A 101,489-nucleotide genomic window follows, 5' to 3' on the forward strand; every position below is an offset into this window, starting at 1 on the left:
TGCCCACCGAGACCGGCGACAACACCCCCCGGATCATGCACACGACAGGGGCAGTAAGTCATACCGGCCTCGGTGACCAGCGAGCCCTTGCCTCAGGGCCACGAAAAAGGTAACGGGTGGGGGGTGGGGGGGTGGAGGGTGGGAGGTGGAGGGTCAGGGTGAGGGGGCGGTTAGAGGAGGGGGTGGAGGGCGGCGACTATGGGGGTGTCGGCGGGGAGCCAGGGGACGGTGTCGAGTTCGGTGGCGGAGAGCCAACGCAGCTCGGAGTGCTCCAGGGGCTGGGGGCGGTCGCCGTGCAGCAGGCGGGCCGCGTACACCTTGAGCACCGAACGGCCATGCGCCATCCGGACGTCGCGGCCGACCCGCTCGCCGATCTCCACCCGTACGCCGAGTTCCTCGGCGCATTCGCGCACCAGCGCCGCGGTCTCGGTCTCCCCCGGCTCGACCTTGCCGCCGGGGAACTCCCACCTGCCCGCCACCTCGGGCGGGGCGGACCGGGCGCAGGCCAGCACGCGCCCGTCCTCGATAATGGCCGCGCCGACGACAACTTTCAGGTCACGCCGGGCGGCCTGCCCGCCACTATTGGCCCGTTCGGTCTGCACGGGCGTCCAGCGTGCCAGATCTAATGGCGGTTTGGGTAGCGCGGTTGACCGTCAGGCCAGGAAGACCCAGAAGTGTGGGCGTGGACACACCCCCCGTGTGACGTAAAACTAGAGGCACCGACAAGACACGGGGCGGCGACGATTTGGCCACAAGCCGGCAACGAAGCCTGGGAGGCGTGGTGATGCGTGCGCTGTTCGGCAGTCGCGCGAAGCACGACTACCTCAGCGACGCCATCACCCTACTGAACGGGTGGACGCGCGAGGGCGAACAGATTCGGCGCACCCTGGTCATCGACGACACCCAGCACGCGGCGCTGACCGAGCGGGTCAAGGTGGTCTCCGACGCGCTGCATCTGCGGCCGGACATCAGCCGGCGGGCCGACCACACCCAGATCTGCGTCGGGCACGGCAGCACCCCGCTCACCGAGGGCGAGGTCCTGCTGGCGGCCCGCATCGAGGACGCATACCGAGCGGTCACCGAGGCCTGACCGCAAGCTCCCCGAAGGCTTGACCGCACGCCCCGAGCCTGACGCAAGCCCCGAACCTGGCCGCGAGCTTCCGAGTTCGACCGCGAGCTCCCGAGTTCGACCGCGAGCTTCGGAGTTCGACCGCGAGCTTCCGAGCCCCGCCCGCGTCCCGTGGGATGTGAGCGGGGCTCGACGCTACCGGTCCACGTCCTGCGGGTACCACCGCAGCTCGACGGAGTTGCCGTCCGGATCCCGCACGTACACGGAGGTGGCGGCGCCCCGGGCACCGAAGCGGCCAACCGGCCCCTCCAGGACGGTGAAGACGCCGGAGGCGACGACATCCGCCCAGTCCAGCGGCTCGACCACAAGGCAGAAGTGGTCGACATTCGTCCCGCCCCGCTCCCCCTTGACCAGGTCGATGATCGTCTCCGGGCTCACCCTGACCGAGGGGAACGGGGCCCGTCCGGCCCGCCACTCGTCGACCCGGACCGGCGCCAGGCCGAGCCGGCCGCAGTAGAAGTCGAGGGAGCGCTCCACATCGGCGACGACCAGCACGAGGTGGTCGAAGCCGATCACCCGCACCGCACCCGCCGCCCCTGCGCCGTCACCCACCGCGTCAACGGCGCTCATCGGGTCTCCAGCTCGTACGCCCGGCGCAGCCATCCGGTGAAAAGCTCCGGGTCGACGTCGGCGGCGGCCCGCAGCTTGACCGAGGCCATCCGCCGCGCGCCGGGTACGAGCCGGCCGGACGGGTCGGGCACGTCCTGCCCCCGCCACAGGCCGAACGTCAAATACGAGGCGTACGGCTTCAGCAGGCAGATCGGCTGCGCGCCGGGCCGCTCCCCGAGGCCCCAGACCGGGTGGCCGTGCCACATCGCGCCGGTCGCCTCGGGTAGGGCCGACTCGATGACCGCACAGAGTTGGTCGGCGGTTTCCCGCAACGGGTCGTCGAGGGCGGCAAGGTTGACCGTCATGGTGTTTCCCTTTCGGATCGGTGTGTCCGCCTCAGCCTCCGCCGGACGCGCACCCGGACCAAGACCCGATCGCAGCACTATCGTTGAACGAAACTCAACGACGGGGGGAGGCGACATGCTGGAACGCCACGAGCTGGAGACCTTCCTGACGCTCGCCGACGAGTTGCACTTCGGCCGGACGGCCGAGCGCCTCCGGGTGAGCACCGGGCGGGTCAGCCAGGTCATCCGCTCACTCGAACGCCGCATCGGTGCCCCACTGTTCGCGCGTACCAGCCGGGTCGTCCGCCTCACCCCGATCGGCCGGCAGCTCGCCGACGACCTTGCGCCGCTGGTCACCGGGATCGAGGAGGCGGTCCGCCGAGCCGCCGAGGCGGGACGCGGCGTGACCGGGCGGCTGTGCGTCGCCTTCCTCGGCGAGTGGACCGCGCCGGTGCTGCTCAAGGCGGTCGCGCTGTTCTCCGAGCGGCATCCGGAGTGTCAGGTCCAGGTGCGGGAGGTGCAGCTCTACAGTTCCCGGCGCAGCCTGGAGGACGGGTCGGTCGATCTGCTCATCGCCGCGTACCCCTTCGACGGCATGGCCTGCGGCCCGCCGCTGATCGAGGAGGCCCGGGTCCTCGCGGTGCCGGCCGGCCACCCGCTGGCCCGGCGGGCGTCGGTCCCGCTGGAGGTGCTCGGCGACCACCCGGTGGTCCAGTATCCGACGGCCACCTCCGCCGGCTTCAAACGCGACCGTACGCCGGAGCGCACCCCGTCCGGCCGCCCGGTGCCGAAGGGGCCGGTGGGCGAGACCTTCTCCGAGATGCTCACCCTGGTCGCCCTGGGCCGGGGCGTGCTGCCCGTCGGCGAGCACACGCGCCGCTACCACCCGCGCCCCGATGTGGCGTACGTGCCGATCCACGACGCGCCGCCGATCCTGCGTGGTCTGGTCTGGCGGGAGGACCGCACCACCGCCCGGATCCACGCGTTCGTCCGCGCCGCCAGCGACGCCAACCAGACCGTCCACGCCAGCGACGCCAACCAGTCCTACGCCAGCGACGCCAACCAGGTCGACTCGCCTGATCAGGCTGCCCCTCGGCAAGATCAGGTGGTTGGCGCGGGCCGCCTACCGTGAGGCGCATGGCCAACGCTACGTACGACCGTAAGGAACAGTTCCAGCAGATCCAGAGCGGCCTGCTCGACGGAGAACAGATCATCGCCGTCTACGACGCCGTGGGCACGGGCACCGGGTTCATCGGGCTGACCGACCGGCGCGTGATCATCCAGGACCGCTCGTTCATCGGCAAGCGGTACGCGATCACCAGCATCCCGTACTCGAAGATCACCAGCGTGAGCGTGGTCAGCAACAAGTCGTGGGGCGGTTCGTTCTTCTCCACCGGCACCATCGCCATCCACGTCGGTAGTCACACCTACGAGGTGGAGTTCCGGGGCGACCAGAAGAGCCACCACGTGCACAACGTGATCCTGCACTACATCAGCTGAGCGGCGAACCGGCTATACACATCGACCATCTTCGGTGCGAAGATGCCAGGCACGGAGTGTGAGGTGCGCGGGCGGGCGCCCGCCCAGTCGAAGGGACCAGCCCAATGCCCCAGTCGTCGCACCACCGCGAAACACGTCGAAGCTGGCGACGGGCAGCCGCCGGCCCGGTCGCCGCCCTCCTCCTGGCCACCGCCGCCACCCTCGCGGCCACCGCACCAGCCCAGGCCGCCACGGACGCGAGGCCGCGCCCGGCGCCGCAGGTGACGCTGACCAGCCCGGGTGAGGGCGCGATCCTCGTGTCGGTGTGCGCGGTCCGGCTGACCGCCGACGCGAGCACCCGGGTGGGCACCATCGACCGGGTCGAGTTCTACGTCAACGACCAGTTCGTCGGCAGCGACGCCCACGCGCCGTACGCGATCGATGTTCCGCCCAGCCACCCGGCGCTGCGCGGCACCGCGCGACACACCACCTTCGCGCGGGTCGTCACCGTCTCCCCGGCCGCTACCGCCGACTCGCGTACGGTCAACTTCGGGCATGCGCCGCCACCTCCGGCGGCGATGGTGATCGCCTGCCCGTCCGGGGTGAAGGTCGCCGAGGGCGGCTCGACGAGCATGACGTTCGTGTCGGTCTGCGGCAGCACACCCGGTCTGATCCTGACGGTGACCGGCGACCCGGGGGTCAGCGTCACGCCGACCGTCTCGCCGCCTGGCAACCAGGAACATCGGATCACCGTGTCGGCCGCACCCGGCAGCGCCGGCGCCGTCGCCAGGATCACCGCCACCCCCGACACAGGCAGCTGCATGCCTGGTAATGCCACAGTCACCGTCAGTTGACCAGTCCCAGCCCGCGCAGCGCCGCGCCGAGCGTCGTTGCGCGGGCGAGCAGCCGCCAGCCCGATGGTCCGCGCAGGTGGATCCGGCAGGCGTACCGGCCGAGTTCCACCGCCACCTCATCGCCGGCATGCTGCGCCGCCAGCATCTGGATCCCGGGCACGGGGTCCGGCGGCGCGGCGTCGGCCGGCGCCTGCGGCACCGGGATCGGCACGTCGGGGTCGGGTGGCACCGCGTCCCGTGCCACGTTGTCCAGGAACCGCAGGCAGAAGTCGATCGCCGCCTCCACCGTGGGCTGATGCGGCCGGTCGCCCGGCCCGGGTCCGGTGCCGGTGCCGCTGCGCCCGATCGACACCGACCAGCGCCACGACAGCCCGGCCGGCCGGTCGTCGCACGCTCCCACCAGCACCGACAGCGACAGCCCGTGGGCGAGCCGGACCACCTCCGCCAGGGGCGGCACGTCCGGGCGGCGGGCCACCACGACCAGCCGGGCACCGGGCCGACCGGCGGCGGCCGAGGCCACGAACCGCCGCTGTGGGTCCGGTCCGGGTGACAGCACCATTCCCTCCCGCAGCGCGTAGGCGAGCGGTTGGCCGCCGTCGGCCTCGGTGAGGTCTTCCGGGCGTACGCCGAAATCGGTGGCCCGGTCCGCGAGCCGGTACGGGCCGTCGAGCCGATGGTCGGGGCCCACCTCGGGCCCGTCGCCCGGCAGCCACAGCTGGTGCTCGGCGCGGCCCGCCAGGTCGGTCACGGTGACGGTGAGCGCGGCGTACCGGCGGCGGCTGCCCCGGCAGCGCGGGCACCCGCCGGCCACCGGCGCGAACCCGGCGCCGCCGCAGAGCCGGCAGTCCGGTTCGGCCGCGGCGTCCTCGCCCCGGCAGTCGCAGCGCACCAGGTGGCCGCCGGGCACGCAGTCGGGGCACGAGGCGTACGGAATCGGCACGCCCTGCCAGCTCGGCGCGGGTGGCTCGGCGACGCGCCGCAGCACGGTGACCGGCCGCCGCGCCACCTGCCCGGTGTCCCGCTCGGTGAGCACCATCGTGCTGCCGCCCACCACGAGCCGCAGGTGCCACCAGCGACCGTCCCGCCAGACCGCCTGGGCCCCCAATGCCCGACCCAGGTCGGCCGCGACCCGGTCCGCGAGCCGCGCGAGGTCCACCACCGGCCGCGCGGTCCGCGCCCGGTCACTGGGCAACATGGTGTACGCGGGCGCACGTGACCCGCGCTCCCCCAGCCCGAACAGCGCGTCGGCGGCCGTCGTCGCGGCGACCGCCGTGGTCAGGTCCGGCCAGTGGGCGGGTGTCTGCGCGGGCACCTCCCCGCCGGGCACCTCGTACCGCACGTGCCAGGTCGGGTCGCCACGACTGTGCCGGCGCGCCTCGACCACCAGGTCGAGCCGGAGCAGGTCGGCCAGTTCGCAGAGCCGTCCCAGCCGGACGTCCGGCGCCTCGGCGGGCGCGGCGGCCGACCGGGCCAGCAGCAGCCACCAGGGCCGGTGCACGTGCCGGGCGATCGCCTCGACCTCCAACCCCTCCCGCCGCCGCGCCGGCAGGTCGGCCCGCCACGCTCGGCTCAGCGGCACGACCAGCGTGGCCACCTCCCAGGGCCGGTTCCGCTCCCGCAGCACGTCCTCCCCGGTGACAGCGCTGTCGGCAGCGGTGCTCCCGGTGGCGGCGCTCGTGCCGGTGGCGATCGCGGTCAGGTCGCGGACCAGCGCGGTCAGGTCGAGGCACCACCCGCCCCGGGCGGCCGGGGTCGGCTCGACACTGCCCGGTACGACGTTCGCCGACGCGACCGCGCCGGTGTCGAGGTCGGCGACGGTGAGCACCAGCTGCGCCCGCCGCCGGCCGGTCCGCCGGCAGTCCACGCAGTCCCGGGTCACCCTGCCGGCACCGCCGCAGAGCTGACAGTCGGAGTACGCCTGCCCCGCCTCGTCCTGCCACCCCACCACCAGCCGGCCACCACCGTCGCCGCACCCGCACACCTCGGTCACGGTCCCCGCGCCGGCACAGGTCGCGCAGTCGATCACCGGAGCGGGCAGCGGCCCGAGCGGCGTCTCGTCCAGCGGGCCGCTCGGAGGCGGTCCGGGGCGCTCTTCCAACGGGCCGCTCATCGGTGCACCCGCCGGGCGCACGGTCCGTCGTGGCCGGCCCGCAGCAGGCAGCGCCGGTTGCCGGCCAGCCGCAGATCACAGAAGACCCGATGGCGTACGCCCTGATCGTCCTCGGCCGAGACGGTGGTCTCGCCCGGGTCGGTCGCGGCGAGCAGACTCGACCAGCGGGCCACCACCCGAGCCAGGCGTACGGCGACACCCAGGTCCCCGGCGACCACCGGAAGGTGGATGACGAAGCGTCGCGGCCCGGCCATCAGTACCGCCCTCCCGCGTTCAGGCGGCGCGCCTGCTCGGACTGCCAACCGCGCAGCGCGTCCCGGAACCGGACCGCCTCCTGCACACTGTTGCCCAGCGCGTCGTAGACGGCGGCCAGGTCGTCGGCCACCCGGTCGAGGAACTCGTGCACCTCGGTCGGGTCGAGCCCCCGCCGCCCGAACCGGCAGGCCCGGAACCGCCACGCCCGCACCTGCCACGGCCGCAACGGCGGGCAGGCCGCCGACCGGTAGTACCCGGGCCGCTGGTTCCGCCCCACCGACGCCACTCCCCCACCCATCGCATGCCGCCCGCTGCGCTGATGCCGCCCGACCCGTTGCTGTTGGCCAACCTGCTGGTGTTGGCCGGCCTGCTCGTGCTGGCTGGCCTGACCGCGCCGGCCGATTCGCCCGAAGAAGCGCACCTGTCCCCCTTCGCCGCGTAGCCCTCGTCCGAAGGTGGGCACCCGCCAACCCGGGCAGGCGGGTGCCCACAGCCCTGAAACCGCAGCCCACCGGCAGTACGGCACCAGAGCAGCTCACCGAGACGGGTGACAGACGAGTTGTCTTCGTCTAACCACCCTCCGTGCCTGACACCGTAGCTAGGCACGCATATGCGCACAAGACCTTATGAGGTTAAAGCTAGATCTGGACGAGCCCAAGTGGGGTCAAGGATTAAGCCATGAGCATCGATCCGCGTTCGCACACTCCGGTCTACGTGCAGCTCGCTGATCTGCTGCGCAGCCGGATCGAATCCGGCGAACTGCCGCCCGGTGCGCCGCTCGAGAGCGAAGCGCGGCTGAGCCAGGAGTACGGCATCGGTAGAGACGCCGTACGGAAGGCGATCTCAGTTCTGCGATTCGAGGGTTTGGTCACCAGTAGCCGTGGGCAGCCCACGCAGGTTCGACCGCGTCCCGAACGACGGCAGGTCGAAGTACCCCGAGGCAGCAGGATTTCCGCCCGGATGCCGAACGGCCACCAGCGCCGGCAGATGGACATGGACGAAGGCATACCGATCCTTGAGGTCCACTCTCCTGATGGGACCGTGCAGGCCTTCCCCGCCGATGAAGTAGTGCTGACCTGCCCATAGCCGCCTGCGTCGGCATTCAGTCCGCCGGCTGAGCCCCGATACCTCCGTGACCGCGCTCAGTCTCGCGGTACACCGACTGCGGCGAGCCTCGCGTAAAGTGCAATCGATTGATCACACTTCGTGTGCGTCGTTGATCGCTTGACCAGGGGAGGTTGTGTGAGCGCGGCACAGATCATCGCGCAGTTGACCGCCGCATCGCGGAAGCTGGAAGAGGCGCAGGCCCAGATCGCGGCAGCGCGGCAGAACGTCGGCGAGGCGCGGCAACTCACCGCCGGTGCTTTGCAGGGCAGCTCGGGCCAGCTCACCTCGCAGTTCGATTCTTTGATCGAGGTCATCGGGCAGGTCGGCACCCGACCTGCCGCCGTCAAGGAGCAGGTCCACGCCACGATCGCCAAGGTCCAAGCCCTGGGAAACTAGACGGGGGTGGTGGCAGCGCAACAAGTCACTCACCCGTTAAGCTCCGGCCCTCGACGCCCACAGGCCCGAACGTCACGCCTGCCTCCGAAGCACGACGCAGCGCGGACCAGTCAAAACAGGACCGGCCACCGCGTCGGGAGCGGGTCAGCGCCGAGGAGGTCGGTTTCGCGACAGCCTCTCTCGCGGTGGCCTGGTCGGCGATTTCCGAGTTCATCCCGGTGCTACCGAAGGCGATCGGCGGCACAGTGTTGGCTGCCGCAGCGGCTGTCAGCGCAGCCAAGGCCTTGCGAGACAAGAGAACTGAGAAGCGAAAGGGCGACAATGAAGATCGATGACCGGGTTGAGTCGCTGGTAAGGGACACGATCCATGCAGCGGTGATCCGCGATTCGCAACGGCTTGAGGAGCAACTGCTTGCCCTGGCCGATGACGAGACGACGCGCAAGGCCCTTGAGCTGACCCTTGCACTGCTCTACTTCCTGATCGTGGACATACACGGACACAAGCCGAGCGACGCCGAGGTGGAAGCCACGGCTGCCGGCGTTGTCCAAGCCGAGGCTTGGGCGCAGCTCAACCCGGAGGAGACCGTGCGTTTCCACCAGCGGTTGATGAACGGCCAACCTGTCACAGGCAGCCTTTCGACCGAGAACCTGATCATCATCTCCTTCGTCTCGGTGGCCAACCTCCTGTCATCATGCCGCCGGGACGACGAGGAGTGGTGGAACTACCTCGACCGCGCGGAGGCGGCCCTCGAAGCAGCCTGACGGGCAATCTGTAATCGCTGAGTGGAGGCCGAGCCCTCGGACCCGCCCACGGCCATCCTGATCGCAGAAAGGGACTCTCGGGTGGATGCCGGTGGCGATCCCACCCGAAATAGGGTGGCCAGCAGACACACTGCGGCCTTCGGGTCGCCACCCTCTGACGAGCAAGGACACCCCGACTGATGGCAGTGACCCAGCAGGAGATCGAGAACCGGCTGTGGGCCGCCGCCGACGAGCTGCGCGTGGCGATACCCGAAGCGCAATACTCCTCGGTTGTCTTCCCGCTGATGTTCTGGAAGTACCTGTCCGACACCTGGGACCACCACCACCAGGAGTTCCTGGACGACAACAAGGAGCAACTGAACGACCTCTCCGCCGAGGAAGCCCACGAGATCGAGTACCGCGACTACCAGTCGTTCGAGATCCCGTTCATCCACCCCGGCACCGTCCAGCAGCGTCGCGCCTCCTGGTCGTCCATCCTCGCCACCATTACCCAGCCCGGCCTCGGTCAACGCGTCCGCGCTTCCCTGCAAGCCATCGAGACGGCCAACCCTGACAAGTTCTCCCGCCTGTTCGGCTCCATGACCTGGACCTCAGAAGAGGTGCTGTCAGGTGAGGTGTTGGCGGCGGTCATGAAGGCGATGGACCGCACCCCGAAGATGCACGAGGGCAATATGTCCCACGACGTGCTCGGTGGGGCGTACGAGTACCTACTGAAGCGGTTCTCTGACGGGTCTGGCACCCGCGCCGGCCAATTTTTCACCCCTCGCGAGGTCGTCGAGCTGATCGTCGAAATCCTGGCCCCCAAGAACCACGAGTCGGTGTACGACCCGACCTGCGGGTCGGGTGGCATGCTCATCGCCTCCGCGAACCTCCTGAAGGCCCACGGCGGGCGTGGCTACACGCTCCGCTTGTATGGGCAGGAGGCCGTAGCGGACACCGCCGGTGTGGCACGCATGAACCTCTTCATGCACAACCTCACTCGGTTCAAGGTCGAGGTCGGCGACACATTGAAGGACCCGCGCTTCACTAAGCCGGACGGGTCCATCGCGCAGTTCGATGTGATCGTCGCCAACCCGCCCTACAGCTTGAAGTGGAAACCTTGGGCCAAGGATCCGCGTGCCATCGGCGGTGTCGCCCCGCAGTCGTCGGCGGACTGGGCGTTCGTCCAGCACATGATCGCGTCGATGGACCCGAAGAAGGGGCGCGCCGGCGTCGTCCTACCCCACGGCGTCCTCTTCAGAGGCGGCCAGGAAGCAGCCATCCGCCAGCGCGTCCTAGACGACGACCTGCTCGAAGCGGTCATCGGCCTGCCTCCCAACCTCTTCTACAACACCACCATCCCCACGGCGATCCTGGTGTTCCGTGCACCCGGCGCCAAGGCCCCGGAGCGGCAGGACGGCGTACTGTTTATCGACGCCTCCAAGCGGTTCATCAAGGCCAAGAAGCGCAACATCCTCACCGACGCCGACATCGCCGACGTCGTAACCGCCTACCGCTCCAGCTTCGACGCCGACGGCCACCCGGCAGATCCCGACGGAGAAAACGGCCTCTCGGCGCGTTTTGTCCTCAGCATCGAGATCGTGGCGAACGGGTACGACCTCAACATCGGCCGCTACATCAGGCAGGCCACCGCCGAGGCCGAAGACCTCGACACCCTCATCGACGCCTACAACATCGCAAGAGCCGAACGACAGAAGGCCGAGCAGCACATGCTCGCCATCCTTGCGGACGCTGGGATTAAGGGATTCGATGAGTGACCCGACGAACAACTGCCGGGCAGTTGGTGCCCAGGAGGATTGGGCTCGCGCACCTCTCTCGCGGTTTCTCACACCGAACGTGGAGGTCGTCGATGTGGACCCGGATCAGATTTATCCGATTGTGGGAATCCTAAATAGAGGGAGGGGGCTGCTTTACCGCGATCCCGTCGCAGGAAGCTCTACAGCATACAAGACGCTCAATCGGATCGGGCCTGCCGTGCTCATCTACAGCCGGCTCAAGGCATTCGAAGGCGCGGTCACGGTTACCCCCGACGACCTGCCTGAATCCTTCGCCTCCCAGGAGTTTCCTACCTTCGCCTTCGCGCCTGATGCGTACCCTGACTTTTTCCGCATCCTTGCCACGACGCAGAGCATGTGGGATGCACTCCAGGGCGCATCCAAGGGGATGGGCGGCAGGCGTGAGCGGGTAAAACCCGCAGACTTTCTCAATATCATCATGGACATTCCGCCGATGCCCGTTCAGAAGCTGATCGTATCAGAAGCTGATCGTAAAGGTCATCGGTGCGGTCGACGACCAGATCGCAGCACTCAACACCGAATCCAAGGGGCTGGAGGGGATTCTGGAATCTCTGCGCTCAGACTTGCCAGAGGCGGATCATCAGCCCATCGGTGACATATTGCTGGGGATCGACAACGGCAAGAGCGCCCAATCTGCAGGAGAGGCTACTCCTGCGGACGAGTACCGAATCCTGAAGAGCAGCGCCGTGCAGCGCGGTTGGTTCAAGCCTTCTGAGGCAAAGGCGCTGGCAGAGGGTGTCACATTTTCGCCCAGTCATTTTGTGAAGAACGGGGACCTGCTCATCACGCGGGCAAACACGCCGGAGCGCGTGGGCTTCGTTGCCATCGCAAGAGATGTCCACAAGGGGACGGTCCTGAACGATATGATGTGGCGACTTCGCGTGGACGAGTCCCGCGTTTCCACAAACTACCTTGAGCATGCTTTATCATCACGCGAACTGCGAACACGAATCTCTGGTACGTCCGGCGGAACTAGCAAGTCGATGGTCACAATCAACAAACGCGCTTTCGGCGCTGTTCGGGTGTCCATTCCGCCGCTTCCTGAGCAAGGTGAGTACGTTCGACGATGCGAGGCCGTAGTCGGGTTAATCATCGCCACCCGCGCTGAGGAGGCCCGTCTTCGTGAGGTCCGGACGACTCTGCTGTCCGGGCTGTTGGATCGCACCATCAACATCGAGTCCGCCGATTTTGGAGGCCTGATCCGTGGGGAAGGGCATTCGGGAGCGTGAGTTCCAGAACCTGGTGATCCAGTGGTCCCTCCCGATGGGCTGGCGTTTCACAGCGGGCAGGTCGCTGTCGCGCGAGACGACGCAGACGGTGGTCGCCGGCCATCTGCGGGACGCCATCGTCCGACTCAACCCTGGGGTGATCGACGGGTTCGACGTGGACGTGGTGGTCGAGGAGATCATCGCCACGGTCAACGCTGTTGAGGGCGGGCTGGTGCGGGCCAACGAGCAGGTCCTGCACCTGCTGCGCGGGCAGAAGGAGTTCCGGGACGCCGACGGCGTCTGGCACGCCCTGAAGATCATCGACCTCGCGCAGCCGACCGCTAACACGCTGGTCGTGTCGGACGAGGTGACGATTACCGTCCCCGGCAAGACCTCCCGCCGGTTCGATCTCGTGTACTGGGTCAACGGGCTGCCCCTGGTGGTGGTCGAGGTGAAGTCACCGACCGCGAAGTCCGGGTGGGCCAAGGCCGCCCGCGAGATCAACGACGTGTACGCCGCGGAGTACCCGTGGTTCTTCACGCCCAACATTTTCGCGATCGCCTCCGATGGGCTGAAGCTGCGGTTCGGTGCCGTTGGCTCGCCGCTGAACCTGTGGCAGCCGTTCCGGTCCACCGCCGACGACGAAAACCTGTCCGGGCAGGCTGACGTGCAGCGCTCCGTTGAACTGCTGCTCAACCCGGCGACCATCCTGGACATGCTGGCGAACTTCACCCTTTTCGACACCGCCGGTGGTGGGGTGGACCGGAAGTATCTGCCCCGCTATCCGCAGATGGAAGCCGCCCACCTGATTCACAAGCGGGTCCTGGCCGGTGGCCGGAAGGGCTTGATCTGGCACCACCAGGGCAGCGGGAAGACGTTGCTGATGGTGTTCGCCGCCTCGCTGCTGCTGACCGACACCCGTACCGAGTCGCCCACGATCATCCTGCTCTCGGACCGGACGCAGCTCGTCCGACAGACCTCCGGAGTGTTCACCTCCGCGCTGGGCGACGCCTACTTCCACCAGCCCGCCACCAGCCAGGAACTGCGTTTCCTGCTGGCCCTCAACACGCGCGGCGTCATCTCCACGACCGTGCACAAGTTTGCCGACGCCGGCAAGGACCTGTCGACCCGCGACAACATCATCGTGTTGGTCGACGAGGCACACCGTACCCAGGCAGTCAGGTCGAAGTCCCTGGCCGGGCAGATGCGCGCGGCGCTGCCCAACGCGAGGTTCTTCGGCATGACCGGCACTCCGCTCCGCAACCTCGCCACCGACACCTTCGCCCTCTTCGGTGACGAGGCCGACCCGGACCGGGTGCTGCACCGGTACTCGGTGTCGAGGTCTCTGCGGGACGAGGCGACCGTCCCGGTGATGCTGGACCCGCACCCGGTCTCGTTCGAGATGAACGACCAGGAGTTGCAGGCCGAGTTCGACCAGTTCGCCGACGAGTTCGACCTCGACGACCCGGATCGTGAGGCGCTGTCCCGCAAGTTCGGGCGGCTCACGTCGGTGTTTGCCAACCCCGACCGCATTCACACGGTCTGCCAGGACATCGTGGATCACTACCTGGCCGGCGCCTACCGCAACGGTCTCAAGGCCCAGGTCGTCGCCTACAACCGCGAGCTGGCCGTGGCGTACACGGACAAGCTCAACGAGCTGTTGGCCGGTTACGAGGCGTCACAGGTGCTCGCGGAGGTCGGGAAGCACGACGGAATCACCGCCGAGGTGAACATCTCCGTCTCGGACGGCAAGGACGAAGACCCCGCCATGCGGCCGTTCCGACTCTCCGAAGCCGAGGAGGAGGAGCAGAAGCGGCGGTTCCTCACCCCGGACGACCCGCTGTGCTTTCTCGTGGTGACCGCGAAGCTGATGACCGGCTTCGACGCCCCCAACGAGGGCGTCCTCTACCTGGACAAGCCGCTGAAGGCGCACACCCTGTTCCAGACGATCACCCGCCCGAACCGCACCTGGGTGTCCCCGACCGGGTTCGTGAAGACCTCCGGCGTGGTCGTGGACTACATCGGCCTGGCCGAAGAGGTCCAGCGTGCCGTCACCGACCCCACCCCGGCAGGGGCCGGCAAGGGCGGCGGGTTCGTCACCGACCTGTCCGAGCTGGTCGCCGACTTCCGCACCACCTTCGCCCGCATCGAAGACCTCCTCACCGACGCGGACGACCTGGACCTCACCGTCCACGGCTACCAGTCCGTACGAGCCATCAACATCTTCCTGGACGCCAACCCCGGCGCCGCCGAGGTGTTCGCCAAGGACTACCGGCTGCTGGCCCGCCTGTACCCGCTGATCAACACCGACAAGCGGATCGCCAAGTACCGAGACGGCTTCGGGCTGTTCGGGTCCGTGTACACGACCCTGTTCAAGAAGTCCTCAGACGAGGAGCGGAAGGAGCGGCTGGCCGAGCTGGGGCCGATGGTCCTGGAAATCATCAACGCCCACGTCCACTCCTTCACCGTGGTCGCCACCCACGAAGAGCCCCTCGTCCTGGACGCCCAGGGCATCACCATCCTCAAAGAGCTGATGGCTCTCGTCCGCCCCAAGCCCGCCAAGGACGACGGCGAGGACAAGAAGCCACCGACCGCAGCCGAGATCCTCGACCACATCAAGGCCGCCCTCGAGAAGGGTGTCGAGCCAGGGTCCGCGAAGTACACCGCCCTCGCGGAACGGATCAGGCTGCTGCGCGACCGGATCATCCAGAACGCCCAGGACGCTCTGGACTTCCTCTCCGAAGCGTTGAGGATCGCCCGCGCCATCGTCAACGCCGAGAAGCACCCCAACGAAGCCGTCGTCGTCCTGGACGACGACCACGTAGGCGTCCTGTCGCGGATCATCCACGACCACGCACCGCCCGGCCTCACCGTCACCGAACGGAACCTGGCCGAGGAGATCGACCAGGTCGTCACCCGAACCCTCGCCCAGACATGGGACAACGCAGACGCCCGCAACCGAGGCGTCCGCCGCGCCACCGCCGCCGTCTTCCGCCGCTACATGTTGAAGCCGGTAGGAGAGCCGTACGACTCCACTGTCGCCTACATCGAAGCCCACTACCTCGTCGACTAAGGAGGTATGACGTCTCGGCAACCTGTTCACCGAAACTCCTTGCACGACTTGGAGGAGGTCGGATCTCTACCATTCAGTCAGGTAGCCGACACACACGTGGCCAGTTGACCTTCAGTCGGTACCGTGCCGACGGTGCAAACGCTCACATTGAAGGCTGGCAGCCTAGGTCGCCCTTGGCACGCAGCCCACATACTCCTGTCGATCTTGACCGTCGGCTGGTGGCTTCCGATCTACGGCGTCCACGTCCTTGTATCAGTTATCTCGCGTCCGACAGTTCAGTTGGAGGTGCCCAGTGGGCATCGTGTCGAGTACCGCGACGGTTGGCCCAACGTCCTCGGACCTGAGGAATACCTGGAGCCGAGGAGCATCCGTGAGAGGGCAGCGATCATCGCAGGTTATCTGTCGCCTGTGTTGATCATCACGGCGATCGTCATCGGCCTGACCATCAGAGCCAACTGACCGAAAGACGATGCTCGCGCGGAGGCAAGGCCAAAGCAGCGTGCGCCAGCGATCCGGCTAGACGTCAGCATGGAATGGGCAGAAAAGTGACCGTGGATGTTCTCAACGAGAGATACCGCTTGATCGAGCTCGTTGGCGAGGGAGGCATGGGACAGCTTTGGAGGGCCCATGACGAGACCCTGGACCGGCATGTAGCCGTAAAGCTCATCTCGAATCTCTCCGAGGCACCTGAAGCAGCAGCGCGCCTACGCCGGGAGGCCCGATCGGCCGCACGTCTTATCAGCCCGCACCTTGCAATCGTGCTGGATTATGGCCGAGACGCGAGAACAAGCAGAGATTACGTGGTATCCGAGTTCGTTCCTGGGCTCAACCTGCACCAGATCATTCGGAAAAGCGGTCCTCAAGAACCGAAGCAGGTGGCACGGTGGGCAGTTCAGATTTGCACAGCGCTTGACGTTGTTCACGGCGCCGGCGTTTACCACCGCGACCTAAAACCGCACAACGTGATGCTCACTGCGGACGGACTGATAAAGCTGGTCGACTTTGGCATTGCTGCTTACGCCGAAGCTTCCGATTATACGCGCATCACAATGTCCGGTTCCATTGTCGGATCCCCTGCGTACATGTCGCCGGAGCAGGTACTGAACGCACCCATTGATCATCGATCAGATTTTTACTCTCTTGGCTGCACTCTATACGAGCTACTTACTGGCAGAGCCCCTTTCGCTGGCACCCTTCCGGCCGTGCTCCTCGCGCACGCTCACACGCCAGCACCAGCCCCCAGCCTTATTCGAGCGGGAATTTCTCAGCAGTGGGACGACATCATCCTTACGTTGCTCGCCAAGGATCCGCTTCAACGCCCACAAAGCTCCGTAGCGCTCCGCCAAAAGCTGGAAGCCCTATTTGAGAATTACCCCACTATCCCACTTCGGCCGCAATCCCCCCGGCCAACATCAGCGGGGATCGCCCTCCCCGCGAAGATTAATCGACTTGACAAGCTTGAATTGCCCGGCGATGAAGTGACGACCGGACGAGTCAAGTGGTGGAATGACACGAAACGCTTCGGTTTCCTGACGCCCGACAAGCCCGGACCGGACGTTTTTGTGCACTACTCTATGCTTGCACCGGGATGCTACGGCCTGTTTGAGGGCCAGCGCGTATCCTTCCGGGTTGTGCAACTGCAGAAAGGGCCCGGTGCGGAAGATGTAACGCCTATCTGAGGTCTCGAACTTGAAAGCCTTGACCAGTTCCGGCTGACCATCGGCCAGCTAGCTAGCTCGACGGCAGTCCCAGCTTGTCGAAGAATGCTCGGTTGCGCTCGGTGGCGGAGTTGATGAGGCGGTCGAAAGACATGACCTCGATGTACGCCTTGGCTGACTCGTTGAAGCCGAAGTAGCCGAGGCCGTCGTGAGTCCGCCGGAGGTTGGCGTACTCGCACCTGCTCACGAGCGTCGGCGTGAGGTCAGCCAGGATGCAACAGAACGCCGGCGAGTCCTGGGATGCCGGGATTGGTCGCCCCGAAGCCGTCAACACGCCACCACTGCGCACCCGCTTGACGTAGTCGAGCGACTGGAGGATCGGGTCCTTGTCCTCCGATGCGTCGTTCCGCATCGGCCTCTTGATCTCGACCACGACGATCGACGACAACGGCAGAGTCTCGCCCTCCGCGGTCAGCACGGGCGTGTCGACGAGTCGCGTGGCAACTTAAAGTGGGCCTACGATTTCTGGGTGGGTGTCCAGGGAGAGGGTTTTCAGGACGGTCAGGAGTTGGCGTTCCTCGTACCTGAAATGGGACTCCATGATTGCTGCCAGCCCCTCCAGGTGCCGGGCCAGTTCCGCGGGCGGGGCGGCCCGGGCGACCGCGGCCTGGAGCCCGGTCAGCAGGTGCGCCATCATCGAGTGGTCCTGCCGCAGGTAGTACAGCGTCTCCCGCAGCTCGGGATACTGCTCGGCGATCGCCGGAAACAGGCCAAGATCCTCGCCCTCATGGTGGGCGGTCAGCGCCGCACAGAACCCGTGACAGAACAGCAGCAGCTCTCTGGTCGCCGGCTCCGCCGGCTCACCATCGGCGAGGGCCTGCTGGGTGACCGTCAGCGCTTCGCGGAGCCTGTCGTGCACGCGGCGCAACTCATTGCTCCAGGCCACCAGCCTGGTCTTCTCGCCCTCACCCGCGGGTGAGGGACGAAGGTACGACGAACATCGTCATCGATTCCCTTCGGTCCGGCGCCTCCATGCCTGACACGGCCTGCCACCGACACGCGACGCTGCGGCCGAAGGTAGCACGAGGCGCTCGGGTTCCACTCTTGCAACCCCTCCCCATGATCATCGAGAACGGCAGGAGGGAGCCAACGCTTAAACATTCAAGTTCAAGATTTCCTCAAGTTGCGCTGGACATCGTCATGTTTCGAAGTGCTTCTGCCAGACTCACTCGAACCAGGAAGCCGATCCAGACCGCCGACAGTGGCAAGTGGACGGCTTCGACGGTGTGCATCAGTTACTGTTCCGGCCCGCGTTGTCGGAACGAAATCCCTGGAAGGGAGAAGCTGTGACACGTTTCCGCTCGGTGGTCTGCGCGGCCTTGTTGGGATTCGCGATGGCGGTGGTCTCCGCGACAATATTCGCACCTTCGGCGTCCGCCGCGTCGCTGTACTGGAAGAACGGGACCAACGTTTCAAAATCGACGGTGTGGTCCGGGGCGACCGCCAGCAACATGCAGTGCTACTTCCCGTCGGGATACAACGCGACCATGTGTATCCGGTTCGACCGGCGGGCCATCTACGTGCGAAACGACAAGGCCAACGGCTATTTCAAGCTGGGGCAGTGGACCGGCGGCGGTAACACGTACATCTGCCAGAACAACCGCACGAAGACCTCCGGCGACGGCAGCTGGGTGACGTGCCAGTGGAACTGGCCGAAGAAGAACTGCTACACCAAGAGGACCGGATACGGGCAGCACGAATGGTACGTGACCAGCCCCGCCAGCGGCGTCAAGTGCTATTAGTTTCATAGCTGAGACACGCCCTGGCGAAAGCCGGAGCGCATCGCCGGCGACACTCTCCTCCTGCGAGCGAGAGCATGTCGTCGGCGATGCACGCGTCCGGGGCCACCTCTGTTGGAATCTCGCTGCACTCCTCACAACCGTTATGTCACACAGACATAATCATGTCGCTGTGACATGACGCTCCTGAGGACAACTGCCACCCGGCCCCAACCCGCCCAACCCCAGCCCCGCTGGCCCTCCGGGCGCCACCCCGAGGTGCCGGTCGCGCTGGTGCTGGGCACCCGGGTCCAGGCCGACGGCACCCCGGCGCCGTTCCTCGCCGCCCGGCTGGAGATCGCCCGAGAGTTGTACGCCACCGGCAAGGTCCAGGCCATCCTGGTCTCCGGCGACAACATGCGCCACGAGTACAACGAACCCGAGGCGATGCAACGCTGGCTGATCGAACGGGGAGTGCCCGCCGACAAGGTGGTGCTCGACTACGCCGGCTTCGACACGTACGACTCGTGTGCCCGCGCCAAGCGGATCTTCGGCGTGGAGCGGGCGACGCTGGTGACCCAGCAGTTCCATCTGGCCCGCGCCGTCACCGTCTGCCGGCACCTCGGCGTGGACGCCATCGGCGTCGGCGACGAGACGGCCCGGGAGTACGGCCGGACCTGGCAGTTCGCCTCCGCCCGCGAGTACGGCGCCAGCATCAAGGCCGCGCTGGACGTGCTGTCCGGTCGCGACCCGGTGCACCTCGGCCGCCGCGAAACCGGCATCGACGACGCGCTCCGCACCGGCTGACCGGCCACCGGTCGGGCAGCAGGTGAACCAGCCCGCACCGCGGCTCGCCTGACTCGCCGCATTCGCCTGATTGATCCCGAAAGTGTCCGTAGGCTCACTGCCAGACGTACTACCACGGGTCTGGAGGGGGTTGCGCCATGGCCGACGACCAGGTCGCCCGCAACCTGAAGGGCATGGACGATCTCGACTTCAAGGGGTGGAACCCGGCGGACTGGAACGGGGTGTTCGCCCACCACCACACCGATGACGTGCTCGTGGATCTGAAGGGGCAACCACCGACCCACGGCATCCAGGAGCACATCGATGCCATGAAGGCGTTCGCCCAGCAGACCGGCGGCACGCCCGTCCAGATCAAATCCCACCCCATCGGTTTCGGATCGGGCGAGTGGACCTGTGTGGTGGGCGAGTTGGAAGACGGCAGCCGGATGGTGACGGTGGCGAAGTGGCGCGATGGCGCCATCGCTGAGGAGTACATCTGGATGTAACCACCGCTTGAGGGAGTTGCCATGTTGAATTTCCAGGATCGCGTCGCAGTCGTCACCGGTGCAGGACAGGGCATGGGGAAAGCTGACGCCCTGATGCTGGCCTCGCGTGGCGCACGGGTGGTGGTCAATGACGTGGTCAGGGAGAACGCTGACGCCGTCGTCAACGAGATCACCGAGGCCGGCGGAACCGCCGTGGCAGACACCCATGATGTCGTCGCCGGAGCGGAGGTCGTCGCCACGGCGATCGACACCTTCGGTCAGCTCGACATCGTCGTCGCCAACGCCGGCATTCTGCGCGTCGGGCTCTTCAGCGAGCAGCCTGCCGACGAGTTCACGAGTGTCTTCGACGTCTCCTTCAAGGGCACCGTCGAGCTCGCCCGAGCAGCCTGGCCCCACCTGATCAAGTCGGGCTCCGGCCGCCTCATCCTCATCTCGTCCAGCGGCGTGCTCGCCAACCCGGGGGCATCCGCCTACGGTGCGGCCAAGGGGGCGATCTGGGCCCTCGGCAACTCCCTGGCCATGGAAGGCGACCGGGTCGGTGTCCAGGTCACCACGCTCATGCCGACCGCATGGACGCCCATGACTGCGAACGCCTACAGCGACGAGAACATCGTCTCCACACTGCGCGACGGCATGGGGCCCGAAAAGGTCGCCGCCTTCATCACCTACCTGGCCCACCAGGACACCACCGTGCACGGCGACTTCTTCCAGGTCGGCGGCAACCACGCCGGCCGGCTCGTGCTCGCCGGCCTTCCCCGCGTCTTCGTGGACGACGGAACCCCCGAGGCGTGGACGCAGAAGGCCGACCAACTCCAGGCAGACTCCGACGACCTCGAGCAGTTCCGGGTGACCGGCGATCAGTTCGCCTCCGAGATGATCGCGTCCAACCCCTCCGTGGCCGCCGCCTTCAAGAACATGAACCCTGCGGACCTGGGCGCCTGACGCAGGCGGCGGCTGACGGGAATAAAAGCGGCGCCGGCCACGCTGTACAAGATAATTGAACATTCAACTACTGGGTGATCGGCCGATTGCCCGGAGGGGAGAGTTCTCATGGCTGCGCCACTGCTGGACTTCACCGACAAGGTCGTCCTGATCACCGGAGGTGCGACCGGCATCGGCCGGGCGACCGCCCGCGCGTTCGCCCGCCAGGGAGCCAAGGTCGTCATCGGTGACGTGGACGAGCGCGCTGCCGAGACCGTCGACCTGATCACCGCCGATGGCGGCACGGCGACGTACGTCCGCACCGACGTCACCAAGAACGACGAGGTCGAGAACCTCGTCCGGACCGCGGTCTCGACGTACGGCGGACTCGACGTCGCCTTCAACAACGCCGGAGTGCTCCCACCCACGGGCCCGCTGCTCGAGCAGACCGAGGCAGACTGGGATCGGACCATCGACGTTGACCTCAAGGGCGTCTTCCTCGCCCTCAAACACGAAATCGCCTACATGGCCGAGCACGGCGGCGGGTCGATCATCAACACGGCCTCGATCGCCGGAGTCATCGCCGACCCTGGAATGTCGCCGTACGTCGCCGCCAAGCACGGCGTCGTCGGCCTGACCAAGGCCGCAGCCCTCGACTACGCCAAGGCCGGGGTCCGCGTGAACGCGCTCGCCCCGGGCCTGGTCGCCACCGGGATGACCAAGGGCTGGCTCGACGACCCGGCGATGCGCGAGATCGTCGTCGCCAACTCCCAGCTCGGCCGGCCCGCCGAGCCCGAGGAGATGACCGGCATGGTGCTCTACCTCGCCTCGCCGCTCGCATCGTTCGCGACCGGCGGCGTCTACGTCGTCGACGGCGGGCAGACCGCCCACTGACCTACTGTCCCGCGCGGCCCGTCCCCACCGGGACGGGCCGCTTCGCCTGGTCCGCGGCAGGACGCGTATAGAGTGCTGTGATCGCAAAGCGCGATGCACGGATCCAGAACGGACGCTCCTCTTGAGACCCCTCACTGATCGACTGCGCCACAAGCTGAACCGGACCTTCACGCGCGGCGGGGTCCTCCTCGCGGCCGCCATGGTCGCCGTGTTCGCCCTGCCGTCCGCGGCCATGGCTGCCGAAGACAACTACTACAAGTCATGCGAGTCTGACATGGTGAGTTGCCAGACCGGCGTGAAGGTCGGGCTTCCGCAAGGCGAATGCATGACGACGAGCCTCGCTTACGCATATACGTCGGTCTGCATCGACTACGACGGCGACTACGTGTACGTCAAGGATGGCAAGGCCGACGGCTACGCCGCGATGGCCCTGGTCTACTCCGCCAACGGCGTCAACACGCGCCTCTGCCGGAACAACCACGGCAACGGCACCTGGGCCAAGTGCAACTTCAACTGGGCCGAGGCAGGCAGGCACGCCGTGTCCGCAGGGTACAAGGAACAGTTCCACATCCTCAGACTCGACTACCTCTGGGAGTGGTACGGCAAGTAACGGCCGGGTAGAACCGAGTCGGCTCAATCCGCCGACCTGGGCAAACGGGCCGGATTCAGACGTTGAAGCGAAACTCCACGACGTCGCCGTCCTGCATGACGTACTCCTTGCCCTCGATGCGGACCTTGCCCGCCGCCTTCGCCGCCGCCATGCTGCCGGCCTCGACCAGGTCGGCGTAGGAGACCACCTCGGCCTTGATGAAACCGCGCTGGAAGTCGGAGTGGATCACCCCGGCGGCCTCCGGCGCGGTCGCGCCGATCGGGACGGTCCAGGCCCGCGCCTCCTTGGGCCCGGCGGTGAGGTACGTCTGGAGTCCGAGCGTGCGGAAGCCCACCCGGACCAGCTGGTTCAGCCCCGGCTCGGACTGCCCGATCGACTCCAGCAGCTCACGGGCCTCCTCCTCGGGCAGGTCCACCAGCTCGGACTCGATCTTGGCGTCCATGAAGATCGCCTCGGCCGGGGCGACCAGCGCCCGCAGCTCGTCGAGGAACTCGGCGTTGTTGAGCTCGGCCTCGTCGACGTTGAAGACGTACAGGAACGGCTTGGTGGTGAGCAGGTGCAGTTCCCGCAGGTGCTCCAGCTCGATCCTGGCGGCCGCGGCACCCGAGTACAGGGTGGTGCCGTTGTCGAGGACCTCGACGGCGGCCTTCGCGGCGGTCACGGCGGCGGCCCGGTCCTTGCGGAGCTTGGCCTCCTTCTCCAGCCGGGGCAGCGCCCTCTCCAGCGTCTGCAGGTCGGCGAGGATCAGCTCGGTGTTGATCGTCTCGATGTCGTCGGCCGGGGAGACCTTGCCGTCGACGTGCACCACGTTCGGGTCGGAGAAGGCGCGTACGACCTGGCAGATCGCCGAGGCGTCGCGGATGTTGGCGAGGAAGGCGTTGCCCCGCCCCTGCCCCTTGGAGGCCCCCCGCACCAGCCCGGCGATGTCGACGAACGACACCGGGGCGGGGAGCATCTTCTGCGAACCGAAGATCTCGGCGAGCTTGTCCAGCCGATCGTCCGGCAGCCCGACCACGCCGACATTGGGCTCGATCGTCGCGAACGGGTAGTTCGCGGCGAGCACGTCGTTCTTGGTCAGCGCGTTGAACAGGGTGCTCTTACCGACGTTGGGCAGGCCGACGATGCCGATGGTGAGACTCACGACGAGCCAGCTTACGCCGCTGCCCGACGGTCACGGGCAGCGGTGGGCGACTTCACCGGCCGCCCCGGCGTCCCTCTCACCGGATCGGTGACGGCTCAGCTACCCGCCTGACGGCGTGTCGAGCAGCTGGGGCGTCACCGATCAGGGTGCGCGCGGGGTTTTCGGGGGGACGGGATGCCGATGCGGAGTGCCTTGGCGGCCAGCTCGGCGGCGGCCAGCTCGCCATCGGCCAGCTCGGCGGGGAACAGCGGCAGCGCGCTGGGGGCCAGCTCGGCGGCGGCGGCCAGCGGCAGCGTGAATCGGGCGTCGGCGGCGGAGCCGGTCGTGTGCGACTCGCGAAGCATCCACCGGACCTCGTCTGCCGTCCAACCCAGCGCCGGCCGGCCGGCGATCTCCCGGAGCAGCCGGAGCCCGGCCCGGGTGTCATCGTCGTAGAACCGCATGCACCAGTGGTGCACCCACATGCCCAGCGCCCGTACGCCGTCCCGGTCCAGGGAGCGCAGCAGCCGACCGCAGGCGGTGTCGCCGAAGGCCCGGCCCGGGTCACCGGCACGGTCCCGCTCGATGGCCCCGACCGCAGCGGGAGCGACGGCCCGCATCCGGTCGTAGAAACCTTGGACCACGGCTGTGTCCAGCGGTGGGTGCCCGTCTGTAGACGCCGCCGCCCGACCCGCCACGCTCACCATCGCCCGTACCCCTTCTTGAGTTGGTGGCCGCACGCTACCGACCACAACCGACACTTTCCCGCGCCGCACGCGTGCACTCCCCACCGCCCTGTCGAGCTGAACCGTTGGCGCCATCACGGCGTCGTCGCACAAGATGCCGCAACTCGCGTCGCTCACCGACTCAGGTCGGGTGGACGCCAAGTGCCGGGGCGGCGCGACGCGGAGCAGGTAGTACATAACGACTTCAACGGTTAATAGGGGGCCCTTCCTCTACACGAGGCGTTAATAAGGTGCCCTTCCTTACACAACGGCCAGGTCCGAAAGCCGCCAGATGCAGGGTTGGGGATGGGCGCATGATCGGGGGTGTGGAGTTGGACTTCGAGCGGTGTTACCGGGCCGTCGACAGCCGTGACCAGCGGTTCGACGGCTGGTTCTACACGGGCGTGACCTCGACCGGGATCTACTGCCGGCCGTCCTGTCCGGCGATGACGCCGAAGCGGCAGAACGTCCGGTTCTTCCCCTCGGCGGCGGCGGCGCAGGGCGCCGGATTGCGGGCCTGCCGGCGGTGCCGGCCGGACGCCTCCCCCGGCTCCCCGCAGTGGGACGTCCGGGCCGACGTGGTGGGGCGGGCGATGCGGCTGATCGCCGACGGGGTGGTCGACCGCAACGGGGTGCCGGGGCTGGCGGCTCGGCTCGGGTACACCGAACGGCACCTGCACCGGATGCTGCGGGCCGAGCTCGGCGCCGGGCCGCTGGCGCTGGCTCGGGCCCAACGCGCACAGACCGCCCGTACGCTGATCGAGACCACCGAACTGGGCCTGGCCGAGATCGCGTTCGCCGCCGGGTTCGGCAGCGTCCGTCAGTTCAACGACACGGTCCGCGAGGTCTACGGGGTGGCCCCGTCGCAGATGCGCACCGGCCGTCGGGCGACGATCGGTGGGGCGGGCACGGTCACCCTGCGCTTGGCGTACCGTCCTCCGCTGCACGCCGACGCGCTGCTGGACTTCCTCGCCCGGCGCACGCTGCCCGGGGTGGACGAGGTGCGCGACGGGACGTACCGCCGGGGGTTGCGACTGCCGAACGGCACCGGCGAGGCGGCCCTGACCCCGGCGGACGGGTACGTTGCGGCCACGCTGCGCCTGACCGACCTGCGCGACCTGGCCCCCGCCGTGGCCCGTTGCCGACGCCTGTTCGACCTCGACGCGGACCCGGTCGCCATCGACCAGACCCTCGCCACCGCCCCGGCCCTGGCCCCGGCGGTGGCCGCCGAACCCGGCGTACGCGTCCCCCGCGCGGTCGACGGCTTCGAGATCGCCGTCCGCGCCATCGCCACCCAGCAGGTCTCCCTCGCCTCCGCCCGCACCACCCTCGCCCACCTCCTCACCCAACTGCCCCCCACCCTCCCCGCTGTTGATCAGGATGAGGGCGCGTTCCTGCGGGGGTTTCCTGGTGCGGAGGAAATGTTGGGGGTGCCGGACTCGGGGTTTCGGATGGGGGCGGCGCGGCGGGAGGCGATCCGGGGGGTGGCTCGGGCGGTGGTCGACGAGGGGCTTGATCTGGCGCCGGGTGGGGACCGGGAGGAGACGGTACGGCGGTTGCTGGCGATCCCGGGCGTCGGGCCGTGGACGGCGGGCTACCTGGCGATGCGCGCGCTCGGCGACCCGGACGCGTTCCTCGCCACCGACCTCGCGGTACGCCGGGGCGCCGCTGCCCTCGACCTGCCCGACCAGCCGAAGGCCCTTGACGCGTACGCCGCCCGCTGGCGCCCCTGGCGCTCGTACGCGGTGATCCGACTCTGGCGAGCAGCGTGAACACGACCTTGGAGGAAAGCGTGCGCAGCACGATCATCGACAGTGCCATTCTCGACACCCCCGCCGGCCCGTTCGCCATCCTCGCCGGCCCGGACGGCGCGGTACGGGCCGCCGGCTTCACCCCCGATCCGGCGAACCTGCTGCCGTTGATCCACCCGAGTCTGCGCGGCGAACTCCGCCAGCGGCCCGATCTCGGTCCGGTCACCGCGGCCGTCGCGGCGTACCTCGACGGTGAGCTGACCGCGATCGACGCGGTACCCGTCGAGCAGCACACCGGCGGGGCGTTCATGTCGCACGCCTGGGACGTGCTGCGCGAGGTGAAGCCGGGCCAGCCGGTCACCTACACCGGGTACGCCGCGCTGGCGGGCCGTCCGGCCGCGGTGCGTGCCGCCGCAGCCGCCTGCGCCCGCAACGCCGCAGCCCTCTTCGTCCCCTGTCACCGGGTGCTGCGCACCGACGGGACGCTGGGCGGCTACCGCTGGGGACTGCCCGTGAAGGAATGGCTGCTCGGTCACGAAGACCGCCACTAGCTGTTGCGGGTCAGGACGTTGACGACGTGCTGCGCGTCACCGGATCTCGTTGTCGGGGTGGTCGCCGTCGTAGGACTGACGGGCTTGGGCGATGGCGGCGCGGTGTTCCAGTGACCAGTCGGCGAGTGCTTTGACGAGGTGGGTGAGGCTTGCGCCGGTTTCGGTGAGGCGGTAGTCGACCTGGGCGGGCACGGTCGGGTACACGGTCCGAAGGACGAGGCCGTCTCGTTCCAGGCGGCGCACCGTGAGGGTCAGCATGCGCTGGGAGATCCCGTCGATGGCGCGCTGGAGTTGGCGGAAGCGCCGCGGCCCATTGGCGAGTTCGACGATCACGAGAACCGACCACTTGTCGCCCACCCGGTCAAGAACGTCTCGGATGCCGCAGTCGGGGTGATGCGGCTGTCCGCATGGTTCGAGTTCGGCGGCTCCAGCGGTTACATCAGTGTGCGTTAGTGACACGAAACTGCCTCCTTGTGACCCGCCGGGCGCGGGTTCAGGATCTCACCGTAGTTACTGGAGAGAACCACGGTAGGAGACCGAACCGCAGTGATCATGGTGACCGGCGCCAACGGACAGCTCGCTTCCCTCACCCTCGCAGAGCTGGACGAGCGAGAGCTACCTGCCCTGGGAGGGAGTCGCACTCCCACCAACGCACAGCGCCACCTCGACTTCGACGACCCCGCAACCCTCGACCTCACCGACGTTTCGACCCTCGTCCTCGTCTCGGCCGGGTATGCCGAGGACGACCAGGTCATCGCGCGTCACCGGACTCTCCTCGACGCTGCAGACCGCGACGGCGTGGCCCACGTGATCTACACCAGCCTGACCGGCGCCGGGGATCACCTCGGGTTCGCACTTGCCCACCGGGCCACCGAGCAGATGATCAAGACCAGCGGGCTCGCGTGGAGCATCCTCCGCAACGGGCTGTACGCCGAGCTCTTCGGTGCCTTACTCGCCTGGGCTCCCGACGGCCTGGAATCAGCATTCGGTACCGGCGCACTCTCCGCGGTAGCGCGGGCCGACCTGGCAGCCGCCGCAGCCGTCGTCGCAAGCGAGCCGACCGCGCATGTCGGCAAGGTTTACGACCTGGTTGGCGATCCGATCACCGCCAGCGACATTGCTGAGCGTCTCGGCGCCACCCACCGCATGATCGGGCTGGGTGAGTACCGCACCCGCCTACTCAGCGACGCCAACCTGCTGCCGTTCCAGCCGCCGATGCTCGCCTCAATCGCCACCAGTGTCCGCCACGGGTTCCTCAACAACACCAGCCCCGACCTCGTGCGCCTGCTGGGTCGACCGCTCACAGATCCGCTCACCGTCGCCGCGGATACCGCGGCCGCCATGCGCCCTGGCACGCACTGACACAGATGGTTCATCGCAATGCGCCCCTGTCCGTCGAAGGCCGCCGGCGCCTGGTCGAGCGGTGCCGTGCGAGAAGGGCATCGCGATCGGCCGCCGCGGGGAAGTGATCAAGCCAAGGCTGCCGAACGCATGAAGACGAGGACCAAGCCTCCGACAACTAGTGCCACGCCGCCACGCGTCAACCATCCGGCTGAGGGCGCACACCCTCATGTTTTCGCTACCGTCGGATGGTGGCTGCGCGGAGCGACGGCGGCCCGGCCGACCGGGGCGAGGTCGGACGACATCCGCTGCGCAACCTCTGGCGGCTGCGGCACTACCTGCGCCCGCACGCCGCGCAGTTCGGCTGGCTGATGTTGGCCGGGCTCGCCGCCACCGGGGCGGGCATCGCCGTGCCGCTCGTGGCGCAGCAGGTGGTCGACGGGCCGGTGGCCCGGCGGGACCTTGCCGGGCTGTACCAGTTGGCCGGGCTCGCGCTGCTGGTCGGCCTGGTCGAAGCCCTGCTGATCTTCATCCGCAGGTGGGTGCAGTCGTCCTCCTCGGTGGCCATGGAGGCGGCCATCCGCGACGACGTCTACGCCCACCTGCAACGGCTGCCGGCGAGCTTCCACGACCGGTGGCCCTCCGGCCAACTGCTCTCCCGGATCACCAGCGACCTGTCGGTGCTGCGCCGGTTCCTCTCCTTCGGCCTGCTCTTCCTCGTCCTGAACCTGGCCACCTACCTGGTCGTGGTGGTGCTGCTGATCCGGCTGCATCCGGTGCTGGGCCTGCTGGTGGCGGCCAGCGCGGCGCCGCTGTTCCTGATCGCCCGCCGCTTCGGTCGGCACTACCACACCGCGTCGCGGCGGATGCAGGACCAGCAGGGCGACGTGGCCACCCTGGTCGAGGAGACCGCGCAGGGGTTGCGCACCATGAAGGCGTACGGGCGGGGCCCGCAGTTGACCGACCGGTTCGTCGCCGGCACCCGGGCGCTGCACGACATCGGGGTCGACAAGGGTCGCCTGCTCGCCCGTACCTCCGCCCGGCTCGACCTGGTGCCCAACCTGACCCTGGGCATCGTGCTCGTGGCGGGCACCGCGGCGGTCGCCGACGGCCGGCTCACCGTCGGCCAACTGGTCGCCTTCGTCAGCCTCCAACTGATGCTGATCTGGCCGGTGCAGTCGCTGGGCTGGATCATCGCCAACGGTCAGGAGGCGGCCACCGCCGCCGACCGCATCCAGGAGGTGCTGGACAGCTCGCCGGCCATCGTGGACGCTTCGCACGCCGTCGCCCTGCCGCGCTGCGCGGTACGCGGCCGGCTCCGCTTCGAGGGCGTCACCTTCCGCTACCCGGGCACCGCCGAGCCGGTGCTGCGCGGCATCGACCTGACCGTCGAACCGGGCGAGACCATCGCCGTGGTCGGCGCCACCGGCAGCGGCAAGAGCACCCTGCTGTCCCTGGTGCCCCGGCTGCACGACGTCGGGGCAGGCCGGCTCACCCTCGACGGGCACGACCTGCGCGACCTGCGGTTGGCCTCGCTGCGCCGGCTGGTCGCGATGGCCTTCGAGGAACCGACCCTGTTCTCCATGTCGGTGTGGGAGAACCTCACCCTGGGTCGCCCCGACGCCGGCGAGGACGAGGTGCGGGCGGCGCTCGAGCTGGCCCGGGCCGAGTTCGCGTACGACCTGCCGTGGGGCCTGCGGACCCGGCTGGGCGAGCAGGGCCTGTCGCTCTCCGGAGGGCAGCGGCAGCGGCTCGCGCTGGCTCGGGCGGTGCTCGTCCGGCCCGCGGTGCTCGTGCTCGACGATCCGCTCTCCGCGCTCGACGTGCACACCGAGGCGGCGGTGGAGTCGGCGTTGAAGGGGGTGCTGCGGGACATGACCGCCCTGCTGGTGGCGCACCGGCCCTCCACCATCGGCCTCGCCGACCGGGTGGCGCTGCTGGAGGGCGGCCGGATCACCGCCGTCGGGCCACACGCCGAACTGCTGGCCACCGTGCCGGGCTACCGCACGCTGCTCACCGCCGAGCCGCCGTCCGCGCCACCTCCCCGGACGCCGGCCGGCCCGCCGTCCTCTGAGCGGCCGGTCGAGCCGGCGTCCGACGGTTGCCCGCTGGTGCGCTCGTGACCGCCGCAGCCGCGCCGCCGCCGGCCCGTCGGCCGCCCGACCAGCCGGGGGCGGAGCCTTGCTGGCGGGGTGTCGCGTCCGATCCGCACGCCGACCGCAGCCTGGCCGAGGACACCTCCCCGGAGGCGGTGGCCCGGCTGCGGGCCCACAGCCGGGCGCTGCTGGCCGACGTGCTGCGCCCGCACCGTCGGCGGCTGGGCGCGGCGGTCGCGCTGCTGCTGGCCCAGAACGCCGCCGCCATGTCCGGGCCGTACCTGGTGATGCTCGGCATCGACCGGGCGATCGGACCGCTGCGGGCCGGTCGTCCCGGCCCGCTGGTCGCCGTCGCCGTCTCGTTCGCCGCCGCGACCGGAATCGAGTACGCGGCCCGCCGTGGCTTCCTCACCCTCTCCGCCCGGATCGGCCAGGCCGTCCTGCTCGACCTCCGCCAGCGGGTGTACGCGCACTTCCTGCGCCTACCGGTGGCCTTTCACGAGCGCTACACCTCGGGTCGGATGATCTCCCGTCTGACCAGCGACATCGAATCGATCGCCGAACTCGCCGACGGGGGCGTCGAGGGCCTGGTGATGGCCGTACTGACGATCGTCTCGGTGGCCGGCATCCTGCTCTGGCTGGACCTGCCGCTGGCCGCGGTCACCCTGCTCGCCTTCCCGCTGCTGTTCTGGCTCTCCCGCTGGTTCGCCCGGGCGTCGACCGCCGCCTACCGGCGTACCCGGGAGGCGATGGCCCTGGTCATCGTGCACTTCGTCGAGTCGATGCGGGGCATCCGGGCCGTGCAGACGTACCGCCGGCAGGCGCGCAACCAGGAGATCTTCGCCTCGGTCAACGACGACTACCGCCGGTCCAGCCGGCACGCGTTCCGCCTGATCGCGACGTACTCGCCGGGGATCAAGCTGATCGGCAACGTCACGGTGGCGGTGGTGCTCTGCTACGGCGGCGCCCGGGTGATGGACGGGCACATCGAGGTCGGCGTGCTCGCGGCCTTCCTGCTCTACCTGCGTCGGTTCTTCGACCCGATGCAGGAACTGAGCCAGTTCTACAACTCCCTGCAATCGGCCACCGCGGCGTTGGAGAAGCTCGCCGGGGTGCTCGACGAACGCCCCGAGGTCGCCGAACCGGCGCATCCCGTCCCGCTGCCCCGCCGCCCGGCCGGCCGCCCCGGCGAAGCGACCGGCGGCGCGGGTGACGGCCCGGCCGGCGGCGCGGGTGGCGGCGCGACCGGCGGCGCGGTCACGTTCCGGGCGGTCTCGTTCGGGTACCGGCCGGACGCACCGATCCTGACCGGGCTGGACCTCACCATCCCGGCCGGGCAGACCGTGGCGCTGATCGGGCCGACCGGCGCCGGCAAGTCCACCGTCGCCAAGCTGCTCGCCCGGTTCTACGACCCGCTCGCCGGCACGGTCACGCTCGACGGGGTGGACCTGCGCCAGGTGGCCGACGCCGAGCTGCGCCGCGCGGTGGTGCTGGTCACCCAGGAGACGCACCTGTTCGGCGGCACCGTGGCGGAGAACATCCGGTTCGGTCGCCCGGACGCCGACGACGCCGCCGTGACGGCCGCCGCGCGGGCGATCGGCGCGCACGACTTCATCGCGGCGCTCCCCGACGGGTACGCCACCGAGGTGCGCCGGCGCGGCGGCCGACTCTCCGCCGGTCAGCGCCAACTGGTCGCCTTCGCCCGTGCGTTCCTGGCCGACCCGGCGGTGCTGATCCTGGACGAGGCCACCTCGTCGTTGGACGTGCCGACCGAACGCCTGGTGCAGCACGCGCTCGGCACCATCCTGCGGGACCGGACGGCGGTGGTGATCGCACACCGGCTCTCCACAGTGGAGATCGCCGACCGGGTCCTCGTCCTCGACGGCGGGCGGATCGTCGAGGACGGCCCGCCCGCCGAGCTCATCGCCGACGGTGGCCGGTACGCCGCCCTGCACCACCAGTGGCGGCTGGGTATTCACGTGCCCGGCCCCGGGCCGGTGCCTACCATCGACGGATGACTGATTCGGTGAGGACGGCCCGCGCCGGTGTCCCCGAGCGCCCGACTCTGGACGGGCTCGAGGAGACCTGGTCGCGCCGCTGGCAGGAGGAGGGCACGTACACGTTCGACCGCTCGAAGGCGGCTGTCCGGGATCGCGGCGAGGTGTCAGACTCGCCGAGCCCGGATGGCCGTAGGTCGGACGTGTACGCGATCGACACGCCGCCGCCGACCGTATCGGGCGAGCTGCACATGGGACACGTCTTCTCGTACACCCACACCGACCTGGTCGCCCGGTTCCAGCGGATGCGTGGCCGGACGGTCTTCTACCCGATGGGCTGGGACGACAACGGCCTGCCCACCGAGCGACGGGCGCAGAACGTCTACGGCGTGCGCTGCGACCCGTCGCTGCCGTACGACCCGGACTGGCAGGCCCCGCAGGCACCGGTGAACGACGCCGCCCGGCGCGACCCGACCCCGATCTCCCGGCGAAACTTCATCGAGCTGTGCGAGCGGCTGACCCTCGCCGACGAGCAGGTCTTCGAGGCGTTGTGGCGCCGCCTCGGGCTGTCGGTGGACTGGTCGCTGACGTACACCACCATCGGTCCGGTGGCCCGAACCGCGTCGCAGCGGGCGTTCCTGCGCAACCTGGCGCGCGGCGAGGCGTACCAGGCGGAGGCACCGACGCTGTGGGACGTCGGCTTCGCCACCGCCGTGGCCCAGGCCGAGCTGGAGGACCGGGAGCGGTCCGGCGCCTACCACCGGCTGCGGTTCCACGCTGCCGATGGGCGCGAGGTGCTGATCGACACCACCCGCCCGGAGCTGTTGCCGGCCTGCGTCGCGCTGGTCTGTCACCCCGACGACGGGCGGTATGCGGACCTGGTCGGCGCGTCCGTGCGTACCCCTCTCTTCGGGGTCGAGGTGCCGGTGCGCGCGCACGCGCTGGCGGACCCGGCCAAGGGCACGGGCATCGCGATGGTCTGCACCTTCGGCGACCTGACCGACGTGACCTGGTGGCGGGAGCTGGCGCTGGAGACCCGGGTGGTGATCGGCCGGGACGGCCGGCTGCTGGCGGAGCCGCCGCCCGGGGTGCCGGCGCAGCCGTACGCGGCGCTGGCCGGGCAGACGGTCAACGGGGCCCGGCGGGCCATCGTGGAACTGCTGGCCGACGCGGGCGACCTGGTCGGCGAGGCGAGACCGATCACCCATCCGGTGAAGTTCTACGAGCGGGGCGACCGGCCACTGGAGATCGTCTCGACCCGGCAGTGGTACCTGCGCAACGGTGGTCGGGACGCCGACCTGCGCGAGGCGCTGCTGGCCCGGGGACGGGAGCTGCGCTGGGTGCCGGAGCACATGCTGCACCGCTACGAGCACTGGGTCGGTGGGCTGACCGGCGACTGGCTGGTCAGCCGGCAGCGTTTCTTCGGGGTGCCGGTGCCGGTGTGGTACCGGCTCGACGGCGCTGGCGAGCCGGACCGGTCCCAGCCCCTCACGCCGGACGAGTCCACGCTGCCGATCGACCCGTCCGAGGACGCCCCACCCGGGTACGACGAGTCCCAGCGCGGCGCGCCGGGCGGGTTCGTCGGCGACCCGGACGTGCTGGACACCTGGGCCACCTCGTCGCTGACTCCGCAGATCGCCGGCGGTTGGGAACGCGACCCGGACCTGTTCCGCCGGGTTTTTCCGATGGACCTGCGCCCGCAGGGCCAGGAGATCATCCGGACCTGGCTGTTCGCCACGGTGGTGCGGGCGCACCTGGAACACGGCACGCTGCCCTGGCGGACGGCCGAGCTGTCCGGCTGGATCCTCGACCCGGACCGGAAGAAGATGTCCAAGTCCAAGGGGAACGTGGTCACCCCGATGGCGTTGCTGGAGCAGCACGGCTCCGACGCGGTGCGCTACTGGGCGGCCAACGGCCGACCCGGCACCGACCTGGCCTTCGACCCGGCGCAGATCAAGGTCGGTCGGCGGCTCGCCACCAAGCTGCTCAACGCGTCGAGGTTCGCCCTCGGGCTGGGTGCCGCCGACGCGCTGCGCGCCCCGGCGACCGAGCCGTTGGACCGGGCCATGCTCGCCGAGTTGGCGTCGGTGGTGGCGGAGGCGACCGCCGCGTTCGAGGCGTACGACCACACGGCCGCGTTGCAGACCACCGAGTCGTTCTTCTGGCGGTTCTGCGACGACTACATCGAGCTGGTGAAGGAGCGCGCCTACGGCACCGGGGCCGGGGCCGACTCGGCCCGGGCGGCGCTGGCCACCGCACTCTCGGTGCAGCTGCGGCTGTTCGCCCCGGTGCTGCCGTACGCGACCGAGGAGGTCTGGTCCTGGTGGCGGTACGGCTCGGTGCACCGGGCACCGTGGCCCACCACGTACGAGGTGGGCCGGGCGATCCAGGGCAGCGAGGGTGACCCAGAGCTGCTGCGGCTGGCCGCCGACGCGCTGGGGCAGGTCCGCCGGGCCAAGTCCGAACGCAAGCTGTCGATGAAGGCGGAGGTGCCGCTGGCCGAAGCGCTCGGCCCCGCGGCCCTGCTCGACCAGCTCACCCTGGTCGTCGACGACCTGCGCGCGGCCGGCCACATCACCAAACTCGACCTGCTTCCCGATCGCACCCCCGAACTCGTCATCGCCTGCGCGTTCTGATCCGGTGCAAGGAAGGGCCCCCTATTAACGCCTGGTGTATAGAAGGGGCCCCTCCTTACACCTCAGCTGGTTTCGCCGGCGACGGAGAAGGCACGCAGACGGTCGATCGCGAGCAGGGTGAAGCCGACGCTGACCAGCGCGGTCATCACCGCCGCCAGCGGCATGGAGATCGTGGTGTGCAGCAGCTCGGTCGGGGCGAGCCGGTCGGCGAGGGCGATCACGTAGTGCTGGATGGAGAACACCCGGCTGCCGGCGAGCACGTTACTGAGCAGCCCTTCCCAGATCAGCACGTAGACCAGGCCGAGCAGCACCGGTCGCCGGGTGAGCAGGCTGGCCGCCACGAACAGCGCCGAGTACGCCAGCGCCCCGGCCGACGCGGCGACGGCCAGGGCCAGGCCGAGGCGTACCGAGTCGGCCAGCAGGCCCGCGACGAACAGCGGCGCCGCCACGGTGGCCGCGGTGACCCCGGCCGCCACCGCCAGCTTGGGCAGTACGATCTGCCAGCGTGGCAGCGGTGTGGTGAGCACGTGCACCACCGTGCCGTCGTCGATCTCGGCGCCGAGCACGCCGGTGCCGACGATCAGCGCGACCACCGGCAGCACCACGGCCAGCCCGAGGCCGACCACCACCGGTTGCCCCCAGTCCGACGGCTCCACTCCCATCCCTTGGGACAACCCGGCCAGCACCACCAGCAACACCGGCAGGGGCAGCAGCAACAGGAACCGGCGGCGGCCGAAGAGCCCGCGCGCGGTGATCCAGGCGACAGTGGACATCAGGCCTCCACCAGGTAGGAGAAGACGCTCTCCAGGGACTCGTCCTCGGGGATCAGCTGGCGTACCCGTACGCCTCGGGCCAGGGCGACCTTCGGCAGCACCCGGGTGAAGGCGCCGTAGTCGCCGGCGCGTACGGTCAGGCCGTCGCGGCCCAGCTCGACGCCGGTGACCGAGGGCTCGGCCATCAGGGCCACCGCCAACGCCCGGTCGTCGGTGGAGCGGATGGCGAAGACGTGCGGCCGGTTGGTCATCAGCCGACGGATGGTCCGGAAGTCGCCGGAGGCGGCCAGCCGGCCGGCGACCATCACCTGCACGGTGCCGGAGACCTGCTCGACCTCCTCCAGGATGTGCGAGCTGAACAGGATGGTGCGGCCGGCGTCGCCGAGCGAGTGCAGCAGCTCCATCATGTGCAGCCGCTGGCGCGGGTCCATGCCGTTGAACGGCTCGTCCAGCAGCAGCACCTGCGGGTCGTGCACCAGCGCCGCCGCCACCCGGGCCCGCTGCCGCATGCCCTTGGAGTACGTGCCGATCCGGCGATCCTGCGCGCCCTCCAGCTCGACCAGCGCCACCGCCCGCCGGGCCGCGGCCTGCGGGTCCGGCAGCTTGTGCAGCTTCGCGGTGGCCAGCACGAACTCGTAGGCGGTGAGGAAGCCGTACACCGCCTCCCGCTCGCTGACCAGCCCGAGTCGCCGGTAGACGGCCGGGTTGCGCCAGGTGGACCGGCCGTCGAGGGTGACCGCGCCCCGGGAGGGGGCGAGGAACCCGGCCATCATGTGCAGCAGGGTGGTCTTGCCCGCGCCGTTCGGGCCGAGCAGCCCGGTGACGCCGGGGCCGAGGCTCATGCTCACGTCGTTGACCGCGACCACGTTGCCGTACCAGCGGGACACCCCGGCGAGGTCGAGGGTGCTGGTGGCCGTGGCCGGCGCGGCGGCCGGGGCTGTCGTGGTCATCGTGCGGCCACCTTCCGGTAGCGGGCCAGCAGGAGGGCGACGCAGGCCGCCACGAGCGCGACGGCGACCAGCGCGTAAACCGGGCCGAAGGGGCCGAGGTCGGGGCCGCCGCCGTCCGGGTCGGTGATCAGCAGGTCGCGCATCGCCCAGAGGCCGACCCCCTGCACCAGGGTGGGCGGCGAGACGACGCCGGCCAACTGGTTGGCGGTCTGCGAGGGCAGGATCGACAGGACGCCGACGATCGGCGTGGTCATCAGGAAGACGGCGACGATCCCGCCGGCGGCGAAGGCCCGCTTGCCGGTCAGCGAGGCGACCAGCAGGCCGACCGAGGCGAAGACCACCGCCCACAGCCCGGCGTAGAGCAGCCCGGGCAGCAGGTCCAGCAGCTCGTCCCAGACCCCCCGCATCCCGTCGGCGGTGAACGCACCGCCGAGGAACATCAGCAGCTGCGGCCCACCGAGCAGCAGCCAGAGCCCGGTGACCAGCGCGAGCAGCTTGGCCAGCGGGTAGTCGGTGCGGGGCAGCGGCCGGGAGAAGTACAGCGGGAGCACCCCGCTGCGCAGGTCGCGGGAGACCAGCTCGGGCGCGGCCACCGCGACGAAGAAGATGACCAGCCAGCTCATCGCGTCGGCGAACTGGGCGTACGTCATGACCACTTCGCCGACCTGGGCGCGGATCGCGGTCACCGCGGCGGCCACCATCCCGACGATGCCGATCACCAGCCAGGGGAAGATCTTGGCTTTGGCGCTGCGCCCCAGCCCGAAGACGGTCCGCACCCCGTGCAGGTAGAGCGCGCCGACGACCTGACGACGGCCGAGTCGGGGGCCGGTGTAGCGCTGGTAGCCGATGTCGTGGATCACGCCCGTGGGCTCAGGCATGGCTGCTCTCCCTCCGGGCGAAGAGTTCGGCGACCCGGTGCCGGCGCTGGTCCAGCCGGTGCAGCGGCAGGTCCAGCTCGGCCACCGCGCCGAGGATCAGGTCGTACGTGCCCTGGTCGGCCAGCGGCACGAGCAGCAGGCGTCCCTCCCGGCTCACCGGCAGGTCGAGCGCGGCCAACCGGGCGGCCAGCGCCTCGGTGCCCTCGCTGACCTCGACGGCGAGCACGTCGGTGGCCGAGGTCATCGCGGCGATGTTGTCGGCGCGCAGCAGCCGCCCGCCGTCGATGGCGACCAGGGTGTCGCAGATCCGCTCGACCTCGCCGAGCAGGTGCGAGCAGACCAGGACGGACATCCCGAACTCGGTGCCGATCCGGTGCACCAGGGCGAGCATGGCGTCCCGGCCGGCCGGGTCGAGGCCGTTGGTGGGTTCGTCGAGCAGCAGCAGGTCGGGGTCGTGCACCAGCGCCTGGGCGAGCTTGACCCGCTGCTTCATGCCGGTGGAGTAGCCGCCCACCGGGCGGTGCCGCTCCTCGTGCAGCCCCACGTGGCGCAGCGCCTCAGAGGCCCGCTCCCGGGCGACCGTGCGCGGCAGACCACTCATTCGGCCGAGATGGGTGATCAGCTCGGCGGCGGACAGGTCGGGCGGCAGGCAGTCGTGCTCGGGCAGGTAACCGATCCGGGCGCGCACCGCCGGGGCGTCGACGGTCGGGTCGAGCCCCAGCACCTGGATCCGGCCGGCGGTCGGGGTCAGCAGGCCGAGCAGCAGCTTGATCAGCGTGGACTTGCCGGCGCCGTTGGCGCCGACCAGGCCGACGATCCCTGGCTCGACCGCGACGGTCAGATCTGACAGCGCGGTGACGCCGCCGCCGTAGACCTTCGTCAACGACTCGGTTGCGATCAGTGTCACGTCGACAGCCTAGAGAGAAGTAGCAACGCAGCGGCGCGGCTGGCCGCCCTAGGTTTCCCTGATTTGCTCCGCCGGCCACCCCTAGAGGGCCCGGGAGCGGTGGTCCTCTCGACCGATCGGCGGGCGGCTGCGAAACTGTGTGCCGGTCGCCGGAGTTGGGGGTTCGATGAGCAACGGGTGGGTGCTGCCCGACGGGGTGCTTCGGGACGCGCCGACGTACACGCCGCGTCCCGGCGAGCTCGCGGATCTGGAGCTGTTGCTGACCGGTGCGTACGCGCCGCTGACCGGCTTCATGACCCGGGCCGACCTGGTGTCGGTGAGCCGGCGTGGCCGGTTGGTCGACGGCGCGCCGTGGCAGGTGGCGGTGACGCTCCAGGTGCCCCCGGCGCTGGTTCAGCAGCTCGACCTCGACGACCCGGACCGCCGCACGATCGTGCTCACCGACGGCGAGGGCGCGCCGGCCGCGGCGCTGGAGGTGACCGACGCGTGGCAGGTGCGCGAGGGGGTGGCGGGGGTCGGCGGCGAGCTCCGTCGGCTCGGTGACGGTGGGCACGGGCCGTTCCAGCGGTTGCGACGTACGCCCGAGGAACTGCGCGCACTGCTGCCACCTGGCCGGGTGCTCGGGGTGATCGCCGACCGGCCGCTGCACCGGCCGCAGCTGGCTCAGATCGCGCACGCCGTGCGTACCCTCAGCGCGCATCTGCTGGTCATCATCCCGGTGGGTGAGGACGGCGCCGGCGGGCTGCCGCCGGAGGCGCTGGTGCGCAGCGTTTTCGCCGCCCGCGACCGGATGCCGTCGGCGACGCTGGTCGCCGTGCCGCTGGCCCGCCGGTCGGACGAGATCAGCGACGCGCTGCTGCGGGCCCGGGTCTGCGCCGCGTACGGCGTCACCCACCTGCTCTCCACCGGCGAGATGCTCTCCGGGGCCGGGCTGCGGGTGCTGCTTCCGCGCGAGCTGGCCTACGACAACCGGGACGGTCAGTGGCGCTGGCGCGAGGACATCCCGCCGCGCAACCGGCGGCTCGCCCTGGCTCAGCAGGAGATCGACGATCTGCTCGACCGGGGCTTCCCGCTGCCCGAGTGGCACACGCCGCCGGCGGTGGCGAAGGAGCTGAGCCGGGCCCGGCCGCCCCGGCGGCACCGGGGCCTGGTGGTGTTCCTCACCGGGCTCTCCGGCTCGGGCAAGTCGACCGTCGCCGGTGGCCTCGCCAACGCCCTGCGGGAGCAGGGCGAGCGGACGGTCACCCTGCTCGACGGCGACGTGGTGCGCCGCGAGCTGACCGTTGGGCTGGGGTTCAGCAAGGCGGACCGGGACACCAACGTGCGGCGGATCGGCTGGGTGGCCGCCGAGATCGCCCGGCACCGGGGGATCGCCATCTGCTGCCCGATCGCGCCGTACGCGCAGGCCCGGGCGGCGGCCCGGGCGATGGCCGTCGCGGCGGGCGCGGGTTTCCTGCTGGTGCACGTCGCCACCCCGCTGGAGGTCTGCGAGCGACGCGACCGCAAGGGCCTGTACGCGCGAGCGCGCGCCGGTCTGCTCACCGGGATGACCGGCATCGACGACCCGTACGAGGAACCCACCGACGCCGAGTTGGTGCTCGACACCACCGACCTCGGCGTGGACGAGGCGGTCCAGGCGGTGCTGCACCACCTCAACGAGACCGGCTGGGTCGAGCCGCGAATGCCGTCGGTCTGAGCAGCGATGAAGCGTACCGAGATCACGTTGGCCGACGGCCGTGAGCTGATCTACTTCGACGAGCGGGACGACGCCGTCCGGGACCAGCCGGACCGCCGGGAGCTGCCTCCTCCCCCGCCCGCCTCCCAGCTGCGCTACGACCCGCTCACCGACGAGTGGGTGGCGCTCGCCGTGCATCGGCAGACGCGGACCTTCCTCCCGCCGGCCGACCAGTGCCCGCTCTGCCCCTCCACGGCGCAGCGGCTGAGCGAGATCCCGGCCCCGGAGTACGCCGTGGCGGTCTTCGAGAACCGCTTTCCGGCCCTGAGCGGGCGGGTGGTCGAGGAGCCGGCCGAGATCACCCCGTTCACCCCGGTCCGGCCGGGCCGGGGGCGCTGCGAGGTGGTCTGCTTCACCGACGACCACCACTCCTGTTTCGCCGACCTGCCGCCGAGCCGGGTACGCACCGTGCTCGACGCGCTCGCCGACCGGACGGCGGTGCTCGGTGAGCTGGACGGGGTCGAGCAGGTCTTCTGCTTCGAGAACCGGGGCGTGGAGATCGGGGTGACCCTGCACCACCCGCACGGGCAGATCTACGCGTACCCGTTCCTTCCGCCGCGTACCCGGTCACTGCTGGCCGCGGCCCGCCGGCACGCCGAGCGCACCGGCGGGCGCAACCTCTACGCCGACGTGCTGGCCGCCGAACGGGAGGCCGGCGAGCGGGTGGTGGCGGCGAACGAACACTGGACGGCGTACGTGCCGGCGGCGGCCCGCTGGCCGTTCGAGGTGCACCTCGCGCCGCACCGGCCGGTGCCCGACATCCCGGCGCTGACCGACGCCGAACGGGACGCCTTCGGCCCGCTCTACCTGGACCTGCTGCGCCGCTTCGACGGGCTGTTCGGCACGCCCATGCCGTACATCTCCGCCTGGCATCAGGCGCCGGTACGCGTCGACCGCGAACTGGGCCATCTGCACCTGCAACTGTTCAGCGTCCGGCGGGCGGCGGACAAGCTGAAGTATCTGGCCGGGTCGGAGTCCGCGATGGGTGTCTTCATCAACGACGTCGCCCCGGAACGCGCCGCCACCCTGCTGCGCGCCGCCTGACCACCCGCCGCTGGGCGTGGAACGCAGGGCGCGGGGGGCCCGGGACAGGGCCCCCCGCAGGGAAGGGACGGCTGGCTGTGCACGACAGCCGGGAAGGCTGGCTGCTCGGCGTTCATGCCGGGCCGCGGTCACGGTCAACCTTCCGGGACGGGACTGGCATCTCGTCCCGCCAGTACAACGAGGATGCGCAGGCCCGGGTGACGCGACCTCGGCCGGGTCGGGCGATCCGGCGTACCGGAAGCGTCGAGCCCGCCGGCGCAGGGGCCGGCGGGCTCGACGGGGTGCTGCGGTGGCTCAGGCGGCCAGGCGGCGCGCCAGGTTCTCGTCGAGCGTGTTCATGAACTCGTCGGTGCTCTGCCACGGGGCGTCCCGCGAGATCAGCAGCGCGAGGTCCTTGGTCATCTGGCCGCTCTCGACGGTGTCGACGATGACCTGCTCCAGGGTGTTGGCGAACTCGGTGACCGCCGGAGTGCCGTCCAGCTTGCCCCGGTGGGCCAGGCCCCGGGTCCAGGCGTAGATCGAGGCGATCGGGTTGGTCGAGGTCTTCTCGCCCTTCTGCCACTGCCGGTAGTGCCGGGTGACGGTGCCGTGTGCGGCCTCGGCCTCGACGGTGCGGCCGTCGGGCGAGAGCAGGACCGACGTCATCAGGCCGAGCGAGCCGAAGCCCTGCGCGACGGTGTCGGACTGCACGTCACCGTCGTAGTTCTTGCACGCCCAGACGTAACCGCCCTCCCACTTCAGCGCGGCGGCGACCATGTCGTCGATGAGCCGGTGCTCGTAGGTGAGGCCGGCCGCGTCGAACTCCGCCTTGAACTCGTTCTCGAACACCTCGGCGAAGATGTCCTTGAACCGGCCGTCGTACGCCTTGAGGATGGTGTTCTTGGTCGACATGTAGACCGGGTAGCCGCGGTCCAGGCCGTAGCGGAACGAGGCCCGGGCGAAGTCCCGGATCGAGTCGTCGTAGTTGTACATGCCCATCGCGATGCCGCCGCCCGGGAAGTTGGCGACCTCCATCTCGACCGGCTGCGAACCGTCGGCGGGGGTGTAGGTCATGGTCACCGTGCCCGGTCCGGGGACGACGAAGTCGGTGGCCCGGTACTGGTCGCCGTGGGCGTGCCGGCCGATGATGATCGGCTTGGTCCAGCCCGGGACGAGCCGCGGCACGTTCGACATGATGATCGGCTCGCGGAAGACGACGCCGCCGAGGATGTTGCGGATGGTGCCGTTCGGCGACCGCCACATCTTCTTCAGCCCGAACTCCTCCACCCGGGCCTCGTCCGGGGTGATGGTGGCGCACTTGACGCCGACGCCGTGCTCCTTGATGGCGTTGGCGGCGTCGATGGTGACCTGGTCGTCGGTGGCGTCGCGGTGCTGGATCGACAGGTCGTAGTAGTGCAGGTCGACGTCGAGGTAGGGCAGGATCAGCTGCTCCCGGATCTGCTTCCAGATAATCCGGGTCATCTCGTCGCCGTCGAGCTCCACGACCGGGTTGTTTACCTTGATCTTCGCCATCGGCCGGCGCTCCTCTCGGGGGACACGTGCTTAAGCAGTACGAGCGTACTGGACCCGCCTCGACCGGGAACGCCGCGGCCACCGGTTCGCCGGACCCGGCCGGGCCCGGGGGGCTGTTACCCCGCCGGGCTCCGGGCATGCCGGCCGGCCGCGACAGCCCGGATCAGCAGGCCGCGACGGTCCGGATCAGGCGGTCTCCGGGCCGTGTACCCACTGCACCAACTGGAGGATCACCCCGTTCGGGTCGGTGACCTGGAAGAAGCGCTCCCCCCAGGGCTCGGTCTGGATCGGGGTGGTGATCGGCACGCCGGCCGCCTGAATGCGGGCGTACTCGGCGTCGATGTCGTCCACCACGAAGGCGACGAGCACTCCCTGCGCCCGCTGCGTCCGCAGGCTCGCCGGCTGGAGGCTGGCCAGCCCGGTACGCAGGAAGATCAGGTTGAAGCCGGCCCCGTCCCGGGCCAGCGAGACGAACCCGTCGGCCGCCATCTCCTCCCGGAACCCGAAGTGCTGCTTGACGAACTCGGCCGAGGCCGTCACGTCCTCGACGTTGAGCGAGATGGCCGATGCGGTGATGTCCACGCGCTCTCCTGAGAGTCGGAAACTTTTACTCCGTACATTGTACATCGTACTGCGTACGATGATTTGACCTGCGAAGATCGGAGCGTGCCCAACCACCGCACCGGAGCCGGAGATCCCGCCCACACCCTGCGACTGCTCTGGCGGCAGCCCGACGAGGGCCCGCGCCGCGGCCCACGCCAGGGCCGCACCCTCGACGAGATCGTGACGGCCGCGATCGAGCTGGCGGACGCCGAAGGACTGGACGCGGTGACCATGCGCGCGCTCGCCCAGGCCGTCGGCGTGGCGCCGATGACCCTCTACACGTACGTGCCGGGCAAGGCCGAACTGCTCGACCTGATGCTGGACGCGATCTACGCGCAGATGCCCAGGCCGGACCGTTCCGGCCAACCGTGGCGCGCGCGGGTGGCGGCGCTCGCCCGGGACAATCGGGACCTCTTCACCGCCCACCCCTGGGCCGCCGAGGTCGCCACCGGCCGCCCGCCGCTCGGGCCGGGCCTGATGGCCAAGTACGAGCACGAACTGCGCGCCTTCGACGGCACCGGCCTGGACGACGTGACCCGGGACGCCGCGTTGACCTACGTCCTCGACTTCGTCCGGGCCGCGGCTCGGTCGGCGGCCGATGCGCGGTCCGCGCGGCAGGACAGCGCCTGGACCGACGAACAGTGGTGGGCGGCGAACGCGCCCCTGTTGGCGCAGGTGCTCGACGAGCGGCGGTATCCGACCGCCGTCCGGGTCGGCGCCGCGGCGGGAGCCGCCCAGAACGCCGCCTACCACCCCGACCAGGCGTACGAGTTCGGCCTGGCCCGGGTCCTCGACGGCCTCGCCACCCTGATCCCCCCACCTGAGGTGTAAGGAAGGGCCCCTTCTTAACGCCTGCGGTATAGGAAGGGCCCCCTATTAACACCCGCGGCGGCGGGGTGCAACGGCGACGGGTGGCGGCGAGGGCCCAACGGCGAGCGCCCCGCGAAGGGGATCGCGGGGCGCTGCTTCGAGAGTGGTTCACATGCTGGAGATGTCGGCCTGCTTGGCGCGGACGGCTTCGGCGGCCTCCTTCAGGGCGGCCAGCTCGTCGGCGTCCAGGTCGGTCTCGACGATTCGCCGGACGCCGTCGCGGCCGATCTCGGCCTCGACGCCCAGGTAGACCCCGGAGATGCCGTACTCGCCGTCGACCCAGGCGCAGACCGGCATGACCTCGCCGGAGTCCTCCACCACGGCCTTGGCCATCCGGGCGGCGGCGGCCGACGGGGCGTAGTAGGCCGAGCCGGTCTTGAGCAGCGCCACCACCTCGGCGCCACCGTTGCGGGTCCGGACGACCAGGTCCTCGATCTGCTCGGCCGGCATGACGTCGCGCAGCGGCTTGCCGTTCACGGTGCTCTGCGACGGCACCGGGACCATGGTGTCGCCGTGCGAGCCGAGGGTCAGCGTCTTCACCGACTTCACCGGCACGTCCAGCGCCTCGGCCACGAAGTTGGTGAACCGGGCGGTGTCCAGCATGCCGGCCTGGCCGAGCACCCGGTTGCGCGGGAACTGGGTGGCGATCTGCGCCAACGCGGTCATCTCGTCCAGCGGGTTGGACACGACGATGACGACGGCGCTCGGGGCGTACTTCGCGACGTTCTCGGCGACCTGCCGCACGATCTTGGCGTTGGTCTCCAGCAGGTCCATCCGGCTCATGCCCGGCTTGCGGGGCAGACCGGCCGTGATGACGACGACGTCCGAACCCTCGATGGCCTCGTAGCCCTCACCGGTCGGGCTGGTGGTGATCCCGACGACCTTGGTCTCGAAGCCCTCCACCGGACGCGACTGGTTGAGGTCGAGGGCGATGCCCGCGGGCTTGCCCTCGATGATGTCGGTGATCACGACGGTGTCGAAGACGTCGTACTCGGCCAGGCGTTGCACGGTGGTGGAGCCGTAGAAGCCGGCGCCGACGACAGTGACCTTCTTACCCATGGTCGTCCCACTCCCTGTAACCAGTCGGTTTTCCGGACGGTATCAGCCATCCTGGCACCGATCAGGCGAGGGGCGGAGGGATATGACCCTTCCCTACACCTCAGCCACGTTCGGCGCGTTCGACCACGTTGGTGAGGAGCATGGCGCGGGTCATCGGGCCGACGCCGCCGGGCATCGGCACCAGCTTGCCGGCCACCTCGGCCACCTCCGGGTCCACGTCGCCGGTGTAGCGGCCCTTGCCGTCCGGGCCGATCACCCGGGTGATGCCCACGTCGACCACGACCGCGCCCGGGTTGATCATGTCGGCGGTGAGCAGGCCGGGCACGCCGGCGGCGACGATGACGATGTCGGCGGAGCGGGTGTGCGCGGCGAGGTCGAGGGTGCCGGTGTGGCAGAGGGTCACCGTGGCGTTCTCGCTGCGCCGGGTGAGCAGCAGCCCGAGCGGGCGGCCCACGGTGTTGCCCCGGCCCACCACCGCGATGTTGGCGCCGCGCAGCGGCACCTCGTGCCGGCGGAGCAGTTCCACGATGCCGCGCGGGGTGCACGGCAGCGGCCCGTCGTAGCCGAGCACCAGCCGACCCAGGTTGACCGGGTGCAGGCCGTCGGCGTCCTTGTCCGGGTCGATCAGCTCCAGCACCCGTTGCGTGTCCAGCTGCGCCGGCAGCGGCAGCTGCACGATGTAGCCGTGGCACGCCGGGTCGGCGTTCAGCTCGGCGAGGGTCTCGTCGACCTGCGCCTGGGTGGCGTCGGCGGGCAGCTCCCGACGGATCGAGGCGACGCCGACCTCCGCGCAGTCGCGGTGCTTGCCGTTGACGTACGCCTGCGAGCCGGGATCGGAGCCGACCAGCACCGTGCCCAGCCCCGGCACGGTGCCCCGTTCCGCCAGCGCCTTGACCCGCGTCCGCAGCTCGTCCTTGATCTCGGCTGCGGTCGCCTTGCCGTCCAGAAGCGTCGCCGTCACGCCTCAGATCGTCTCACGCCCGGCTCCGTCGACCACGCCGGCCGGCAACCTCGGACCAAGACACTACTTTCCGTGACGTGTCGTTCGTCACTCTGCGTGACGATGCAGGCGGTTCAACGCCGCACGGTCCGGACCCCCAGGCACGAACACCCCCAATCCGACGGCGACACCGATCAGCCGTAACTCGGTTAAGTTGGCCGACTCGCGGTGCACGACCTACCGTTGCCCGTCGTTGCGCAGAGTCACCCCAACGCCGGGCCTGACTGCGCAGCGTGAGGAGATGAGGAGGCTTAATGCGTGTTCGTAGGCTCGCTGCCTGGACCGCCCTCCCGCTCGCGGTGACCCTGGGCCTGGTGGCCTGCGGCTCGGGCGGCGATGGCGGATCCGGCGAGAGCGACCCCAACGCGGCCGTGCGGATCGAGATCGCCGAGCCGCAGCACCTGGTGCCGACAGACACCAACGAGACCAGCGGTTCGCAGGTGCTCTCCGCCCTGTTCAGCCCGCTGGTCGACTACGACGAGGCACACAAGCCGTACGAAGTGGCGGCCGAGTCGATCACGTCCGAGGACAACACCACCTGGACGGTCAAGCTCAAGGACGGCTACACCTTCCACAACGGCGAGGCAGTCACCGCCGACAACTACATCGACGCCTGGAACTACGGCGCGTACGCCCCCAACGGCCAGAACTCCAGCTTCTTCTTCGAGAAGATCGCCGGGTACGACGACCTGCAGGGCGAGAACCCGAGCGCCCGCACGCTCAGCGGCCTGGCGAAGGTCGACGACCTCACCTTCACGGTCACGCTCTCCCAGCCGTACAGCGAGTTCAAGTCGATGCTCGGCTACACCGCCTTCTACCCGCTGCCGAAGGCCGCGTTCTCCGCGCCCGGCGAGCTGACCGAGGAGTACGAGCAGGCGCCGATCGGTCAGGGCCCGTTCAAGATGAAGGGCACCTGGCAGCACGACGCCAAGGTCGAGGTCGAGCGCTACGAGGCCTACCCCGGCGAGCAGCCGAAGGTGGCCGGCGTCGAGTTCCGCATCTACCAGCAGCTGACCGCCGCGTACGCGGACGTGCTGTCGGACAACCTCGACGTGATCAAGACCATTCCGACCGAGAACCTCTCCACCGCTGCCGTCGACCTGGGCGACCGGTTCCAGCAGAGCCCCGCGTCGGCGCTGCACTTCCTCTCCTTCCCGACCTTCCAGGAGGAGTTCAGCGACCCGGACGTGCGCAAGGCCATCTCGATGGCGATCGACCGGGACGAGATCACCACGTCGATCTTCAAGGACTCGCAGCAGCCGGCCCGCTCGTTCGTCTCGCCGGTGGTCGCCGGCTACCGGGAGAACACCATCGGCGCCGCGGGTGAGTTCGACCCGGACCGGGCCAAGGCGCTGTACCAGGCCGCGGGCGGCCCGTCGAAGATCACCCTGTCGTACAACGGCGACGGCGGTCACAAGGACTGGATCGACGCCACCTGCAACCAGCTCAAGGCCAACCTGGGCGTGGACTGCGTGGGCAACGCCGAGCCGAAGTTCGCCGACCTGCTGACCAAGGTCAAGGCCAAGCAGCCGGTCGGCCTGTTCCGGCTGGGCTGGGTCATGGACTACCCGTCCATGGAGAACTACCTGGCCCCGCTGTTCAGCAGCAACGGTTCGTCGAACTACTACGGCTACCGCAACGCTGAGTTCGACCGGCTGCTCGCCGAGGGCATCAGCGCCCCCAGCGAGGAGGAGGCGATCCAGAAGTACCAGGCCGCCGAGGACCTGCTGGCGGAGGACCTGCCGGTGGTCCCGCTGCGCTACGGCCAGAACAACTTCGGGCACTCGACCAAGGTGAAGAACGTCGAGATGGACGTCTTCGACCGGATCAACCTGCTTCAGATCGAGGCCGTGAAGTAACACCACGTACGCCGGGTCGGGTCATCGCGAGGTGACCCGACCCGTCACGTGATTAGTCCATTTCCAGAGAGAATGTCAAGTATGTTCCGCTTCATCGTGCGGCGCCTGCTCCAGATGATCGTGGCCTTCTTCGGCACCACGCTGATCGTCTACGCGCTGATGTTCGCCGGTCAGGGCGACCCGATCCAGGCCCTCGCCGGCGAGCGGCCGGTCACCGAGGCGCAGCGGGCATACCTCACCGAGAAGTACCACCTGGACGCGACCGGCGTCGGCGGCTTCTTCTACCGGTACTTCGACTACCTCTCCAACCTGCTCCGCGGCGACCTGGGCGAGTCGCTGACCGGGCGGTCGATCGGCGACATCCTCGCCGCCGCCTGGCCGGTCACGATCAAGCTGGCGCTGATCGCCATCGCGGTCGCCGTCATCTTCGGCGTCACCGCGGGCGTGCTCGCCGGCATCCGGCGGGCCAGCATCTTCGACAACGCCACCCTGCTGCTGACGCTGCTGGTGCTCGGCATCCCGACCATCGTGCTCGCCCCCCTGGCGCAGTACTACCTCGGCGTCAGGTGGCAACTCTTCCCGCCCACCGCCGGCGCCGACCCCGACTTCTACGCGCTGCTGCTGCCCGGCATCGTGCTCGGCTCGCTCTCCCTGGCCACCGCGCTGCGGCTGACCCGTACCTCGGTGGCCGAGAACCTGCGCGCCGACTACGTGCGGACCGCCCGCTCCAAGGGCCTGCCGCGCCGGCGGGTGGTCAGCGTGCACGTGCTGCGCAACTCGCTGATCCCGGTGATCACCTTCCTCGGCGTCGAACTGGGGAACCTGATGAGCGGCGCGATCATCACCGAGGGCGTGTTCAACATCCCGGGCGTCGGCTTCAACCTCTTCCGCGGCATCCGCACCGAGGACGGCCCGCTGGTGGTGGGCATCGTCAGCGTGCTCGTCGTGGTCTACCTCGTCGCCAACCTGGTGGTGGACATCCTGTACGCCGTTCTCGACCCGAGGATCCGCTATGAGTGAGCGCAGCGACGTGGGCCGGCTCCGCAAGCCGAGCAGCCTGGCCGGGGACGCCTGGCGCGACCTGCGCCGCAAGCCGATCTTCTGGATCAGCCTCGCGCTGGTGCTGCTGGTGACCGCGATGGCCGCCGCGCCGGGGCTGTTCACCAGCAACGACCCGACCGACTGCGCGCTCTCCCGGCAGCACGCCGCGCCGTCCGGCGGGGCCCTCTTCGGGTACGACTTCCAGGGCTGCGACACGTACGCCCGAGCGGTCTACGGGGCCCGCGCGTCGCTGCTGGTCGGCGCCCTCTCCGCGCTGTTCACCGGCGCGATCGCGCTGCTCGTGGGGATGCTGGCCGGGTATTTCGGCGGCTGGGTCGACGCGGTGCTCTCCCGGGTGATCGACATCGTGCTCGGCATCCCGCTGCTGCTGGCCGCGATCGTGCTGCTCAAGCGGGTCTCCGTCGACAGCGCCACGGTACGCCTCACCGCGGTCATCTTCGTGCTCGCGGTGCTCGGCTGGACCACCGCCGCCCGGGTGGTGCGTTCCTCGGTGATCAGCGCTCGACAGCAGGACTACGTGGCCGCGGCCCGGATGCTGGGTGCCGGTAACGGCCGGATCATGTGGCGGCACATCCTGCCGAACACCCTCGCCCCGGCGATCGTGGTGCTGACCATCGCGCTCGGCACGTTCATCGCCGCCGAGGCGACCCTGTCGTTCCTCGGCATCGGCCTGCGGGAGCCGACCATTTCCTGGGGCATCGACATCAACAGCGGGCGGGTGCACATGCGGGAGTCGGCGACCCCGCTGGTGGTCCCGTCCACCTTCCTCGCGCTGACCGTGCTGGCGTTCATCATGCTCGGCGACGCCATCCGGGACGCCTTCGACCCGAAGCTGCGGTGATCACATGCGAGCGCGAGGAGTGAGCGCAGCGAGCCCCGCAGTCACGAGCGAAAGGTAGGCCCATGAGCCAACCCACACCGGCCTCCGCCACCCCACCCGGCGGTCACCTGCTCGATCTGCGCGACCTGCACGTCGAGTTCCGCACCCAGGAGGGCGTGGCCAAGGTGATCAACGGGGTCAGCTACCACCTCGACGCCGGCGAGACGCTCGCCGTGCTCGGCGAGTCCGGCTCCGGCAAGTCGGTCACCGCCCAGGCCATCATGGGCATCCTGGACAGCCCGCCGGCCCACATCAGCGCCGGCCAGATCCGCTACCGGGGCCGGGACCTGCTGAGCCTGCCCGAGGAGCAGCGCCGGCAGGTGCGGGGCAAAGAGATCGCGATGATCTTCCAGGACGCCCTCTCCGCGCTGAACCCGGTCTTCCCCGTCGGTTGGCAGATCGGCGAGACGCTGCGCCAGCGGCTCGGCATGTCCCGCGCCGACGCCCGGCGCCGGGTCGTGGAGCTGATGGAGCTGGTGCAGATCCCGGCCGCGAGCACGCGCCTCGGTGACTACCCGCACCAGTTCTCCGGAGGCATGCGCCAGCGGGTGATGATCGCGATGGCGCTGGCCATGGAGCCGAAGGTGCTGATCGCCGACGAGCCGACCACCGCGCTCGACGTCACCGTGCAGGCCCAGATCATGGACCTCCTCGCCGACCTGCGGCGCGACCTGGACATGGCCATGATCCTGATCACCCACGACCTCGGCGTGGTCGCCGACGTCGCGGACCGGATCGCGGTCATGTACGCGGGCCGGATCGTCGAGCACGCCGACGTCCGCTCGCTGTACCGGGCGCCCGCCCACCCGTACACCAAGGGGTTGCTGAATTCGATCCCCCGGCTGGACCAGCGCGGCGGGAAGCTCGCCACGATCCGGGGCCTGCCGCCCAACCTGATGCGCATCCCCAGCGGCTGTCCCTTCCACCCCCGGTGCCCGTACGCGCAGCAGGTCTGCGTGGACGTGGTGCCGCACGACCTGGTCCTCGGCGACGGCCGGACCAGCGCGTGCCACTTCGCGCAGGAGGTACGTGATGACCGCACCAGCTAGCCCCGGCAAGGTGCGGGGCGAGACGATTCTCTCCGTCGACCACCTGGTCAAGCACTTCCCGATCACGCAGGGGGTGCTGTTCCGGAAGAAGGTCGGCGCGGTCCGGGCCGTCGACGGGGTGAGCTTCGAGCTGCGTCGGGGCGAGACGCTGGGCATCGTCGGCGAGTCGGGCTGCGGCAAGTCCACCCTGGCCCGGCTGCTGATGCGGCTGGAGCGCCCGACCGCCGGCCGGGCCACCCTGGCCGGGCGGGACCTGTTCGCCGCCTCGGGATCCGAGCTGCGCCGGATCCGGCGCAACATGCAGATGGTCATGCAGGACCCGTACACCTCGCTGAACCCCCGGATGACCGTGGGCGACATCATCGGCGAGCCGTTCGAGATCCACCCGGAGGCGGCCCCGAAGGGCAGCCGCCAGCGCCGGGTCCAGGAACTGCTCGACGTGGTCGGGCTGAACCCGGAACACATCAACCGCTACCCGCACCAGTTCTCCGGTGGCCAGCGGCAGCGCATCGGCATCGCCCGGGCGCTCGCGCTGCGGCCCGAGGTGATCGTCTGCGACGAGCCGGTCTCCGCGCTGGACGTCTCCATCCAGGCGCAGGTGATCAACCTGCTGGAGGAACTCCAGGACGAGTTCGGGCTGTCGTACATCTTCATCGCCCACGACCTGTCGGTGGTGCGGCACATCTCGGACCGGGTCGCGGTGATGTACCTGGGCCGGATCGTGGAGATCGGCACCGAGGACGAGATCTACCAGCGGGCCACCCACCCGTACACCCAGGCGCTGCTCTCCGCGGCCCCGGTGCCGGACCCGGACGCCCGGGAGCACCGCAGCGTCATCCGGCTGCACGGCGACGTGCCGTCCCCGGCGGACCCGCCGTCGGGCTGCCACTTCCGCACCCGCTGCTGGAAGGCGCAGGAGATTTGCGCGATCCAGGACCCGCAGGCGGTGCCGCGGGCCGCCGACCCGCATCCCTCCGCCTGTCACTTCGCCGAGGTACGCCCCACGGCGATCTGACCACGCCGGGTTCCGCCTGATCGGCCCCGATGCCGGTTTCCCGTTGCTGAATACATACTCGTTATGCATACTCGGTATCCGTGACCGCTTGGGATGAACCGCACACCTCGCTCGCTGCCGGACGCAGCAACCGTCCACCCCGCGACACCGGCCCATCCCGGATCGGACCGCCACGTACCGAGCCCGCCTCCGGGCCGGCGCCCAGCGGCCCGGCACACGTGCTGGAGATCCGCAACGCGTACCGGACGCACGGCAGCGGCGACACGGCGGTGACCGCGCTGGGCGGCGTCAGCCTCATCGTCCGGCCCGGCGAACTCGTCGGCGTCATGGGGCCCTCCGGCTCCGGCAAGTCGACGCTGCTCAACCTGGCCGGCGGGCTGGACCGGCCGACCCGGGGCGAGGTGTGGGTCGAGGGCGAACGCCTCGACACCCTCGACCGTGCCCGGCTCGCCGCGCTGCGCCGACGCTCGATCGGCTACGTGTTCCAACACCTCAACCTGCTGCCCGGCCTCACCACGGTGGAGAACGTGGCGCTGCCGCTCGAACTGGACGGCGCCTCCGTACGCCAGGCCCGCCGCCGCGCCGCCGCCGCGCTCGACGAGGTGGGCCTGGCCGATCTCGCCCAACGTTTCCCGGACGAGCTCTCCGGCGGCCAGCAGCAACGGGTCGCGATCGCCCGAGCGCTGGTCGGTCGGCGCCGGCTGGTGCTGGCCGACGAGCCGACCGGGGCGCTCGACTCACAGACCGGCGAGGCGGTGTTGCGGGTACTGCGCGCCCGGGTGAACGCCGGAGCCGCAGCCATCCTGGTCACCCACGAGGCGCGCCACGCAGCCTGGGCCGATCGGGTGGTGTTCATGCAGGACGGGGTGGTCACCAACACCTCCGGCCCGTTGCAGCGGCCCGAATGGCTGCTGGACGGGACGACCCGATGAGCCGCATGTCGGACGCTCTGGTCTCCTGGCGCACCGCCCTGCGTATCGCATGGCGCGAGACCCGCCGGGCCAAAGGGCGCAGCGCGCTGGTGGCGGCGATGATCGCGACGCCCGTCCTGGCGCTCAGCGCCGCCGCCGCGTCCTACGACATGTTCCAACTCACCGACGGCGAACGGGTGGAACGCTCGCTCGGCGCCGCCGACGCCAGGGTGACCTGGGACTACGAGGGCGCGATCGAGCAGAGTCCGACCGGTGACCTGTTGACCGCCACAGGTGTCCACCGGAGCGCCACCGCCGATCCGGAGCCGGCGACCACCGATGAGGTGACCGGTGCCCTGCCCGCCGGCAGTCGGGTCGTTCCGGTCTGGGACGAACAGCGGTGGGACTGGCGGACCGCCGACGGTGTCGGCCCCGTCCCGTCGTACGGGCTGGACCTGGCCGACCCGGTCACCGAGGGGATGGCGCGCCTGCGGGCCGGGCGCGCGCCGACCGCCGGGACCGAGGTGGCCGCCAGCGAGGCGGCGCTGCGCCGGCTCGGCGTGGACCTGGGCGGGACCGTCGAGCTGGCCGAGGGGTCACGGCGGTTCACGGTGGTCGGCATCGTGGAGCTCCCGGACAATCTCGGTGCGGTCATCGTGCTGCCTCCGGACGCTCGCACCGACCCGCCGAGCGCGTGGCTGGTCGACGCACCGGCCCCGGTCGGCTGGGACCAGGTCCGGCAACTCAACGACGTCGGCATCCTGGTGCTCTCCCGGGCGGTGGTCCTCGACCCGCCGCCGGTGCAGCAGGCCCCGCAGTCGGAGGTGGACGCCCAGACCGTCGCCATCGGCGTCGTGCTCGGCGGACTCGGCGCGATGCAGATCGTGCTGCTGGCCGGACCGGCGTTCGCCATCGGTGCGCGGCGCCGCCAGCGCGACCTCGCCCTGGTGGCAGCCAATGGCGGCAGCCCCGCCCACCTGCGCCGGATCGTGCTCGCCGACGGCGTGGTGCTGGGCCTGCTCGGGGCCGTCGCCGGCATCCTGCTCGGCGCGGTGCTGGCCGTCGCCGCGCGTCCGCTGGTCGAGGAGCACCTGGCCCAGGCACGGGCCGGCGGGTACCGGATCTTCCCGCTCGCCCTGCTCGCCGTCGCCGGGCTGGCCGTACTCACCGGGGTGGCGGCGGCGCTGGTGCCCGCGTTCGTGGCGGCACGGCAGAACGTGGTCGTCGCGCTGACCGGGCGGCGGGGCGCGACCCGGTCCCGGCGACGGTGGGTGCTCCTCGGCCTCGTACTCACCGTCGGCGGCACCGGGCTGGCGGCGTACGCCGCTGTCCACGTGTCGGCGAACCTGCTCCTGGCCGGGTTGGTGTTGACCCAACTCGGCCTGGTGCTCTGCACCCCGGCCCTGGTCGGCCTGCTCGCCCGGCTGGGCCAGCACCTGCCGCTGACGCCGCGGATCGCGCTCCGCGACGCCAGTCGCAACCGAGCGGCGACCGCTCCGGCGATCTCCGCCGTGATGGCCGCCGTCGCCGGCACCGTCTGCCTGGGCGTCTACCAGAACAGCAGCGACGCCCGGTCGACCGAGGCCTACCGTCCGAACACCCCGCCCGGCCACCTCACCGTGGTCAACCCACTCGGGCCGGAACAGCGGGCGATTCCCGCCGCGCGACTCGACGCGATCGCCGACACGACTCTGGCCGCCACCGAGGTGGCCGAAATCCGGGTCCCGGGCTGCCCCGGCTGGGATCCCGGCACCTGCCCCAATCCGTTCGTCGAGGTGGTGCTTCCGCCACAGCAGCGGTGCCCCTTCTTCGACACCCAACGGCCACTCACCGCGCAGGAGCAGCGCCAGGCCCGCGCCGACGCCCGCTGCCAGTCGACCCAGGAGACGTACTCGCGCAGCTACGCCGGGCTCGTCGTCGACGACGGCGAGGCACTGTCACCGCTCACCGGGGCCCACGGCGACGACCTCGCCCGGGCCGTCGCCACGCTGCGGGCCGGCGGTGTGGTGGTCACCGATTCCCGGTACGTGGTGAACGGCACGGTGACGGTGCAGCCACCGACGGTGCCGACGCAGGGCGGGCCGCTGAAGGGAGGCGAACAGCCGGCCGCCCTCACGCTGCCGGGACACGCCCTGACCACCGGTATCCGGTCGGACCGGGCGATCATCTCGCCGAAGGCGCTGGCCCGCGCCGGGCTCGTCGACCACCAGTGGGGCTTCGTGATCGCCGCGCCGGCTCCCGACGCGGCAGCGGAGGACCGCTTCCGTGCCGAGCTCACCGCACTCGCCACCGGCCTGGGGGTGAGCGTGGAGCGGGGTCCGGCGCCGTCGGACGACCCGACCCTGCTCATCCTGACCGTGGCGGCCGGGCTGATCACCCTCGGCGCGGTCGGGATCGCGACCGGACTCACCGCTGCCGACAGCCGACCCGACCTGTCGATCCTGGCCGCCGTCGGCGCCAGCCCCCTGGTGCGTCGGAAGCTGTCGCTGAGCCAGTCCGGCGTGATCGCCGGACTCGGGTCAATGCTCGGCATGAGCATCGGCCTCGTGGCGATCGTCGCCATTCTCACCACGATCAACCAGGCGTACCTGGCAACCTGGCCCGGCGCGGACCCGTACCCGATCGTCGTCCCGTGGTCCATCCTCGGCGTGCTGGCCGTGGTGCCGCTGGTCGCCATGCTCGGCGCCGGAACGCTGACCCGGTCCCGCCTACCCATCGAACGCCGACTCGACTGAGTGGGACCGACAACCGCACCGGCGAGCTGCGGCGGCCCCGTCACCACGTCGGGGGCCGCCGCAGCGTACCGGAATCAGTGGAAGAAGTGCCGGGTGCCGGTGAGGTACATGGTGACGCCGGCCTGCTTGCAGGCGGCGATCACCTCCTCGTCCCGGATCGAGCCGCCCGGCTGCACGATCGCCCGGATTCCGGCGTCGATGAGGATCTGCGGGCCGTCGGCGAACGGGAAGAAGGCGTCCGAGGCCGCGACCGCGCCGCGCGCCCGCTCGGCACCGGCCCGGCTGACCGCCAGCCGGGCCGAGTCGACCCGGTTGACCTGGCCCATCCCGACGCCGACCGTCGCGCCGTCACGGGCCAGCAGGATGGCGTTGCTCTTCACCGCGCGAACCGCCCGCCAGGCGAAGGCCAGGTCGGCCAGGGTCACGGCGTCGGCCGCCTCGCCGGTGGCCAGCCGCCAGGTCGCCGGAGCGTCGCCCTCGGCGTCGATCGCGTCGCGCAACTGCACCAGTACGCCGCCGGTCACCTGCCGCCACTCGGCCGGCAACGGCTGGAACTCCGGGGCCCGCAGCAGCCGGATGTTCTTCTTGGCCTGGAGCACCTCGACCGCACCGGGTTCGTACCCGGGCGCCACCACCACCTCGGTGAAGATCTCGGCGATCTGCCCGGCCAGCTCGACCGAGACCGGCCGGTTCACCGCGATCACGCCGCCGAACGCGGAGACCGGATCGCAGGCGTGCGCCCTGCGATGTGCCTCGGCCACGTCCGTGCCGACCGCGATGCCGCACGGGTTGGCGTGCTTGATGATCGCCACCGCCGGCTGGTCGGCGAAGTCGTTCGCCGCCCGCCACGCGGCATCCGCATCGACGTAGTTGTTGTACGACATCTCCTTGCCGTGCAACTGCTCGGCCTGGGCGAGCCCGGACGGGCTGGCCGGGTCGGCGTAGAGCGCGGCGGCCTGGTGCGGGTTCTCGCCGTAACGCAGCACCGCCTGCCGGCGCAGCGCCTGCCCGGCGAACTCCGGCCAGCCGTCGGCGGCCGGGGCGAGGGTGGCGGCGAACCAGTCGGCGACCGCCACGTCGTACTCGGCGATGTCCGCGAAGGCCCGGGCGGCCAGCGCCCGGCGCTGGTCCAGGGTGAAGCCGCCGGCATCGAGCGCGGCCAGCAGCATCGGGTACGCGGCCGGATCGGTCACCACCGCCACCGACGCGTGGTTCTTGGCGGCGGCCCGCACCATCGCCGGCCCGCCGATGTCGATCTGCTCGACGCACTCCTCCTGGCTCGCGCCGGAGGCGACGGTGGCCTGGAACGGGTACAGGTTGGACACCAGCAGGTCGATCCCGGCGATGCCGTGCTCGTCGAGCTGGGCGGCGTGGGCGTCCCTGCGCAGGTCGGCGAGGAGCCCGCCGTGGATCTTCGGGTGCAGGGTCTTCACCCGGCCGTCGAGGATCTCCGGAAAGCCGGTCACCTGCTCCACGGCGGTCACCGGCACACCGGCGCCGGCGATCGTCGACGCGGTGCTGCCGGTGGAGACGATCTCGACGCCGACGGCGTGCAGCGCCCGGGCCAGCTCGGCCAGGCCCGTCTTGTCGTAGACGCTGACCAGTGCCCGCCGGATCGGGCGGCGCCCGTTCTCAGTGGAACTCACTCCAACGTGACCTTTCTTCCGGTGATCGTCCAACCTTCACGGACCAGCCGGCCCACCTGCTCGACGAGTTGCTGCCGCTCGGCTTCCTTGATGCGCTCGGTGAGCGTGTCGATGTCGTCGTCGTCGCGCACCGGCACCGCCACCTGCGCGACGATCGGGCCGGTGTCCATTCCGGCGTCGACGAAGAAGAGGGTCGCCCCGGTGACCTTCACGCCGTAGGCGAGGGCGTCGCGCGGGCCGTGGATGCCGGGAAACGCCGGCAGCAGGGTGTTGTGCGTGTTGAGGTAACGGTCGCCGAAGGCGGCGAGGAAATCCGGACCGACCAGCTTCAGGAAACCGGCGGAGATGACCAGGTCGGGCCGGTGCTCGGCGACCCGCGCGGTGAGCGCGGCGTCCCACTGCTCGCGCGTCGGATGGTCCTTGACCCGCTCCACGAAAGTGGGTACGCCGGCCGTGGCGGCCCGGTCCAGCCCGACGATCCCGTCGCGGTCCGCGCCCACCGCGACCACCCGTGCCCCGTACGCCGGGTCGGCGGTCGCGTCCAGCAGGGCCTGTAGGTTGCTCCCGGAGCCGGAGACGAGGACGACGATTCGGGCGGACTCGGTCACCGGCCCACCCTATCCGGCGAACGATGGCCGTCCGGAGGCTGGGCGGGGGCCCTTCGCGGATCACCGGACTCGCGCGGACCGGGTACGCTGCCGGTCGCCCGGGATCGGCACGCCTGCGGCCCGCACCCCTGCCACGAACACACGTGAGGAGCTCTCGCCATGCAGCCCGGATACCCCTCTCAGCCCCCCGCGCAGGTCGACAACAACATGACAATGTCGATCGTCGCGATCTTCCTGTTCTGGCCACTGGCCATCCCGGCGATCATCAACGCCTCGAAGGTCAACCCGCTGCTCCAGCAGGGAGACTACGCCGGCGCCCAGGCGGCGGCGGCCGAGTCGAAGAAGTGGTCCAAGTGGGCCCTGATCGTCGGCCTCAGCCTGTGGGGCATCAGCCTGCTGTGCTGCCTGGGCAGTGTCGTGCTCAGCGCGGCCAGCAACAGCGCCCTGGGCTACTGAGCCGGATGCAGCCCGACAACCCCGGTCAGGACCCGTACGGCCAGCAGCCGCCATACGGGGATCCGACCGCTCCGCCCCCGGCCAACCCGTACGCGCCGCCACCGGCAAACCCGTACGCCCCACCCCCGGCCAACCCGTACGCGCCGCCGACCGAGCAGGGCACACCGCCGGCCGACCCGTACGCCCCACCCCCGGCCAACCCGTACGCCCCGCCGGCCGACCCGGGCACGCCGCCGGCCGACCCGTACGGTCAGCAGCCGCCCGCCCCGGGGCAGCCGTACGCCCCGCCGGCCTCCCCGGCGCCGTACGACCCGTACGCGCCACCGCCCGTCGGCCAGCCCCCGGCGTACGGCCAGCCCCCGGCGTACGGCCAGCCCTACCCGCCCCCGTACGCCCCGCAGCCGTACGGCGGCACGCCGATGTATCCGCATGCCGGCTTCAGCGGGCCGGGCGGCGGGCAGCAGAACACCCTCGGCCTGGTGGCGATGATCCTCGGCATCGCGTCGATCCCGTTGAACTGCTGTTACCTCGGCATCCCGTTGGGGTTGGCCGCGGTGATCACCGGCTGGCTGGGCAAGCAGAAGGTCGTCCAGGGCCTGGCCAGCAACTCGGGGCAGGCGCTCGCCGGTCTGATCTGTGGCGCGGTCGGCCTGGTGCTGGGCCTGCTGAACATCGTGCTGATGATGGTGAACTTCACCCTGCCGCTACAGCCCTGAGCGAACTGGATTCGAGGGGCGTCCCGGAGCACGGGACGCCCCTCGACCGTCTTTCCAGTCGAGCGCCGACGGACAGGTCAGCTGGCGCGCCGGGTGAGCCAACGGGTGGCCGCGGCGCCGAGCAGCGCGCCACCGCCGATGACCAGGGTCGCCGCGAGCGCCACCTGCCAGCCGACCGGACCGACCTCGGTCAGCCGACCCGCGCCGAGTGGCCCACCCGACGCCTCGGCGACCGCGCCGATCAGCAGGCCGGTCACCGGCCCGGCGAGCGCGGCCGGCGAGAGCAGCGAAGCCCAGCTCAGCCGCGCCCGCCCGGTGGCGGTCGACCGGAGCACCCGGCGGGCGAGCAGCCAGCCGACGGCCACCCCCACCAGGGCCGGGAGGGCGAGGATCGCGATCGCCCAGAGGGTGTCGACCGGCCCGCCGGGGAGCCCGGCGAACAACGGCAGGGCCGGCAGTGCGCCGACCGAGACCTCGCTGGTGCGCACCGCCGTGTCGGTGCCCACGGCGAATCCCGGGCCGAGCAGGTAGCTGGTCGACCAGACGGTGGCGTTGGGCACGTAGGCCAGGCTCACCAGGGTGATGCCGGCCTGCCCGGCCACGCCCGTGCGGTAGGCGCCGATCAGGTCGGCCGCGTCGCCGCCGCCGGTCGCCACGGCCAGTCCCGCCACGGCCGCGCCCGCGCCGAGCAACGCCAGCCCGGCCACCAGCCCGGCCTGCACCCCCTCCCGCAGCGGCACCGGCACCCGGGCCGCGAGCACGTCGGTCACCCGACTGGTGCGGGCCGCACCGACGCCGGCGGCGAGGGTGCCGAGGACGGCGAGCGTCAGCCCGGCCCGCACCGGCGACACGCCGGGCCCGCCGGTCCGGAGCAGCATCGCGGCAAGCACACCCAGCAGGGCGTACGCGACGCCGACCGCCACCGCGGCGACGAGCGTGCGGCCCGGTGACCGGCTGCCGCGGGCGCCGATCGCGCGGGTGACGTGCACTCCGGCGCGGGTGAGCCGCCACACCGCCAGGGCGGTCACCGCGAGTGGCGTCAGGCCCAGCGGGCCGGCGTCGGTGGCCAGCGGCACCCCGTGCCCGAGCAGCCAGCCGGCCGCCCCGACGCGTACCGCGCCGAGCAGGCTGGCGGCACCCTCGCTGAGCTGGAACAGCCAGAGCACGAGGGCCACCGGCAGCCAGGAGGTCAGGGCGGCCCCACCGGCGGCGACCAGCGCGGCGACCACGAGCGGCGCGTGGCTACGACCGGTGGGCTCGTCGCGCGGCAGGGGCACCCGACGCGGTGGACCGGCGCGGCCAGGCGGCCGGGCACCGGTCCCCCGGCCGTCGGTGGCCCGGCGAGGCTGGTCAGGGGTGACAAAGGACATCGGCTCTACTCTGGCATGCCGCGTCGGCGTCGGCTGTCCGACACGGGCCCACCGAAGGGTTTAGCGACACCGGCAAGAGGTGGTGGCGGCTAGATCCAGGCGTGATGGCCGCCGTGCCTGGGGATGCCGCCGTGCCTGGGGATGTGGACGGGCGCGAGTTGCGGCATCCTGCGCGCAAGGCCCGCGAGTTGCCGCATCCCGCGCGCAAGGCCCGCGAGTTGCGGTGCCCTGTGCGACGGGCCGGTTGCGGACGTGGTCTCATCGCCCGGCCTCCGAAATCCAGGATCCGCCCCGCCACCCCCGCCCTCTTGCCGGTCGCTCTGATTCGGCCTGATCGGGTGTGACGCCGCACGGACCGGTCTAGCCTCGGCAGGAGGGGCCGTGGCCCACTGATGTCCGGAGGGAAGCCGTGAACGCTCCGTATCCACCACCCCCACCGCCGCCCGCGGGCCGGGACCGCACCACGCTCTGGGGCGTGCTGGGCATCGTGACCGGGCTGCTCTGCTGCGGTGTCCTCGGCATTGTGTTCGGCTGGCTGTCGATCCGCGACGCGCGACGGTACCGGCAGTCGCCGGTGCTGGGCTATGTGGCGATCGCCGTGGGTGTGCTCAACATCGTCGTCAGCCTGATCCTGCGGGCGACCGGCAACTACCCGTACTGGAACCGCTGAGGGGTCGACCGCGCGGTCGACCCCTCAGCGGCACGTCGAGCCCGGTCAGCCGGCGGACATGATCTCGCGCATCAGCCTCGCGGTCTCGGTCGGCGTCTTGCCGACCCGGACGCCGACCGCCTCCAGCGCCGCCTGCTTGGCGTCGGCGGTACCCGCCGAGCCGGAGATGATGGCACCGGCGTGCCCCATGGTCTTGCCGGGCGGGGCGGTGAAGCCGGCGATGTAGCCGACCACCGGTTTGGTGACGTTGGTCTTGATGAACTCGGCGGCCCGCTCCTCGGCGTCGCCACCGATCTCACCGATCATCACGATGGCGTCGGTGTCCGGGTCGGCCTCGAACGCGGCCAGCGCGTCGATGTGGGTGGTCCCGATGATCGGGTCACCGCCGATGCCGACGCAGGTCGAGAAGCCGATGTCCCGCAGCTCGTACATCATCTGGTAGGTCAGCGTGCCGCTCTTGCTGACCAGGCCGATCCGGCCGGCGCCGGTGATGTCGGCCGGGATGATGCCGGCGTTGGAAGCACCCGGGGAGGCGATGCCGGGGCAGTTCGGACCGATGATCCGGGTCTGCTCCCCCTTGGCCACGTTGTACGCCCAGAAGGCGGCCGTGTCGTGCACCGGCACACCCTCGGTGATCACCACGGCCAGCGGGATCCCGGCGTCGACGGCCTCGATGACCGCGCCCTTGGTGAACTGCGGCGGTACGAAGATGACGGTGACGTCGGCGCCGGTGTCCTTCATCGCGTCGGCGACGCTGGCGAAGACCGGCAGCTCGGTGCCGTCGAAGTCGACGGTGGTGCCCGCCTTGCGCGGGTTGACGCCACCGACGACGTTGGTGCCGGCGGCGAGCATCCGCCGGGTGTGCTTGGAACCCTCGGAACCGGTCATCCCCTGGACGATGACCTTCGAGTCCTTGGTCAGCCAGATAGCCATGTCGTCAGACCCCCGCAGCCGCCAGCTCGGCGGCCCGCTCGGCCGCGCCGTCCATGGTGTCGACCCGCTCGATCAGCGGGTTGTTCGCGCCGTCGAGGATCGCTCGACCGGCCTCGGCGTTGTTGCCGTCGAGCCGGACGACGAGCGGCTTGGTGACCTGCTCGCCCCGCTGCTCCAGCAGGGCCAGCGCCTGCACGATGCCGTTGGCGACCGCGTCGCAGGCGGTGATGCCGCCGAAGACGTTGACGAAGACGCTCTTGACGGCCGGGTCGGAGAGCACGATCTCCAGGCCGTTGGCCATCACCGCGGCGCTCGCGCCACCGCCGATGTCGAGGAAGTTGGCCGGCTTGACGTTGCCGTGCCGCTCACCGGCGTAGGCGACCACGTCGAGCGTGGACATGACCAGGCCCGCGCCGTTGCCGATGATGCCGACCTCGCCGTCCAGCTTGACGTAGTTGAGGTCCTTCTCCTTGGCGGCCTGCTCCAGCGGATCAACGGTGGCCTGGTCGACCAGGGCCTCGTGGTCCGGGTGCCGGAAGCCGGCGTTCTCGTCCAGCGAGATCTTGGCGTCCAGCAGCAGCAGCTTGCCGTCCTTGGTCTTCGCCAGCGGGTTCACCTCGACCAGGGTGGCGTCCTCGGCGACGAACGCCTTCCACAGACCAACGGCGATCTCGACGACCTGGTCGGCGACCTCGGCCGGGAAGCCGGCGGCGGTGACGATCTCGCGGGCCTTGGCCTCGTCCACGCCCTCGACCGCGTCGATCGGGGCCTTGACGACCCGCTCCGGGGTCTCGGCGGCGACCTGCTCGATGTCCATGCCGCCGGCCACGCTGGCGATGCAGAGGAAGGTGCGGTTCGCCCGGTCGAGCAGGTACGAGAAGTAGTACTCGTCGGCCACGTCGGCGGTCACCGTGATCATGACCTTGTGGACCGTGTGGCCCTTGATGTCCATGCCGAGGATGTCGGTGGCGCGGGCCACCGTCTCCTCCGCGCCCTCGGCCAGCTTGACGCCGCCGGCCTTGCCTCGCCCGCCGACCTTCACCTGCGCCTTGACGACCACTCGGCCGCCGAGGCGCTCGGCGATCGCGCGGGCCTCCTCCGGGGTCGTGGCGACGCCGCCGGCGAGCACGGGCAACCCGTGCCGCTCGAACAGGTCCCGCCCCTGGTACTCGTACAGGTCCACGATTGCGCGTCCCGTCCCGTCTCTGCGGCGCACCGTCGCGCCGCCACCAAGCGTATGGAAAGAAAACAGTGCAACGCCTGACATCAGTTGAACTTGAAGCAGGCCGGTGAACCCGCACCAACCCGAGCCGCGCGACGCTTGCGCAGCCGCGGTTCGACCCTACGGTCCGCCGGAGCGTACGGAGGGTTGGAAAGGATTCATTGGCGGCAGCCTAGCGATGCCGGCACGGCCGGCAACCGATCGGGTGCGCGGTGTGCGGTAATCCACAGCCCCGGCCCACGCTGCGTCACCGGGCCGCAGCGGAGCCGGCTGGCGTCACCCGTTCGGGCAGTCTTGCCCGGGCCGACATCGCATGTCGGGTGCCGTGCGTAACCCTCCGCAGAGGGCGTCGTTGAGTCAGGTGTCGGCGCGCTGAGCAGCGTGAAGACGCGAAAAACGGCCGATGCCCTGTCGGTCGAGGGGTGGCGGCGGGGCATCGTGCATAGAGGGGCCGGGCGTGTGAGGGGTGCGTCCGGCCCCTCCCCCTTTGCGTCCGCCGTCGATCCGGTTCGCGGACGGTTCGGTCAACCGACCGGCTGGGTGACGTTCTCCCGGACCCACTCCACGATGGACTGGGTCGTCGCGCCCGGCGTGAAGATCCTGGCCACCCCGAGCCGCTCCAGCTCCGGGATGTCGGCCTCCGGGATGATGCCCCCGCCGAAGACCACGATGTCTCGGGCATCCCGCTCGTCGAACAGCTCCAGCACCCGACGGAACAGTGTCATGTGCGCGCCGGAGAGCACGGACAGGCCGACCGCGTCGGCGTCCTCCTGGATCGCGGTCTCCACGATCTGCTCCGGCGTCTGGTGCAGGCCGGTGTAGATGACCTCCATGCCGGCGTCCCGGAGCGCGCGGGCCACCACCTTGGCACCACGGTCGTGGCCGTCCAGGCCCGGCTTGGCGACGACGACCCGAACACGAGAGCTCATCTACGCATCCCCTTTACCAGCTCCGCGGGATCCAGCTGAACGAACGGTAACCCGCCCGGACGGGGGCGGGAAACGGGGGCGGGAACGGGGGCGGGCCGCGTCAAGCCGGACGACTCCGCCGTTCGGTCAGGGTGCGCGACGAACGGCCGATAACCAGGGCACCCCTCCAGCACTCTGAGCTATGACAATAACGGACGGATTTGGACAGAACGGAGCAGCGAATTCGGCGTTCCGGCTTGTGACTCGACTGGTGGTTGGCTAACGTGTGCACGGTTGTCATCAGGCCTACGGACGGGTGACGACGCGATCAGCCGCCGTTCGGTCCCTGACCTGGGCGCCGGCCGGATCGCATCGGGACCCCGACAACGGAGGGTATGCGTGCGCCAGCGCCTGTCGTCTGAGCCGGATAGATATCGCGGTCGCCGCCGCGTACCCACCCCCCCACGCAGCCGCTACGCGGCGGTCGTCACCACCGCCTTCGTCGGTGCCGGCCTGGTCGCCCTGGGCGCCAGCGCACTGCCGGACGCCAAGGACGTCAGCCCGTCGGTCCTCGACGAGCTGCGGCAGGCCTCGATCAGCAACCAGGGCGCGGCGGACCGCGCCGACTCCGCCGAGCGGGCTTCCCGCGACAGCCGGGTCGGCCCGGAGAGCCAGACCGACACCGGAGCCTGGCTGCTGCCCCTGCAGGGTTACGACTTCAACTCCCCGTACGGCATCCGCTGGGGCAAGCTGCACACGGGCGTCGACCTGGTCGCCCCGGAAGGGACCCCGTTCGTCTCGATCCACGCCGGCACGGTCACCAAGGCCGGCTGGTTCGGCGGGTACGGCAACGCCGTCATCGTCCAGCACGCCGACGGCAGCGAAGCGATCTACGGGCACTCCTCCGCCGTGAGCGTCCGCGAGGGTCAGCAGGTCAAGGCCGGCGACCAGCTCGGCCTGGTCGGCAACACCGGTCACTCGTACGGTTCTCACCTGCACTTGGAGATCCATGTCAAGGGCGAGCCGCTCGACCCGGTGCCGTGGCTGGAGGAACGCGGAGTGGACATCAAGCTACAAGTCGAGGCAATCTACAGCGAGGTAGTCGAGGACTGACGCCTGGTAACGCCCGCTGCCCGCCCGGATCGACCGATCCGGGCGGTTTTCTTGTGCCGCCGGACCAGGAAAGTATCTCAGCTCACAGGCGCGAATGTGGCGCAGGCCATGGCCCACCGTGGACCCCGATCCGGTCAGTCGGCGACAACGACGGACAGACCCGGACGGGGCGCGACGCCCGGCGCCGGCACCCGCACCACCCCGATACCCAGGGCGTACCGGACCGACACCAGGATTTCGACGTCACGTACCACTCGATCCAGTGAGGTCCCGTCGTGCAGGACGACAGCTCCACCCCCAACCGGAAGAACCCCGACGCCCCGGCCCGGCACCGGCGCCGTGCCGGCTCGCGTGACCGTCACCTGGTCAGCCGTGTCGGCTCGCGTGGCCGTCACCTGGTCATCGGTGCGGTCGCCCTGGTCGGGCTCGGCCTCGTCGGGGTCGCCGTGGCCAACCGCGACGACCGTCCCACCCCCAGCCCGGTCGCCCACGACGCGCAGGCCCGGGCCGAGGCCGCCGAGCGCGCCGACCGGTCGGCCCGTGAACCGGCCGCTCCCACCACGCCGGTGAGCCCGACGCAAAGCCCATCGGCGAGTCCGGCCGCCAGCGCCAGCCCGAGCACCAAACCCAGCCCGAAGGCCACCAGGACCGCCAAGGCCACGCCGAAGCCGACCGCGAGCAAGGCACCGAAGGTGTCCTGGGTGATCCCGATGGCCGGTGCCACCATCACCTCGTGCTACGGCCCTCGCTGGGGCACGCTGCACGCCGGCATCGACTTCGCGCTACCCGCCGGCACCCCGGTCCGCGCCGCCTTCGGCGGCACCGTGACCAAGGCCGGCGACATCGGCGACGGGTACGGCATCTCCGTCTTCGTCGACCACGGCAACGGCTACTTCACCCACTACGCCCACCTGAGCACGGCCAGGGTGAGCGTGGGCGACAAGGTCAACACCGGGCAGACCATCGGCCTGGAGGGCTCCACGGGCGACTCGACCGGCCCGCACCTGCACTTCGAGGTGCACCAGGGGCAGATGTGGAACCAGATCGACCCGGCGCCGTTCCTGCGCGCCCGGGGCATCGACGTGGCCTGCTGACCTCCGTCGGCGAATCAGCGGCGACGGAGACGTCTGATCACGTGTCGACTGACACCGGCTCGTAGGTGTGCCGCACCACGCCGTTGCGGAACACCGTGCAGTCCTTGAGGTTCATTCGGATGCGGCCGAGGCCGTGGAATGGGCGGGCCTGCTCGTTCCACACCACCGGGTGGACCCAGAACTGCACCTCATCGACGAGACCGTGCTGGACCAACGCGAAGGCGAACTCGCCACAACCGTAGGTCAGCAGGTTCCCGTCGTGCCGGGTCTTGAACTGGCGCACCTGCTCGACGAGGTCGCCCTTGATGAGCGTCGCGTTCCAGTCGAGCGGCTCGGCCAGGCTGGTTGCGGCGACGTACTTGGGGAGGCTGTTCACCCGGTCGGCGAAGCGGCCGGTGCTCGACATCCAGATGGGGGCGAGGGCCTCGTAGGTCTTGCGGCCGAGCAGCATCGCGTCGGCCAGGTTGAGCTCGTCCTCTGCGGCGGTCTCGTGCTCACCGTTCGGCTCGTACCACCCGATCGACGGACCGATGCTGGCGTCCGCGGACAGCTGGACGCTGATGATTGCCTTGCCCATCAGCCTTGTCTCCTTTCGTGTCGGGGTCCGGCTGTGGTCAGGCGAGCTTCGCGAGGTATGCGGCCAGCGCGTCGTACGACTCGCGGGCGCCGTCGGCCATGCCGGAGGACACCATGTCGTCGCGATCCTGGGTGGTGTCGAACCGGGTGACGCTGGTGACGGTCGTCCTGCCACCTTCCTCCGTCAGTTCCAGGGTCTCCACGCACACGTGCCCGGGCATGCCTTCGCACTCGAACGTCTGGACGATCCGTTCCGGTGCCTGGATCTCCCGGTACTCACCGCGAAACGCGTACTGACCGTCCGGGGCGTGTTCGACGAAGCGGTAGCTGCCACCTGGGCGGAAGTCCATCTCGCAGTCGAGTGGGTTGCCCCGGCCCCACCAGTTCCTGAGGTGCTCACACTTCGCGTGCGCCTCGAACACCAAGGCACGCGGCGCGTCGAACACCCGCACCATCCTGACCTCCAGGTCGGACGGCAGAGTCACCGTCAGGTTGCCGCTCATGTCATTCCTCCTGTCACGTTTCAGGCTGCTGGAGCTGTCGCAGGTATTCGCCCAACGTGTCGTACCGCTGTTCCCAGAACCGCTGGTAGCCGGCGACCCAGTCGGCCACCTCACGCAGCGGCTCCGCGTCGAGACGGCACGGCCGCCACTGCGCCTCCCTGCCACGGCTGATCAACCCGGCCCGCTCCAGCACCTTCAGATGCTTCGAGACGGCCTGGAGGCTGATCGGGAACGGCTCGGCGATCTGGTTGACCGTCGCCTCACCGTCGGCAAGGCGGGCCAGGATGGCCCGCCTTGTGGGGTCGGCGAGTGCGGCGAAGACCTCGCTGAGCCGATCCACTGCCACTCCTTCTCAACCGTCTGGTTGATTAACCTACAGGTTGAATATGGCCCGCCGCTGCGCCTCGTGTCAAGCCCTCCAGGAAATGACCGTCAGAGCTTCTCGATCGGGGCGTGCCGCAGCACCAGCCACAGTGTCTGGTCGCCGAAGTCGATCTGCGCCCGCGCGCCGGGGCCGTGGCCCTCCACGGTCACCACCCGGCCCAGTCCGTACCGCTGGTGGTTCACCCGGTCCCCGGCCGTCACCTTCGGGCCCTGGGGAAGCTCGCTGGCGGTGGCCAGCCGGCTGCCGTCCACGCCGAGCTTCCGCGCCAGCTGGGTGGCCCTGGGCGTGCCGCCGGTGAAGGCGCCGCCGCTCACCCGCTCGGCGCGACCACCCACGCCGCCACCGGCACCACCCCATGAGGTGTACGACCCCTCGGTCCGCTCCCAGCGAACCAGCTCGGGCGGCAACTCCTCGACGAACCGGGACGGCGGATTGTAGGCCGGCTGCCCCCAGGCCGAGCGGGTCACCGCCCGGGAGAGGTAGAGCCGCTGCCGGGCCCGGGTGATGCCGACGTACGCCAGCCGCCGCTCCTCCTCCAACTCCCGGGTGTCGCCCAGCGAGCGCAGGTGCGGGAAGACGCCGTCCTCGAGGCCGGTCAGGAAGACCACCGGGAACTCCAGGCCCTTCGCGGTGTGCAGCGTCATCAGGGTGACCACACCCGGGTAGGGCTGGGCATCATCTGCCTCGGCACCGTCAGGTGCCGAGCCGGGCTGCGCAGGGATCTGGTCGGCGTCGGCGACCAGCGCGACCTGCTCCAGGAATCCCGCCAGGGTGGCCTGCTGGCCCTCCACGGCCGTGGCCTCGACCCGTTCGGTGTACTCGCGGGCGACACTGACCAGCTCCTGGAGGTTGTCGAGCCGCCCGGCGTCCTGCGGGTCGAGGCTCTCCTCCAGTTCGGTCAGGTACCCCGAGCGGGTCAGCACCGCCTCCAGCACCTCCTCGGGAGTGCCGTCGGCGGCCAACTCCCGAACGGAGTCGAGCAGCGCGACGAACTCGGCGATGCCGTTGGCCGCCCGGGTGGAGATGCCCGGCGCGTTCCTGGCCTGCCGCAGCGCCGCGCCGAAGGAGATCCGGTCGCGGCTGGCCAGCGCCTCCACGCACGCCTCGGCGCGCTCGCCGATGCCCCGCCGGGGCGTGTTGAGGATCCGCCGGAGGTTGACCGTGTCGTCGTCGTTGACCACCGCGCGCAGGTAGGCCAGCGCGTCGCGGACCTCCTTGCGCTCGTAGAAGCGCACCCCGCCGACGACCTTGTACGGCAGGCCGACCCGGATGAACACCTCTTCGAAGACCCGGGACTGCGCGTTGGTGCGGTAGAAGATCGCCACGTCACCCGGGCGGGCCTCCCCCGCGTCGACCAGCCGGTCGATCTCCCGGGTCACCCAGTCCGCCTCGGCGTGCTCGGTGTCGGCCACGTAGGCGACGATCGGCTCGCCGGCACCGGCGTCGCTCCACAGCCGCTTCGGCTTGCGGGAGGTGTTGCGGTCGATCACCGCGTTCGCCGCGTTCAGGATGGTCTGCGTGGAGCGGTAGTTCTGCTCCAGCAGGATGGTGCGGGCGTCGGTGAAGTCGCGCTCGAACTCGAGAATGTTGCGGATCGTCGCGCCCCGGAAGGCGTAGATCGACTGGTCGGCGTCGCCGACCACGCACAGCTCCGCCGGTTCGAGCCCCTCGGTGCCGGAGACCAGCTCCTTGATCAGGACGTACTGCGCGTGGTTGGTGTCCTGGTACTCGTCGACCAGCACGTGCCGGAACCGGCGACGGTAGGTCTCGGCGACGTGCGGGTGCGACTGGAGCAGGTGCACCGTCGTCATGATCAGGTCATCGAAGTCGAGCGCGTGCGCCTCGCGCAGCCGTCGCTGGTAGAGCGTGTACGCCTCGGCCAGCGCCCGCTCGTTGGGCCCGTTGGCCCGGGCCGCGAAGGTCTCCGGGTCGACCAGCTCGTTCTTCAGGTTGGAGACCTGGGCGGCCAGGCCGCGCGCCGGGTAGCGCTTCGGGTCCAGGTCGAGTTCGCGGGCGACCAACTGCATCAGCCGACGCGAGTCGTCGGCGTCGTAGATCGAGAACGTCGACTTCAGGCCGGCGTGCCCGTGCTCGGCCCGCAGGATCCGTACGCAGGCGGAGTGGAAGGTGGAGACCCACATCAGCCGGGCGCGCGGACCGACCAGGGCGGCCACCCGCTCCTTCATCTCGCCGGCGGCCTTGTTGGTGAAGGTGATCGCGATGATCTCGCCGGGGTGCACGTCCCGCGCGGCGAGCAGGTACGCGATCCGGTGGGTCAGCACCCGGGTCTTGCCGGAACCGGCGCCGGCGACGATCAGCAGCGGCGAACCAGCGTGGGTGACCGCGTCCCGCTGCGGGCCGTTGAGGCCCTCGACCAGCTCCAGCGGATCGAGGCGGCCGGGCACGGTCCGGTGCGCCGGGGCGGACTCGGACGGGGAAATTTCAAAGAGAGGATGCATCGCAAGCCGAGTCTATGCCGTAAGGAGAGGCCCCCTATTAACGCCTCCGGTAGAGGAAGGGGCCCTTGTTAACACTTCCCTTGCGCGCCACCCGGCCGGGCGGCATACTCGACGACGTGTTCGATCAGCGCTGCTACTTTTTCTACGGCACCGGGAGTCCGGCTGCCGTGGGTCGCACCTGATCGACAAGACCTGCCAAAGCCCCGGGCTCCTCGGAGTCCGGGGCTTTCTCGTCCCGGGATCCGGGCACCGGGCACCAGACCCTGAAAGGTACCCGAAGATGACAGACGTGATGGAGCAGAGCGGCGCCCCGGCCGGACCCGACGTGACCTCGAACGGCGGCGGCCCGGCCGGTGGCCCCGGGGCCGAGTCGACCAACCCGGGCACCGGCACCACGGAGCCGGGCGCCGCCGCCCGGATCGCCGAGATCCGGGTACGGATCGACGAGATCGACCGCGCCCTCATCGAGCTGTGGCAGGAGCGGGCCGAGCTGTCCCGCGAGGTCGGTACGACCCGGATGGCCTCCGGCGGCACCCGACTCGTGCTCTCCCGTGAGCAGGAGATCCTGGAACGCTTCCGCTCCGCTCTCGGCGCCGACGGCGTCCAGCTCGCCCTGCTGCTCCTGCGGGCCGGCCGCGGCCCGCTCTGATCACCGCGTCGCGGGCCGGGCGCCGGCCAGCCGGGGCACAGCACAGGACCGGGGCGCCGGCCGTTGATGACGGCCGACGCCCCGGATCATTGAGGAGGCACTACCTTCACCGCCGCTCCCGGTACGGATGGTCGGGGTCGACGGCGTCTGTGGGGCTACTCCGTCGCGTGCACCACGTCGCGTACCTCGGCGAAGTGGCAGGCGCTCGGGTGGCCGGACTTCTCCCGGATCTGAAGGAGCGGCTCCTGCTCGGCGCAGATGTCCTGGGCTTTCCAGCAGCGGGTGCGGAATCGGCAGCCCGACGGCGGATCGGCCGGCGACGGCACATCGCCGGTCAGCACGATCTGGTCCCGCTGCCCGCGCAGCTTCGGGTCGGGCACCGGCACCGCCGACAGCAGCGCCTGGGTGTACGGGTGGGTGGGGGTCTCGTAGATCTCGTCCTCGGTCCCGATCTCCACGATCTTCCCGAGGTACATGACCGCGACCCGGTCGGCGATGTGCCGGACCACCGACAGGTCGTGGGCGATGAAGATGTACGACAGGCCCAGCTCGTTCTGGAGCTTCTCCAGCAGGTTGATCACCTGCGCCTGGATGGAGACGTCCAGCGCGGACACCGGCTCGTCACAGAGGATGATCTCCGGGTTGAGCGCCAGCGCCCGGGCGATGCCGATGCGCTGCCGCTGACCGCCGGAGAACTGGTGCGGGTAGCGGTTGATGTGATCGGGGTTGAGACCGACCAGCTCCAGCAGCTCCTGCACCTTGGCCCGCCGCTTGGCCTTGGGCACCACGTCCGGGTGCACCTCGAACGGCTCACCGATGATGTCGCCGACGGTCATCCGCGGGTTCAGCGAGGTGTACGGGTCCTGCATCACCAGCTGGATGTTGCGCCGGCCCCGGCGCCGCTCCTCGGCGCCGACCCTGGACATGTTCTTGCCCTGCACGAACAGGTCACCGGAGGTCGGCGTCTCCAACCCGACCAGCATCCGGGCCAGCGTCGACTTGCCGCAGCCGGACTCGCCCACGATGCCGAGCGTCTCGCCCCGGCGCAGCTCCAGGTTGATCCCGTCGACCGCACGCACCGCGCCGTACTGCTTCTTGAAGACGACCCCCCGGGTCAGCGGGAAGTGCTTGACCAGGTTCCTGGTCTCCAGCACCAGATCACTCATCGCCCTTGACCTCCTTCCAGAAGTGGCAGGCGGCCGTCCGGCTCGGCGACACCTGGTACAACGGCGGCACCGGGTCCTCGCGGCAGACCTCCTGCGTGTACCGGCACCGGGGGTTGAAGGCGCAACCCGGCGGGATGTTGGTCAGTGCCGGCGGCAGGCCCTTGATCGCGCTGAGTTCCTGGCCCTTGAGGTCCAGGCGCGGGATCGACTCCAGCAGGCCCTTGGTGTACGGGTGAGCCGGGCTGGCGTAGATGTCGTCCACGCCGGCTTCCTCGATGACCCGGCCGGCGTACATGACCGAGATCCGGTCCGCCACGTCGGCCACCACACCCATGTCGTGGGTGATCAGCACCAGGCCCATGTTCCGTTCCCGCTGCAGCTCGGCCAGCAGCGCCATGATCTGGGCCTGCACGGTCACGTCCAGCGCGGTGGTCGGCTCGTCGGCGATCAGCACCTCGGGGTCGAGGGCCAGCGCCATCGCGATCATGACCCGCTGCCGCATGCCGCCGGAGAACTGGTGCGGGTAGTCGTTCACCCGCTGCCGGGCCGCCGGAATCTTGACCAGGTCGAGCAGTTCGACGGCGCGCGCCTTGGCGTCCTGGCGGGACATCCCGCGATGCATGCGGAACAGCTCGGCGAGCTGGAAACCGACGGTGAAGACCGGGTTCAGCGCGGAGAGCGCGTCCTGGAAGATCATCGCGATCCGGTTGGCCCGCACCTTGCGGCGTTCGGACTCCGGCAGCTTGAGCAGGTCGACGCCGCGGTAGAGGATCTCCCCACCGGTGACGAAGCCGGGCGGGCTGTCCAGGATGCCCATGATCGCCTGAGCGGTCACGCTCTTGCCGCAGCCGGATTCGCCGAGGATCGCCCGGGTCTCGCCGGCCCGAAGGTCGAAGCTCACTCCGTTGACGGCGTGCGCGATCCCGTTGCGGGTGCGGAACTCCACGTGCAGGTCCTTGACCTGCAGCGGCAGCGCGTTCGGGTCGACGCCCGCCAGCGCTTCCATCTTGACGTTCACATCAGTCATGACGGCTCACCGGAACTTCGGGTCGAGGGCGTCACGCAGGGCGTCACCCATGAGGATGAAGGACAGCACCGTGCCCACGAGCAGACCACAGGGGAAGAGCAACAGCCACGGGTCCTCCAGGAAGTAGACCTGGTGGGTGCTGATCATGATGCCCCAGGACTGTGCGGGCGGCTGCAGTCCGACGCCGAGGTAGGTCAGCGTCGCCTCGGCGGCGACGAACGAACCGAGCACGATGGTGGCGTACACCAGCATCGGGGCGATCGCGTTGGGCAGGATGTGCCGGAACATCACCCGCCCGTTGCGGGCACCGACCGCCTTCGCGGCCTGCACGTAGTCCAGGTCCTTCGAGGAGATCACGCTGCCTCGGATGATCCGGGCGATCACCGGCCAGGTCAGCAGGAACAGCACCATGGCGATGGTGAACTCGTTCTGCCGCTTGATGACGGTCAGGAAGACGATCGCGCCGAGCAGGAACGGCAGCGACAGGAAGACGTCCATCACCCGGGAGATGATCGTGTCGACCCAGCCGCCGTAGTAGCCGGCGAGCAGGCCGAGCGAACCACCAATGATGATCATCGTACCGGTGGCCATGATCGCGATGATCATCGAAGGCCGGGCGCCGTAGATGGCGTGCGAGTAGTAGTCGCACCCGAGAATGTCGGTGCCGAACACGTGCTCGCCGCCCGGGGAGAGCCGGGACCGGTCGGTGGTGCAGTCCCGAGGGTCCTGACCGGTCCACAGCTTCGGAAACGCCGCCATGGAGCCGACCGCGAGAATGTAGAGACAGGAGAGCACGAAGACCGGGTCGCGCACCAACTGCCGCCGGGCGTCCGCCCACAGGCTCGCGCTGCGCTCCCTCCCGCCGGTGGCCGGTTGGTCCGGCAGCGGACCGCCGGCGCCGACCGGTCCGCCGCCGACCGCCGTGCCTGCGCTCGTCAGATCACTCATGCCGACACCTCGTTTCGCTCTGGCCTGCCGTGGGCGGGGATCTCCCGCCGGTCACTTGCCGCGATGCCGTCACTCATAGCGGATCCTCGGGTCGAGTACGGCGTACAGAATGTCGACCAGCAGGTTGGCGAGCAGGACGACCAGCACCAGCATGGTCACCACGCCGATCACCACCGACGACTCGCCGGTTCGGGCGGACATCGTCACCAGCCGACCGATGCCGGGCACGTTGAAGATCGTCTCAGTGACCACGGCGCCGGCCATGGCCGCGCCGATGTCGACACCGAGGAAGGTGATCACCGGGATCAGCGAGTTACGCAGCGTGTGTACGCCGATGACCCGCTTGTTGGTCAGCCCCTTGGCCTTGGCCGTGCGCACGTAGTCGGCCCGGACGTTCTCCATGATGCTGGTCCGGGTGAGCCGGGCGGTGGTGGCGAGCGAGACCGAGCCGAGCACCATGCCTGGGATGATCAGGCTGGCGAGGGGGTAGTCGGGCTTGAACACGGGGCTGAACACCCCGACGGAGATCAGGTCCGGGATCCAGTCCTGCCCGCGCAGCACGTTGCCGAACTTGACCCCGACGAACTCCCGCACCACCAGGCCGAGCACGAAGATCGGCACCGAGATGACGAAGACCGTGCTGATCTTCACCATGTAGTCGAGGAAGCTGCCGCCGCGCAGACCCGCCAGCACACCCGCCGCGATGCCGACGACCGCCTCGAAGACGATCGCGATCACCAGCAGCTTGAGGGTGAACGGGATGGCGTTCGCGACCAGGTCGGTGACCTCCTGCTGGCGCAGGTTGATGCCGAAGTCGAAGTTGAAGAAGATGCCGTGGAGACGGTCGAAGAAGAGGCCGAGCTCGTAGCCCGAGCCCAGCAGGCCTCCGCCGTCCTCGGCCGCACGCCAGAGGCATGGGTCGCCCTTACGGTCCAGGCAGGGGTCGCCGTAGCCGAGCCGCTCGGTGATGGCTTGCAGCAGCGCGGGCGGTGGGGTCCGGTCACCGAAGAGCGCCCGCACCGGGTTTCCGCTGAACTGGATCGCCAGCGAGGTGATGTAGTGAAGCAAGAACATGGTGCCCAGCACAGTCGGGATGAACTGGAGCAACCGTCGGATGACGTAGCGCCCCATCTCGGGGTCTCCTCTCGGCGCTGACGTGGCGGCAACGATCACCCTGGTGGGGTGACCGTTGCCGCCACGTCGTGTTACGGCTGGATCAGGAGGTCGATGCTCAGTTCTTCTTCAGCGAGGTCGCACCGTAGTCGGCGTCCGCGACCTTGTTCCAAACGAACTGGTCCACGTTCTCGCTGTAGACCGCCCCTTCCTTGCGCCACCACATCGGGATGACCGGCAGTTCCTCGCCCAGGATGTCCTCCGCCTTCTGGTACGACGGGATGGCAGCCTGCATCGACTCGGCCGCGTCGCCCTCCTTCAGCAGGGCGTCGACCTCGGCGTTGCTGTAGCCCGCGTTGTTGCTGCCCGCGCCCGTGCCGTACAGCGGGTACAGGAAGGTCTCCAGGAACGGGTAGTCCGGGCCCCAGCCGAGCCGGAACGGACCGGTGAACTTCTTCTTGTCCGCGGTCTCCAGGTACTCGGCGAACTGCAGGTTGACCTTCAGCTCGTAGTCGATGTCCAGCGCGGCCTTGATCTGGTCACCGACCGCCTGCAGCCACTGGTCGTGGCCGGCACCGGCGTTGGCCCACAGGATCAGCTTCTTGCCGGCCGGCCAGCCGCCGGCCTCGGCGAGCAGCTGCTTCGCCTTGTCGACGTCCTTGCTGCAGTACTGGCAGACGTTCTCCCGGGCACCCTCGAAGCTCGGGGCGACGAAGCCGGTGGCCGGAGCGTTCCGGCCGTCGAAGACGGCGTCGATGATGGACTGGCGGTCGATCGACAGGGAGAGGGCCTGGCGGATCCGCTTGTCCTTGAAGTCGTCGTTGTAGGTCGGGAAGCCGACGTAGGTGAAGCTGTCACCGGCCATCTCGAACATCCGGTCGCCGTACTGCTGCTTGGCCTCCTTGTAGCGGGCCGGCGGCAGGGTGTACATCACGTCCAGCTCGTTGGCCTGGAAGGCGGCGTATCCGCCGTCGACGTCCGCGAAGATGCGGTACTCGATGCGGTCCGGCTTGCCGGGCTCGCCCTTCCAGCTGTCGCTGCGGACCACGTTGATCGCAACGTTGTGCTGCCAGCTGCCGTCCATCTTGTACGGGCCGTTGCCGATCGGGGTCTCGTTGCACTTGGCGATGTCGTCGACACACGCCTGGGCCATCGGGAAGAAGCCCGGGTAGCCGATCGTGGTCGGGAAGCCGGAGAAGGGAGCGTCCAGCTCGACGGTGAAGGTGAGGTCGTCGACCTTCTTCAGGCCGGAGAGCTCCTTGGTCGCCGGCTCCGGGGCCTTCTTCGGGCCGTCGCCGTCCGGGTCCTCGGGCTGGAGGTCCTTGACGCCGACGATCCGCTTCATGAAGTAGCCGTTGTTCTGGGCGTTCGGCCCGTAAGCGGCGTAGTTCCACGACCGGATGAAGGCGTCGGCGTTGACCGGCTCGCCGTTGTCGAAGGTGTAGCCGCTCTTGATCTTGATCTTCCAGAGCTTCTGGTCGGCCGACTCGACCGACTCCGCCAGGTCCATCTCGACCGCGGAGGTATCGGCGTTGTACTTGACCAGACCGCGATACAGCTGGCGGATCACGTACAGCGACGGCTCGTCGTCACCACCGGAGGGCGTCAGGAACGCCGGCTCCGCGTTGTAGACGCGCAGCGTGCCGCCGGCCTGGCCGGCGTTGTCGCTGTCGCCACCGCTGCCACAGGCAGTGGCCAACATGGCGGTGGCGGTCGCTGCGACCGCCACCTTCAGGAATTTCCCGCGCATGGGAGTGCCTCCTCAGGGCGCTCGGCTCACGAGGGGGTGTGAGTGCCTGCCACTGTGACACCCAATGCGCCCAAGCCGAAAGGCGTGTTATCAAGCCGATACCCGCCCGGGACGGGGTCGACATCCACCCGGAGTCGATTTCACGGCCCGCCGGATGCATGGTATGAGCTGCCCGTCAACGGATTTTTACGCCTGAACGGCCGATTGGCAGGACGGCACCGGCGATCACCTCGACAACCCGGACCAGAACGTGATTCGCACCACTCTGCCCAGCATGCTATCCGGCCGGACAGGTGGATTCCAGCCGGGAGTCACACCAACCGTCGATCCGCCGCCCACCTGGACAGTTCGTACCGGTTGGACATCTGAAGCTTGCGGAGCACGTTGGAGACGTGCGTCTCGACCGTCTTGATCGAGATGTACAGCTCCCGGGCGATCTCCTTGTACGCGTACCCCCGGGCGAGCAGCCGCAGCACCTCGCGTTCCCGGTTGGTCAACTGGTCCAGCTCAGGGTCGGCGACCGGCGCGTCCGGACGGGCCGCGAAGGCGTCCAGCACGAACCCGGCCAGCCGCGGGCTGAACACCGCGTCACCGTCGGCCACCCGGCGGATCGCCGCAGCCAGCTCGTCCGGCGAGATCGTCTTGGTGACGTAACCCCGGGCGCCGGCCCGGATCAGCCCGATCACGTCCTCGGCGGCGTCGGAGACGCTGAGCGCCAGGAAGCGCACCTGGGGGTGGCTGCGCCGCATCGCCTCCAGCACCGCCCGGCCGCCGCCGTCGGGCATGTGCACGTCGAGCAGGACGACGTCCGGTCCGGTGGCCGCGATTCGGGTGATCGCCTCGGCCACCGTGCTCGCCTCGCCCACCACCTCGACGTGCGCGCCCAACTCGGCGCGTACGCCCGCGCGGAACATGGCGTGGTCGTCGACCAGGAACACCCGTAGCCGCTCCGGCCCGGTGCCCGCCGGTTCGACCGGTCGCGTGGACTGCTCGGCCATCATCTGTCCCTTTCCGCCGTGGCCGAGTCCCGGCTGATCGGCAGGATCAACCGGACCTCGGTCCCCTCCCCCGGCCGGGAGCGGATCTCCGCCCGGCCGCCGTGCCGCTTCATCCGCCCGACGATCGAGCCCCGCACGCCGTGCCGGTGATGTTCCACCGTATCCGGGTCGAAACCCGCGCCCCGGTCCCGCACGAAGACACTCACCTGCTCGGGCTCCACCTCGGCGTACAACGAGACGGTCTGCACCCCGGCGTGCCGCGCGGCGTTGACCAAGGCCTCACGGGCCGCGGCGACCAGCGCGCCGACCCGCTCGTCGGTCTCCCGGTCGCCGACCACCACGGCTTCGACGGTGATCGCGAAGGTGTCCTCCACCTCGGCGGCGGCCTGCTCCAGCGCCGCCGCGAAACGTTCGGTCGGGGACGCGGTGGGCTTGTAGAGCCAGTTACGCAGCGACCGCTCCTGGCCACGGGCAAGTCGCTGCACGGTCTTCACGTCGTTGGCGTTGCGTTGGATCAACGCGAGGGTGTGCAGCACCTGGTCGTGCACCATCGCCGCCAGCTCGGCCCGCTCCTGCTCGCGGATGCGTCCCTCGCGCTCCGAACGGAGCTGGTTCCAGGTCCGCCAGAGCACCGGCGCGGCCACCACTCCGACGCCCGCCAGCCCGACCAGCGCGAAGATGATCCCGTTGACCACGGCATCCAGGTTCTGCGCCGGGGAGTAGACGGCGGCGACGCCGATTATGCCGACCGCGACCAGCACCCCGCCGCCGACGAAGCGGAGCACGAACGCCCGCCGGTCGCTCTCCTCGATCACCGCGCCGAGCCAGGGCACCGGCATCGACTCGCCCCACTGGCGCCGCCGCTCCGGCGCCGACTGGTGCCAGATCACCCCGGCGCCGACCGCGATGATGGCGACCAGCCAGCCCGCGGTGCCGGCCGCGCCGATCGAGTCGAAGACCAGGACCTGAAGCAGGAGTACGCCGAGCCCGATCGCGACGAACGGGAGCAGTTGCCCGATGTCCCGGCGGGGCGGTACGGCGGTGTCGCCGGGGCGTACCGGGACCACGGCCCAGAAGGCCGCGTAGAGCAGCAGGCCGAGCCCGCTCAGCCCGAGCAGCACCATGAAGGCGACCCGAACCCGGAGCACCGGGACGCCGAGATGCTCGGCGATGCCGGCGGCCACCCCGGCTGCCATCCGGTGCTCGGCAGCGCGGTAGAGGCGGGGTGGTTGGCTGACGGCGCTGATCGTGGGCTCCCTGGTCAGGACGGGTCGGGGCGGACGGCGGTCGAGGTTGCGGCCCGGTCCCGATAGTCACACGTGGCGTGGCCGCCCGACCACGGGGACGCCCCGGACATTCCGGCGGGCCGGATCTCAGGGTGGGGTCAGGGTCGCCTCCGGAGGACGCTCGGGCCCTGCGCGCAGCAGGATCGGAGACATGACCGACGATGCTGCTGCGCGGCCGGGTCCGACGGAACCGGAGCGGACTCCGCAGACACCGGCCACGCCCGGATCGCCCGCTGCCCCGGAAGACCCCGGGGCGCCGATCGGCGGTCGGCCGCCCACCGAGGAGACGGCGGCCCCACCACCGCGAGCGGACGGCCCGCCACCACGAGCGGACGGCCCGCCACCGGGAACCGGACCGGGTACGGCCTTCGGCGGCGCCGGCTTCACCTCGCGGTACGGGCTCATCCGCCCCCGCGACGGCCGGTACCTGGCCGGCGTGTGCGCCGCCGTCGGTCGGGCCACCAACACCGACCCGGTGCTCTGGCGGGTGTTGCTCGCGGTGCTGGGCTTCTTCGGCGGCGTCGGGGTCCTGGTCTACGTCGCCGCCTGGCTGATCATCCCGAACGAGGGCGACAGTGCCTCGCCGGTCGAGTCCATGCTGGGCCGCGGTCGCTCCAGCATGTCCCCGGTCACCGTGATCGTGCTCAGCATCCTGGTGGCGGTGGGTTTCGGCTACATCGTCACCGACGCGTTCCGCGCGGTGCTGCTCGGCGCGGCCATCCTGGTCGGCGGCGCGCTGCTGCTCAACCGCCAGCGAGTGGGAGCACGGCCCGGCGAGCCACCGACCGCGTCAGCGGGCGCAGCGACCGGCCCGGTGCCACCGGGCACGCCGCCCGGCCCGGTGCCGCCGGTCAGCTATCCCGCCCCGACCGCGTACCCGCCGCCGTACCCCGGATTCGTCGCCGCCCCGGCCGCGACCGCCTTCCCGCCGTACGCCCCGACCCCGCACGTCCCGCCGCCCGGAACCCCGGTTGCCGGCCCGTCCGAGGAGCCCACCCTGAACCTGCCCCCGGCACCGTGGCCGTCGGCCGGCCCCCCGGCCGCGCCGCTCGGCCCACCGGTCTACCGTCCCCCGTTCGCCCCGCACGGTCCGTACGCCAGCCAGGGCATGCCGGTTCCACCGCCGGCCAGGCCCACACCGCCGAAGCCGCCCAAGAAGCCCCGCGAACGCTCCGCCCTCGGCGCGGTGACCTTCTCGTTGATCTTCGTCGCCCTGGGGGTGGTCGGGATCCTCGACCTGCTCGACGTGTTCGGGGTCGGCGCCTCCGCCTACTTCGCCACAGCGCTCGCCGTGATCGGTCTCGGCCTGCTGGTGGGCACCTGGTTCGGCCGGGCCCGCTGGCTGATCGCCCTCGGCCTGGTGACCGCCGCCGCGCTGGGCGTGGCCACCATCGCCGAGTCGTACGACCGGGTCCGCGGGGTGGACGGCGCGGTGACCTGGTCGCCGGCCAACCACCGGGAGCTCGCCGTGCGGTACGAGCAGAGCTTCGCCGACGCGGTGCTCGACCTGCGCGCGATCGACTTCGACCAGCAGGACATCGAGATCAGTGTCGTCATCAACTTCGGCGAGGCCACCGTGGTGGTGCCGCCGAACGTGGACGTCACCACCGTGGCGCATATCGCCGCCGGTGACGTCAAGATCTTCGGCCACCGCGCCAGCGGCCTGGACAACCGGCTCGCGGAAACCGTCGACCTCGGAGCGGACGGGGCCGGCGGCGGAAAGCTACGCCTGGACCTGCACGTCAACGCCGGACACATGGAGGTGACCCGGTGAGGGTCCATCGCACCGACCTGGTGTCGTTCGCCTTCGGGCTGCTCTTCCTCACGTTCGCCGCCTGGTGGCTGCTCGCCCAGATGCTCGGCCTCGTCCTGCCGCCGGTCGGCTGGTTCCTGGCCGGCGGGTTGATCCTGATCGGCGGGCTCGGCCTGGTCGGCGCACTGCGCTCCAGCCGCTACGCAACCCAGCCGGAGACGCCCAAGTCAACGACGCCCCAGCCGGAGACGCCCAAGTCAACGATGCCCCAGCCGGAGACGCCCGAGCCGAACGCGGCCGACCTCTCCCGGTCGGAGGAGTCCGCCCCCGAGCCGGACCCCACGTCCTGGCCGGGTGCCGAGCGTACGCTCGATTTGTCCAGCGAGGACGAGCCGCCCCCGCCGGGGCAGCGGGGCTCGGCGGCCTGACCATGCGGTAGCCGTGACCGGCCGCCTATGCTGGCCGGAGCGCCTTGGCCCGCGCCGGCCGGGCACGCGGCATCCCTCGCGGGTCGACCGGCTCGCGCGGGCCGCCTGCGGCGGGCCGACCCCGCCGGGCGGTGCTCTCGCGTCAATCGCCTCTACCTGTCAGGAGCCCGATCGACATGACCCAGTCCCCCGCCGTGCGTGCCTCTGGCCGGTCCGGTCCGGCCCGCCTCGGCGAGCGCGCCGCCCGTACGCTCGTCGCCGAGCTCGCCCGGATCAACGTCCCCAAGGCCGCCCTGCTGGTGGGCGTGACCCCGGAGTCCGCCGTGCTGGCCGCCGCGGTCGAGGCGCTGCTGCCCGGCGACACCCTCACCGTGGTCCCGGCCGAACGGGTCAGCGCCGCGGCGCTGCGGGAGCACGTCACCGCGCAGGGCCGCTGGGTCGCCGACCGGGTACGCGTCGTGGACAGCCTCGCCGAGGCCGAGCCGGCCGCCGTGGTGGTCGCCGGCGAGGCGTTCCTCGGTACCGCCGAGGAGACCCGTGGCGCCATCGAGACGCTGACCAAGTACCTGGCCGACGGGGCGGTGCTCAGCGTGGCCACCGCCGTCGGCCGGACCGCCGGCGCCGCCGCCGAGTTGGACCGCCAGGGCGCGCTGCACGGCGTCGGCACCGACCTGGTGCTGCGCAACTCCCCGCCGGTACGCGTCTACCGGCTTCGCTTCACCCCGACGCAGGCAGCAGCGGCGGAACATCTCACGCCGGCCTACCGCCCGTCGAGCGTGCCGGTCACCCGCGGCATGCACATCGACTCCAACGGGGTGGCCGCCGCCGGCATCGCCCTCGGGCTGGCCGCGCTGACCCGGCTGGCCCGGCCGAAGTCGAAGCTCTGGCTGCTGCCCGCGCTGGCCGCCGCACCGGTGGCGGCCTTCTTCCGGGACCCGGAGCGGGACGTACCGGAGGACCCGTCGGCCGTGGTGGCCGCCGCCGACGGCCAGGTGCTGTCGGTGCAGCGCCTGCACGACGAGCGCTTCGGCGACGGCGAGTTCCTGCGGATCGCGGTCTTCCTGTCGGTGCTCGACGTGCACGTCAACCGTGCTCCGGTGGCGGGCAAGGTGGTGGACTACTTCGTCGCCGACGGCGGATTCGTCAACGCGATGAAGCCGGACGCCGAGCACAACGTGGCCGCGTACACGGTGCTGGACACCACGCACGGCACGGTGGTGGTGGCGCAGCGGACGGGCCTGATCGCCCGGCGGATCGTGCAGCGCGCCCCGGTCGGAGCGCTGCTCGCCCGGGGTGAGCGGTTCGGGCTGATCCGGTTCGGCTCGCGGACCGACGTGTACCTGCCGGCTGAGGCGGCGGAGCCGCTGGTCGGCCCGGGTGACAAGGTGGTCGGTGGAGCGAGCGTGATCGCCCGCTGGCGCTGAGCGGAATGACCAGAACGGGGCGTCGCGGTCGACCGCGACGCCCCGTTCTCTTTCGGTGGTCCGAAGATCAGATGGTACGGCGCTGGCGCAGCCAGAGCACCGGCCCACTGATCAGGTAACCCACCACGATCAGGCCGAAGGTGAGCCGCACGTCGATCAACGCGCCGACCACCGGAGCGAGCCAGACCCACGGCGGCAGCTTGACCAGCCGGGCGAGCTTCGCGTACGGGAAACTGCTGACCATGGTGAAGGCGAGCAGTGCCACTCCGGCGATCTGCACCGCACCGGGCACCGGGACGCCGATGACCACCATCAGGGCCAGCACGGCCGCCGCCATCGTGGTCGGCACCCCGGAGAAGAACCGGCCGTCGGAGGGTGAGACGTTGAACCGGGCCAGGCGGATCGCAGCGCAGGAAGCCACGAGCGCGGCCGCCACCGCGGCGGCGGCCGCCGGCACCTCACCGGCGAGCGAGGCGTACACCACCACGGGCGCGGCGATGCCGAAGGAGCACATATCGGCCAGCGAGTCCATCTGGGCGCCGAACGGGCTGGCCACCCCGAGCTTGCGGGCCAGCGCGCCGTCCAGGCCGTCGAAGGCGACGCAGGCGATGAGGAACAGGGCGGCGAGCCGGACGTTGCCGTGCATGGCCACGAAGATCGCGTTGATGCCGAGCATCAGACTGGCCAGGGTGCAGGCGTTGACCAGCGCGAACTTCATCCGCCGGGCGGGCGTCCGCGCACCGGGGAGCAAGGGTACGGATGTCGCGACCGGCTCGTCCGCCACGGGGGGTGTCAGTGTCGCCGCGACGGCGGGGCTGATCGGGGCGATCGTCTCGATCCCGGCGCGGTGGAACCGTTGCAGGCCGTACCGGCGACGCGGGCGGTCCGCGTACCGGGGCTCGGGCAACATGTCGACCCCGTCGTGCAGTTCCACACCTCGGCGGCCGACGCGGACCAGCAGGACCTGACGAGCAAGGGTGCCGCTGCGGCGCAACGGGCCCGTCCAGCTTCGCCCTGCGGGACGCGGGCTGTCAGTCGTACGACGCCGGCGCCATGGGGCTCTCGGCACGTTTCCTCCATCACCGGGTGTTCCGCCGCGAGGCGGATGTCCGGCTGTCTCGTGCCGGACCTTTCTGGCCCGGCAGCCGTTTTGCGGAGTACACCATTGCACAGCGGGATGGGGATTGGCGATAGCTGCCGGCGGTACTTATATCTCCCCTAACCGCGCGAACCGCCGGGTTTGTTCCCATCCCGGGCGTGAACGCCCGTTTCGCGCCATCGGCCCTTCTCCGACTGTACCGGAGGTGGTCACCCCCGGCCGACGTGAGCGGCGGCCGGCAGCTGCGCGACGTCGATCACCTCGACGCTCCCAGGATCTCGGCGGCGATCTCCGTCAGGGGCAGTTCTCGCAGCTCGGACCGGGTGAACCAGCCGGCGCGGGCGGTCGACCCGCCGGCCAGCTCGGTCACCGTCGGCTCGGTCGGAAGATCGACCACGACCCGGTAGATGACCCGGACGCTGTGCGCGTCGATCGGATATCCCTCCGGCCCGAGCGCTGCCGGATTGTGTAGATCGTCCACCCCGATCAGGTCGATCACCCGACCCAGTTGGCCCGACTCCTCGACCAGTTCCCGGAGCAGCGCGGTGACGGGCTGTTCGCCATGGTCGGTCCCGCCGCCGGGCAGGTGCCACTGCCCGGCCCCCGGATAGCCCTCCGCGATCAGGCAGAGCAGCACCCGATCGGCGGGATCGGTGACCAGGCCGTACGCCCCGAAGCGCTGCCGCCGACGGGGGTCGGGCACGGCGAACGGCTGCCGGCGGCGGAGCGCCCCCGCCGGCAGCGGAACGACCGGCAGGCCGAGGGCCTCGGCGGTGAAGGCCAGCAGTGGCAGTCCGGCCGCCTCCGCCGTGGTCAACCAGCGGGCCAGGTCGGTGCTGCCTTCCACCTCTGAGTGCAACGCGCCGCCCACCGGCGTCAGGTCGAACAGCATCCGGTCGGTGTGCAGGGTCACCCCCTGGTCGGGGTACGGCACCACGTCCGCGACCACCGCCCGCAGCCCGGTCACCTCCACGGTCAGCCCGGTCTCCTCGGCGACCTCGCGGAGCACCGCGCGAGCGGGATTCTCGGCGTGTTCGACGCCACCGCCGGGCAGCGACCACACCCCGGGGAAGTCGGCGTACGCGGAGCCCCGCACCAGCAGCACCCGCTCCTGCCCGGCGTCCCGCACCACCCCGTACGCCCCGACCCGCCGCACCTGCTCCACTGCCCACCCCCGCCGTCGACGTCCGTCGATCATGAAGTTATCGCCGCCCGCCACGGCGTGTCATGACAATAACTTCATGATCAGCGGAAGGTTCCGCGGAGCGGGAGAGAGGTGGGGGGTGGAGAGGGGGTCAGGTCAGGCGGGCGGCCTGGACGGCTTCGGCGGTCACCTCGGTCAGGCGGTCGGTGGGCAGGGCGCCGAGTTCCTCGCGGGCGAACCAGCGCGCCTCACAGGTGGAGCCGCCGACGTCGCCGACCGTGGGCGGGGCGGGCTTGTCGACCACCACCCGGTAGAAGGCGCGTACGCCGTGCCAGTCGATCGGGTAGCCCTCCGGGCCGAGCGACGCCGCGTCCCGGTGGCTGGCGACCCCGAGCAGCTCGACGAGGCGCCCGGTCTGCCCGGTCTCCTCCACCAGTTCCCGGATCAGCGCCGCACCCGGCTGCTCCCCGTAGTCGGTGCCGCCGCCGGGCAGGTGCCAGCAGCCCGCGCCCGGGTAACCGTCCGCGACCCGGGTCAACAGCACCCGCCCGTCGGGGTCGGTGACCACGGCGTACGCGGCGAAGCGCTGCGCCCGGTGCAGCCCGTCGGGACCGGGCACCGCGTAGAAGGAGGGGAACTCCGGAGGCTCGTCGGGCACGATGTCCGCCGAGGCGGCGGGCAGCCCGAGGGCACGTGCCGTGAACGAGCGCAGCGGCAGCTGCCGCGCCTCCTCCAGGGTGAACCAGCGGGCCAGGTCGGTCGGCCGGTCCACCCGGTCGGTCAGCGAGCCACCCCGCACCGAGACCCGGTACACCAGGCGGTCGGTGTGGATGGTGATGCCTCGCTCGGGCAGGGCCCGCATGTCGGCCAACACGTCGTGCAGGCCGGCGACGGCGACCGACAGGCCGGTCTCGGCGGCGGTCTCCCGAACGACTGTGTGCTGCGGATCCTCGCCGTGGTCGACCGCCCCGCCGGGCAGGGACCACGTACCGGGTGTGCCCGAACGCTCCGACGCGCGAACCAGCAGCACTCGGTCTACCGAATCAGTACAGACTGCGTATGCCGCGATCCTGCGCAGCGGCTCCAGCATGGTGGTCACGGAGCCAAATTCTCCTCGTGACCAGCTACGGACGCGGAAGAGAGTCGGATTCCTGACTGATCACTGTCCCTGAGGTGCAGTTCAGGGTATTGATCCGGGCGGTCACCGAGGTCGATGCGCGCCGAGACGAGGACCGTGGAGGCATGACTCACACCTCGCAGGCCCCGTACAAGCAGCTACGCCGCCCGACCACGGACCGGATGGTGGCCGGGGTCGCCAGCGGCCTCGGCCGCTACTTCACCGTCGACCCCACCCTGGTCCGCGTCGTCTTCGCCGTCGGCACGCTGCTGACCGGCGGGATCGCCGCGCTCGCGTACCCGATCATGTGGTTCCTGATGCCCGAGGAGCCGGCCGGCGCACCCGCGTGGCCGCAGCCGCAAACGCCGCAGCCGCAGACCCCGGAGCCGGCACCCCGGACGGATCCTCAGCCGCCGGTCTGAGCCGGCGTCACTCCCACTCGATGGTGCCCGGCGGCTTGCTGGTGACGTCCAGGACCACCCGGTTCACCTCGGCCACCTCGTTGGTGATCCGGGTGGAGATCCGGGCGATCACGTCGTAGGGCAGCCGGGACCAGTCGGCGGTCATCGCGTCCTCGCTGGAGACCGGGCGCAGCACCACGGGATGCCCGTAGCTGCGCCCGTCGCCCTGCACGCCGACGCTGCGTACGTCGGCCAGCAGCACCACCGGGAACTGCCACACGTCCCGGTCCAGACCGGCCGCGCTGAGCTCCTGACGGGCGATGAAGTCGGCCTGGCGGAGCAGGTCCAGGCGCTCCCGGTCGACCGCGCCGACGATCCGGATGGCCAGCCCGGGGCCCGGGAACGGATGCCGCCAGACCATCGCCTCGGGCAGGCCGAGCTGGAGACCGAGCGTACGGACCTCGTCCTTGAACAGCGTGCGCAGCGGCTCGACCAGGGCGAACTTCAGGTCCTCAGGCAGGCCGCCGACGTTGTGGTGGCTCTTGATGTTGGCGGTGCCGGGGCCGCCACCGGACTCGACCACGTCCGGGTAGAGGGTGCCCTGCACCAGGAACTCGACGTCACCGTGCGAGGCGATCTCCCGCGCCGCGGCCTCGAAGACCCGGATGAACTCCCGACCGATGATCTTGCGCTTCTGCTCCGGGTCGGTCACCCCGGCCAGCGCATCGAGGAACCGGTCGGCCGCGTCGACCACCTTGAGCTTGATGCCGGTGGCCGCGACGTAGTCCTTCTCCACCTGCTCGGCCTCGCCCGCGCGCAGCAGACCGTGATCGACGAAGACGCAGGTCAGTTGGTCACCGACGGCCCTGTGCACGAGCGCGGCGGCAACCGCGGAGTCCACCCCGCCGCTCAGGCCGCAGATGACCTCCTTGTCACCGACCTGCGCGCGGATCCGGGCCACCTGCTCGTCGATGATGTTCTCGGGCGTCCAGGTCGGCTCGATCCCGGCGATCTCGTACAGGAAGCGGGTCAGCATCTCCTGCCCGTGCGCGGTGTGCCCCACCTCGGGGTGGAACTGCACCCCGGCCCGGCGGCCGGCCAGGTCCTCGAAGGCGGCGACCGGCGCACCGGCCGACTCGGCGGTCACCGTGAAACCCTCGGGCGCCTCGGTGACACAGTCGCCGTGGCTCATCCAGACCGGCAGGTCGGCTGGCAGGTCACGGAGCAGCACACCCGGGTCGAGCAGGCGGGGACGCAGCGGGGTGCCGCCGTACTCGCGGCTGCCGGTGCGCGCCACCGTGCCGCCGAGGGAGCGGGCCATCGCCTGGAACCCGTAGCAGATGCCGAAGACCGGCACGCCCGTGCGGAACAGCGCGTCGTCGACCTGCGGGGCGTCCGGCTCGTGCACGCTCGCCGGGCCGCCGGAGAGGATGATCGCGGCCGGATCCCGGGCCAGCATCTCGGCCACCGGCATGGTGTGCGGGACGACCTCGGAGTAGACCCTCGCCTCGCGTACCCGTCTGGCGATCAGCTGGGCGTACTGGGCACCGAAGTCGACCACGAGGACAGGACGCGGCAGGCTCATAGCCGGCAATCCTACCGAGCGTGACCGGCACTCCCACACGCACCGCCCCCACCACGCCCCCTCCCCACGCCTCGCCCGCGGCTCGCCGATCTTGCAGTTTCGGTCGCCTTTATGTGCTCTATGCACCTTTCGCCCCGACGGAAACTGCAAGATCGACGAGGTCAGGGGTGAGGGTGGAGGGCGGCGGGGGCGTGTGGGGGGACGGCGGGGGCGTGTGGGGGGACGGGGGTGAGGGGGCGGTAGGGGGTGCCCAGTGGGGGGCGGGGGTCGGGATCGGTTCTGTTGGGCCAGAGGGACATGGCGCGTTCGGCCTGGGCGGTGATGGTCAGGGACGGGTTGACGCCGAGGTTGGCGGAGATGGCGGCGCCGTCGACCACGTGCAGGCCCGGGTGGCCGAAGACCCGGTGGTACGGGTCGATCACCCCGTCGGCCGGGGTGGCGCCGATGACCGCGCCGCCGAGGATGTGCGCGGTCATCGGGATGTCGAACGGCTCGGTCAGCGCGCCGCCCGGCGTACCGTCGATCTCCTCCGCGAGCAGCCGGGCCGCCTGGTTGCCGGCCGGGATCCAGGTCGGGTTGGGGGCACCATGGCCGGGACCGGCGACCAGCCGACGGCCGAACGGGCCGCGCCGCAGGCGGGTGGTCAACGAGTTGTCGGCCGACTGCATCACCAGCGCGATCACGGTACGCCCCGACCAGCCCCGCACGGAGAGCATCCGGGCGGCCCGGCCCGGGTGTCGCAGCAACTGCCCCAGCCAGCGGCGCACCCGGTGCGGCCCGCCGTCGACCAGCAGCGACTGGAGCAACCCCATCGCGTTCGAGCCCTGCCCGTAGCGGACCGGCTCGATGTGGGTACGCGCGTCCGGGTGGAACGAACTGGTGATCGCCACCCCCTCGGTGAAGTCCACCCCGCGCGCCCGGGCCTGCCGGCGCGACATCGAGGCGCCGAGGATCGCCTCCGAGTTGGTCCTGGTCAGCTCGCCGAGTCGGGGCGAGAGCGCGGGCAGGTCGCCGGCGGCGCGCATCTCGTGCAGCAGCCGCTGGGTACCCAGCGCACCGGCGGCGAAGACCACCTGATCGGCGTGGATCACCTGCCGGCGCTTGCGCAGCCAGGCGCCCGTGCGCTCGGTGTGCACCGCGTACCCGTCGCCGGACGGCCGGACCGCGGTCACCGTGATCAGCGGGTGCACTTCGGCGCCGATCCGCTCGGCCAGCCAGAGGTAGTTCTTGACCAGCGTGTTCTTCGCGCCGTACCGGCAGCCGGTCATGCAGGCGCCGCAGTGCGTGCAGCCGACGCGATCCGGACCGACACCACCGAAGTACGGGTCGGCCACCCGCTCGCCGGGCCGTCCGATGTGCACGCCGACCGGGGTGGCGTGAAAGGTGTGCCCCACCCCCATCCGCTCGGCCACCCGCCGCATCGCCCGGTCCGCACCGGTGACGACCGGGTACGCGGTGACGCCGAGCATCCGCTTCGCCTGGTCGTAGTGCGGGGCCAACTCGGCCCGCCAGTCGGTGATGTCCCGCCACTGCGGGTTGGCGTAGAAGGTGTCCGGCGGCTCGTAGAGGGTGTTGGCGTACACCAGCGAGCCGCCACCGACCCCGGCGCCCGACAGCACCAGCACCCCGCCGCCGGCTCGCCGCTCGGCGGCCCGCAGCAGGGTGATGCGTTGCAGGCCGAAGCAACCCAGCCGCGGCGCCCACAGGAAGCGGCGCAGTCGCCACGACGTCTGCGGGAACTCGTCGTCGGCGAACCGCCGACCGGCCTCCAGCACGCCGACCGAGTAGCCCTTCTCGGCCAGCCGGAGCGCGGCGACGCTGCCGCCGAAGCCGGATCCGATGACGACCACGTCATACCGCATGGAGCCATCATTACCCGCCAGTAGCTCTCGCGCCAGGGGCACTCTCTGCGTGATCATGCAGCGGGACCGATGGGATCGGTACCGGACGAAGGAGGCACCGATGGCGCTCGCAGCGGACCGCCGACGCGTGACCCTGCTGCTGGCCGGGTTGGTCACGGTGCTCCTGCTGGCCGGCGGCGCGCTGGTGGTGGCCCGTACGCTCGCCGCCGACCGGACGGCACCGACCGCCCGGGCGACCGGCCCGGACCCGTCGCCGAGCGGACAACCCGATCCCAGCCCGAGCACACCACCGCCGGGAGCCGACATCACCGGCCCGCTCAACCTGCTGCTGGTCGGCGTCGACACCCGGGTCAGCGTGCCCGGTTGGGAACCGCACGCCGACGCCGTACTCATGCTGCACGTGCCGGCCGGGCTGTCCCGGGCGTACCTCTTCTCGCTTCCCCGGGACCTGGTGGTGGACGTCCCGGCCTTCAAACCGGCCGGCTACTCCGGCGGGCGGACCAAGCTCACCAACGCGATGAGCTACGGCAGCCGGGTGCCGGGCCGGGCGAAGCGACCGGACCCCGCCCAGGGGTACGACCTGCTGCGGCGAACCGTCAGCGACTACACCGGCCTGCGCATCGACGGCGGCGCGGTGCTCACCTTCGGCGGCTTCGACAAGCTGGTGGACAGCCTGGGTGGCGTCGACATCCACATCGACCAGCGGGTGGTCTCGCGGCACCGCCAGCCGGACGGCAAGCACCGGCGGCCCGGCCCCGGAATCGGTGGCTACGTCGGGCCGCAGATGGTCTACGAGCCCGGCGAGGCGCACCTCAACGGCTGGCAGGCGCTGGACTACGCCCGCCAGCGCTACCTGCCCGGCGGCGACTACACCCGGCAGCGCCACCAGCAACAGCTGATCAGAGCGCTGGTCAGCAAGATCCTCGACGCGGACCTGGCCCGCCAACCGGAGCAGGTCGAGCAGGTGACCGACGCGCTCGGGGAGATGCTGGTCTACGTCGGCGGGCGAAAGATCGTCGAGTTCGCGTACGCCCTCGGTGGCCTCTCGCCCGACGCCCTCACCCTGGTCGTCCTGCCCGGGGCCGCGGTCGGCCAGGGCAGTTCCTACCGGGGCGAGGAGCTGACCCGGGTCGGCCGCCGCTTCCTCACCGAACTGCGCGCCGGCCGGGTCGACGCCTACCTCGCCGAGCATCCGAAGCTAACGGTCCCAGCGCCACACCCTGGTTGATCATGAGGTTAGCGGCAGTAGAAGAGATCGACTTCGCCGCTAACCTCATGATCAACCAGGGGTGGGGGGTCGGGCAGGGGGGGGGGAGGGGGGAGGGGGGAGGGGACCGGGGTCGGGGGTCGGGGTCGGGGGTCGGGGTCAGGGCAGGGCGGGTGGGGTGGTGTTGGTGAGCCAGGCGTCGAAGAACGAGCCCAGGGAGCGGCCCGAGACCCGTTCGGCCAGGGCAACGAAGTCCGCGGTGGTCGCGGTGCCGTCCCGGCGCTCGGTGGTCCAGGCTCGCAGGATCTCGAAGAAGGCGTCGTCGCCGACGGTACGCCGCAGCGCGTGCACGGTGAGCGCCCCCCGCTTGTAGACGGCGGTGCTGAACATCTGGCCCACGCCGGGATCGAGCGTGCGCCGCGACCAGTCGGTCGCCGCGTACTGGAGCTCGAAGTTGCGCTGGGCGGTGGTGCCGCCGTCGTGCTCCGCCCACATCCACTCGGCGTAGCTGGCGAACCCCTCGTTGAGCCAGATGTCACGCCAGCCGGCCAGCGCCACGCTGTTGCCGAACCACTGATGGGCCAACTCGTGGACGACCACGCCGTAGTTCGGTTCGCCCTGGCGGAAGAAACCCGGCCCGTAGACCGGCCGCGACTGGGTCTCCAGGGCGTACCCGATGCGGGTGTCGGCGACCACCACGCCGCCGTACGCCTCGAACGGGTACGGCCCGAACCGGCCGGCCAGGAAGTCCGCGATCTCGCCGGTGCGGGCCAGTGACCTGGCCTCCGGCCCGGTGGCGGGCAACCCGGACGGCACCGCGGTGACCAGCGGCTTGCCGCCGTGGCTGCCGGTGTCCACCCGGTAGTCGCCGATCACCAGGGTGGTCAGGTAGCTCGCCATCGGCGACCGCTCGGCCCAGCGCCAGGTGGTCCAGCCGTCGGCGCTGGTCCGCTCGCCGGGCACCCCGTTGCTCAGCGCGGCGAGACCGTCGGGGACGGTCACCTCGATGTCGTAGGTGGCCTTGTCCGAGGGGTGGTCGTTGACCGGGAACCAGGTCGCCGCCGAGTGTGGCTGGCCGAGGGCGATCGCGCCGTCCTCGGTGTGCTGGAAGCCACCGCCGCCCAGCACACCGTCGGTGACCGCCTCGGGCACGCCGGCGTAGACCACCTCGACGGTGAATCGGCTGCCGGTGGCCAGCCCCGAGCCGGGGGTGACGACCAGCTCGCCGTCGGCGTGCCGGTACTCGGCGGGGACACCGTTCACGGCGACCGAGCTGACGTCCAGCCCGGCCAGGTCCAGATTGAACCGGGACAGCCCGTGCGTCGCGGTCGCGGTGACCTCGGCCCGGCCGGCGAGCCGGTCGTTCGCCGGGTCGTAGCGCACCGCCAGCCGGTAGTGGGCGACGTCGTACCCGCCGTTGCCGCTGCCCGGGACGTACGGGTCGGCGAGATCCGCGCTGCCCGCCCGGAACCCGTCGTCGTCCCGCCCCGGGCCCGTGCAGCTGACCAGCGCGAGCGCGGCCACCACCGCCACCGCCACCCGCCCCCGCGCGCCCCGGCCCGCCCACCCCCCGCTCATCGGATGAGCCTATCGCGCCACCTCAGCGTCGATCATGAGGTTGACGGCCGTGTGGAGATCGACCACTGCCGTCAACCTCATGATCAACGGGGAAAAGAGGGTGGGAGGGGCTAGCGGTCCAGGACCAGGCCTACCCGCTGGAATTCCTTGAGGTCACGGTAGCCGCACTTGGCCATGGCGCGGCGTAGGCCGCCGAAGAGGTTGAGCTGGCCGTCGGGCTCGTCGGCGGGGCCGAAGAGGAGGCGTTCCATGGAGCCGAGGGAATCGCCGGCGGCCTCGAAGGCACCCCGGGGCAGCGACGGGTGGCTGGCCGCCGAGTGCCACCAGGTGCCGCCGGCCGGTGCCTCGTCGCAGAGCGACAGGGGCTCGCCGAGCATCACCGCGTCCGCACCGCAACCGATCGCCTTGGCGATGTCGCCGGAGGTACGGATGTCCCCGTCGGCGATCAGGTGCACGTACCGGCCGCCGGTCTCGTCCAGGTAGTCCCGCCGGGCCGCGGCCGCGTCGGCGATCGCGGTGGCCATCGGCACCCGGATGCCGAGCACCGACTCGGTCGTGGACCACTCGTCGCCACCGATGCCGACGATCACGCCGGCCGCGCCGGTGCGCATCAGGTGCAGCGCCGTCTTGTAGTCGGTGCAGCCGCCAACGACGACCGGGAGGTCGAGGTCGGCGATGAACTCCTTGAGGTTGAGCGGCTCGTCGGTGGTCGAGACGTGCTCGGCCGAGACGATGGTGCCCTGGATGACCAGCATGTCCACGCCCGCGTCGAGGATGACCGGGGCCAGCGCCAGGGTGTGCTGCGGGGAGACCCGCACCGCCACCGTGCCGCCGCCCTCGCGCAGCTCCCGGACCCGTTCGGTGATCAGATCCGGCCGGATCGGCTCGGCGTACACCTCCTGGAGCCGCTTGGTGGCGCGGGCGTCCTCGTCCAGGCCGGCGAGCTCCTCCAGCACCTTGGTCGGGTTCTCGTAGCGGGTCCAGAGCCCCTCGACGTTGAGCACGCCGAGCCCGCCGAGCTGCCCGAGCCGCACCGCCGAGGCCGGGCTCATCGTCGCGTCCGAGGGGTGCCCCACGCAGGGGATGCCGAACTGGTACGCGTCGAGCTGCCACCCGGTGGAGACGTCGTCCACGTCCCGGGTGCGGCGGCTCGGCACGATGGCGATGTCGTCCAGGTGGTAGCCGCGCTGCGCGGTCTTGCCCAGCCCGATCTCGACCACGTCACGCATGGGGACTCCAGAGTTGTTCAGGGGTGGTGGGAGGGGTCAGCGGGTGTGGTAGTTCGGCGCCTCGACGGTCATCTGGATGTCGTGCGGGTGGCTCTCCTTCAGCCCCGCCGCGGTGATCCGGATCAACTGGCCGCGCTCGTGCAACTCGGCGATGCTCTCCGCGCCCGCGTACCCCATTGCCAGGCGGAGGCCGCCGACCAACTGGTGGGCCATCCGGGACAGCGGCCCCCGGTACGGCACCTGGCCCTCGACGCCCTCCGGGACCAGCTTCTCGTCGCTGGTCACGTCCTGCTGGAAGTAGCGGTCCTTGGAGTACGACTTGGCCTGCCCGCGCGACTGCATCGCGCCGAGCGAGCCCATGCCCCGGTACGCCTTGAACTGCTTGCCGTTGACGAAGATCAGCTCGCCGGGGCTCTCCTCGCAGCCGGCCAGCAGGCTGCCGAGCATCACCGTGTCGGCGCCGGCGACGAGTGCCTTGGCGATGTCGCCGGAGTATTGAATGCCACCGTCACCGATCACCGGCACGCCCGCCGGGCGGGCCGCCCGCGCGGCCTCCATGATCGCGGTGATCTGTGGCACGCCGACGCCGGCCACGATCCGGGTGGTGCAGATGGCGCCCGGCCCCACGCCGACCTTCACCCCGTCGGCACCGGCGTCGACCAGGGCCTTCGCTCCGGCGTAGGTCGCCACGTTGCCGCCGACCACGTCGGCGGCAACGTCCTTCTTGAGCCGGCTGACCATCTCCAGCACGGCCCGCTGGTGGCCGTGGGCGGTGTCCACGATGAGCACGTCGACGCCCGCGTCGACCAGCGCGCGGGCCCGCTTGTACGCGTCCTCACCGACACCGATCGCCGCCGCCACCCGCAGCCGGCCGGCGTCGTCCTTGGTGGCGTTCGGGTACTGCTCGCTCTTGGTGAAGTCCTTGACGGTGATCAGCCCGCGCAGCTTGCCGGAGCCGTCGACGATCGGCAGCTTCTCGACCTTGTGCTGGCGGAGCAGGGCGAGCGCCTCGTCCTTGCTCACCCCGACCGACGCGGTGACCAGGGGCGCGCGGGTCATGATCTCGTGGACCGGCGTGGCCGGCTCGGAGACGAAGCGCATGTCCCGGTTGGTGACGATGCCCACGAGCTGCCCCTGCGCGTCCACCACCGGCACCCCGGAGATGCGGTAGCGCCCGCAGAGCTGGTCGACCTCGCGGAGGGTGTCGTCCGGGCTGGCGGTCACCGGGTTGGTGATCATGCCGGACTCGGAGCGCTTGACCAGGTCGACCTGGAGCGCCTGGTCCTCCACCGCGAGGTTGCGGTGCAGCACGCCGATGCCGCCCTGGCGGGCCATCGCGATCGCCATCCGCGCCTCGGTCACCGTGTCCATCGCGCTGGACAACAGCGGGATGGAGAGGGTGACGTTGCGGGTCAGCCGGGTGAGGGTGTTGACCCGGCTGGGCACCACGTCCGACTCGCCCGGCTGGAGCAGCACGTCGTCGAAGGTCAGCCCCAGCGGAACCACCCGGGCCGAGCCGGCGGGCAGCTCGGGCAGGTGGCCGCCCAGCTCGCCGGCCTCGGTGCCGGCGGAAAGGTCGATGCGGGGCGAATTATCCACGATTGCTCTCCTGAGCTGCTCGAACGGGCTTCAGTGAGGTGGCACTGGTGGGCACCGGCCGGGACCGGGCGAGGGTGCGTCGCCCCCATCGTACCCAGTGGCCCGGGTGACACCCGCGTCCGGCGGCCCGCGCGACGTCGGTAGCCGTTACCCGACGGGGGCGGGCGTCGGCGGGTGCTTGGGTCTACGGTGAGGGGGTGCACGACGAGCCCATCGACCCGTTCACCGGCGACCCGACCGACCCGGCGGCCGGGCTGGACGAGCCCGACCGCGACGATCCACTCGACCCGCTGACCGACGTCGAGCGCCAGGACGTGCTGGAGGATCTCGCCGACCTGGAGATCTACCAGGCGCTGCTCGCGCCGATCGGCGTACGAGGGCTCGTGATCGAGTGCGAGGACTGCCGGGAGCCGCACTACTTCGACTGGGACCTGCTCCGGGGCAACCTGCGCCATCTGCTGAGTTCCGGGCGCCCCCGGGTGCACGAGCCGGCCTACGATCCCGATCCCGACCACTACGTCACCTGGGACTACGCCCGGGGCTACGCCGACGGGGTGCACGACACCCTCAGTGAGGGCACCGAGGACGAGCCCGACTCGCGCGACTGAGCCACGCTCAGGCGACCAGCCCGGCGCGGAATCCGGCAGCCACCGCGTGCGCCCGGTCGCGGGCACCGAGCTTGCGGAACAACCGCCGGGCGTGGGTCTTCACGGTGTCCTCGGAGACGAACAACTCGCGGCCGATCTCGGCGTTGCTCTTGCCCTCGGCCATCCCGAGCAACACCTGCAACTCCCGTTCGGTGAGTCCGATCGCCGACCGGTCCGGCCGAGCCGCGGCGGGCCGGTCCGACCCGGTCGCGTTTTCGGCATCCGGCTCGGCCGGGTCGTCGCCGCGCTGCGCCGGCACCATCGCCGGGCCGCCCTGGGCGTCACCGGCCGGCCAGGCCGGCGCACTCTCGCCGGTGGGCCGGCCAGTCTGCGCCGGCCGCTTCGGGCTGCCCACCGCGGCGGTGTCCCGGGCCGGGTCCGCGATCCGGTGCCGGTTGGCCCGGCCCGGTGCGGCCAGCAGCAGCAGGGCCTTGGCGACCGCGCTGGTGAGGTCGTGGTCCACACCCTGGATGAGTCCTCGTGCCCCGGCGTTGATGGTCGCCGCCGCGGCCTCGGACTCCTCGGCGCCGAGCAGCAGCACGGCGGCCTGCGGCGCCCGGGCCAGCACCCGACGGACGAAGCCGGCGCTGTCGGGCCGGGTGAGCGCGGTGTCGGCGAGCACCACGTCGGCGGGACGCTCCGCCAACCGCAGCATCACCTCGGGATCGGAGACTGCTGTCCGAACCGCACCGGACAACCCCAGCCGCGCCGCCGCGGAGGTCAGGTGCTGCGCCGCGAGCGGCGTCCGAACGCACACGAGAACCGTACGCACAGTGATCTCCTTTCCGAAGATGAGCAGACCACGACCGGGCGGGCTCAGGAGGAGGTTCCGGGCAATCCTCTCCACTTTTCCGACAGTTAGGGCATATGCCGCAAGTCGCCAGATGTTTTGGATCAAAGACGTGTGAGTCGAGAGCGAGCCGGGTACCGAGGGGCCAGGCCGGGAACGGTGCGCCTGCGCGGCCCGCCGCCCGGACTGCCGGCCACAGAAACGTCTCGCGGTGCCGCGCGAGAGGAGGGGTGCTGATGTCGAACGTACGTAGACTGCCCGGACCCATCATCGACCTCTGGGATTGGCAGCGGCTCGGTGCCTGTCGGGGCCGGGACAGCGCCCAGTTCTTCCACCCCGACGGCGAGCGCGGCTCCTCCCGCCTACGTCGGGAGTCCAACGCGAAGACGGTCTGCCGCGCCTGCCCGGTCCGCGCCGAGTGCGCCGCGCACGCCCTGGCCGTCCGGGAGCCGTACGGGGTGTGGGGCGGCTTCAGCGAGTCCGAGCGGCTACGGCTGCTCGCGGTCGGCTGGGAGGATCTCGCCGACCGCCGGCAGAACCGGGTCGACGTCGCCCGGCTGGAGGCCCGGCTGGGCAGCGCCCACCGGTCGGCCGTCCCCGTCCAGCGCAAGGTCGCCTGATCCCGCCACCCGACGCCGCGTCCCCACTGCGGGACGCGGCGTCGCCGTTCACGGCCGGCCGCTGCCGGCCCAAGAGCGTGGGGCGCACCGTCGTCGACGGATGCGCCCCACGTCCCGGCGTACGGCAGGGGTCAGAAACCCGGACCGTGCTGGTGGCTGTGCCCGTGGCCGTGCGAGTGGCCGTGCCCACCGGCGGCGGGCTCCGACTCCTGCGGCTTCTCCACCACGAGGCTCTCGGTGGTCAGCAGCAGACCGGCGATCGACGCGGCGTTGGTCACCGCGTTACGGGTCACCTTCACCGGGTCGAGGATGCCCTTGTCGGCCAGGTTCGCGTACTCGCCGACGGCGGCGTCGAGGCCGTGGCCCCACTGGCCGCCGACGACCTTCTGCACCACGACGTAGCCGTCGTGGCCGGCGTTCTGGGCGATCCAGCGCAGCGGCTCGAGCAGCGCCTTGCGCACGATCGACACGCCGACCTTCTCGTCGCCGGTGAAGCCGAGGTCGTCGTCGAGCACCGGCAGGATCTGCACCAGGGCGGCACCGCCACCGGGCACCGTACCCTCCTCGACCGCGGCCTTGGTCGCGGCGATGGCGTCCTCGATGCGGTGCTTGCGCTCCTTCATCTCGACCTCGGTGGCCGCGCCGACCTTGACCACCGCGATGCCACCGGAGAGCTTGGCCAGCCGCTCGGCGAGCTTCTCCCGGTCCCACTCGGAGTCGGACGCCTCGATCTCCTTGCGGATCTGGGCGACCCGGTCGGCGACCTCGCTGGCCTGCCCGCCACCGTCGACGATCGTGGTGTTCTCCTTGTCGACCACCACGCGCCGGGCGCTGCCCAGCACCTCCAGACCGACCTGGTCGAGCTTGTAGCCAAGCTCGGGGGCGATCAGCTCGGCGCCGGTGAGGATCGCCATGTCCTGGAGCATCGCCTTGCGGCGGTCACCGAAGCCGGGGGCCTTGACCGCGCAGACCTTGAGGGTCTTGCGGATCGAGTTGACCACCAGGGTGGACAGGGCCTGGCCCTCGACGTCCTCGGCGATGATCAGCAGCGGCTTGTTGTTCTGGAGAACCTTCTCCAGCAGCGGCAGCAGCTCCTCGATCGCCGAGATCTTCTGCGTGGTGAGCAGGACGTACGCGTCCTCCAGAACCGACTCCTGCGCCTCGGCGTCGGTGACGAAGTTCGGCGAGATGAAGCCCTTGTCGAACTGGAGCCCCTCGGTGACGTCCAGCTCGGTGTGCAGGGTGGAGCCCTCCTCGACGGTGATCACACCGTCCCGGCCGACCCGCTCCATCGCCTCGGCGATCAACTCGCCGATGGTGGCGTCCTGCGCGGAGATCGTCGCGACGTGCGCGACCGACTTCTTGTCGGCGACCTCGACGGCCTTGTCGAGCAGCGCCTCGGAGACCTTGGCCGAGGCCGCGTCGACGCCCCGCTTGAGGGCGGCCGGGTTGGCGCCGGCCGCGACGTTGCGCAGGCCCTCGCGGACCATCGCCTGGGCCAGCACGGTCGCGGTGGTGGTCCCGTCGCCGGCGACGTCGTTGGTCTTGGTCGCCACCTCCTTGACCAGCTGCGCGCCGAGGTTCTGGTAGGGGTTGGTGAGCTCGATCTCCTTGGCGATCGTCACGCCGTCGTTGGTGATCGTGGGCACACCGAATTTCTTGTCGAGGACGACGTTGCGCCCACGCGGCCCGAGGGTGACCTTGACCGCGTTCGCGAGCGCGTTGACACCGTGCTCCAGCTGGTGCCGGGCGTCGTCCGAGAAGCTCAGGATCTTCGCCATGAATGTCCCTTCGAAGCGACGTTGCCCCGGCCCGGCGAGCCGGACCGGGGCAACGACACTGATCGGTTGCTTACTTCTCGATGACCGCGAGGACGTCGCGGGCGGAGAGCACCAGGTACTCCTCGCCGGCGTACTTGACCTCGGTGCCGCCGTACTTCGAGTAAAGGACGGTGTCGCCGACGGAGACGTCGATCGGGACGCGGTTGCCCTTGTCGTCGATCCGGCCCGGACCGACAGCGAGGACGGTGCCCTCCTGCGGCTTCTCCTTGGCGGTGTCGGGAATCACGATCCCCGAGGCGGTGGTGGTCTCGGCCTCGTTCGCCTGGACCACGATGCGGTCCTCGAGCGGCTTGATCGCAACCTTGGTCGCGGTAGTCACGGGCATACCCTCCTGGGGTACTTGGTTTCGTTGCCGGTCGGCATGCCGACCAGCGTCAATCTGCCACATGCCACCGGGCGGGGCCGTCGTCGCGGGTGCCGGTCCGCCTGGCGTTCAACCCTCGGGCACCAGGGCCCGAGCGTTGGCACCCTCAGGGTGAGAGTGCTAATCGCAGGTTATTCCTCGGCTAGCACTCCGTCAAGGAGAGTGCCAGCGCCACCCGCCCTCGTGTCGCCACTCCTCGCCACTCCTTCCCGCCGAGCCCGGTCGGCCGCACATTGATCGTTTGCACTCCAGTAACTCGGACATCGGCGTGTCGACTCACTGAAGTGCAAAGGATCACGCCGCGTTCCGGCGACGCTTGCCCTCCGCGGGTGGGTCATCGTGGGTCGGGACAATGGGCGGGTGGATCTGGAGCAGTTTGCCGCGCTGCGTACCGGCGAGGGGTCGGCCGCGCTCGACGCGGCGGCTCGGGTGGCCGGCGGTGACCCGCTGACCGCGGCGGCCACGCTCCGCTCCGCCGGGGTGCCGGCCGGATTGGCGGCGGCGGCGCTGACCCAGGCGGAGTTGCGTCGCCGGGCGGCCGGCAAGTTCGGGCCGGCGGCGGCCGGCATGTTCTTCACCCGGCCCGGTCTGGAGCAGGCCACTCGGCAGGCCGTCGCGCGCCGTCGCGCCGAGCGGCTGCGGGCCGCCGGGGTGACCACCCTGGCCGACCTGGGCTGCGGGCTGGGCGCCGACGCGTTGGCCGCCGCCAGTGCCGGCATCCGGGTGTACGGCGTGGAGGCCGACCCGGTCACCGCCGCACTGGCCGAGGCGAACGCGCAAGCGTCGGGGTACGCCGAGCTGTTCACCGTCGAGTGCGGCGACGCGACCGCGTTCGACGTGACCCGGGTCGAGGCGGTCTTCTGCGACCCGGCCCGGCGCCGGGCCGGCACCGGCCGCCGGATCTTCGACCCGAACGCGTACTCGCCGCCGTGGGACTTCGTCACCGGGCTGGCCGAACGGGTGCCGTACACGGTGGTGAAGGTGGCTCCCGGTCTCGACCACGCCCTGATCCCGCCCGGTGCCGAGGCCGAGTGGGTCAGCGTCGACGGCGACCTGGTCGAGGCGGCCCTCTGGTGCGGCCCCCTCGCCGAGCACCCCCGCCGCGCCACCGTGCTGAAGGAAGGGCCCCCTGTTAACGCCTCCGGTAGTAAAGGGGCCCCTTCTTATCACTTCGCCGCCCACTCCGCCGGCCGGGAGAGCGTCCACCAGCTGATCGGTTCGGGACGGGCCGAGGCGCCGGTCGGGCCGGTACGTCGCTTCGTGTACGACCCGGATCCGGCGGTCATCCGCGCCCACCTGGTCGCCGAGCTGGCCGCCGAACTCGACGCCACGCTGGCCGACCCGACGATCGCCTATCTCTACGCCGACGACGCGACGCCCACGCCGTACGCCCGCTGCCTCGAGGTGACCGACGTGCTGCCGTTCTCGCTCAAGCGACTGCGCGCGCTGCTACGGGAGCGCCGGGTCGGCCGGGTGGAGATCCTCAAGCGCGGCTCCGCGCTGGAACCCGAACGGCTCCGACGCGACCTGCGGCTGACCGGTGATCAACCGGCGAGCCTGGTGCTGACCCGGGTCGCCGGAGCACCGACGGTGCTCGTCTGCCGACCCTCGGCCCCACGGGCAGCCACCGAGAGCCCCTGGGCCGAGGCGCGGGCCGGGGACCAAGCGGGCGCTGAGCCACTGGCCCGAGGGGCGGACGGGGACTAGGTTGACGGCTTGACTTCCTCCCCTGCCTAAAGGCGGGGGGTTCCCACCCTCGCGGATGGGAGTTCCTGGTTCATCACAGACCGCACGGAAGGAGAGTCTTCGTGTCTGACGTCCGCTCCGCAGGCGTTTTTCGTCTCCACCAGCCCGGCGGCGACGGCGATGTTCTTGGCGGCGTTGATGTCCCGATCATGTCGGGTGCCGCAGGTCGGACACGACCAACGCCG

Annotated in this window: 98 protein-coding genes and 1 pseudogene; 50 read left to right on the forward strand and 49 right to left on the reverse strand. The window is 70.5% G+C overall.

Annotation, left to right across the window (positions count from 1 at the left end; translation table 11 throughout):
* Positions 1–170 precede the first annotated feature (170 nt).
* Positions 171–602: a (deoxy)nucleoside triphosphate pyrophosphohydrolase gene (locus IEY61_RS21710; protein ID WP_189047227.1), complete on the reverse strand. Its 432-nt coding sequence runs from the start codon at positions 600–602 to the stop codon at positions 171–173.
* Between the two features lie 182 nt (positions 603–784).
* Here IEY61_RS21710 and IEY61_RS21715 point away from each other — a divergent pair, with 182 nt between their 5' ends.
* Positions 785–1,090: a pterin dehydratase gene (locus IEY61_RS21715; protein WP_189047229.1), complete on the forward strand. Its 306-nt coding sequence runs from the start codon at positions 785–787 to the stop codon at positions 1,088–1,090.
* 174 nt (positions 1,091–1,264) lie between these two features.
* Here IEY61_RS21715 and IEY61_RS21720 read toward each other — a convergent pair whose 3' ends face one another.
* Both IEY61_RS21720 and IEY61_RS21725 read right to left on the reverse strand, forming a co-directional pair.
* Positions 1,265–1,699 carry a VOC family protein gene (locus tag IEY61_RS21720; protein ID WP_189047231.1) on the reverse strand — a complete coding sequence of 145 codons (435 nt, stop codon included), beginning with the start codon at positions 1,697–1,699 and terminating at the stop codon, positions 1,265–1,267.
* The gene (locus IEY61_RS21725) at positions 1,696–2,043 is read right to left on the reverse strand and encodes a DUF1801 domain-containing protein (protein WP_189047233.1); all 348 of its coding nucleotides are present in this window, start codon (positions 2,041–2,043) and stop codon (positions 1,696–1,698) included. The genes IEY61_RS21720 and IEY61_RS21725 overlap by 4 nt, the downstream gene beginning before the upstream one ends.
* Positions 2,044–2,158: 115 nt before the next feature.
* Between IEY61_RS21725 and IEY61_RS21730 the strand changes: the two genes are divergently transcribed.
* The 3 genes from IEY61_RS21730 to IEY61_RS21740 all read left to right on the forward strand — a co-directional run bounded on the left by IEY61_RS21730 (position 2,159) and on the right by IEY61_RS21740 (position 4,355).
* Positions 2,159–3,154: a LysR family transcriptional regulator gene (locus tag IEY61_RS21730; protein WP_189047235.1), complete on the forward strand. Its 996-nt coding sequence runs from the start codon at positions 2,159–2,161 to the stop codon at positions 3,152–3,154.
* A 5-nt stretch (positions 3,155–3,159) separates the two neighbouring features.
* Positions 3,160–3,522 carry a PH domain-containing protein gene (locus IEY61_RS21735; protein ID WP_189047237.1) on the forward strand — a complete coding sequence of 121 codons (363 nt, stop codon included), beginning with the start codon at positions 3,160–3,162 and terminating at the stop codon, positions 3,520–3,522.
* Positions 3,523–3,626: 104 nt separating this feature from the next.
* Positions 3,627–4,355, forward strand: a complete 729-nt coding sequence (locus IEY61_RS21740) for an Ig-like domain-containing protein (RefSeq protein ID WP_189047239.1) — start codon at positions 3,627–3,629, stop codon at positions 4,353–4,355.
* Here the strand turns inward: IEY61_RS21740 and IEY61_RS21745 are convergent.
* Genes IEY61_RS21745 through IEY61_RS21755 form a run of 3 tightly spaced genes read right to left on the reverse strand, consistent with a single transcriptional unit; the run spans position 4,348 to position 6,997 of the window.
* The gene (locus IEY61_RS21745; protein WP_189047241.1) at positions 4,348–6,465 is read right to left on the reverse strand and encodes a hypothetical protein; all 2,118 of its coding nucleotides are present in this window, start codon (positions 6,463–6,465) and stop codon (positions 4,348–4,350) included. The genes IEY61_RS21740 and IEY61_RS21745 overlap by 8 nt on opposite strands.
* The gene (locus IEY61_RS21750) at positions 6,462–6,719 is read right to left on the reverse strand and encodes a hypothetical protein (protein ID WP_189047243.1); all 258 of its coding nucleotides are present in this window, start codon (positions 6,717–6,719) and stop codon (positions 6,462–6,464) included. Before IEY61_RS21750 ends, IEY61_RS21745 begins: the two co-directional genes overlap by 4 nt.
* Positions 6,719–6,997, reverse strand: coding sequence for a DivIVA domain-containing protein (locus tag IEY61_RS21755; RefSeq protein WP_373293194.1), 279 nt, complete (start codon positions 6,995–6,997; stop codon positions 6,719–6,721). Before IEY61_RS21755 ends, IEY61_RS21750 begins: the two co-directional genes overlap by 1 nt.
* Before the next feature lie 24 nt (positions 6,998–7,021).
* On the opposite strand from IEY61_RS21755, the gene IEY61_RS21760 reads away from it, so the two are divergent.
* The 10 genes from IEY61_RS21760 (at position 7,022) to IEY61_RS21805 (ending at position 16,741) form a co-directional block, all read left to right on the forward strand.
* On the forward strand, positions 7,022–7,162 hold the full coding sequence (locus IEY61_RS21760; protein WP_189047247.1) for a hypothetical protein: 141 nt from the start codon (positions 7,022–7,024) through the stop codon (positions 7,160–7,162).
* A 236-nt stretch (positions 7,163–7,398) separates the two neighbouring features.
* Positions 7,399–7,806 carry a GntR family transcriptional regulator gene (locus tag IEY61_RS21765; RefSeq protein ID WP_189047249.1) on the forward strand — a complete coding sequence of 136 codons (408 nt, stop codon included), beginning with the start codon at positions 7,399–7,401 and terminating at the stop codon, positions 7,804–7,806.
* Between the two features lie 156 nt (positions 7,807–7,962).
* Positions 7,963–8,223: a DUF6244 family protein gene (locus IEY61_RS21770; RefSeq protein WP_189047252.1), complete on the forward strand. Its 261-nt coding sequence runs from the start codon at positions 7,963–7,965 to the stop codon at positions 8,221–8,223.
* A gap of 321 nt (positions 8,224–8,544) precedes the next feature.
* Positions 8,545–8,985, forward strand: a complete 441-nt coding sequence (locus tag IEY61_RS21775; RefSeq protein WP_189047254.1) for a hypothetical protein — start codon at positions 8,545–8,547, stop codon at positions 8,983–8,985.
* A gap of 179 nt (positions 8,986–9,164) precedes the next feature.
* A complete protein-coding gene (locus tag IEY61_RS21780) occupies positions 9,165–10,742 on the forward strand; it encodes a type I restriction-modification system subunit M (RefSeq protein WP_189047256.1) in 1,578 nt (525 codons plus the stop codon).
* Positions 10,735–11,376, forward strand: coding sequence for a hypothetical protein (locus IEY61_RS21785; RefSeq protein WP_189047258.1), 642 nt, complete (start codon positions 10,735–10,737; stop codon positions 11,374–11,376). Before IEY61_RS21780 ends, IEY61_RS21785 begins: the two co-directional genes overlap by 8 nt.
* Positions 11,377–11,380: 4 nt before the next feature.
* Positions 11,381–12,010 carry a restriction endonuclease subunit S domain-containing protein gene (locus IEY61_RS21790; protein ID WP_189047260.1) on the forward strand — a complete coding sequence of 210 codons (630 nt, stop codon included), beginning with the start codon at positions 11,381–11,383 and terminating at the stop codon, positions 12,008–12,010.
* The gene (locus IEY61_RS21795; RefSeq protein ID WP_189047262.1) at positions 11,985–15,062 is read left to right on the forward strand and encodes a type I restriction endonuclease subunit R; all 3,078 of its coding nucleotides are present in this window, start codon (positions 11,985–11,987) and stop codon (positions 15,060–15,062) included. The genes IEY61_RS21790 and IEY61_RS21795 overlap by 26 nt, the downstream gene beginning before the upstream one ends.
* A 132-nt stretch (positions 15,063–15,194) precedes the next feature.
* Positions 15,195–15,521, forward strand: coding sequence for a hypothetical protein (locus IEY61_RS21800; RefSeq protein WP_189047264.1), 327 nt, complete (start codon positions 15,195–15,197; stop codon positions 15,519–15,521).
* A gap of 74 nt (positions 15,522–15,595) precedes the next feature.
* Entirely contained in the window at positions 15,596–16,741 is a 1,146-nt protein-coding gene (locus IEY61_RS21805) for a protein kinase domain-containing protein (RefSeq protein ID WP_268240680.1), read from the forward strand.
* A gap of 52 nt (positions 16,742–16,793) precedes the next feature.
* Here the strand turns inward: IEY61_RS21805 and IEY61_RS21810 are convergent, their stop codons facing one another.
* The 3 genes from IEY61_RS21810 to IEY61_RS21820 all read right to left on the reverse strand — a co-directional run bounded on the left by IEY61_RS21810 (position 16,794) and on the right by IEY61_RS21820 (position 18,233).
* Positions 16,794–17,198 (reverse strand): hypothetical protein, encoded by a 405-nt coding sequence (locus IEY61_RS21810; RefSeq protein ID WP_229706312.1) that lies wholly within the window; start codon positions 17,196–17,198, stop codon positions 16,794–16,796.
* 27 nt (positions 17,199–17,225) lie between these two features.
* A complete protein-coding gene (locus tag IEY61_RS21815; protein ID WP_229706313.1) occupies positions 17,226–17,639 on the reverse strand; it encodes a hemerythrin domain-containing protein in 414 nt (137 codons plus the stop codon).
* Positions 17,640–18,011: 372 nt separating this feature from the next.
* On the reverse strand, positions 18,012–18,233 hold the full coding sequence (locus IEY61_RS21820; protein WP_189047271.1) for a hypothetical protein: 222 nt from the start codon (positions 18,231–18,233) through the stop codon (positions 18,012–18,014).
* Positions 18,234–18,267: 34 nt separating this feature from the next.
* Here IEY61_RS21820 and IEY61_RS21825 point away from each other — a divergent pair, with 34 nt between their 5' ends.
* From IEY61_RS21825 to IEY61_RS21850, 6 genes are all read left to right on the forward strand, one after another.
* On the forward strand, positions 18,268–18,522 hold the full coding sequence (locus IEY61_RS21825; RefSeq protein WP_189047273.1) for a hypothetical protein: 255 nt from the start codon (positions 18,268–18,270) through the stop codon (positions 18,520–18,522).
* A gap of 174 nt (positions 18,523–18,696) precedes the next feature.
* Entirely contained in the window at positions 18,697–19,305 is a 609-nt protein-coding gene (locus IEY61_RS21830) for a SanA/YdcF family protein (protein ID WP_189047275.1), read from the forward strand.
* Between the two features lie 137 nt (positions 19,306–19,442).
* Complete coding sequence (locus tag IEY61_RS21835; protein WP_189047277.1) at positions 19,443–19,790, forward strand: hypothetical protein; 348 nt, start codon at positions 19,443–19,445, stop codon at positions 19,788–19,790.
* Positions 19,791–19,811: 21 nt separating this feature from the next.
* The gene (locus tag IEY61_RS21840) at positions 19,812–20,732 is read left to right on the forward strand and encodes an SDR family NAD(P)-dependent oxidoreductase (RefSeq protein ID WP_268240681.1); all 921 of its coding nucleotides are present in this window, start codon (positions 19,812–19,814) and stop codon (positions 20,730–20,732) included.
* 108 nt (positions 20,733–20,840) lie between these two features.
* Positions 20,841–21,605 (forward strand): SDR family NAD(P)-dependent oxidoreductase, encoded by a 765-nt coding sequence (locus IEY61_RS21845; RefSeq protein WP_189047281.1) that lies wholly within the window; start codon positions 20,841–20,843, stop codon positions 21,603–21,605.
* Positions 21,606–21,930: 325 nt separating this feature from the next.
* The gene (locus IEY61_RS21850; protein WP_189047283.1) at positions 21,931–22,215 is read left to right on the forward strand and encodes a hypothetical protein; all 285 of its coding nucleotides are present in this window, start codon (positions 21,931–21,933) and stop codon (positions 22,213–22,215) included.
* Between the two features lie 55 nt (positions 22,216–22,270).
* Here IEY61_RS21850 and ychF read toward each other — a convergent pair whose 3' ends face one another.
* Together ychF and IEY61_RS21860 are read right to left on the reverse strand one after the other, a co-directional pair.
* Positions 22,271–23,356 carry a redox-regulated ATPase YchF gene (gene ychF / locus IEY61_RS21855; protein WP_189047285.1) on the reverse strand — a complete coding sequence of 362 codons (1,086 nt, stop codon included), beginning with the start codon at positions 23,354–23,356 and terminating at the stop codon, positions 22,271–22,273.
* 134 nt (positions 23,357–23,490) lie between these two features.
* Entirely contained in the window at positions 23,491–24,042 is a 552-nt protein-coding gene (locus IEY61_RS21860; protein ID WP_229706314.1) for a hypothetical protein, read from the reverse strand.
* Between the two features lie 344 nt (positions 24,043–24,386).
* On the opposite strand from IEY61_RS21860, the gene IEY61_RS21865 reads away from it, so the two are divergent.
* Both IEY61_RS21865 and IEY61_RS21870 read left to right on the forward strand, forming a co-directional pair.
* Positions 24,387–25,832 carry a DNA-3-methyladenine glycosylase 2 family protein gene (locus tag IEY61_RS21865; RefSeq protein ID WP_189047408.1) on the forward strand — a complete coding sequence of 482 codons (1,446 nt, stop codon included), beginning with the start codon at positions 24,387–24,389 and terminating at the stop codon, positions 25,830–25,832.
* 20 nt (positions 25,833–25,852) lie between these two features.
* The gene (locus IEY61_RS21870) at positions 25,853–26,362 is read left to right on the forward strand and encodes a methylated-DNA--[protein]-cysteine S-methyltransferase (RefSeq protein WP_189047288.1); all 510 of its coding nucleotides are present in this window, start codon (positions 25,853–25,855) and stop codon (positions 26,360–26,362) included.
* Between the two features lie 36 nt (positions 26,363–26,398).
* On the opposite strand, the gene IEY61_RS21875 is transcribed toward IEY61_RS21870, so the two are convergent.
* Positions 26,399–26,719: a winged helix-turn-helix transcriptional regulator gene (locus tag IEY61_RS21875; protein ID WP_229706315.1), complete on the reverse strand. Its 321-nt coding sequence runs from the start codon at positions 26,717–26,719 to the stop codon at positions 26,399–26,401.
* Positions 26,720–26,914: 195 nt separating this feature from the next.
* Between IEY61_RS21875 and IEY61_RS21880 the strand changes: the two genes are divergently transcribed.
* The 4 genes from IEY61_RS21880 (at position 26,915) to valS (ending at position 34,432) form a co-directional block, all read left to right on the forward strand.
* Positions 26,915–27,724 (forward strand): NAD(P)H-binding protein, encoded by an 810-nt coding sequence (locus IEY61_RS21880; protein WP_229706319.1) that lies wholly within the window; start codon positions 26,915–26,917, stop codon positions 27,722–27,724.
* 230 nt (positions 27,725–27,954) lie between these two features.
* Entirely contained in the window at positions 27,955–29,826 is a 1,872-nt protein-coding gene (locus IEY61_RS21885; RefSeq protein WP_373293195.1) for an ABC transporter ATP-binding protein, read from the forward strand.
* Entirely contained in the window at positions 29,823–31,817 is a 1,995-nt protein-coding gene (locus tag IEY61_RS21890) for an ABC transporter ATP-binding protein (protein WP_189047296.1), read from the forward strand. The genes IEY61_RS21885 and IEY61_RS21890 overlap by 4 nt, the downstream gene beginning before the upstream one ends.
* A complete protein-coding gene (gene valS, locus IEY61_RS21895) occupies positions 31,814–34,432 on the forward strand; it encodes a valine--tRNA ligase (RefSeq protein ID WP_189047298.1) in 2,619 nt (872 codons plus the stop codon). Before IEY61_RS21890 ends, valS begins: the two co-directional genes overlap by 4 nt.
* 62 nt (positions 34,433–34,494) lie before the next feature.
* Here valS and IEY61_RS21900 read toward each other — a convergent pair whose 3' ends face one another.
* The 4 genes from IEY61_RS21900 to IEY61_RS21915 are packed head-to-tail and all read right to left on the reverse strand — an operon-like array spanning position 34,495 to position 37,940.
* Complete coding sequence (locus IEY61_RS21900; protein WP_189047300.1) at positions 34,495–35,205, reverse strand: ABC transporter permease; 711 nt, start codon at positions 35,203–35,205, stop codon at positions 34,495–34,497.
* On the reverse strand, positions 35,205–36,155 hold the full coding sequence (locus tag IEY61_RS21905) for an ABC transporter ATP-binding protein (RefSeq protein WP_189047302.1): 951 nt from the start codon (positions 36,153–36,155) through the stop codon (positions 35,205–35,207). The genes IEY61_RS21900 and IEY61_RS21905 overlap by 1 nt, the downstream gene beginning before the upstream one ends.
* Complete coding sequence (locus IEY61_RS21910) at positions 36,152–37,033, reverse strand: ABC transporter permease (protein ID WP_189047304.1); 882 nt, start codon at positions 37,031–37,033, stop codon at positions 36,152–36,154. Before IEY61_RS21910 ends, IEY61_RS21905 begins: the two co-directional genes overlap by 4 nt.
* Positions 37,026–37,940 (reverse strand): ABC transporter ATP-binding protein, encoded by a 915-nt coding sequence (locus tag IEY61_RS21915; RefSeq protein WP_189047306.1) that lies wholly within the window; start codon positions 37,938–37,940, stop codon positions 37,026–37,028. Before IEY61_RS21915 ends, IEY61_RS21910 begins: the two co-directional genes overlap by 8 nt.
* Positions 37,941–38,106: 166 nt before the next feature.
* Here IEY61_RS21915 and cysC point away from each other — a divergent pair, with 166 nt between their 5' ends.
* Both cysC and galT read left to right on the forward strand, forming a co-directional pair.
* Positions 38,107–39,636, forward strand: a complete 1,530-nt coding sequence (gene cysC / locus IEY61_RS21920) for an adenylyl-sulfate kinase (protein WP_189047307.1) — start codon at positions 38,107–38,109, stop codon at positions 39,634–39,636.
* 6 nt (positions 39,637–39,642) lie between these two features.
* Complete coding sequence (galT, locus tag IEY61_RS21925) at positions 39,643–40,719, forward strand: galactose-1-phosphate uridylyltransferase (RefSeq protein WP_189047309.1); 1,077 nt, start codon at positions 39,643–39,645, stop codon at positions 40,717–40,719.
* A gap of 294 nt (positions 40,720–41,013) precedes the next feature.
* Here galT and IEY61_RS21930 read toward each other — a convergent pair whose 3' ends face one another.
* Together IEY61_RS21930 and IEY61_RS21935 are read right to left on the reverse strand one after the other, a co-directional pair.
* Positions 41,014–42,231: an NADP-dependent isocitrate dehydrogenase gene (locus IEY61_RS21930; RefSeq protein ID WP_189047311.1), complete on the reverse strand. Its 1,218-nt coding sequence runs from the start codon at positions 42,229–42,231 to the stop codon at positions 41,014–41,016.
* Positions 42,232–42,417: 186 nt separating this feature from the next.
* Positions 42,418–42,813, reverse strand: a complete 396-nt coding sequence (locus IEY61_RS21935) for a VOC family protein (protein ID WP_189047313.1) — start codon at positions 42,811–42,813, stop codon at positions 42,418–42,420.
* Positions 42,814–42,897: 84 nt separating this feature from the next.
* On the opposite strand from IEY61_RS21935, the gene IEY61_RS21940 reads away from it, so the two are divergent.
* Entirely contained in the window at positions 42,898–43,665 is a 768-nt protein-coding gene (locus IEY61_RS21940; protein WP_189047316.1) for a TetR/AcrR family transcriptional regulator, read from the forward strand.
* Between the two features lie 147 nt (positions 43,666–43,812).
* Here the strand turns inward: IEY61_RS21940 and mdh are convergent, their stop codons facing one another.
* Together mdh and IEY61_RS21950 are read right to left on the reverse strand one after the other, a co-directional pair.
* Positions 43,813–44,763 carry a malate dehydrogenase gene (gene mdh, locus IEY61_RS21945; RefSeq protein WP_189047318.1) on the reverse strand — a complete coding sequence of 317 codons (951 nt, stop codon included), beginning with the start codon at positions 44,761–44,763 and terminating at the stop codon, positions 43,813–43,815.
* Between the two features lie 100 nt (positions 44,764–44,863).
* Positions 44,864–45,724 carry a bifunctional methylenetetrahydrofolate dehydrogenase/methenyltetrahydrofolate cyclohydrolase gene (locus tag IEY61_RS21950; RefSeq protein WP_189047320.1) on the reverse strand — a complete coding sequence of 287 codons (861 nt, stop codon included), beginning with the start codon at positions 45,722–45,724 and terminating at the stop codon, positions 44,864–44,866.
* 293 nt (positions 45,725–46,017) lie between these two features.
* Between IEY61_RS21950 and IEY61_RS21955 the strand changes: the two genes are divergently transcribed.
* The 7 genes from IEY61_RS21955 (at position 46,018) to IEY61_RS21985 (ending at position 55,274) form a co-directional block, all read left to right on the forward strand.
* A complete protein-coding gene (locus tag IEY61_RS21955; RefSeq protein WP_189047322.1) occupies positions 46,018–47,622 on the forward strand; it encodes a peptide ABC transporter substrate-binding protein in 1,605 nt (534 codons plus the stop codon).
* Between the two features lie 81 nt (positions 47,623–47,703).
* Positions 47,704–48,642: an ABC transporter permease gene (locus IEY61_RS21960; protein WP_189047324.1), complete on the forward strand. Its 939-nt coding sequence runs from the start codon at positions 47,704–47,706 to the stop codon at positions 48,640–48,642.
* Entirely contained in the window at positions 48,635–49,525 is an 891-nt protein-coding gene (locus tag IEY61_RS21965) for an ABC transporter permease (protein WP_189047326.1), read from the forward strand. Before IEY61_RS21960 ends, IEY61_RS21965 begins: the two co-directional genes overlap by 8 nt.
* 62 nt (positions 49,526–49,587) lie before the next feature.
* A complete protein-coding gene (locus IEY61_RS21970; RefSeq protein WP_189047328.1) occupies positions 49,588–50,613 on the forward strand; it encodes an ABC transporter ATP-binding protein in 1,026 nt (341 codons plus the stop codon).
* Positions 50,597–51,628, forward strand: a complete 1,032-nt coding sequence (locus IEY61_RS21975) for an ABC transporter ATP-binding protein (protein ID WP_189047330.1) — start codon at positions 50,597–50,599, stop codon at positions 51,626–51,628. Before IEY61_RS21970 ends, IEY61_RS21975 begins: the two co-directional genes overlap by 17 nt.
* 218 nt (positions 51,629–51,846) lie before the next feature.
* The gene (locus IEY61_RS21980; RefSeq protein ID WP_229706321.1) at positions 51,847–52,560 is read left to right on the forward strand and encodes an ABC transporter ATP-binding protein; all 714 of its coding nucleotides are present in this window, start codon (positions 51,847–51,849) and stop codon (positions 52,558–52,560) included.
* A 5-nt stretch (positions 52,561–52,565) separates the two neighbouring features.
* Positions 52,566–55,274 carry an FtsX-like permease family protein gene (locus IEY61_RS21985; protein ID WP_189047332.1) on the forward strand — a complete coding sequence of 903 codons (2,709 nt, stop codon included), beginning with the start codon at positions 52,566–52,568 and terminating at the stop codon, positions 55,272–55,274.
* Positions 55,275–55,348: 74 nt separating this feature from the next.
* Here the strand turns inward: IEY61_RS21985 and purH are convergent, their stop codons facing one another.
* Together purH and purN are read right to left on the reverse strand one after the other, a co-directional pair.
* On the reverse strand, positions 55,349–56,920 hold the full coding sequence (gene purH, locus IEY61_RS21990) for a bifunctional phosphoribosylaminoimidazolecarboxamide formyltransferase/IMP cyclohydrolase (protein WP_189047334.1): 1,572 nt from the start codon (positions 56,918–56,920) through the stop codon (positions 55,349–55,351).
* The gene (gene purN, locus IEY61_RS21995) at positions 56,917–57,528 is read right to left on the reverse strand and encodes a phosphoribosylglycinamide formyltransferase (protein ID WP_189047336.1); all 612 of its coding nucleotides are present in this window, start codon (positions 57,526–57,528) and stop codon (positions 56,917–56,919) included. The genes purH and purN overlap by 4 nt, the downstream gene beginning before the upstream one ends.
* Before the next feature lie 159 nt (positions 57,529–57,687).
* Between purN and IEY61_RS22000 the strand changes: the two genes are divergently transcribed.
* Positions 57,688–57,984 (forward strand): CD225/dispanin family protein, encoded by a 297-nt coding sequence (locus tag IEY61_RS22000; protein WP_189047338.1) that lies wholly within the window; start codon positions 57,688–57,690, stop codon positions 57,982–57,984.
* Between the two features lie 5 nt (positions 57,985–57,989).
* Positions 57,990–58,700 (forward strand): DUF4190 domain-containing protein, encoded by a 711-nt coding sequence (locus IEY61_RS22005; protein ID WP_189047340.1) that lies wholly within the window; start codon positions 57,990–57,992, stop codon positions 58,698–58,700.
* A 77-nt stretch (positions 58,701–58,777) separates the two neighbouring features.
* Here the strand turns inward: IEY61_RS22005 and IEY61_RS22010 are convergent, their stop codons facing one another.
* Positions 58,778–60,070, reverse strand: a complete 1,293-nt coding sequence (locus IEY61_RS22010; RefSeq protein WP_189047342.1) for a cell division protein PerM — start codon at positions 60,068–60,070, stop codon at positions 58,778–58,780.
* A 409-nt stretch (positions 60,071–60,479) separates the two neighbouring features.
* Between IEY61_RS22010 and IEY61_RS22015 the strand changes: the two genes are divergently transcribed.
* A complete protein-coding gene (locus tag IEY61_RS22015) occupies positions 60,480–60,740 on the forward strand; it encodes a DUF4190 domain-containing protein (protein WP_189047344.1) in 261 nt (86 codons plus the stop codon).
* Between the two features lie 45 nt (positions 60,741–60,785).
* Here IEY61_RS22015 and sucD read toward each other — a convergent pair whose 3' ends face one another.
* From sucD to icmB, 3 genes are all read right to left on the reverse strand, one after another.
* A complete protein-coding gene (gene sucD, locus IEY61_RS22020; RefSeq protein ID WP_189047346.1) occupies positions 60,786–61,673 on the reverse strand; it encodes a succinate--CoA ligase subunit alpha in 888 nt (295 codons plus the stop codon).
* Positions 61,674–61,677: 4 nt separating this feature from the next.
* Positions 61,678–62,856, reverse strand: coding sequence for an ADP-forming succinate--CoA ligase subunit beta (gene sucC / locus IEY61_RS22025; protein WP_189047348.1), 1,179 nt, complete (start codon positions 62,854–62,856; stop codon positions 61,678–61,680).
* A gap of 563 nt (positions 62,857–63,419) precedes the next feature.
* Positions 63,420–63,824: a coenzyme B12-dependent isobutyryl CoA mutase small subunit gene (gene icmB / locus IEY61_RS22030; protein ID WP_189047351.1), complete on the reverse strand. Its 405-nt coding sequence runs from the start codon at positions 63,822–63,824 to the stop codon at positions 63,420–63,422.
* Positions 63,825–64,202: 378 nt separating this feature from the next.
* Here icmB and IEY61_RS22035 point away from each other — a divergent pair, with 378 nt between their 5' ends.
* Both IEY61_RS22035 and IEY61_RS22040 read left to right on the forward strand, forming a co-directional pair.
* Positions 64,203–64,916 (forward strand): M23 family metallopeptidase, encoded by a 714-nt coding sequence (locus tag IEY61_RS22035; protein WP_189047353.1) that lies wholly within the window; start codon positions 64,203–64,205, stop codon positions 64,914–64,916.
* Positions 64,917–65,191: 275 nt separating this feature from the next.
* Entirely contained in the window at positions 65,192–66,010 is an 819-nt protein-coding gene (locus tag IEY61_RS22040) for a M23 family metallopeptidase (protein ID WP_189047355.1), read from the forward strand.
* 37 nt (positions 66,011–66,047) lie between these two features.
* On the opposite strand, the gene IEY61_RS22045 is transcribed toward IEY61_RS22040, so the two are convergent.
* From IEY61_RS22045 to pcrA, 4 genes are all read right to left on the reverse strand, one after another.
* A complete protein-coding gene (locus IEY61_RS22045; RefSeq protein ID WP_189047357.1) occupies positions 66,048–66,587 on the reverse strand; it encodes a dihydrofolate reductase family protein in 540 nt (179 codons plus the stop codon).
* A gap of 37 nt (positions 66,588–66,624) precedes the next feature.
* Positions 66,625–67,089, reverse strand: coding sequence for an SRPBCC family protein (locus IEY61_RS22050; protein WP_189047359.1), 465 nt, complete (start codon positions 67,087–67,089; stop codon positions 66,625–66,627).
* Between the two features lie 13 nt (positions 67,090–67,102).
* The gene (locus tag IEY61_RS22055) at positions 67,103–67,435 is read right to left on the reverse strand and encodes an ArsR/SmtB family transcription factor (protein WP_189047361.1); all 333 of its coding nucleotides are present in this window, start codon (positions 67,433–67,435) and stop codon (positions 67,103–67,105) included.
* An 86-nt stretch (positions 67,436–67,521) separates the two neighbouring features.
* The gene (gene pcrA / locus IEY61_RS22060) at positions 67,522–69,933 is read right to left on the reverse strand and encodes a DNA helicase PcrA (protein ID WP_189047363.1); all 2,412 of its coding nucleotides are present in this window, start codon (positions 69,931–69,933) and stop codon (positions 67,522–67,524) included.
* 292 nt (positions 69,934–70,225) lie between these two features.
* Between pcrA and IEY61_RS22065 the strand changes: the two genes are divergently transcribed.
* Positions 70,226–70,582: a chorismate mutase gene (locus IEY61_RS22065; protein WP_189047412.1), complete on the forward strand. Its 357-nt coding sequence runs from the start codon at positions 70,226–70,228 to the stop codon at positions 70,580–70,582.
* Positions 70,583–70,737: 155 nt separating this feature from the next.
* Here the strand turns inward: IEY61_RS22065 and IEY61_RS22070 are convergent, their stop codons facing one another.
* From IEY61_RS22070 to IEY61_RS22100, 7 genes are all read right to left on the reverse strand, one after another.
* Complete coding sequence (locus tag IEY61_RS22070) at positions 70,738–71,748, reverse strand: ABC transporter ATP-binding protein (RefSeq protein WP_189047365.1); 1,011 nt, start codon at positions 71,746–71,748, stop codon at positions 70,738–70,740.
* A complete protein-coding gene (locus tag IEY61_RS22075; protein ID WP_189047367.1) occupies positions 71,741–72,775 on the reverse strand; it encodes an ABC transporter ATP-binding protein in 1,035 nt (344 codons plus the stop codon). Before IEY61_RS22075 ends, IEY61_RS22070 begins: the two co-directional genes overlap by 8 nt.
* Before the next feature lie 6 nt (positions 72,776–72,781).
* Positions 72,782–73,723 carry an ABC transporter permease gene (locus tag IEY61_RS22080; protein ID WP_189047369.1) on the reverse strand — a complete coding sequence of 314 codons (942 nt, stop codon included), beginning with the start codon at positions 73,721–73,723 and terminating at the stop codon, positions 72,782–72,784.
* Between the two features lie 69 nt (positions 73,724–73,792).
* Complete coding sequence (locus IEY61_RS22085; protein ID WP_189047371.1) at positions 73,793–74,854, reverse strand: ABC transporter permease; 1,062 nt, start codon at positions 74,852–74,854, stop codon at positions 73,793–73,795.
* A gap of 100 nt (positions 74,855–74,954) precedes the next feature.
* Positions 74,955–76,586 (reverse strand): peptide ABC transporter substrate-binding protein, encoded by a 1,632-nt coding sequence (locus tag IEY61_RS22090; RefSeq protein ID WP_189047373.1) that lies wholly within the window; start codon positions 76,584–76,586, stop codon positions 74,955–74,957.
* Between the two features lie 311 nt (positions 76,587–76,897).
* Complete coding sequence (locus tag IEY61_RS22095; protein WP_189047376.1) at positions 76,898–77,584, reverse strand: response regulator; 687 nt, start codon at positions 77,582–77,584, stop codon at positions 76,898–76,900.
* Complete coding sequence (locus IEY61_RS22100; protein ID WP_189047414.1) at positions 77,584–78,849, reverse strand: ATP-binding protein; 1,266 nt, start codon at positions 78,847–78,849, stop codon at positions 77,584–77,586. The genes IEY61_RS22095 and IEY61_RS22100 overlap by 1 nt, the downstream gene beginning before the upstream one ends.
* Positions 78,850–79,021: 172 nt before the next feature.
* On the opposite strand from IEY61_RS22100, the gene IEY61_RS22105 reads away from it, so the two are divergent.
* The 3 genes and pseudogenes from IEY61_RS22105 to IEY61_RS22115 all read left to right on the forward strand — a co-directional run bounded on the left by IEY61_RS22105 (position 79,022) and on the right by IEY61_RS22115 (position 82,475).
* Positions 79,022–80,644 carry a PspC domain-containing protein gene (locus tag IEY61_RS22105; RefSeq protein ID WP_229706317.1) on the forward strand — a complete coding sequence of 541 codons (1,623 nt, stop codon included), beginning with the start codon at positions 79,022–79,024 and terminating at the stop codon, positions 80,642–80,644.
* Positions 80,641–80,829 (forward strand): annotated as a pseudogene (locus IEY61_RS31390) (hypothetical protein); the annotation flags it as partial. The gene IEY61_RS22105 and the pseudogene IEY61_RS31390, both read left to right, overlap by 4 nt.
* Before the next feature lie 398 nt (positions 80,830–81,227).
* On the forward strand, positions 81,228–82,475 hold the full coding sequence (locus tag IEY61_RS22115) for a phosphatidylserine decarboxylase (RefSeq protein ID WP_189047381.1): 1,248 nt from the start codon (positions 81,228–81,230) through the stop codon (positions 82,473–82,475).
* Between the two features lie 67 nt (positions 82,476–82,542).
* Here the strand turns inward: IEY61_RS22115 and IEY61_RS22120 are convergent, their stop codons facing one another.
* The 3 genes from IEY61_RS22120 to IEY61_RS22130 all read right to left on the reverse strand — a co-directional run bounded on the left by IEY61_RS22120 (position 82,543) and on the right by IEY61_RS22130 (position 85,817).
* Complete coding sequence (locus tag IEY61_RS22120; RefSeq protein WP_189047418.1) at positions 82,543–83,469, reverse strand: CDP-alcohol phosphatidyltransferase family protein; 927 nt, start codon at positions 83,467–83,469, stop codon at positions 82,543–82,545.
* A 361-nt stretch (positions 83,470–83,830) separates the two neighbouring features.
* A complete protein-coding gene (locus tag IEY61_RS22125; RefSeq protein ID WP_189047420.1) occupies positions 83,831–84,739 on the reverse strand; it encodes an NUDIX domain-containing protein in 909 nt (302 codons plus the stop codon).
* Positions 84,740–84,869: 130 nt separating this feature from the next.
* Positions 84,870–85,817, reverse strand: a complete 948-nt coding sequence (locus IEY61_RS22130) for an NUDIX hydrolase (protein WP_189047383.1) — start codon at positions 85,815–85,817, stop codon at positions 84,870–84,872.
* Positions 85,818–85,960: 143 nt separating this feature from the next.
* On the opposite strand from IEY61_RS22130, the gene IEY61_RS22135 reads away from it, so the two are divergent.
* The gene (locus IEY61_RS22135; RefSeq protein ID WP_189047385.1) at positions 85,961–86,257 is read left to right on the forward strand and encodes a PspC domain-containing protein; all 297 of its coding nucleotides are present in this window, start codon (positions 85,961–85,963) and stop codon (positions 86,255–86,257) included.
* Positions 86,258–86,264: 7 nt separating this feature from the next.
* Here the strand turns inward: IEY61_RS22135 and guaA are convergent, their stop codons facing one another.
* Both guaA and IEY61_RS22145 read right to left on the reverse strand, forming a co-directional pair.
* Positions 86,265–87,821 carry a glutamine-hydrolyzing GMP synthase gene (gene guaA / locus IEY61_RS22140; RefSeq protein ID WP_189047387.1) on the reverse strand — a complete coding sequence of 519 codons (1,557 nt, stop codon included), beginning with the start codon at positions 87,819–87,821 and terminating at the stop codon, positions 86,265–86,267.
* A gap of 161 nt (positions 87,822–87,982) precedes the next feature.
* On the reverse strand, positions 87,983–89,683 hold the full coding sequence (locus IEY61_RS22145; protein WP_189047389.1) for a GMC oxidoreductase: 1,701 nt from the start codon (positions 89,681–89,683) through the stop codon (positions 87,983–87,985).
* 100 nt (positions 89,684–89,783) lie between these two features.
* Here IEY61_RS22145 and IEY61_RS22150 point away from each other — a divergent pair, with 100 nt between their 5' ends.
* On the forward strand, positions 89,784–90,911 hold the full coding sequence (locus IEY61_RS22150) for an LCP family protein (RefSeq protein WP_189047391.1): 1,128 nt from the start codon (positions 89,784–89,786) through the stop codon (positions 90,909–90,911).
* Between the two features lie 138 nt (positions 90,912–91,049).
* Here IEY61_RS22150 and IEY61_RS22155 read toward each other — a convergent pair whose 3' ends face one another.
* The 3 genes from IEY61_RS22155 to guaB form a co-directional block, all read right to left on the reverse strand.
* Complete coding sequence (locus IEY61_RS22155; protein WP_189047393.1) at positions 91,050–92,468, reverse strand: M1 family metallopeptidase; 1,419 nt, start codon at positions 92,466–92,468, stop codon at positions 91,050–91,052.
* Between the two features lie 110 nt (positions 92,469–92,578).
* Positions 92,579–93,697 (reverse strand): GuaB3 family IMP dehydrogenase-related protein, encoded by a 1,119-nt coding sequence (locus IEY61_RS22160; RefSeq protein WP_189047395.1) that lies wholly within the window; start codon positions 93,695–93,697, stop codon positions 92,579–92,581.
* Between the two features lie 36 nt (positions 93,698–93,733).
* Positions 93,734–95,296 (reverse strand): IMP dehydrogenase, encoded by a 1,563-nt coding sequence (gene guaB / locus IEY61_RS22165; protein WP_189047396.1) that lies wholly within the window; start codon positions 95,294–95,296, stop codon positions 93,734–93,736.
* Positions 95,297–95,493: 197 nt separating this feature from the next.
* Here guaB and IEY61_RS22170 point away from each other — a divergent pair, with 197 nt between their 5' ends.
* The gene (locus IEY61_RS22170; protein WP_189047398.1) at positions 95,494–95,904 is read left to right on the forward strand and encodes a DUF5319 domain-containing protein; all 411 of its coding nucleotides are present in this window, start codon (positions 95,494–95,496) and stop codon (positions 95,902–95,904) included.
* Positions 95,905–95,911: 7 nt separating this feature from the next.
* Here the strand turns inward: IEY61_RS22170 and IEY61_RS22175 are convergent, their stop codons facing one another.
* Positions 95,912–96,715 carry a helix-turn-helix transcriptional regulator gene (locus IEY61_RS22175; RefSeq protein ID WP_189047400.1) on the reverse strand — a complete coding sequence of 268 codons (804 nt, stop codon included), beginning with the start codon at positions 96,713–96,715 and terminating at the stop codon, positions 95,912–95,914.
* 254 nt (positions 96,716–96,969) lie between these two features.
* Here IEY61_RS22175 and IEY61_RS22180 point away from each other — a divergent pair, with 254 nt between their 5' ends.
* Positions 96,970–97,353 carry a WhiB family transcriptional regulator gene (locus tag IEY61_RS22180; RefSeq protein WP_189047402.1) on the forward strand — a complete coding sequence of 128 codons (384 nt, stop codon included), beginning with the start codon at positions 96,970–96,972 and terminating at the stop codon, positions 97,351–97,353.
* Between the two features lie 131 nt (positions 97,354–97,484).
* Here the strand turns inward: IEY61_RS22180 and groL are convergent, their stop codons facing one another.
* Both groL and groES read right to left on the reverse strand, forming a co-directional pair.
* Positions 97,485–99,134, reverse strand: a complete 1,650-nt coding sequence (groL, locus tag IEY61_RS22185) for a chaperonin GroEL (RefSeq protein ID WP_189047404.1) — start codon at positions 99,132–99,134, stop codon at positions 97,485–97,487.
* Positions 99,135–99,204: 70 nt separating this feature from the next.
* Positions 99,205–99,513 carry a co-chaperone GroES gene (groES, locus tag IEY61_RS22190; RefSeq protein ID WP_498070723.1) on the reverse strand — a complete coding sequence of 103 codons (309 nt, stop codon included), beginning with the start codon at positions 99,511–99,513 and terminating at the stop codon, positions 99,205–99,207.
* A gap of 405 nt (positions 99,514–99,918) precedes the next feature.
* Between groES and IEY61_RS22195 the strand changes: the two genes are divergently transcribed.
* Complete coding sequence (locus tag IEY61_RS22195) at positions 99,919–101,265, forward strand: THUMP-like domain-containing protein (RefSeq protein WP_189047406.1); 1,347 nt, start codon at positions 99,919–99,921, stop codon at positions 101,263–101,265.
* A gap of 26 nt (positions 101,266–101,291) precedes the next feature.
* Here IEY61_RS22195 and IEY61_RS32205 read toward each other — a convergent pair.
* The coding region (locus tag IEY61_RS32205) for a zinc ribbon domain-containing protein (RefSeq protein WP_373293196.1) at positions 101,292–101,489 on the reverse strand (198 nt) is incomplete at its 5' end.

Origin of the sequence: Micromonospora sonchi, from assembly GCF_014646235.1 — a bacterium.
Taxonomy (GTDB): Bacteria; Actinomycetota; Actinomycetes; order Mycobacteriales; family Micromonosporaceae; genus Micromonospora; species Micromonospora sonchi.

Bases quoted from the DNA above. Each gene is read 5' to 3' on its own strand.
- IEY61_RS21905 (WP_189047302.1), bottom strand. From the start codon at position 36,155: ATGACCACGACAGCCCCGGCCGCCGCGCCGGCCACGGCCACCAGCACC.
- IEY61_RS21880 (WP_229706319.1), top strand. From the start codon at position 26,915: ATGGTGACCGGCGCCAACGGACAGCTCGCTTCCCTCACCCTCGCAGAG.
- IEY61_RS21715 (WP_189047229.1), top strand. From the start codon at position 785: ATGCGTGCGCTGTTCGGCAGTCGCGCGAAGCACGACTACCTCAGCGAC.
- valS (WP_189047298.1), top strand. From the start codon at position 31,814: ATGACTGATTCGGTGAGGACGGCCCGCGCCGGTGTCCCCGAGCGCCCG.
- IEY61_RS22065 (WP_189047412.1), top strand. From the start codon at position 70,226: ATGGAGCAGAGCGGCGCCCCGGCCGGACCCGACGTGACCTCGAACGGC.
- IEY61_RS21970 (WP_189047328.1), top strand. From the start codon at position 49,588: ATGAGCCAACCCACACCGGCCTCCGCCACCCCACCCGGCGGTCACCTG.
- IEY61_RS21735 (WP_189047237.1), top strand. From the start codon at position 3,160: ATGGCCAACGCTACGTACGACCGTAAGGAACAGTTCCAGCAGATCCAG.
- IEY61_RS22050 (WP_189047359.1), bottom strand. From the start codon at position 67,089: ATGAGCGGCAACCTGACGGTGACTCTGCCGTCCGACCTGGAGGTCAGG.
- IEY61_RS22160 (WP_189047395.1), bottom strand. From the start codon at position 93,697: ATGCGTGACGTGGTCGAGATCGGGCTGGGCAAGACCGCGCAGCGCGGC.
- IEY61_RS21835 (WP_189047277.1), top strand. From the start codon at position 19,443: ATGGCCGACGACCAGGTCGCCCGCAACCTGAAGGGCATGGACGATCTC.
- IEY61_RS21730 (WP_189047235.1), top strand. From the start codon at position 2,159: ATGCTGGAACGCCACGAGCTGGAGACCTTCCTGACGCTCGCCGACGAG.
- icmB (WP_189047351.1), bottom strand. From the start codon at position 63,824: ATGAGCTCTCGTGTTCGGGTCGTCGTCGCCAAGCCGGGCCTGGACGGC.
- IEY61_RS21955 (WP_189047322.1), top strand. From the start codon at position 46,018: ATGCGTGTTCGTAGGCTCGCTGCCTGGACCGCCCTCCCGCTCGCGGTG.
- IEY61_RS21825 (WP_189047273.1), top strand. From the start codon at position 18,268: ATGTGTATCCGGTTCGACCGGCGGGCCATCTACGTGCGAAACGACAAG.
- IEY61_RS21910 (WP_189047304.1), bottom strand. From the start codon at position 37,033: ATGCCTGAGCCCACGGGCGTGATCCACGACATCGGCTACCAGCGCTAC.
- IEY61_RS22010 (WP_189047342.1), bottom strand. From the start codon at position 60,070: ATGTCCTTTGTCACCCCTGACCAGCCTCGCCGGGCCACCGACGGCCGG.
- IEY61_RS21805 (WP_268240680.1), top strand. From the start codon at position 15,596: ATGGGCAGAAAAGTGACCGTGGATGTTCTCAACGAGAGATACCGCTTG.
- IEY61_RS21720 (WP_189047231.1), bottom strand. From the start codon at position 1,699: ATGAGCGCCGTTGACGCGGTGGGTGACGGCGCAGGGGCGGCGGGTGCG.
- IEY61_RS21765 (WP_189047249.1), top strand. From the start codon at position 7,399: ATGAGCATCGATCCGCGTTCGCACACTCCGGTCTACGTGCAGCTCGCT.
- IEY61_RS22105 (WP_229706317.1), top strand. From the start codon at position 79,022: ATGACCGACGATGCTGCTGCGCGGCCGGGTCCGACGGAACCGGAGCGG.
- IEY61_RS21830 (WP_189047275.1), top strand. From the start codon at position 18,697: ATGACGCTCCTGAGGACAACTGCCACCCGGCCCCAACCCGCCCAACCC.
- IEY61_RS21840 (WP_268240681.1), top strand. From the start codon at position 19,812: ATGTTGAATTTCCAGGATCGCGTCGCAGTCGTCACCGGTGCAGGACAG.
- sucD (WP_189047346.1), bottom strand. From the start codon at position 61,673: ATGGCTATCTGGCTGACCAAGGACTCGAAGGTCATCGTCCAGGGGATG.
- IEY61_RS22145 (WP_189047389.1), bottom strand. From the start codon at position 89,683: ATGCGGTATGACGTGGTCGTCATCGGATCCGGCTTCGGCGGCAGCGTC.
- IEY61_RS22115 (WP_189047381.1), top strand. From the start codon at position 81,228: ATGACCCAGTCCCCCGCCGTGCGTGCCTCTGGCCGGTCCGGTCCGGCC.
- IEY61_RS21750 (WP_189047243.1), bottom strand. From the start codon at position 6,719: ATGGCCGGGCCGCGACGCTTCGTCATCCACCTTCCGGTGGTCGCCGGG.
- IEY61_RS21900 (WP_189047300.1), bottom strand. From the start codon at position 35,205: ATGTCCACTGTCGCCTGGATCACCGCGCGCGGGCTCTTCGGCCGCCGC.
- IEY61_RS21740 (WP_189047239.1), top strand. From the start codon at position 3,627: ATGCCCCAGTCGTCGCACCACCGCGAAACACGTCGAAGCTGGCGACGG.
- IEY61_RS21860 (WP_229706314.1), bottom strand. From the start codon at position 24,042: ATGGTGAGCGTGGCGGGTCGGGCGGCGGCGTCTACAGACGGGCACCCA.
- pcrA (WP_189047363.1), bottom strand. From the start codon at position 69,933: ATGCATCCTCTCTTTGAAATTTCCCCGTCCGAGTCCGCCCCGGCGCAC.
- IEY61_RS21845 (WP_189047281.1), top strand. From the start codon at position 20,841: ATGGCTGCGCCACTGCTGGACTTCACCGACAAGGTCGTCCTGATCACC.
- mdh (WP_189047318.1), bottom strand. From the start codon at position 44,763: ATGGGTAAGAAGGTCACTGTCGTCGGCGCCGGCTTCTACGGCTCCACC.
- IEY61_RS22070 (WP_189047365.1), bottom strand. From the start codon at position 71,748: ATGAGTGATCTGGTGCTGGAGACCAGGAACCTGGTCAAGCACTTCCCG.
- IEY61_RS21930 (WP_189047311.1), bottom strand. From the start codon at position 42,231: ATGGCGAAGATCAAGGTAAACAACCCGGTCGTGGAGCTCGACGGCGAC.
- IEY61_RS22075 (WP_189047367.1), bottom strand. From the start codon at position 72,775: ATGACTGATGTGAACGTCAAGATGGAAGCGCTGGCGGGCGTCGACCCG.
- IEY61_RS22080 (WP_189047369.1), bottom strand. From the start codon at position 73,723: ATGAGTGATCTGACGAGCGCAGGCACGGCGGTCGGCGGCGGACCGGTC.
- IEY61_RS22090 (WP_189047373.1), bottom strand. From the start codon at position 76,586: ATGCGCGGGAAATTCCTGAAGGTGGCGGTCGCAGCGACCGCCACCGCC.
- IEY61_RS21985 (WP_189047332.1), top strand. From the start codon at position 52,566: ATGTCGGACGCTCTGGTCTCCTGGCGCACCGCCCTGCGTATCGCATGG.
- IEY61_RS22155 (WP_189047393.1), bottom strand. From the start codon at position 92,468: ATGAGCGGGGGGTGGGCGGGCCGGGGCGCGCGGGGGCGGGTGGCGGTG.
- cysC (WP_189047307.1), top strand. From the start codon at position 38,107: ATGAGCAACGGGTGGGTGCTGCCCGACGGGGTGCTTCGGGACGCGCCG.
- galT (WP_189047309.1), top strand. From the start codon at position 39,643: ATGAAGCGTACCGAGATCACGTTGGCCGACGGCCGTGAGCTGATCTAC.
- IEY61_RS21725 (WP_189047233.1), bottom strand. From the start codon at position 2,043: ATGACGGTCAACCTTGCCGCCCTCGACGACCCGTTGCGGGAAACCGCC.
- IEY61_RS22045 (WP_189047357.1), bottom strand. From the start codon at position 66,587: ATGGGCAAGGCAATCATCAGCGTCCAGCTGTCCGCGGACGCCAGCATC.
- IEY61_RS21785 (WP_189047258.1), top strand. From the start codon at position 10,735: ATGAGTGACCCGACGAACAACTGCCGGGCAGTTGGTGCCCAGGAGGAT.
- IEY61_RS21780 (WP_189047256.1), top strand. From the start codon at position 9,165: ATGGCAGTGACCCAGCAGGAGATCGAGAACCGGCTGTGGGCCGCCGCC.
- IEY61_RS22085 (WP_189047371.1), bottom strand. From the start codon at position 74,854: ATGGGGCGCTACGTCATCCGACGGTTGCTCCAGTTCATCCCGACTGTG.
- IEY61_RS22135 (WP_189047385.1), top strand. From the start codon at position 85,961: ATGACTCACACCTCGCAGGCCCCGTACAAGCAGCTACGCCGCCCGACC.
- IEY61_RS22150 (WP_189047391.1), top strand. From the start codon at position 89,784: ATGGCGCTCGCAGCGGACCGCCGACGCGTGACCCTGCTGCTGGCCGGG.
- IEY61_RS21965 (WP_189047326.1), top strand. From the start codon at position 48,635: ATGAGTGAGCGCAGCGACGTGGGCCGGCTCCGCAAGCCGAGCAGCCTG.
- IEY61_RS21850 (WP_189047283.1), top strand. From the start codon at position 21,931: ATGACGACGAGCCTCGCTTACGCATATACGTCGGTCTGCATCGACTAC.
- IEY61_RS22000 (WP_189047338.1), top strand. From the start codon at position 57,688: ATGCAGCCCGGATACCCCTCTCAGCCCCCCGCGCAGGTCGACAACAAC.
- IEY61_RS21960 (WP_189047324.1), top strand. From the start codon at position 47,704: ATGTTCCGCTTCATCGTGCGGCGCCTGCTCCAGATGATCGTGGCCTTC.
- guaA (WP_189047387.1), bottom strand. From the start codon at position 87,821: ATGAGCCTGCCGCGTCCTGTCCTCGTGGTCGACTTCGGTGCCCAGTAC.
- IEY61_RS22095 (WP_189047376.1), bottom strand. From the start codon at position 77,584: ATGGCCGAGCAGTCCACGCGACCGGTCGAACCGGCGGGCACCGGGCCG.
- IEY61_RS21975 (WP_189047330.1), top strand. From the start codon at position 50,597: ATGACCGCACCAGCTAGCCCCGGCAAGGTGCGGGGCGAGACGATTCTC.
- IEY61_RS22005 (WP_189047340.1), top strand. From the start codon at position 57,990: ATGCAGCCCGACAACCCCGGTCAGGACCCGTACGGCCAGCAGCCGCCA.
- IEY61_RS21760 (WP_189047247.1), top strand. From the start codon at position 7,022: ATGCCGCCCGCTGCGCTGATGCCGCCCGACCCGTTGCTGTTGGCCAAC.
- IEY61_RS21775 (WP_189047254.1), top strand. From the start codon at position 8,545: ATGAAGATCGATGACCGGGTTGAGTCGCTGGTAAGGGACACGATCCAT.
- IEY61_RS21820 (WP_189047271.1), bottom strand. From the start codon at position 18,233: ATGTTGCTGGCGGTCGCCCCGGACCACACCGTCGATTTTGAAACGTTG.
- groL (WP_189047404.1), bottom strand. From the start codon at position 99,134: ATGGCGAAGATCCTGAGCTTCTCGGACGACGCCCGGCACCAGCTGGAG.
- IEY61_RS21745 (WP_189047241.1), bottom strand. From the start codon at position 6,465: ATGAGCGGCCCGTTGGAAGAGCGCCCCGGACCGCCTCCGAGCGGCCCG.
- IEY61_RS22180 (WP_189047402.1), top strand. From the start codon at position 96,970: ATGTCGAACGTACGTAGACTGCCCGGACCCATCATCGACCTCTGGGAT.